The following is a 112812-nucleotide window of genomic DNA, read 5'->3' as shown; positions in this document are numbered from 1 at the left end:
CCGCCGGACAACCGATAAGGAATCTGGTGGTGCTGAAGCTTCAGCTCGATCAGCTTGGCCTGATAGTTACCGCGATACAGGATCGCGAAGTCGCTGTACGGCCGGTCGGTACGCAGGTGCAGGCTGAGGATCTCCACGGCCACGCGCTCGGCTTCGGCGTCCTCGTTCTTGCAGCGAATCACCCGGACCTCATCGCCGTGGCCCATCTCGCTCCACAACTGCTTCTCGAACGCGTGCGGGTTGTTGGCGATCAGCACGTTGGCGCAGCGCAGGATACGGCTGGTGGAACGGTAGTTCTGCTCCAGCATCACCACTTTCAGCGAAGGGTAGTCATCCTTGAGCAGCATCAGGTTTTCTGGCCGCGCACCACGCCAGGCGTAGATCGACTGGTCGTCGTCGCCTACCACGGTGAACTGGCAACGCGTGCCGATGAGCATTTTCACCAGCAGGTACTGGCTGGCGTTGGTGTCCTGGTATTCGTCCACCAGCAGGTAGCGGACCTTGTGCTGCCACTTTTCCAGAATGTCGGCGTGCTCTTCGAACAGCTTCACCGGCAGCAGGATCAAGTCGTCGAAGTCCACCGCGTTATACGCCTTGAGCGTGCGCTGGTAGTGGGTGTAGACGATGGCGGCGGTCTGTTCCTTCGGGTTTCGGGCGTTTTCCAGGGCCTGAGCCGGCAGAATCAGGTCGTTCTTCCAGGCGCCAATCATGTTCTTGATCTCGTCGACGCCGTCGTCGCCCGAGTATTCCTTCTGCATGATGTCGGTCATCAGGGCCTTGACGTCGGTCTCGTCGAAAATCGAGAAACCGGGTTTGTAGCCCAGCCGTACATGCTCCTTGCGAATGATGTTCAGCCCCAGATTGTGGAACGTCGAGACCGTCAGGCCGCGCCCTTCGCCGCTGCGCAGCAGGGTACCGACCCGCTCCTTCATCTCCCGCGCCGCCTTGTTGGTAAAGGTCATGGCGACGATGTACTGCGCGCGAATGCCGCAGTTCTGAATAAGGTGGGCAATCTTGCGTGTGATCACGCTGGTCTTGCCGGAGCCAGCACCGGCGAGCACCAAAAGAGGGCCGCCGACGTAGTTCACGGCTTCTTGTTGCCGGGGATTGAGTCGGGACATGAGGAAATAGAGGGATCGTTTGAAAAATGGGCGGGCATTTTAACAGGGTCGACGGATTGTGGAGCGACCGTCCGACACTGTGATGCGCCACGCTATCTATATTTCCCCGTTTTGTTACATTTGCGCATCACGCGGATGAGTGTCGCGTTTGATGGCCCTCATTTGAGTGGGCATCAATGTCTTTGGATTGGTTGGGGAACTAGCTTGGCTACGCCTGTCGAACCCTTGCGTTTGCTGCTTCTGGCGGATTCGCCGGAATGGTCAGCGTTATTACGCGAGTGCCTGGCGCCCCTCGGGGATGCCGTGTTTCTCGACTGTGCGTCGAGCTGGGACGCTATTGGCGATGCCGCCGATCCCTCGCACGCGTTCATTCTCTTCACCACGCCCGCGCTGCAACCGACGGCGGGGCAGTGCAGCTGGCCAACGGTGCTGCTGTTCGACGCCGAGCCTGACGTGGAGCCGGTGGGCGTCGCTGACTGGCTGGTGCGCGAATGCCTCACCCCTCAAAGCGTGCGCCGTTGCCTGCGTCACGTGCGCGAGCGCGGTCTGCTGGAAAACACCCTGCAACGCCTGGCCGAACAGGATCCGCTGACCGGCATTGCCAACCGCCAGGGTTTTCAGACCTTGCTGGCGGCTCGCCTGGTCGAATTCGACGGACGCGGGTTGGCGCTGGGGCATCTGGATCTGGATAACTTTCGCCGTGCCAACGATGCACTTGGCCATCAAGCGGGTGATCGGCTGATCCTTCAGGTTGTCGCGCGGTTGAAAAGTCAGCTTGAGGCGTGCGATCAACTTGCACGCTTGGGCAGCGACGAGTTCGCCCTGCTGATCGACACGCGCCGCGCGCCGGAGCGGGCGGAATGGATGGCCGAACGCATCACCGAGGCCTTGTCCGAGCCGTATTGGGTCGACGGCGAAAGCCTACTGATCGGTTGCAGCCTGGGCATTGCTCACGCCCGTGCCGACGCGGGCGCCGATCCCTTGATGTGGCATGCCCACATTGCCATGCAGCAGGCAAAAAGCACGCAGGGCTGCACCTTTCATGTTTTCAACGAACGCATCAACCGCAATGCCCGTAGCCTCGCGGACCTGGAAAGCGAACTACGCCGGGCGCTGCGTCGCGACGAGCTGGAACTGCATTACCAGCCGCGACTGTGCCTGAACAGCGGAAAGATCCTGGGGCTGGAGGCGCTGGTGCGTTGGCGTCATGCCGAACGTGGGTTACTGCCGCCCAGCGAGTTCGTGCCGCTGGCCGAGCAAAGCGGACTGATTGTGCCGCTGGGATACTGGGTGATTTCCCGGGCGTTACGTGACATGCAGACGCTGCGCGAGAAAGGCCTGCCGCCGCTGCACATGGCGATCAATTTGTCGTTCCGGCAGTTTCAGGACAATCAGTTGCTGACGACCCTGAGCCGTTTGATCGAGGATCGCGGCGTGGACGCGCAGTGGCTGGAATTCGAACTCACCGAAACTGCCGTCATGCGGCGCAGTGATTTGGTCAAACAGACCATGGACGCGCTGGGCCGACTGGGCGTGCGGTTTTCATTGGATGACTTCGGTACCGGGTTCTCGTCGTTCGTGCACCTGAACAGCCTGCCAATCACCTTGCTGAAGATCGACAAGAGCTTTGTCGGCGAGATGGAACAGCGCGAAGAGAACCGCAAGCTGGTTCACGCCATGATCAACCTGGCGCACAACCTGAGCCTGGAAGTCGTCGCCGAGGGCGTTGAAACCCCGGAACAACTGGCGTTGCTGCGCAGCTTCAATTGCGATCAAGCGCAGGGCTATCTGATCAGCCATCCGTTGGCGTTGCCGGAGCTGCTGGATTATCTGATGTTCGATGAAGGCAAAGGGCGGTTGACGCAGGGCGTTTGATTCCGCGCGTTTCATGTAGGAGCGCGGCTTGTCCCGCGATCTGGCGCGAAGCGGCAGTCATGTCATCCGCCTCGGTGTGTCAGGGATAGCGCATCAGCCGGGTTTGCTGCCGGTTCCCGGCAGATCGCGGGACAAGCCTCGCTCCTACCATTGCTCTGTATCAACCCATCACCACAACGCCTGTCGCCTCTTTGCGCAGCAGCTTCGTGGTCTTGCGCTCGAAAGCGTAGGTGAGGGCAACCGCCGAGCACAGCAGGCCCAGCGCCAGGCCCCACCACACGCCCACCGCGCCTTGATGAGCCAGAAAGCCGAAGCCCCAGGCCAACGGTGCCCCCACGACCCAATAGCTCGCCAGACCGATCAGGAAGGTGGTCTTGGCGTCCTTGAACCCTCGAATCGCCCCCATCGCAATGGTCTGCGTGCCGTCGAGAATTTCAAACCAGGCGGCAATCGCCAGCAGCTTCACCGCCAATTCCACCACGCCCTGGTATTTCGGATCGTTGACGTCCACGAACAGGCCGATGACCGCGTGCGGCGCGACCCAGAACAGGATGCCGAACAACAACATCAGCAGGCCGCCGAAGCCGATGCCCATCCGTCCCGCCGTGCGGGCCAGCAACACGTTGCCCGCCCCGTAATGCAAGCCGATACGCATCGTCACCGCGTAGGAAATGCCCACCGGGATCATGAAAGCCATAGACACCGATTGCAGCGCGATCTGGTGCGCCGCCATTTCCGTGCTGCCCATTGCGCCCATGCAGAACGCCGCGAAGGTGAACAGACCGACTTCCACGGCGTACGTCCCGCCGATGGGCAGACCCAGACGCCATAGCTCTTTGAGGCAACTGCGCGACAGGTTCATCAGGTCTTTGTGAATCGGATACGCCGCGTACGCCTTGTGATAGCGAATGTGCAGCCACAGGGCCAGCGCCATTGTGTTGGTCACGACGGCGGTCACCAGTCCGATTCCCAGCAGGCCCCAGTGCGGCAGACCGTACAGGCCGTGAATGAACGCGTAGTTGAGCCCGAAATTCATCACGACGCCGACCAGGCTGATGACCATCACCGGCGTTGCACGGCCCAGTGCGCTGGTGAACCCGCGCAGCGCCATGAAGCTCAGCAGGCCGGGCAGGGCGAGCGGCAGGGTGATCAGAAACTGGCTGGCCATGTGCACGTTGGCTTCGTCCTGGCCGAAATTCAGCAGGATCGGCTCAAGGTTCCACAGAATAAGGGCTGCGATCAGCGCCATGCCCCACGCCAGCCAAAGCCCGGCTTGGGTCAGACGCGTTGCGCCGGCGTCGTCGTTTGCCCCTTTTCGAATGGCGACCAACGTGCCAACCGCCGCCATGACGCCGACGCAGAAAAACGACACGAAGTTGTAACTGGCAGCACCCAACCCGCCACCGGCCAGGGACTCGGGACCGAGTTTGCCCATCATCACGGTGTCGGTGAAGACCATCAGCATGTGCGCCATCTGGGATGCGATCAGCGGCCCGGCCAGGCGCAGGATGATCCACAGTTCTTTGAAGGCGTGCTGTTGCATAGGCGAGCGCTCGGAGGTGGAGGCATTGATGAGCGCTTCATTGTGGTGATTCGTGCACCAATGCACAAAGGGATAAATCCGATCATTGGCATGAGTAAAACTCATCCTGGCTCATTTCCGGTACAGTGCCATGAGTCGCCTTCACGTACAGAGGAACGTGTCCAATGCCTCGTAGTCTCCCGCCCCTGTATGCGCTGCGCGCATTTGAAGCTGCTGCGCGGCATGCCTCTTTCACCCGCGCCGCTGAGGAGCTTTCGATCACCCAAAGCGCGGTGAGTCGGCACATCCGAACGCTTGAGGAGCACTTCGCCTGTCGTCTGTTTCGCCGAAACGGTCGCAACCTACAGTTGACGGAGGCCGCGCGTGAACTGTTGCCGGGCGTGCGCGAAGGTTTCTCTGCACTGGAGCGGGCCTGCAGCGCGTTGATGGCCGAAGAAGGGATTCTGCGCATGAAGGCACCGTCCACGCTGACCATGCGCTGGTTGTTGGCGCGGCTCAGTCGCTTTCGTCATTTGCAGGTCGGCAATGAGGTGCAACTGACCAGCGCCTGGATGGACATCGACAATGTCGACTTCACCCAGGAACCGTTCGACTGCGCGGTGTTGTTGAGCCGCGGTCATTTCCCGCCGGACTGGGAAGCGACCTACCTGTTCCCCGAGCTGTTGATTCCCGTCGGATCGCCCAGCCTGCTCGATGATTCGCCTTGGGATGTCGAGCGACTGGCCAGCGCGGAGCTGCTGCATCCCACCCCGGACCGGCGCGACTGGCGGAGCTGGCTAGAGCGCATGGGATTGTCGGATCAGGTCTCGCTCAAGGGCGGGCAAGTGTTTGACACGCTGGAACTGGGGATGATCGCGGCGGCGCGCGGCTACGGGGTGTCCATGGGTGATCTGCTGATGGTGGCCGAGGACGTGATTCAAGGGCGACTGAGCCTGCCCTGGCGTACGGCGGTGGTCAGTGGCGAGAACTATTACCTTGTCTGGCCGAAAACCCGGCCGGGCGGCGAGCGCTTGCGCCGGCTCAGCGACTTTCTACAGGGCGAAGTGCAGGCGATGGAGTTGCCCGAAGTGACCATCCTGGAGTGACGTGCTTGCCGCACCCGCTTTTCGCGGGTGGTGGCGTTTAGGCCTGGTAAAGCCCCACCGCTGAAAAATTGAAACAACTTGTAACCAGGCCCTTCGTCCTAAGACCGGGTGTAGGACTCAAGTATTCTTCATGTCAGCCGAATGTGTAATTGCATACCGGTTTGTTCCAATCGGTTCATCGATGTCCTCTATTAGATAATGTCCGAATGGTTTTCCTGAGATCAGGACGATCCAGTCGTTCGGCAAGGAGTCTTCATGTCTCAGCCCCGTGCCCGTATTGCCTCGCAACTCGGTATTGCCCTGGCCGTCATCCTGGCCGTTGTCATCAGCGGCAGTACCCTGTTCGCCCTTCGTTCTCTGGATTCGGCGAACCTGGCCATCCGTGAGGAACATATGGGCAGCGAAGCGCGCTTGCTGGCTGACCAGTTGAACACCTTCCACAGCACCTTGCGCGACAGCACTCAACGTTTGAGTGGGCTGTTTGAGAAGCGCTTCAATGGCCTCACGCTGCAAGCGGATCAGCAGATCGCTGTCGCGGGCGTGCAGACCCCGACGTTGCTCCTCAATGGCAACGCCCTGAACAATGACTTCGCCGAAGTGGATGATTTCAAGAAGATGACCGCAGGCGTGGCGACCGTGTTCGTGCGCAGTGGCGACGACTTCATCCGGATCAGCACATCGCTGAGCAAGCAGGATGGTTCGCGCGCCATCGGCACGACGCTGGACCACAAGCATCCCGCCTACGAGCGACTGCTGGCCGGGCAGGAGTATGTCGGTCGCGCCTTGCTGTTCGATCGTTTGTACATGACCCAATACAGTCCGGTCCGTGACGCCGGTGGCAAGGTCATCGCAGTGTTGTTCGTGGGATTCGATTACACCGACGCGCAAAAGGCTCAGTTCGATAACCTCAAGAGTTTCCGGATCGGCAAGACCGGTTCGCTGGCGCTCCTTGACGAGCAGAACAAATGGCTTGTCCCGCCTGCGGGCGTGAAGGATCTGGATCAGGCGAGCAAAACCTTGACCGGCTTCGTTAAAGAACCCGGCAAAGGTCGCTTCTGGCAGGACGCGGGCAACGATTTCTACACCGTCGCGGAGCCATTTTCAGGCGGCCCGTGGTCGATTCTGGCGATCATGCCCAAGGACGAAATCAGCGCCGTGACCTGGAGCGTGGGTACGCAATTGGCGATCGGCAGCCTGCTGGCGATGTTGATCGCCGTCAGTGCAGCGATCTGGCTGCTGCGCAGCAAGCTTCAACCGCTGTCGGATCTGGTGACTCAAGCTGAGGCATTGGGTGCCGGCGATCTGAGCGCCCGCCTGAATGTCACCCGGCACGACGAGATCGGCCAGTTGGCGGCCAGCTTCAACAAGATGGGGCAAGCGCTGGAAACCATGGTGTCGCACATTCGCACCGCCGCGCAGGAGGTCAGCGGCCGGGCGCATGCGTTGTCCGGCCTGTCCGGTGGCGCTTACGAGGGCATGGAGCAACAGTCGGGCGAAATCACCAGCATGGCCGGGGCAGTCGAAGAGTTCAGCGCAACAGCACTGACCATCGCCGACAACATGGGCAGCACCGAACGTATGGCGCAGGGCAATGCCCAGCAAACGCGTATCGGTCGCGCGTCCATGGAAGAAGCCTCGGCCTCGCTGGAGCAAATTGCAGGTTCGCTGGGCAGCACGGCTGCCGTGATCGACACCCTTGGCCAGCGCTCGCAGGAGATCGGCGGCATCGTCAGCGTGATCACCTCCATTGCCGAGCAAACCAATCTGTTGGCCCTCAACGCCGCCATTGAGGCTGCGCGCGCGGGCGAGCAAGGTCGTGGTTTTGCCGTGGTCGCCGATGAGGTTCGCAATCTCGCCTCGCGCACCCGTCAGGCCACCGACGAAATCTCCGGCATGATCACCAGCATCCAGCAGGAAACCAGTAACGCGATCAACACGATGGAACAAGGCAACGCGCTGATGCAGGAAGGTTTGACGCGCAACGCCAAGGTGGCCGCAGCGCTGGCGCAGATCGACGAACAAAGCCGTTCCGCGGGCGAGCAGTTCGCGTCCATCACCACCGCGACCCAAGAGCAAAGCAGCACCGCGACCATGCTCAGTGCCAACCTGCAAAGCATTGCACTGGCGAACAGCGAACAGCGTGAAGTGGTGTCGAATCTGGCAGTCACGGCTCAAGAGCTGAACGCGCTGGCAGCGGATCTGCGCAAGGAAGTGGATCGGTTTCGGTGAGTTATTGACCGCCCTTTGCTTAGACGGCTGGCCGGTGGATGCAGGCTGGTCGGGCGTTTGGGTATCGGGTGGTCACGGCCACCGTTGAGCCGCGTGCAAGACACGAAGTACGGTGATGGCTTGTGACGTTTCTGCATAGATCACCAGATAGTTCGGCGCTACCACCATTTCTCTCGTCCCTGTCTCTCTCCCGGCCTTGTAAAGGCGAGGGTGAGTGGGCAGGTGCTCGATTCGCGAATCTATTTCCTCTTTAAGCCGCCAAGCCGCAGCAGGGTCGTCATCTGAGATGTAGTCGAGAATTGCCAGTAAATCGGCTTTGGCGTACTTGCTCCATTCAACTGTCAGCACCACGCTTCCTTCTGAGTAATGTCGCTGCTTCGTCCATGACGTCCTCATGTGAGGTCTTCGGGCCTGTGTCTTCCATGGCTTCGCGTACTTTTGCCCTGAACCATTTGTCGTAGGCCGCAGCGTCACTGGTAAACCCGGCCGGCAGGGCGCCTTCTTTCGCAACTCGGGTGAGCAGTATTCGTACTGCGTCAGAAACCGTCAGGCCGAATTTCGCCAGCGTTTCTGCGGCTTGGGTTTTGAGTTCGTCATCAATACGGACGTGCAACATCGAGGTTTGAGTGGGCATCGTTATCTCCTTCGAAAGACTCACTATGTATCTCATTTGAGATACAGGCAATGAGTCTTTCAGCTTGTAGACGGCCGATACTGCAACGCCTCTGCGATATGGCTCCTGGCGATTGCATCGACGTTCTCCAGATCCGCAAGCGTTCGTGCGACTTTCAGCAAGCGGTGTGCTGCACGCAAAGACAAATTCAAGCGTTCACAGGCGGTTTCAAGCCAGGCCTCGTCTTCGGCGAGCAGCGCGCAATGCTGTCTCAGCGCAGGTAAGTCGAGAAACGCATTGGCACAACCCTGACGCTTGTTCTGGCGCTCGCGAGCATCGGACACCCGCTGCGCGGCACTGGCGCTGCTTTCGCCGCCTTGCGCAGTGGCGGCCAGAGACGTGGTTTCGCGCGCGACCGTCAGGTGCAGGTCGATTCGATCCAGCAGCGGGCCGGAGAGTTTGTTGCGGTAGCGCTGAATCTGATCGGTCGAGCAGCGACAACGCCCGGTGGGTTCTCCGTGATAACCGCAGGGGCACGGGTTCATCGCCGCCACCAGTTGGAACCTGGCCGGGAAACGAACGCGATCCCGGGCGCGTGAAATGACGATGTGGCCGGATTCCAGCGGCTCTCGCAAAACCTCCAGCACACGCCGATCGAATTCGGGAAGCTCGTCCAGAAACAGCACGCCGTGATGGGCGAGGGTGATTTCACCGGGTTGCGGGCGGCTGCCCCTGTAGGATACTTAAATTGCTGCGACGTGTAGTATCTGGGGCCCAGACCCGCCTTGAGGGCGTTCAGAAATTGCTGCGACGCCATACCTAAATAGCTGCGACGGACCTACAAATGGTTGGAAATAGCTGCGACAAAACTAAACCGAGCCCCGTGCGCTCCATCAAACCCACCAGACGCAGTGTGTCGGGCGTTTTCCCATTCCGTGATGAAGGCGGCATTCGGTATGAATCTCTGCTTGAACGAGATTTCCTTTTGCGTACGGAGTTTTCGAAAGACGTGCTGGCGATCATCCCTCAGCCAGTGAGCCTTCCGTTTGTGACCAAGGGCAGGCAATACAGCTATACGCCTGACTTCTTGGTTTATTACCGCCTCGGAGACCGACATCCCGATGACTATCCCAAGCCCATGCTCGTTGAGGTTAAACCTGAAGCCGAATGGCGGCAGCATTGGCAAAACTGGTTACCCAAGTGGAAGGCTGCTTGGCGCTATGCGAAGGATCAGGGTTGGTCCTTTCACATCCACGACGAGTCCAGAATTCGCGACACCGCGTGGCAGAACATTAGTTTTCTGGAGCGATATGAGCGCATGACGTTTGCGGTCGAGGAAAGCGACTGGATCATCAACACTGTTCGAGAGATGGGCGTCGCTCCGGTTCACTATCTGCTGGCCAAACACTCGTGTGCTCATTACCGAGGCCAGGGGATCAGTCATCTCTGGCATCTCATTGCTACTCGGCGGCTGGTTTGCGACATCCGTCTGCCCCTCAATGACTTTCTTGAAGTGTGGGTGGCCTAGTGATGGGTGACGATACTAAGGACGTCACGACGCCCTACGAACCGAATCGGCTCGATGTGCCGATCGAGGTGGGCGCGGTGGTTGCTCACGGCGACTCTGCCTACCGTATCTCGCAGGTCTTGGATTTCCGGACTGTGGTGGGGATTGATCTTGAGTCGGGTCGGGCTGCCGCGTTGCCTATTGGCGCTTTGAAGGCAGTTAAGCGAGAGAGAGTCGAAGGTCTCTACGCGAATTACGACATGGCGGTGATTGGAAGCGAAGATTGGGCTGAAGCCAAAAGGCGTTACCAGATCATTGAGCCGCTGCTTGGCAGCGTGGTGGTTGGGCGGGCTGAGGTTAAGGCCAGGGGTGTTGAGTTTGGAGTCGATACTGCCACTGTTTACCGTTGGCTGGACCGATACAAGCAGTGGGGAGAGCTGCTGGCGCTGATTCCACGTAAGCGAGGTTGGAAGGAAGGGAATTCAAGAATTTCAGACGCTGCTGGTCAGATCGTTGAGGAAGTGATCCTGAATTATTATCTGCAACGACACCGACCGACTGTGCCGAAAACCATCGAGAGAATTAAGGAAGCCTGCGAGGCTCAGAACATCACGCCTCCCGGCAATACCGCTATCAGGGCAAGGCTTAAGGGCATCCCTGATAAAGATTACCTGCGCGGACGTGGGTTTGCTGAAAAGGCCCGGAATAAATACAACCCCACCCCGGGCTCATTCCCAGGTGCGGACTATCCGCTCGCACTCGTTCAGATCGACCACACACCCATGGACATTTTGCTGGTTGACGATGTTCATCGGAGGTCAATTGGCAGGGTGTGGATCACGTTCGCAATCGATGTCTACTCCCGGATGATCACCGGTTACTACCTTGCGCTGGATGCTCCCGCTGGCATCTCGGTAGCAATGTGTGTGGCCCACTCCATACTGCCGAAGGAGGAGTGGTTGACTGCCCATGGTGTCAATGGAGAGTGGCCGGTTTGGGGCAAACCAAAAATTCTGCATGCGGATAACGGTGCCGATTTCCAATCAGAGGATGTCGTCAAGTCTTGCTCCAACTACGGCATCGAAAACCGGTTTCGACCAGTTAAACGACCTCGCTATGGCGCGCACATTGAGCGCTTGATGGGGACGTTTGCGCAGACTCTCAAAGACATGCCGGGCAGAACGTACAGTAAAAAGGAAGACCGAGACGGCTATGACTCTGAGAAGCATGCAGCTCTAACCTTTGATGAGTTTGAGACTTGGTTGATCAGAGAAATCCTGATCTACAACGAGTCCTACCACTCCAAGATTTACATGAGTCCCAGCAGAAAATGGCACATCGGGATTTTTGGTAATGCGGATCAGGATCCATTGGTGGGCGTTCCACAAAGGCCTACCGACCCCTTCACTTTGCAAAGAGACTTTCTGCCTGCATTCGAGAGAACAGTCCAGCATTACGGGGTACAGATCGACGTATTCTATTACTCCGAAGCCTTGAGGCCCTGGATCAATGCCATAGACAACGTTTCTGGCAAGGCGCGCACGTTCGTATTCCGGCGCGACCCGCGCGACATCAGCTTTATCTGGTTTTTTGATCCAGTCTTGAAGCAGTATTTCAAGGTCCCGGTTTCTAACCAGTCGTTCCCGGCCGCCAGTGTTTGGGAGTTCAGAGCCGCCAAAAAGCGCGCGATTGATGAAGGCCATGCCAACATCAATGAACTCTTGATCAAACGCTATATTCTCGAAAACCGTGAGCTAGTGGCTAAGTCTGAGGCTCAGACAGCGAAAACCAGGCGCCAAGCTCAGCGTCACCGTGTGCATGCAAAGGGTAAGACTCCGGCTCAGCCCAATCCGCAACTTCCTAAGATCGCGCCTGCACCGGTCAACGACCTTGCCAATCTGATTGATGGCGACCTGGATGACTTTGGGGATATCGCATGACGGACTACAACCATATCCACCCTGAATTTCAACCGGTCGCGCACTTGTCGGCCCAAGAGCGCATTGATTTTCTGTATCAGAACCGCTGGGTAGGCTATCCGGTAGCCCAAAAGCTGATCGATTTGCTGCGACTTCTCATGACCCTTCCAACCCAAACTCGGATGCGTAACTTGCTGGTGGTCGGGGACTCAAATAATGGCAAGACCACGATCATCAAGCGCTTCGAATCGTTGCATGGCAAGGGCTTTGTAAACCCAGATGGGGAGGCTGTTAAGCCCGTCATCGTTGTCGAATCGCCTCCGAAGGCAGATGAGCGATCGCTTTATTGCGCCATTTTGGAGAAGTTCTGGACGCCATATCGGGCCACAGATGTCGTTGCGAGGCTGCGATACCAGGTCATTCATCAGATGCGTGATTGCCACGTCAGGTTGCTCATCATTGATGAACTTCACTCGATGCTGACGGGTACGGCCCGACAGCAGCAGGAAATGATGAATGTCATCAAGCTTCTTTGTAATGAGCTCGGTATCTCTGTGATCGGAGTCGGCACTGAGGATGCAGTTCGTGTGCTGCACACAGACGCACAGCATGCCAGCCGATTCGAGGTCTTCCCGCTGCGCAACTGGGAGAAGGGTATCGATTTTCAACGGTTCCTGAAGGGGTTCGAGTCCGTGCTTCCATTACGCGAGCCTTCAGGCATTTTTCAACCTCACCTGACTGGCTTGTTGCACGGCATCTCCGAAGGAAACACGGGAAACCTGCATACGCTTCTGGTTGAATGTGCCAAGGAAGCGATCAGTTCTGGGAAGGAGAGAATTGATGCCGACATCATTCAGAGCAAATCATGGGTGAAACCTACTCGTGGCATCCGGAATTTGATATAGCCGGCGCCCTCTGGCCTAGAGCCCGAAATGTTTTACCAGATGAGCTCCTCTCTTCTTGGTTGATCCGCAACGCTTTCGCGCATGGATGCTCGCCTATGTCACTGACTGGAAGCCTGTGGCCTAGCTGGCGGTGCTGGACGGTGGATCTGGATAGGGGCTTGTCTACTCAGCAGATGAGCCCTCTGGCTAGGCTTTCGGGCGTTTCGGATGAGCACATTAGCCTCTGCACCCTGCAGCCCATCTCGCACGTTTTGAATCCTGGTATTGGCACTACAAAGGGGGTGTGGCCTTGGATTCTCACGAGGGGATTTAGCAACCGGCGACCAATTGGTGGATTGCAATGCTGTCCGTTTTGCTTCTCTGAGGGAGTCCCGTATTACCGGATATCCTCCAGGCTGGCGTGGCACACCTGCTGTGAGAAGCATCTGTCTGCGTTAATTGACTCATGCCCCGCATGTGGAGCCTCGTTGCAACCTCACATGCTGGAGCAAGAGGGGCCGGACTGCGGTCATTGCCATCGCTGCAAGAAACGCTTGGACGCCGAAATCGGCGGGCTAGGGTTCGCTGCAGGAGCGCTGGCCTTTCAGAGGGCCGCTGACGATGCGCTACGCGGAAAGGGGAGAGAGGGGGCTTTTTCCTGCGATCCGTATGATTGGTTTTATCGGGCTCGCTTCGTCCTGGGTATTCTGAGAGTGTCCGCCACCAGCGGATCAAAGACGTTCTCGGCCTTCAGGCGAATATTCAATATCGGTGCAGTAGCTCGCCCGATTTCCGGCCTTCCGCTAGAGATGCTTCCAGTGCGGGATAGGATGGATCTGTTGGCGGCAGCATGGAAGATAATGGAGACGGGAGAGGGGCAGATAGAAGAGGCCATCCTGGCGAGCTCGATCCCTCGTAAGTCTTTGATGGTGCCTGCGGGAGAAATCACAGTACGCGTGAAGTCGCTACTTGATCGACTGCCAGTGGGGGCCACCCGAAAACGCTCATCCCCGGGCGAGCGGTCCCCCGCGTCGAAGCGCACAGTGGAAAAGCTATGGGCAAGGTTGAAAAGGAAGGTCTGGCGAGATGGTTGAGAGTCATGGGCATGGAGAGGGCAATTGTGCTTCGTGCGATAGGGTCATGCAGGTTGCGCATAAGGTCTATCTGACCAAGCGCTATTGCAACACGTGCTATGCGCGACTGTTCAAAGCGCGGCTGTGTCCGGGCTGCGGAGAGTCAGCTCGTCTCGCGACTTTTCATGCCTCGGCGGTCTGTGATTCATGCATAACTTCGGCCCCGTGTGTCAGGTGTCGGCGTGCGGGCAGACCTGTAGGAAAGCTGACTGCTTACGGTCCAGCCTGCAATTCCTGCGCGCATTACTTTACGGTCCCACGACATTGTCAGGTTTGCGATGTGCTCTCGACGCGACTGTCCGCAAAAATCATCAATGGTCAGAAACTAAAATGTTGCCCCAGGTGCGCCAACCCATCGGCCACCTGCCCTTCTTGTAGGCGACACCGGGTCTTGGTTGATGGACGCGACGGGGTTATGGAGTGCAAGCGGTGCGCTGAGACGGGGGAAATTGCATGCAAGACCTGCAGCCAGGCGATGCCGGCAGGTTACGGTCGTGAATGCGAGAACTGCTATCACCAACGCACTTTCTATAGGCGTATGGAAATGAACACTCATGGCTTGAGCAATGAGGTGTTCCGCGAGGCATTCAATGCATATGGGCGATGGCTAATCAGTAAGACTGGAAGCCAGAGGGCATCGCTGCTTATCAATCGTCACTTCAAGACGTTTCAGGAAATGAACGCTCTGTGGCGGTCGCTCCCGTCCTACGGTCAGTTGCTCGAAAGCTTTGGAGCGCGTTGGATGCGACGTGCTGAGCTGCCAATGCGATGGATGCAGGAGGAATGTGGCATGCAGGTCGATGAGGAGCTCAAAGCAGATCTCACTGAGCTGCGGCGTATCGACGCCATAATCGCTTCAATGCCCTCAGACGCAGGCCGGGAAATTCTTGCGAATTATCGGAAACACCTCGAAGCCCAACCTAATAAGCGTCCCAATTCGTTGAGGTCTGTACGAATGGCACTGCGCAGCGCGGCCAACCTTATGCTGGTCAGCGCAAGTCCCGAAGACATAACTGTTCTGCCCTCTTCGAAATCATTGAATGCCCTGCTTGCGCAGACGCCCGGCGTGGCGGCTTCGCTGTCTGGTTTTGTGAGCTTCCTGAACACTACTTACGCTGTAGAGATCAAATTCCCCAAGGATAATCGGGAAGCCATCAGGCTCAGGCGTGACCGGTTCGAGATCGAGCTCAAATTGCTAATGCGTGAGGCCGCACAAGGCGGCGACGTTTCCGACCGTTGGCCGGCTGTGGCCTTGGGGTACTTCCATGGCGTTCCGAGGGTGGCCAAAAGTCAGCTGGTCCTGACTCAGGATCTTGATCAGGAAGGTATGCAAGTCAGTTTGAAAGGGAAGGATTACTGGATACCGCTGCCGACCAAAGCTCGTTTGTTGTAGGCGGCTACTTGTCTCTTAAAAAGCCGATCCAATCAGCTTCTCGAGCTTAGTCAGCAATAGAGTCGCAAATGGGGCTGGCCCTGGTTCTCGAGGATGATGGACAAAGGTCACGTTGGGGCAATCCGACATGAAGGTTTTTCTGATTCGCGAATTGTTTCTCAGGATGTTTTTGAAGATCAGTCTGAGTTGGGTGTTGGCTGCGTCACGCTTGGCGGGCAGCTGTACAATGAGACCCCTGTAGCTGTCCTCAGTAACCGTGGTCTTGCCATCGGCTGTGCTCGGTTTATTTCGGGGCCGGCGATACATCTCAATGATGTAAATGTGCGCATGCTCCACCGTCATTCGAAAAATCATTACTGCTTTGGGGGCCCGCTTGCTTTTTGATGCCTGCGTTGCATTGGGCTACGTCGGGTCCTGAGTCGCTGCCGCTGACAAGAACTGATACTCCGGTATCCCCTCAGTTTGAAATCCTTTCTTTAACGTATACCAACCCACTTCCGATATCCGATCAGGATGGTTTTCTTCCAGTCGTAAGCAGGTCTGCCACAGCTGCGCGAGGGTTCCCTCCGCCATCCAGTCAGACGAGACGTACTCACCTTTACCGCCCCCTCTGCCACCACCATAGCCATCACCGGGCGCGTATGAGTTTCGGTCGTGGCCATCCACCGGAATGCTTGGTCGACCGGGGGTCACCCGGGTTTTTCTGATGAGCTCGCGCTTTATCCCCAAGCGTTTGAATGGAGGGGTGTAGAGGACACGTGCGGTGTTGCTGTCAGGTGCCTCATCGTCAGTCAGGTCGATTTCATCGTTGGATGGCTGAGGTGGCTGGTGCCTTTTGTTGTACTGGCCATCAGGAGGCGCTTCATCACCGCTGAAGTGCTCTCGTTCAACGATGATTGGGGGCCCCAGAGGATCACTAAGCCCGTCTATATTCAGCAAGAGAAAGGTGTGTTCATTGATCCAATAGCCCTGACCCTCAATGGATGCTGGACCCAGGAACCACGGCTTTACCAACAGGAATGTTGGCTCGCCGGGAACGAAGCCTGCCTTGAGGCGTTGGTGTAGGGAGTTGCAACGGGCCTTGGTGTAATCGTCATACATGGCATGAGCCAGAAACGGAGCTTCTCTATTGGCGACGCCGCGCTCCAGCTTCAGGATGAGCTCGTTCGGCGCCGGATCGAATTCATAGAAGTATTGCCGTCTTAACTCTTCGAGACCGTGGGTTGCGATAAGCCGGGATGTTTCTGAGCTACGACCGTAGCAGCGCGTAAAAAACTCTAGGCATGGCGTTAGGATGGATTTGCCGTCGGCGACGAACAGCTCGATGAGTTTACTGTCGAGCAGCTTTGCGGTTATGCCCAGTCGATACTGGTCCTGCAAACCAGCCGCTCTAGCGTCGATGCAGCGCCATCCGCCGCGATCAAAATCGACCTTTGTTTCGGGCAGGGTTTGCATCTTCAGATGGCCAACTAGTCTGCCTTCCCTCCAGACGGTCCCGTGTCTAAGGGACCCCAGGTGGGATATCGCAGCGGGGATGATGTGGTATGCGCCGAGCTTCCCGTCTTCGTGGAGCGTCCTGAATAGCACGTCGGTAAGAGGAACTGTGTTTGGAGTTGGGTTCTTAGTCAGCCCGCCTTGCCAGCACACCACCAGATCGCCCCGCGCAACGCTCAGCGTGCCTTTGAAACGAAGCCTGCTGGCATCAACGCTTGGTTTGAGCAACTTGAGCGGATCGGACATTGCTGGACTCTGAGAGGGGTGATCTTGTACTGCGCAGGGCTGCATCCAGTTGCCGCTATTGTAGGGATGGCAGAACCAGATGCTCTGATGCGAGGCTACGCCATTTTATCGGCTGATTTTGGAAGGCTTGAGCGCGATTGCTTAGTGATCTCGAGCCGAGCGTTCGGAGATGAGAAGGCTGCTAGGGGCTCTGTCAGGGAATCAGCACGCTTGGGGGGCACGTACGCGCGACCCAGTAATTGCAGTGTTAAACAGCAGACTCGGCCTGCTAAAATCCTTAGGAAGTATCACTTACCAATATTGAGTTTTTCATGAGTACCGACCTCACCGAGGAAGAAATGCGCCGGGCGTTATTCGGTTCGGCTGCATCCCAACCTATTGCCTCGGTTATGCCCACGACACCACCTGTGACAAGCCCAGGCCCGGTCGAGGCGCCTTTTCATCAGAAGGTAAAGGCCGCTGGAAAATCGCTTTCTCCAAGATTGCGTGTGACGTTGCGCGTCACCAAAGTATTCGAAGGTGAAGTGGAAGTATTCACTTATGACGCGAACACCCTGAGCTCCTTTGATGCCGAGCAACAGGCCAAGACTGCAGCGAAGAAACTGAAGTACAAGTATTTCGATGTTGTATCCGTAAAACCGGTCTCTGTCTGATCAGGCCAATCACCTCTTGAAGAGATGACAGTCAGAGGGAAACGGCTGACTGAGCTTCACTTTGCGTAATTGCACGGACTTGACCACCCATTTGCATTGGACTTGACCAGTCATTTGCATTCGCATTGACCAGCAAGTCCAGAGTGGTCGTGGTGCGGTAGATGAGATGTTTAGGGAGACAGCCTAAGTCATCAGCAACCGCTCAAACCGCCTGCTTCAGTCCTTATCGACGGGGCTGCGAGTGCGTCGGTTGTTTGATTGGCAGGAAAGAGCTTTTCGACAATGACGCAGTCAATCCACAGACCTTCCAGACAGGCGTGTTTCTCGTAGATGCCTACCTGGCGAAAACCACTTGCTTCGCACAAGGCAAGGCTGGCGTGGTTTGACGCGAAAATCCGCGAGAGGACTTTCCAGAACCCATGGGCCTCCGCTTCCTTGAGCAAAGCCTCAAGCAGTTGCTTCCCAAGTCCCCGACCCCGAGCATCCCTGCTCATGTAAATCGAAAAGTCAGCAATGCCGTCGTAGCAGGCCCTAGCCCGGTAGCTACTGAGGCCTGCCCATCCAACAACCTCGTTGCTCTCATCAAGCACTACAAGCACGGGGTAGCGGCCAGCGTTTTGGAGTCGTTCGATCATGTCATTCGGAATGCGAGGTGCCGTCTCAAACGTGGAGCTTCGTTCCTCGATCCCCTGATTGTAAATGGCAGCTATCAGCGGTGCGTCTTTAGGTTCTGCTTGGCGAATTTGCATGAGTGATTCCATTCTGTTGGTAGTGACAACATTTTAGCGAAATAAAGAGAGAGTTCAGTCTCGTTGCATAGCATCCGAGCAAGGCTCATTCGCCAGACCACATCGGATTTCGGTCGCTCTTGTGATTTGTCTCAGGAGGCTCACAGCACCTTGTCTGGCTTCAACTGACAGGTTTTCGATCATCGCTCGCTCTTCTGCTACCAGATCGCTTCTGATTTTTTCATAAAGTTCTTTCCCCGCTTGAGTTGCCTGGATTTTCACAGCGCGACGGTCTTCATCATCTTCAACGCGTGACACATATCCCTTGCGTTCGAGCGCATCGATTACCCGGCTCGCCGTGCTCTTGTCCAAGAACATCTCTTCAGCCAGCACTTGGAGCCGAACCGCGCCCTGCTTGACCAGGGTTTCGACCGCATAGCATTGGGTAACCGAAACGTCGTAGCAGCAGATTCGGTCTCGATCTCGGAACTGGTAGACGCGCACAAGGTGGTTTACCGCTTCGTACAAATCCTCGGCATCCTGGGTCAACTGCTCATTTTTGCGCTTTGACATAACCATCACAAATTTGTTGTTAGCTGCAACAGTAAGCGTGGCGGCGCTGAGCCGTCAACACATCTCGCGCTGGTTGACGGCAAGAATTCTCTCGCGCTAACTTGTTGTTACTACCAACCAAAAATCGAGCGTGGCGAGTGAGCCTCCCTGAGTCGTTACACCCTGCCACCCATCGCACCCGGCTCGTTTGGGCCATGGGTTTCACTCAAATTCTTGCATGGGGTTCTACCTATTATTTGCCTGCTGTTCTCGCGGCCCCCATAGCGAGGGATGCGGGCTGGTCAATCACCAGTGTTGTTGGCGGACTGTCTTGGGGAATGTTGGTTGCGGGAGCAACATCACCCGCAGTGGGGCGGCACATCGACCGCCATGGTGGCCGGGCGGCAATGGCGTGTAGCTCCCTGCTTCTATCCGTAGGCATAGCTACCATGGGGGTGGCTGAAAACCTTCCGACGTATTACTTCGCATGGACTTTGATCGGCGTGGCAATGGCCGCAGGGCTTTACGACGCTGCCTTTTCAACGCTAGGTCGGCTTCTCGGTGAGGGGGCTCGAACATCAATCACTGGGTTGACCCTGCTGGGTGGTTTCGCCAGTACGTTGGGCTGGCCAGCCATTGCGGCAATGGAGGAATGGCTCGGCTGGAGGGGAACATGCCTAACCATTGCTGCCGCGCATTTGCTCATCGGACTGCCTATCCACGCTCTCATGATTCCTGGCAGCGCTAAACAACCGTTCCGAGCGGTTGTGACTGGAAGCACTACTTCCATTACCCACAACCCAAGTCAGTCACGAGTTCTGTTCCTGCTAATCGGCATGATGCTGACTATCCTCGCGCTGGTTGTATCGGGAATCTCTGTACATCTTCTGGATGCCCTCAAGCAGTTGGGGATTGTGACCGCCGTTGCCTTGGCGATAGGCATGGTCATCGGCCCCGCCCAGGTCGCAGCACGGATCGCTGAGTTCGCAATGGGCAGAAACCTCCATCCCACATGGTCGGCACGCATCGGCGTTCTGCTCTGTCTGTTCGGGCTTGGCTTGCTGAGTTCCGGAAAGCCATGGCTCGCGTTCGTCGCCATTGCACTGTACGGAGCCGGGAACGGCATCCTAACGATTACCCGTGGCACGCTGCCCCTGACCTTGTTTGGTGCCCAGGGGTACGGATCGCGAATGGGATTGCTTGCCCGACCGGTACTGATTGCTCAGGCGTGTGGCCCTATCTTGGCGGCATTGGTGCTCGACACGTTTGGCCCGGTGCTGCTGTTGATCATGTTTTGTTGCTTACTCGCGGTTTGCGTCGCGATCAGCTTTCGCCTTCCGGTGAAAAGTCATCCGGCAGTCTGAGCGCTACAACGCCCGAGCAGGCAGGAAGGCGGCGATATCGAGCACATACGCTTTACCGAATATTCGAAATTACGTATATTCGATTTTCCGAATATGAGTGAGATCGCCATGTCCGTCCCAATCAAGGTGCTTTTTGTCTGTGTAGCGAACTCTGCACGCTCCCAGTTAGCAGAGGCGTTGCTACGGCATACCGACCCACGCTTCGCAGCGTTCAGCGCCGGTTCACAGCCATCCAGTGTTGATCCCCGGACGGTCGCAGCCTTGGAGAATGTCGAGGTGGATGCGTCTGGACTGCGCAGTAAATCCATCGATGAGTTCAGCGACGAAAAATTCGATTACGTCATCACGCTATGTGACAAGTCTGCACGGGAGTGTCAGGCAATGCCGGGGGCTGGCGAAGTCATCGCTTGGGATTTCCCAGACCCCGTCACCAGCGCTGATCCTGCTGCGTTTCGCCATACGCTTCATGACATCCATGAACGCATCAAGCTTTTCGTATTGGTCAAGACCAAACATCTGGAGGATCTATGACAGAGCCTATGACCCCCACGTCGTTGTTCAAGTGTCTGGCCGATGACACTCGAACCAAGATCACGCTCCTCATCGTCAGTGAGGGCGAGTTGTGCGTTTGCGAACTCACCGCTGCACTCGACCAGAGCCAACCCAAGATCTCTCGTCATCTGGCGCTGCTTCGCTCAGCAGGCTTGTTGATGGATCGTCGCCAGGGCCAATGGGTTTACTACCGCTTGCATCCCGAGCTGCCCGAGTGGGTTACAGCAATCCTGAAAGATGTTGTGGACGCGAACCAGCAATGGTTGGAAGCCGAGGCCAAACGTCTGTGCGACATGAATGGCCGTCCTATCAACCAGGCCGTCTGTAACTGATCTGCGCCCGAATAGAGTTTCTGAAATGCTACTTGCCGTACTGATTTTCATCGCAACCATCGTGCTGGTCATCTGGCAACCCAAGGGGCTTGGTGTGGGCTGGAGCGCAACCTTCGGCGCAGTGCTCGCCCTAGTGACCGGGGTAGTCAGTCTCGGGGACATCCCTGAGGTCTGGCATATCGTCTGGAATGCCACGGCGACTTTCATTGCCGTCATCATCATCAGCCTTCTGCTTGATGAGGCAGGTTTTTTTGAATGGGCCGCGCTGCATGTTGCTCGTTGGGGCGCCGGTAGCACGCGTAAGCTCTTCGCCTTCATCATTCTGCTGGGTGCTGCCGTTTCGGCCCTGTTCGCCAATGATGGGGCCGCTCTGATCCTTACCCCGATTGTGATTGCGATGCTGTTCGCGTTGCGGTTTTCACCCGCTGCTACCTTGGCCTTCGTCATGGCCGCCGGGTTTATCGCTGACACGGCAAGCCTGCCATTGGTGGTATCCAACCTCGTCAACATTGTCTCTGCTGACTACTTCGGCATCGGGTTCAGCGAATACGCGTCCGTCATGGTGCCTGTGAACATCGTCAGCGTGGCGGCCACATTGGCCATGCTCATGTGGTTTTTCCGCAGAGACATGCCTAAGACCTACGATCTCAACCAACTCCAGAAACCGAGCGAGGTAATTCGCGACCGCGCTACCTTTGTAGCCGGTTGGTGGGTGTTGGCTCTGCTGTTGATCGGCTTCTTTGTCATTGAACCTTTGGGTGTGCCCATCAGCGCTATTGCGGCGGTGTGCGCGCTCATTCTCTACGTGTTTGCAGCTCGTGGACATGCCATCGACACAGGCAAAGTGCTCAAAGAGGCGCCATGGCAGGTGGTGATTTTTTCTTTGGGTATGTACCTGGTTGTCTATGGCCTGAAGAACGCCGGCCTGACTGACCATATCGCGCAGATCCTGAACGTATTCGCGGGGTACGGTGTCTGGGGCGCTTCCTTGGGCACTGGGCTGCTAACAGCATTGCTGTCTTCGATCATGAACAACATGCCGACCGTTCTGGTAGGCGCCTTGTCCATTCATGCCGCCGAGGTCGATGGCGTCGTACAGCAAGCGATGGTGTACGCCAACATCATCGGCTGCGACCTGGGCCCGAAGATCACTCCAATCGGAAGCCTGGCCACCCTGTTGTGGCTGCACGTGCTGGCACGGAAGAACATAACGATCAGTTGGGGTTACTACTTCAAGACCGGCATCGTGCTGACCCTACCGATCCTTATTGCCACCTTATCCGCCTTGGCATTGCGCCTCAGTTTCTGAATCAAGGAATCGTCTAATGAAAATCTTGTTCATGTGTACCCACAACAGCTGCCGCAGCATTCTGTCCGAGGCACTCTTCAACCACCTGGCGCCTGAAGGAGTAGAGGCTGTCAGCTCTGGAAGTTTTCCCAGCGGCCGGGTGAATCAACGGGCATTACAGACGCTGGAGGCGGCAGGTATTTCGACGGTGGGCTTGAGCAGCAAGGCTTCGGAGGCTTTTGAAGGCTCGCCTCCAGACATTGTGATCACCGTCTGTGATCGGGCAGCGGGTGAAGCGTGCCCCATCTTCTTAGGGCCAGCCTTGAAGGCGCACTGGGGCTTGGCCGACCCGTCCGAGGCCACCGGATCGGAAGCCGAGATTACAGGCGCGTTTGAGTCCACGCTCGCCAAGATCCGCGAGCGTGTCAATGCATTTCTTGCCCTGCCGCTGAAGACCATGAGTACTGACCAGCTCAAAGCCGAACTGAACCGCATCGGTTCGCTTTGAGGATCAACCGAGGCAGCGCCCCGCTGGGCGCCGCCGTAGGAGTTTATATGCAAGACACATTGCCGAACGTACACGCCGAGCTGATCGATATCCCGTCGTTGGAGCAACTGACCCCGGCGTCCCTGTCGATACACAAACCTCGAATCCTCCTCCTGTACGGCTCGACACGAGAGCGCTCTTTCAGCCGATTGGTCACACAGGAGGCCGCACGTCTTCTGGAGCAGTTTGGCGCCGAAACCAGGATCTTCGATCCGTCAGGTCTGCCGCTACCGGATGATGCTCCCGACACCCACCCTAAAGTGGCCGAGCTGCGTGAGCTGATGCAGTGGTCAGAGGGACAAGTGTGGTGTTCCCCTGAGCGGCACGGCTCGATGAGCGCGGTGTTCAAGGCGCAAATCGACTGGGTTCCGCTAGCAATGGGAGCTGTACGACCTACGCAAGGGAAAACTCTTGCGGTAATGCAGGTCTGCGGAGGCTCGCAGTCTTTCAACGTGGTCAATCAGCTGCGTGTACTGGGACGATGGATGCGGATGTTCACCATCCCAAACCAATCTTCGGTGGCCAAGGCATTTACCGAGTTCGACGAGGCAGGTCGTATGAAGCCGTCCTCGTACTACGACCGACTCGTGGACGTGATGGAAGAACTGATGAAGTTCACCCTGCTGCTGCGGGATCGCCAGGATTATTTGGTTGATCGGTACTCCGAGCGTAAAGAGTCCGCCGAAGAGCTTTCCAAGCGCGTCAACCAGCGTTCCATCTAACGTCAGCACGAGGAAGCGATATGAGCCAGATCACGATCTACCACAACCCCGAATGCGGCACCTCTCGCAACACCTTGGAGTTGATCCGTAACAGCGGGGAAGAACCGACGGTTATCGAGTACCTGAAGAACCCGCCTGATCGCACCACACTTGGCAGACTCATTGAGGATATGGGTATCGGGGTGCGGGCTCTTTTGCGTATCAAAGGCACTCCGTACGAAGAGCTAGGATTGGGCGATGCATCACTGACGAACGAACAGCTCATCGATGCCATGATGGCTCACCCTATCCTGATCAATCGCCCCATCGTCGTGACGCCTTTGGGGACGCGTTTGTGTCGTCCGTCAGAAGCTGTGCTCGATTTGTTACCGCAAGAGCAGCGTGGGAGTTTCGTCAAAGAGGACGGCCAAGTGGTCATTGATGAGCACGGTCGCAGAGTCTGATACGACGACGGTGAGGTGCCGCGATTGAGCCTGGAGGATGCTGGTGAGTCAGAATTCGAAACTTGATGTTGTGGTCATTGGCGGTGGTCAATCCGCGCTGACAGTCGCCTATTTTTTGAAGCGGTCAGGCTTGTCTTACGTGCTGCTCGATGCGGAGTCGGCACCAGGAGGAGCCTGGCGGCATGGCTGGGATTCGTTGCGACTCTTCTCTCCATCGGCATGGAGCTCGATTGCAGGCTGGCCGATGCCTGCCGTATCAGAAGAAACACCTCACCGTGATGATGTTATCGACTATCTGACTCTGTACGAGCGTCGATATGACTTCCCCATCATCCGATCCACCAGGGTGACCCGTGTCGAGAAAATCGAAGAAGGATTACGGGTTGTCTCCGGGGATAGAAACTGGGATGCCAAAGCGGTTATCAGTGCAACAGGCACCTGGAGCCGCCCATTTACTCCGAGCTATCCCGGACAGGAGTTGTTCGTAGGGCAGCAGCTTCATTCCGCTCATTACGTTGGGCCGGATGAGTTTCAGGGGAAAACCGTCCTTGTCGTGGGTGGTGGCAACTCGGGAGCCCAGATTTACGCCGAGGTTTCTAAAGTGGCTCAGGCAACCTGGGTGACTCAAGAGGCTCCAAAGTTTCTACCTGATGAGGTTGATGGGCGCGCCCTGTTCGAACGAGCTACTGCTCGATTGAAGGCGCAACAGGATGGCGTGGAGCCTGAAAAACCCGTTGGAGGGCTGGGCGACATCGTAATGGTGCCATCGGTGAAGGACGCTCGTGAACGCGGTGTATTGAGCGCTGTACGGCCATTCACGCACTTCACTTCAACAGGCGTTGTCTGGTCATCAGGAGACGAAACAGCGGTGGATGTCGTCATCTGGTGCACTGGGTTTTCTCCAGCGCTCGACCACCTGAACAGCCTGGGCATTGTAGGCCAGGATGGCAAAGTGGCTGTGAACGAAAACCGGAGTGTTGCTTCACCCAATCTGTGGCTGGTGGGTTACGGCGATTGGACGGGGCTCGCCTCTGCGACATTGATCGGAGTAACCCGCACCGCTCGAGATGTAGTCAAGCAAGTGCAAAGCTATCTCGCTGAGTTGGACTGATGTCTACCGCAGCCCCGACGACAAGGCAGCATGCGACCCTGATTGGCTCAATGGGTTGTAACCAAATTCTTGCGTGGGGCTCCACGTTTTATCTGCTCATGGCCGGGATATTGGGCATCGGCGCTTTGGTCGCATTCACCAAACTACGAGCCTTCACCCCATCACTGGCTTGATTTCAACCTGGGGGAAGAGAATAGGTTCCAGTGGAGGAGTTGCCTGGCACAGCCCGAGCCGCCAATAGCCGACGTCGTGCCATTTCCCAAGCTTGAAGCCTACCTCTGGATACGTCCCTATATGGGTGAATCCTAGCGACTCGTGCAGGCCCACGCTGCCTTCATTGGGCTGCGCAATTCCAGCGTAAGCGGCGCGAAACCGCTGTTTCTCAAGTATTAGAAGTAGAGTCTCGTAGAGTTCGCGGCCAACACCCTGGCGGCGAGCTGATTCAGCTATGTACACCGTCACGTCAACAGCCCATCGGTAGGCTGCACGTGCACGATGCTGGCTTGCGTATGCATAGCCCTTGATCTCGCCACCTTCTTCAGCCACAAGGTAGGGATATGTTTGACGTGTCGTCGCTATCCGCTGAGCAATCTCCTCAACGCTTGGCGGGGTTTCTTCAAATGAGATCGCCGTGTTCGACACTATGGGGGCATAAATGCGCTGGATGGCTTCTGCATCTGCTATTGCCGCCGTACGGATTTTCAAAGCCATGTAGGTCGTCTCTGAATTGAAAATCGAACGTTAGCTGTTTTAAACCCATTTTGACCACTAGCCTATTCGAGATGCGAGGCCACCGTGCTCGAACCCCAATTGCGCCGTCGCGCTCTGGGCGTCGAGCAGAAATCCGTCAGCCGAAATCCCGCTAAGCGAGGTGCAAGACCGAAATCGGGCGAAGCCTTGGAGAGCAAACTCTGAGAAGCCCAGATCAAGTACAAAAAGAGCCTCCCAAGGGTTCTTGTTATCCCGAACATTGTCTGCGCGACGTCAGGCAGCTGGCTGGCAAGGTAATGTTGGCTTAATACTGAAACCGTTATATCGCGCGTGTTCGGCGCTTTTCGGAAAGCTGTCTTTCGGAAGCTCGAGGTATGTGCTCAATTCATTGTTAGCGCCGTTTCGGGCGGCTACACTCCATCACTATGAAACGCTACCTGCGGTTTTGCCTCATTTTCGTGATTAGCCTTGCGCTTCCCCTTAGCGGGATGGCGGGTGTTCAGGCGCCAACAGAACCTTGCCCAATGACGACGATGGGCATGGCGATGATGGACGACATGGGAATGGACTGCTGTAACGACATGAAAAGCCCGACGGAGCATGGCAAACCCTGCAAGCCGGGCCAGGAATGCAAGACGGGCGGCATGCTGCAAGTTTCGATCCTCAAGCCTCCTGTAACCGTATTCAGCCCCGTAGTGGCTTCCTTCTTCAGCGATTCCCTGCCCGTACAAACCCCATCCGGGGTATGGCGACCGCCTCGCGTTTGATTCCTGTCCAACATTGAGCCTCATTCCGCATTAGCGGGATGGACTGGCTGCGCGCATTTCTATTTGACGCGTGCAGTGGATGATCACAGGAATCGTAAACATGAAATCCAAGTGCTATTGCACAGGTTGGCCCCTCGTGGTCGGTCTGGCGGCAAGCGTACTGGCATTGCCGAGCTTCGCTGCCGCATTGACACTCGATGAAGCGTTGCGGCTGGCAGAAAACAATGCGCCGTCGCTGACCGCACAAGACGCCAAAATTCAGGCTGCCAGCAGTGCAGCCATCCCTGCTGGTGAATTACCTGATCCCAAGCTCTTGGTGGGGGTGCAGAACTACCCCATCGGCGGCCCGGATCGTTGGAGTATCGACCAGGACTTCATGACCATGCAGATGGTCGGGGTCAGGCAGGAGATGCCCAGTAGCGACAAGCGCAAAGCGCGTATCGAAGTCGCCGATGCAGCTATTGATCGTGCCTCTGCGGAGCGTCGAGTCGAACGTCTGAAGGTACGCCAGTCCACGGCGTTGGCCTGGATCAGCAGCTACTCGGTTGAGCGCAAAGATGTGTTGTTCCAGGACTTCTACAAAGAAAACCGCCTGCTGAGCGATACCGTCCGGGCCCAAATTGCCGGTGGCCGCGCTCAACCCGCCGATGCGGTGACACCCAAGCAGGAAGCAGCTCAACTGGCGGAGCAGCAGGACGATCTGATTCTCCAGAGAGCGCAGGCTCGTGCGGCCCTCAAACGCTGGATTGGCTCCGCCGCCAACGACAAGCCTGTGGGCAGCTTGCCTGAATGGCCCGTCGACACCTCAAGTTACTCTCATAAGCTGCAACACCACCCCGAGTTGGCAGCGTTTGCGCCGATGACCCGCGAAGCGCAAGCCAAAGTTCGTGAAGCTGAAGCGGAAAAGCAGTCGGACTGGAGTTGGGAGCTTGATTATCAGCATCGTGACCGTCAGTTCGGCGACATGGTCAGCGTTCAACTTTCCTGGGATTTACCGCTATTTCCCGACTCTCGCCAAAATCCTAGGATTGCGGCCAAGCAGGCTGAACTCAACCAATTGGAGGCCGAGCGCGAAGCGCTGTCACGCGAGCATACCCAGCAGCTGGAAAATGAACTGGCTGACTATGAGCGTCTGGATCGTGCCGTGCGCAGAAATCAGGACAGCCTGGTGCCGCTGGCCAAGGAAAAGGTCGAACTCAGCATGGCCAGTTACCGTGCAGGCAAGGGCGATTTAAACGCGGTGGTTGCCGCCCGACGTGAACTCATCGAAGCCCGCCTCAAACAGATCGACGTAGAAGAGCAGCGAGCGCTGACCAGTGCGCGTCTGTACTTCGCTTATGGGGAGTCCAGCCAATGATCCTTAAAAAATGGAACGGGGCATTGTTGGTAGGCGTCTCGCTGGCATTCGGTATTGCCGGTGGTTACTGGTTCGCACATCAACGCGTGAGCGGAGTACCTGGTGCCAGTTCGGAGCAGAGTCCCAACTCATCAGAGGAACGCAAGGCTCTGTATTGGTACGACCCCATGTACCCGCAGCAAAAGTTCGATAAGCCGGGTAAATCCCCTTTTATGGACATGCAACTGGTTCCTCAGTACGCCGGTGGCGCAGGAGATCGTGCGACCGTCAGTATCGATCCGAGTCTGACTCAAAATCTCGGTCTGCGTTTTGCGACAGTCACCCGTGGAGTCTTTAACTCCAGTCTCGACGTCACAGGAGTAATGGGATTCAACGAGCGTGATGTCGCTGTGATTCAGGCCCGCACCACTGGCTTTGTGGAGCGGGTCTATGCACATGCTCCCGGCGATGTACTCAAAGCCAACGCGGCGTTGGCGGATATCTTGGTTCCAGAGTGGGCGGCGGCTCAGACAGAGTTCCTTGCTCTCAAGCGCAGCGGAGATGCTGAGTTGCTAGCGGCGGCTCGTCAGCGGCTGCGACTCACAGGGATGCCGGCTACATTGATATCCCAGGTAGAGCACAGTGGGATAGTCCAGCCGAACCTGAAGCTAACCACCCCCATCAGCGGCGTTCTGCAAGAGCTAAATGTGCGAGCGGGTATGACCGTGACGACTGGCGAGACCCTGGCTCGCGTCAATGGTTTGGACACGGTCTGGCTAGCTGTAGCCGTTCCAGAGTCAGATACCGGAGCTATCACTGTTGGGCAGACAGTGGAAGCGCGTCTGCCAGCCTTCCCAGGAACAACACTCAGTGGCATGGTCAGCGCGATCTTGCCCGAGACCAATCCGGACAGCCGCACACTTCGGGTACGTGTTGAGTTACCCAATCCGGATGGGCGTCTCAGGCCGGGTTTGACGGCGCAAGTACGCCTGAATCGTTCGACCGAGCAAAGTGTATTGTGGGTGCCGAGTGAGGCGGTGATTCGCACTGGCCGACGAGCGCTGGTGATGCTCGCCGAAGACGCTGGCCGCTACCGCCCCGTGGAGGTGCTCCTTGGGCAGGAAAGCGATGGCAAAACTGCGATAGTGAAAGGTCTGGAAGCAGGCCAGAAGGTGGTTACATCTGGCCAGTTCCTGCTCGACTCGGAGGCCAGTCTTAAAGGCATTGTTGCTCGCACGGATGAAGAGTCGGCACCCAGTGAAACAGCCTCCAGTTTTCATGAGGCTGATGGTCAGATCGTTGAGATCAACGACAAAGAAGTCACGCTCGCCCACGGCCCTTTCAAGACGCTGGGTATGCCTGGCATGACGATGACTTTCCCTCTCGCTAGTCCGGCGCTGATGCAGGGCCTCAAGGCTGGTGACAAGGTTCGAGTCGCGGTGAGCCAGACCGATGATGGCTTGCGTGTTGAACGCCTGGATAAATCGGGGGGCCAGCCATGATTGCTGCCCTGATTCGTTGGTCAGTGGCCAACCGATTCCTAGTGCTACTCGCGACACTGTTTGTCACCGCTTGGGGTATCTGGTCGGTGCAAAGCACGCCCATTGATGCGTTGCCAGACCTCTCCGATGTACAGGTGATTATCCGCACCCCTTATGCAGGACAAGCGCCGCAGATCGTCGAGAACCAGGTCACCTATCCGTTGGCCACCACCATGCTCTCGGTGCCGGGGGCCAAGACCGTGCGTGGTTATTCCTTCTTTGGCGATAGTTTTGTCTACGTGCTGTTCGAAGACGGCACTGACTTGTATTGGGCTCGCTCGCGGGTGTTGGAGTACCTGAGTCAGATACAAAGCCGCTTGCCGGCCAGCGCCAAACCGGCGTTGGGGCCGGATGCGACGGGGGTGGGTTGGATCTATCAGTACGCACTGGTGGATCGCAGTGGCGGGCACGATTTGGCACAACTTCGCGCTCTTCAGGACTGGTTCCTCAAGTTTGAACTCAAGACCCTACCGAACGTTGCGGAAGTGGCAACCGTGGGAGGCATGGTTAAGCAATACCAGGTGCAGCTTGATCCGCTCAAACTGGCCAGCCTCGGCATCACTCAGTCTGAGGTGACCGATGCTATCGGCAAGGCCAATCAGGAAACCGGTGGTGCGGTGCTGGAGATGGCAGAGACCGAGTTCATCGTGCGTGCTTCCGGCTACTTAAAGACACTCAATGACTTTCGGGCGATCCCACTGAAGCTGGGCTCGGGCGGTGTGCCGGTGACCCTTGGCGATGTCGCCACGATCCAGCTGGGGCCGGAAATGCGGCGTGGCATCACCGAACTCGACGGTGAGGGCGAGACCGTCGGTGGCGTGGTGATTTTGCGCAGCGGCAAGAATGCTCGCGAGACCATTGCTTCGGTCAAGACCAAACTCGACGAGCTGAAAAAAGTTTGCCGTCTGGGGTGGAAATCGTCACCACCTACGACCGCAGTAAGCTGATCGACCGCGCTGTGGAAAATCTCAGCCACAAGCTCATCGAAGAGTTCATCGTTGTCGCGTTGGTTTGTGGGATCTTCCTCTGGCACTTACGCTCGTCGCTGGTGGCGATCATCTCCCTGCCGGTGGGAGTTTTGATTGCCTTCATCGTCATGCGCTACCAAGGCATCAACGCCAACATCATGTCCTTGGGTGGGATTGCCATCGCCATCGGCGCCATGGTGGATGCTGCCGTGGTAATGATCGAGAACGCCCACAAGAAGGTTGAGGCGTGGCATGTAGCAAACCCAGGAGAAGAACTGAATGGGGAACGTCATTGGCACGTGATGACCGAAGCGGCGGCAGAGGTCGGCCCGGCGCTGTTCTTCTGTTTGTTGATAATCACCCTTTCGTTCATTCCTGTGTTCACCCTAGAAGCTCAGGAAGGGCGTTTGTTCGGCCCACTGGCTTTCACCAAGACTTACGCCATGGCCGCAGCGGCGGGATTGTCAGTGACCTTGGTGCCAGTGCTGATGGGTTACTGGATTCGAGGACGAATCCCCAGTGAGCAACAGAACCCGTTGAACCGGTGGTTGATTCGGATCTATCAGCCAGCTCTGGACGCAGTCTTGCGTCGACCAAAGATCACGCTGCTGGTGGCGCTATTGGTTTTCGTCAGCGCGCTATGGCCAATGTCGCGCTTGGGTGGAGAATTTCTTCCGCCGTTGGATGAGGGCGACCTGCTCTATATGCCTTCTGCTCTGCCGGGATTGTCGGCGCAGAAAGCGGCGCAGTTGCTGCAACAGACCGACCGCCTGATCAAGAGCGTTCCAGAGGTTGAACACGTCTTCGGTAAAGCAGGCCGTGCCGAAACCGCTACCGACCCGGCACCGCTGGAGATGTTCGAAACTACTATCCAGTTCAAGCCACACGAGCAATGGCGCCCAGGCATGACCCAGGAGAAACTGGTGGAGGAACTGGATCGAGTGGTACGAGTTCCAGGGCTGACCAATATCTGGATACCGCCGATTCGCAACCGTATCGACATGCTGGCCACCGGGATCAAAAGCCCCATCGGAGTAAAGGTTGCCGGCACAAACCTGACTGAAATCGATGCCGCAACTCAGGCGGTCGAGCGGGTGGCCAAGGATGTGCCCGGTGTCAGCTCGGCTCTGGCCGAGCGACTGACCGGTGGCCGCTATATCGATATAGATATCGACCGCAAGGCCGCCGCCCGTTACGGACTTAATATCGCTGATGTGCAGTCCATTGTGGCTGGTGCTATCGGCGGTGAAAACGTCGGGGAGACCATTGAAGGGCTTGCACGCTTCCCGATAAACGTCCGTTACCCTCGTGAGTGGCGAGACTCGCTCGGCGCCTTGGAGCAGTTGCCAATCTACACCCCGCTAGGCACCCAGATCACCCTTGGTACGGTGGCGAAGATCAAGGTCAGCGAAGGGCCGCCGATGCTCAAGAGCGAGAACGCACGGCCTTCAGGCTGGGTGTACATCGATGTGCGTGGTCGAGACATTGCCTCGGTGGTCGCCGATCTACGCCGGGTCGTCAATGAGCAGATCAAGTTGCAGCCCGGTATGAGTCTGAGTTACTCAGGGCAGTTCGAATTTCTGGAACGGGCCAACGCACGACTCAAGTTGGTGGTGCCTGCCACCCTGTTGATCATCTTCGTGCTGCTCTACCTGACTTTCGCCCGCTTCGATGAGGCCTTACTGATCATGGCTACTCTGCCGTTCGCACTAACGGGCGGAGCATGGTTCCTCTATCTGCTGGGATTTAACCTGTCGGTCGCCACCGGAGTCGGCTTTATCGCCTTGGCCGGGGTTTCTGCCGAGTTCGGTGTGATTATGCTGCTCTACCTGAAAAACGCCTGGGCCGAGCGTGAAGACCTCGGCGACAGCACTGAGCGCGGGCTGGTGGCGGCGATTCGTGAAGGCGCTGTGCAGCGCGTTCGACCCAAGGCCATGACCGTGGCCGTGATCATTGCCGGTCTGTTACCCATCCTGCTTGGCAGCGGCACCGGCAGCGAAGTCATGAGCCGCATTGCCGCACCCATGGTCGGCGGCATGGTCACGGCACCCTTGCTGTCCCTGTTTGTCATTCCGGCAGCGTATCGCCTGATGCGTCGCCGTCACCTCCAAGATGAACCCAACCTCCCTCAAGGAAAAGTCGTATGAAACTGACCCTGATTGCAGCTGCTAGCACCGTACTTACACTGTCTTTTTCTGCCCTAGCAGAGGACATGCCGGGCATGAAAATGGAGGGTATGGAGGGTATGGAAATGAAGCAAGAAACAAAGCAAGCTCCAGTAGCCACCGCCGACGGAACGATCAAGGCTATCGATCCTACGAAGCATACCGTGACCATTGCCCATGGCGCTGTTCCATCAGTGCAATGGCCACCGATGACTATGGCTTTTTCCGCGACAGAGGATCAGTTGACAGGGCTGGCAGCCGGAGATCGCGTCTCGTTTTCCTTTCGCCTGGAGGGTGGCAAAGCCACAATTGTTTCTATAAGGAAATGAGCCTGCGGTGATAAAAAACCGGCACGGTTCATCGTGTCGGTTTTCTTCCCCTGGAACAATGGGGGCATAAATGCGCTGGATGGCTGCTGCATCTTCTGTCACCGCCGTACGGATTTTCAATGCCATGCACGTCGTCCCTGATTCAAAAACTGCACATTACTTTTTGGGTAGCTTTGAGACACTAAGGCTTTTTCGCTATGACCAGTAGCCCTGCAACGATCAGGCCTGCTCCGGCAATCATGCGGAGCGTGATGACCTCCCGAAGCACCAGGCCGGCGAGCAACATAGCAACGACCACGCTACCTTTATCGATCAGTGCCACCGTGGCGACATCCCCTACTTTCAGAGCCTTGTAGTAAAAGATCCACGACAAGGCAGTGGTGACTCCAGACAGACCAAGCCAAGACAGATTCCGGCTCGTGATGTTGGCCACTTCTTGTGTCGGAACGGCCCATGCCGCGAATACGAGTACAAAAGCACACACGAACAAGGTACGGATTGTCAGACCAAGCTCGCCTGAGATACCTGCGAGGCCCATCTTGGCGATGACGGAAGTGAATCCGGCAAAAAACATTGAGATGAACGCATAAGCCATCCATTTTTCCATGCGTGTGGTTCCCTCGACATTGGATGTTCCGAGCTGCTGAGAGACCAATCGAAAATCGCTTACTACTCAGCTACTGCACCCGACTGACGCCTTGACGCTCAAAAGCTGTACCTACTTGATCAGGAGCAGCAATCAGAGCGCGTCCCTGCAGGTTCCAACAGTGACTCAACAATCGTGCAGTCTAGAGTGTTCGACCCCAGGCAGGTTGACTCACAAGTGCCTGCCATCGAGAGCAGCTCTATCCGGATCTGCTGGAGTTTAGCTACCTTCGACTCTACTTCTGCCAAGTGCTTCTTGACCACTGACAGTGCGTCAGCACACGGACGATCAGCATCCGCTGCTAGCGCGATGAGTTCCCGTATATCGTCGAGAGGAAAGCCTAACTCACGATTCTGACGGATGAACACGAGTCTTGAACGATGCTTCTCTGTGTAGATTCGGTGCCTGCCGGACGACCGCAGGGCCGGCGGTAAAAGGCCTATTTTCTCGTAGTAGCGAATCGTCTCAATGTGGCAACCCGTTGATTTAGACAACGCCCCGATTCCTGACATGCGAATTCCCCAAGCATTTTCTTGAACCTGTAGTGGCTACAGATATTACCCTGCCCAATTGAAAATTGATTTCACGCGTTTAAGGGCATTTCGTGGACAGAGAACAGCTAGAGAAGAACCAGATTCCCGTCTACTTCGTCGCGGTCATTGTCGCGGCTATCGGAGGTCTGCTCGCACCTAATGCTTCTCAAGCGTTAGGTGCGTTGGTGACACCAGCCATCGCTGTGCTGATGTACGCCATGTTTCTACAGATCCCATTCCTGGATCTCCGTGAAGGGCTCGCAAACAAGCGTTTCATGACGGCGCTGCTCACAGCCAACTTCGTCGCCATCCCCCTGTTGGTTTGGGCGTTGACCATGGGCATAACGGATCACCCCGCGATTCTGGCGGGCGCACTGTTGGTCTTGCTGACGCCTTGTATCGACTATGTGGTGGTGTTTACCCATATCGGTAAGGGCGACTCCAAACTGACTCTGGCGGCAACGCCATTGCTACTATTGCTTCAGCTTGTGCTACTGCCCCTGTATCTGGCCTTCATGCTGGGTAATGACTCGGCGGTGGTTATATCGGTGGGCCCATTTGTTGAGGCTTTCGTAGTGCTGATTGCTTTGCCCTTGGTATTGGCGGTAGCAACAGCTGCTGGTGCAAAAAGGTCACGCGTCGTTGAGGGCTGGAACAACGCTTGGGCTTGGATGCCTGTACCGGCTATGGCGGCTGTGTTGGTCGTGGTGATCGGTTCCCAGATTTCAGCGGTGGTTAGAGACATGGACAGGCTGCTGCCCGTCATTCCTGTCTACTTGGGCTTCATGCTCTTGGCACCATTGGTTGGTGCGCTGATTGCGCGGGCATTCAAATTGCCGGCCATTACTGCAAGATCAGTGGCGTTCAGTAGCTCGACTCGGAACTCGTTGGTGGTTCTGCCCTTGGCACTTGCCTTACCCTTAGAAATCAGAGGCTTAGCTGCGGCAGCAGTCATCACCCAAACACTGGTGGAATTGATCAGCGAGCTAATTTACATCCGTATAATTCCTGCATTGATCTGGCGCAGAATGTAGATACCCTTATCGCATGAACCGAGACACCTATTGGATTTAACGGTCACCCACATTTGGGGTAGCAGCTCGACAATCTCACTCGCGAGCTGCGCTGGCAACCGTGGCAAAACAATTTGATGGATTGACTAACATTTTGAAAACAGTCGATTGCATTGCACCTGACCAGCCGTTTGCATTCGTGTTGACCACTTGCATTCGTGTTGACCAGTCTAGGTACGACCCTAACGCTCCTCAGAGCGCCGACGACTTTTGACCCTTCGCATCGATTCTCCTTTTAGCTCAATGACGTGGGCCTTGTGAACGATACGGTCAAGAATCGCGTCGGCAATCGTGGGGTCGGAAAACAAGTCGTACCATTTCTCTTTCGGGTACTGGCTTGTGATAAGCAGCGACCCGTTCTGTGACTGTTGATCGATAACGTCGAGTAAAAACGGGCCAAGCTGCGCGTCGATGCCACCGATGCCCAGGTCGTCGATGATCAGCAACTCAGCACGTATCAACTGCCGACGAAGCTTGGGCATGGAGTGATCGGCGTATGAAAGGGAAATCTCTTCAAAGAGTTTGGTGGCAGTGCGATACAGGGTCGGGCGGCCCAAACGACAGGCCTGATTCCCAAGAGCGCATGCGAGCCAGGTTTTGCCAGTGCCTGTTGCGCCGGTGATGATTACGTTCTGGCGACGCGCCAGCCAATCGCACTCGCCAAGGGTCATGACAGTGTTCCGGTCTAGGCCACGGGAGGCTTTGAATTCGATACTGTCCATCGTCGCCTCGCTCTCACGAAGTCTCGCGCCCTTCAGCAGACGTGCGATTTTTCTGCTTTCTCGCTCGCTGTTCTCGGCATCAACCATTAATCCAAGTCTTGTATCGAATGCTTCCTTCAGCAGCGCCGGGGTTTCGAGCTGCCGCTCGTAGGCCACGGCCATCCCGTGAAGGCCAAGGCTCATAAGATTCTGAACGGTGTTGAAAATCGGTTTCATAGAGGCTCATCTCCTTGCGAAGCGTAGTACTCAGCGCCACGGATATTGGCGTGTTCAACCAAGGGGGCGGATCTTTGGAAACTGGGGCGCAGATCAGATTCGTTCCGAATGATCGACCGTAATCGCTCCGAACTCAGGATGTTCAAACCGTTGGCATAGGCGCACGCAGATTCCAGCCGAGATGACGAAATCTCTCCTTTACGGACGTCACGTTTGAGGGCAATTACGGCCTTCAAGCCAGTCGCGAAATCTCTGCGCAAAACGAGGTTGTCCTTCACGAACCGCAGCGTTTCCTGCCCGATAGCCTCAGCCCACACCAGCAGTGCTTCTGGCTGGGAGTCTTGAAAATGGGTGTGATTAGGCGCCAGGTGTTCGCTCAGAGTGCTAAATCCCCGCTGTTTCTTAAGCTTGTGAGAACTGATGACACGGCGTTGATGAACAATGTCGAGCCAGTCGTCACGCACGCGTAGATCGACGAGAAGATTCGCAAAATGATAAGGCACGGAGTAACTGTGCTCTTCAAACTCTACGTGGTAGTCGCTGCCCACTCGGACTTGATAAACCCATTGGCTGTAGCTGTATCGTTGTTCCGGGAGGGGATTGAGAGCTGGATAATCTAGCTCAAGGAAGCGGGTGGTTCTGCTTTTTGGGTACGTCCGCGTGATTCGATTGTTTAGCTCATCAACCCAGTAACTGATTGTGTCGTTCAACTCATCCAGTGAGAAAAAGGTGCTTGCCCGAAGCCTTGCCAGAACGAATCTCTGTACCAGTTGCACAGCAATTTCACCAAGCGACTTGTCCTTCGGTTTGCGCGGTCTGGCAGGGAAAATTTGAAACCCGTAATGCTCTGAAAGCTCGGCGTAGGCGCGATTTAAAATCACCGTATCCTTCGTGTTTTTGGTGACCGCTGACTTCAGGTTATCAGGCACAACGAATCGGGGAACGCCGTCGAAAAACTCCAGGGCCAGCACGTTGCATCTGAGCCAGTCAGGTGTAGTTTGGCTACTCACTGCCGAGGCGAAGATGTATCCCGAAGCTCCTAGAGTTGCCACAAACACCTGAGCCTGTATGACCTCTCCCGTGTCCGGGTTTGTCACAGGCATTGTCCTGCCACAAAAATCCACGAAGCACTTGTCTCCGGGCAGATGGATCTGACGCATGCTCAGTTTTTGCTTGTTCACCCACTCACGATAAAGCCGTGTGAACTGGGCATAGGAAACACCATCAGGCTCGACTATCCGGAATTCCTGCCAGAGGAGTTCAAGGGTGACGTCAGGCAGCTTCAGCTGTTCGTGGACAGCCAGCCAAGACGGATAGACCTTTCTTTGGCTAGGGGTTCTGGGCTGGATGTGCAAGCGTTCCGCGAGTCCTTTGTCGTCCAGGTGCCTAAGCTCCTCCCAGCTCTGCCCGCATTGCGCCAACTGATCTCGAATGGCGCGAACCGTGTTGTGCGAAACTTTGACCAACCGAGCGATTGCCCTGTTGGACAGCCTGGGATCATAGGCGAGGCGTAGCACCTCGCGCTGCGTTTCTATTGGCAGCCTCATGTGTTCTCCTCGCGACAGGCGTGTTTAAGCCTCACAAGTCGCGCCGTGTGAAAATTGCAGACAAACGGAAGGTGGTCGGCTTGACGCCGAACGCGAGGGAACACAGAATGGTGGTGCATAGGGCTCAAAACCTAACACCATCAAAAAAGCCTAGGGCTCCACCCCTGGGCTTTTTTGTGCTCCAAATCCACCGGCTAACGCTTAGCCTGGTCTCATTGCGATTCTCCTCAATTGCTTAGTCACACAGCTTGCTGCCGAGCACAGCGCTGTGTTGCGATCCAGCATGCAACCTCCCTTGACAGCGCGAAGAACCCCCGACGATTAGGTACTTCGAACAGAGGCACTTCAATTGTGCCTCTTTGTTTAGCCTTCCTGAATGCGTCGTAGGACGTGTACCCAAGCTCTCTCCACAGGGCACTGCCTCCCACCATCAGGCCATACCGATCCTTTAGATCAAGCTCTAATTCGGACGCCAGGATTTGGATCTGCATGGGCTCACGCATCGCACTCAATGTCCGGTTTGGTCACAGTTAATAGTAATAAACCGCCACCTTGCGCTCCAGCCGTAAGACTTCTACATTTTTTACGGTACAAAGATCAGCGTAGGATTTCCAAGTGTCTGATTTTCAAAGAATTGTAAAAATCTATTCGGACTTCGCAGATAGCTTGCGCGAGGAAATCCCGGAAAATAGCAATCCTAGAAATAACACTGTAGAGATGCTTGCCCTGCGTTATTGGTTTGAGGGCCTGAAACAACGGACAGGACTCAAAACTGCGTACGCACTAGAGCTTCATTTCGAGAAGGAATCTTTTCGGAGGAATATCAACGGCACGATCCGACATTACCGAAGCAAGTGGTCGAGGTACGAGCAAAATTTGATCTCGCCCAAGGCCAAAACCTTGAGCAGGGTTGAGATCTTGGCACCGGGATCGACCCGGGAATTGCACCATCCGCTATGGACATTGATGAGGCTGATCATCAAGAAAAATAAATTTGATTTCGACGACTACTTTAGGACGTTAGCCACTGAGATCCAGTTGGTACTGTTCAGCGATGGAAGCGACAGTTTTTGCAACAGTCAACGACGCGAACCAACCACCCAACTCCTGCTGGAAAAGCTCGAACGCCGAGCGAGCCTTGATTCCCTGTCTGCATTGATCGCGCTATTGGTTGAAGCAGACGAGTTGGGTAGACGACCCTTCGCTATAAAAGCAGCAGGTTCGCTGCACAAAGTCATTTTAATGCTAGCGATGGAGCTACAGGGGCGAGGCGTTGCCGTTTGCCTGATCGATTGGCTTGCTATGAATGTGCTACCTCTGGGAGCGCCTGCTCACTTGCAGGTATGGATGACTAGCACTGACTACATCCACGCCTCAGCCCATCTAAACACGATGGTTTACCAGCATCCGCAACGGCGTGGCAGAAGCCTGCCTTGGAAGCAACGCACAAAAGTAATGCTCAAACTGCTTGCCGGGGATATGGGACTGGACGTTATGCATGCCATGCGCCCGCAATTTGCGCTGAGGACAGGTGTAGAAGACATCACAGCTGATCTTATTGAAGAATTCAAGAAGACGTCCGCGCTCAGGACATGGGGTTGGGAGTGCATTCTCGACGGCACGCCGCAGGTAATGCCGCCCACATCGTTGTTCTAGGAGGTATCGAACAGGTGAGCGTGTGGTCAAGTGCAATGCAAACACGTGGTCACATCGAATGCAAATGCCTGGTCAGTGCAGACGCAATTAGGTGGTCAGGTACCATGCAATTTCCCACACTTCACATCCCTGCCAGGCTGGCTAGCAAAGGCATGCATTGCCCCGCAGTTCCGGCTATCGCGTATTCATTTACGCCTAGCTGCGTTACCGGTGCTGGGTTGATGTGGATGACTGAGGCACCGTTCCTCAACGCTTCCCTAGGGATTTCGGCAGCTGGGTAAACCAAGCCAGAGGTGCCAATGGAAAGAAGCAGGTCGCAGCTCTTCGCCGCTGCTACTGCACGTTTCCATGCCCGCGATGGCAAGTCCTCGCCAAACCAGACAATGCCCGGCCTTAACTTCCCGTTACAACGCTCGCAGCGTGGGGGCTCAACCCTGACGCCTTCAGCGGCAATGTAGGTATTCCAAGATTCGTCTGTTGGAATTCGGTGGCAGGCAAAGCATTTGGGGATGTCCAAACTCCCGTGGAGGTGGATGACGTCGGATGAGCCTGCTCTTTCGTGAAGATCGTCAATGTTCTGGGTGATTACCGTCACTTCTCGCTGGGTGGTTCCTAGGGTGGCGATTGTTTTGTGTGCAGCGTTTGGAAGGGCTTGCGCGACTTTCATGCGCCGCCACAGATACCAGCCCCAGACGAGCGCCGCATCTTCACGGAAAGCCCTAGGCGTTTCCAAGGTTTCCGGGTCATATTGCGCCCAAAGGCCGGTCAAAGGGTCTCTGAATGTGGGGATTCCGCTCTCCGCAGAAATCCCAGCTCCCGTGAAAACTACGACGTGACGGGCCTTGCCCAGCAGCACGGCTGCAGCAGCCAAGCCTTCGCGTAGCTCTGTATTGGTCTCGTTCATTCCAACATCCTAGCCTCAGGCAAAGCGCATTCAGATGTACCCGCGAACCCAGATCTGGGGTCAGGCTGACCACTATATGCCACAGGAGTTTTCACCTGATTTTATTTTAGGCCTCATTTCTGATATTCGGCCTACCCGTCATCATCTTCGAAAATTGGAAGGGGTTTTTTGAAAGGGCATCAGAGAGCTTGCGGTGACCGCAGCCGCAAGGGCGTGGACGGTGTCTGAGAAGCAAATTAAATAATAGTTCTGACCAGTTGAAGCTAGGACGCAGCTAAGGCTTAATGTGATTATGGTACGTAATAGGTATAGCATCACCGGACTATAAGTTTAACTGATAGTTAGATGCGTTGGGGCTGGGTAGGTAGGAATAAAGCTGTGTAAAAATAATCTCATCCGGTATTTTTATCCAGGTTTTGGGGAGCGCAGGATGAGAACCTATCGACGGATAGACATTAGACCTATTTAAGGTTTTGGCTGAAGACGGACATACGACGTGGAGTAGAGTTTATTTTGAGTTTTCAGCACGGATCTTCTAGGACAGCTTAACTTTGATCGCAGGCAGGTGAACAGCCAGCCGATCAGTTCACTTATTCTGCAGGGGAATATACATGCTCGCAGGAAAATTCACTCCCTTAATCAACAGGTTTCCTCAGGAGGCGGAAGCTTTGCGTAGGATTGCAAGCTTCGTTGAGGGTATCGAAACGAAAGAGTTTGATCGGCTTAAAAGTGTAAGATTGAATCCCGGCAAGATGTACAGCATTGCCAATGCTGGCAGTGTTTCCAGATTGGCGCGTGTTGTGCAGATATTGTTGGATGCGAAAATTTTTGAACGCCAACTTCTCGTCAAGTCCCCATCCGGTGGCGAAATGGTGTTTTATTCATATGCAGATCTGCCAGAAATTATCAGAGAGCCGGGGCGTGACGTTGATTTTGAAGTCGCTGAGACCAACGTTGAAATAGCTTACGTACCGGTGCTGAATGGAGGCCAATGAGGCTGTAAGGCTAACTCCTGTCTGGATCGGTCACTTTATGCTGCGAGGCTAACATCATGACGCCTGCCGTGAACCTTCTAGGATCGAGATCAGTTTGGTGAATGAGTTCGGGTTTGGTTGCGCCCCATCCCTGCTCCCAGAAAGGGTGCTCGAGTGAGTGATCGTCAAGGCTCTAAGCCGCCGCAGGTTCTTCCCCCAACATTCTTATATATCCCACCGGTCTCCCTGCTGGTAGAGGTCATTTTCGGGGCTACAGCGTTGGAGCGCGTATATGAGGACAATCCTCAGGTAACCGCACGCTGGCCCAGATACAAGAGTCTGAAAAAATGGTTTCTGGGGCAGGTTTTTAGCGCTCCCACCAGGCCGTCCAGCCTGCGTTCACTGGATGAAATGGAAAGGGATATGCGGGCAGCCGGGTTCATCGTGCCGGACGTTGTCTGGCAACCCCACTGCGAATGGACCTCGTTACTTAAACAAGGCCTGCTGAGAGATCACCGCTCCATCGCGATGTGGGCAGGACGGTTAGATCGCGACCTTGAACTGGCAGTCAGCTTCGTCAATCTTCCAGGTGTGAGCGATCGGATACAGGCGATCATCAAAACTCCATTAATCCATGAGATCGGCGCGCCTGGTAGCCGGGAGCGAATGACATCAAAACAGTGGGTGGGAGATGAGTCGGCTCTCCTGGACTGTCCATTGCTCAAACACAATCGCATTGCTGACGCGTACTGCTGCTTTGTGCGGTTCATGGCTTGGGTGGTGGTCGATACGAGCCTTCAACATTGGCAAAAAGTGGTCGACGCTGGCCAGCAAGACGAAATATTGCTGCTGGCTCTAGTGCCTCGATTGGACGCTGAAACTTGCAAGTGGACTCGACCACTTGGAACTCAGGTCCGAGAGCTGGCGATACACGCGGGCTATGATTCTCAAGGGGCTCCCAGTGTTTTTCTTGGCGGCCTCTGGTCAAGCATGACGGAGTTGGCAGAGGAAAAGGAGCGCACCTTGCGGAAATGGGAGGCAGCAGAGCCTGGAAGGCCTAGAGAGAGCAGTATTGCCAGCTTGCTCACCAGCCTTGAACCCCAGCTTCAAAAATATGGGGGGCTGTGGGCTGAAGGACGTGTGCATCGCCAACGCTTTCAGTTCGCTTGGGCGATGATCGCTATATTGCGAGACATGCAAAGGCTGGGGCTGCCGGATGTGCTTATCGACGAGGTGTTCAGTTGTTATGAGCGGGAGTACAGCTTCGCACGTAGTCACCTCTCCAAGCCCTTATCGGCAGGGCAGGCGTTTTGACGCCTGCCCTTGTCCTACTGCTTGTGTTGTCTCTGTTCTGCAATTTGCCGTCCGCGCTCACCCTGATTTTTATCCCAGGTGATGTTGGTGCCCGGCGTACCTTTGTTGTCGTTGCCCATATCTGCTTCATGGTTACCGACAGGGCGTTTGCGCTTTTGACTCATGAGCATTCCCCTTGGTCTGCAGCCTCTTCCCAATCATCTGGACGCTCATCTTCCCCACGTGATTGCCAGTAGGCGTCGTTGTTGGGGTTGAGCTGGTTCGAGTGGTTATCGTCGTCGTGCTTGCTCATTTCTGCCTTCCTGTTGAATGGTCATCGCCCCTGTGGCGACACCGACAGATTGCGTCGAACGGCGCGTGGTATAGAGGAACCAAAAAAGAAAAATCTCTCGTGGAGTCGGCTGGGCGCCCGTAATTCGGGCTGAAGGCTTGCCGGAGTGCTGTCTCGGCGAAGGCTTCCGAATGAGCAGTAGAAAACCGGGTTGGAGCGCGTATCCCCAATTTTTAAAAGGAGACCTGTTTAGCTAACTGTGTTGATGCCGAAATAATGATTACTTGGACGCTCTCTTCTTTTCTGCAGTGGCGCAGGTTGCGCATAGACATGGACAAAGCAAATGGCAGATACCCCCATCTTTGGAAACTACAAAACTTGTAATTTTCCGGGGAGTGGCCCCGTCGGCAGCGCTACCAGTGGCTGGGACGTGGTGTACTACGTTAACGCTCAGGGGGAGCATGCGGATGTGAAGGGATTCTCACAGAAGCAGCTGCGAGTGAGCGGTGGTGGGAAAATCCAGCATCGTGTGATGGTCATCAAAGATCTGATGCTCGCGCCGAGCTTGGGCGCCAGGATTGGCGTTCCTGGTCTGGACTACGACAGCGTATTCACCACCATCACCGCAGGGCTTAGAATTCTGAGCACTCGAGACTGGGATGTGGACACTGCGTTGCTGCTGAATCTAAATGATCGGGGGCGGCGGTCGATGGGCGCTAGCGCCAAAGTCAGCTATCGGTTCTGATAGGCGGCTGAGACTTTGAAACCAACTCAATCAAATCGTTGGAAGCAACATAACTCTGAGGCAGGCAATGGCATTTGTTATTGAGGCAGTGGCTCATGACCATGGATGGATTCCGCTAACGCATGAAGATATTCATGACGATGGCCAAAATGTTTTCAGTCTGGTAGTGGGGCAGAACGCGACTGGCAAAAGTCGGTTGCTTAGAAAGATTGTCAGTCATTTTATATTCGACAACCAGTTTTCAGAGCGTGACCGATATCTGCGCCAGAATCCGATGGCGCCGATGAGTCATTACAGTCATTTGTCAGGTAACGAAGAGCTAGTCGTCGGGAGGTGGTCGGCGCCATCTCCATCAAAAATTATCGCTGTTTCTACTGGTAGGCACGATAGATTCCCCACTCCGAATTCCAAAGAGCTAATCGATCCAACCGGCCGCTATCATTATATTGCTCCATCTGAAAAAGGTAACGTCTCGGCGCTTACTCGCAGCTTGATTGCAATCACAAGCGGGTTGGAAACACACCCGTGGAAATTTATGAGTCTCGCTAGCATATTCCGATATTTAGGTTTCGAGCCAATTTTGGATTTTAAGCTTTCACTCGACCCCGCGCTCAGAGTTCAGTGGACTAGGGATCACGCAAAAGCTGGTGGGCATACCATGCTTACGTTACCGGGCTGGGAGGAGGCGCCTAAGAAATATCAATATGATAAGTCTTTGGTAGACTATCATTACCAGTTACTGGATCATATCTATCGGCAAAAGCATGTAAGTTATGAAATTGACCTCGGGCTTAGCGAGCCTTCTCGAAATTATTTCAGTTTAGAGAAGGTTGCGGATGCTCTTAGATCAGGCTTGATACGTGTTTCAGATTTGACTTTGAATGTCAGAGAAAATCATTCCAGGTTAAAGCTTTCCCAAGCTAGCTCTGGCCAGCAATGCATGCTGGTTATGATTCTGGGGATCGCAGGTTCGATTGAAGACAACTCGTTGATCTGTATCGATGAGCCAGAAATCAGCCTTCATCCCAAGTGGCAAACTGACATTATCAGTCAGTTGCAATACGCGTTTCATGGTTACCGAGGATGTCATTTCATCATAGCTACTCACTCCCCGCAGATTGTCGCTGGTCTAACAGCGGATAAAGGGTTCGTGTTGAGCTTGGAAGATCGACAGTTATACAGCTCAAAAGACTACTCAAATCGATCGGCTGACTACCAGCTGGCTCAGGTGTTTAACGCGCCCGGAGTCAATAACGAATACTTAATAAGAATTACGCTTATGCTGCTCACAAAGATTTCGCGCAGAGAGGTGTTGAATCGGGAAGATTGGAAGCAGCTCGAAATGCTCGATCAACTGAAAGAGTCCTTGGCCAGTAATGATCCTGTACGTCACCTTATTGACCAAGTACAGATGTTGAGGTGATGTATGCAACCTGTAGTATTTGCGGGCGCAGACCTAGCCTATGTTGTACGATACGACGGCATTAGCCATCAGGAGTGGAACCGTACAGATGGCCCTGTGGCCGAGCTGCGAAGAACAGTTAGGGTTCATTATCTAAGGCAGCAAGGGTATCGCTGTGCTTACTGCCGTATGGAGAAAAAGGAAAATCACGGCCTTACTTGGGATGTCGAACATATAATCCCTAAGTCTGTGTATCCGAGATTTCTGTATGAGCCCCTGAATCTCGCAATGGTTTGCAAAGAGTGCAATATTGCGAAACTCGATCAAGACGTACTCCATAGAAGGGTAGGGCCAGGTGCGGTCTTTCCCAGTAGGTCTGAAGATTACAAAATCGTGCATCCTCATTTTGATAGGTATTCCGATCATTTTGAAATGATCGTCGTGGGCGGAAGAATTTCTCATCGCCCCAGAAATCCTTTAAAGGCTAAGGAAACGTTTTTGATGTGTAACTTGGTGCGGTTTTCCTACGCTTTCGGAGAGTGGGAAGATTTCAATTACGAGGTAGTCAAAAGATTTAGCGAGTTTGTGGAGAGCTGCCCGCCAGATGCTACACGCCAACAAATTACATCTTTCATGCAAACATTAAGATTCACTGTTAATGGTGATTTTTAGCTCGGCGATTGTGAACGGCCACTATTCAGCTGTCTCAGCAATAGTGGCTGTTGGTCCGCGTACCGCTCCCTATCTCGATTGTCTGGTAGGCTGTAAAGCTAAGTAAGCAAGATTACGGACCCTTGGGTTTGACCACTTTCTAGGTCCCTGTGTGCTTCGGCCGCATCACTTAGCGAGTAACGCCCACCGATGTGCACTTGAAGCTTGCCGCTCGCGACTCGATTGTAAATGTCGTCGCCCGCAGTCTGTAGATCAGGGTGCGTGCGTACGTAAGTTGAAACGCCTGGTATCGAAACCGTTATCGAACGTGCCGGGCCCAAATCAGCGATATTTACCGTCGCCAGACTGTCCGCGACCCGACCCAAATGAATCAGGTGGCCGAACGGTCTCAGGCACTTCAGAGACTGATGAAACACCTCCCCGCCCAGTCCTTCGTAGACGACATCAACACCCTTACCAGCTGTGAGGCGGCGTACACCTTCAACGAATGACTCCTCCTTGTAGAGGATCACGCTCTCACAACCGAGGTGATACGCACGCTCAGCTTTTTCCTGAGAGCCGACGCTGCCGATCACGCGAGCACCTAATGCATTGGCCCATTGGCAAATGATTGAACCAAGGCCGCCGGCGGCCGCATGTACGAGCACAGTTTGCCCCGCTGCAAGAGGAGCGACGCGTGTCATCAGCATGTGCGCGGTAAGCCCTTTCAACGTCACTGCAGCAGCTTGCTCGTATGAAACTGAATCTGGCAGTCGCAGTACCTGCCGAGCAAGGCAATTGCGCAGCTCAACATAGCTGCCAGTGGGCATGCCTCCGTAAGCCACGCGCTGTCCAACAGCGAAGCCAGTGACGTCTGGTCCCACTGCTACGACTTCGCCTGCGTCCTCCACGCCGGGAATGCCAGGCCAGGTCCCAATCGGGATTAGTCCGCGACGGTGATAAGTGTCGAGGAAATTGACTCCGATAGCGTGCTGACGGATTTGAATTTCGCCTGCACTCGGTGGAGCAATTGGCGTCGAACCTGCCAATGCCAGCTCGTTATGTCATCGGTCAAGATGGCGTGATCGCTTTTGCCGAGGTCAATCCGGACTACACCATCCGTCCAGAGCCAACCGAGCTGCTGCCAACGCTGGATCGTCTGACCAAGTAATTTGCCGTGCAACGCGGCGCTAGGACAGTCGTCTGATCTGTCCTAGCCAGTGGGCGAAGCAGGATTTCTGCTTCGCCCTTTTTTGTTTTTGTCCCACACGACATGGCTGGAATTAGGATGCCGAATCTGCGGGCGCAAATGTGATTGTTCGTGTGCCCAAGGAGTGATCTTAATGGTTTTGGAAGGGCGCAACATGACGAGCCTTTTATAGTAGAAAGGGAATTGACTGCCCGGCGCAGCCCCCCCTCCGTTGAGCTCTCACTTTGCTTTCTCGCGTTGTCGCTGCCGTAGACGTTTTACGTAAGGCCCATCCACCATGTCATCGTCGCTTAAATCCAACGAGCAATTGGCCAGCGCCGCTAAGCCATTGTCCGAGATTTTCAGATTGCTCGGCAGGCGACCACCTCGTCGTGTGCTGTTTTCTGCTATTGCAGCAAATAAGGCTTTGAAGAAATCGGCAAGGGACGGCCGTATGGCTTCTGTTGCCGCAGCAGTCAGAGGGCTCGACGCCGTTGACACCGCCTGGGCGGCATTTTCAGAAATCTCTTCCAGGCAATCACCCAACGATGGCCAATATTTCAGATCGTATTCATAGCGAAGCCGTACGAGATCGTCGCGAACGTAAGATTGGAAATGACCATTATGTTCCGAGGCCTCTTCGATGACGTCTAAAACATGGTAGTGAGTGTCGCTCGTGAATCCGGAGAAGTCGTGTAGCTCCGATCGTTGGCTCAACAGCCCCGCCAGCTCCAATGCCCGGATTGAGATCTGGCGGTTGATTTCAGAGAGTTTTCTACGCCCGTCACGTGCCTGGTTGTTTTTTTCAGGGTTCCAAAAAGCTGCTGTGGTAAGGACCACGCCCAAAAAGGTTTCGAGCGCATACGGAAGCGAGTGCAGCACGTCGTGGAGCTCTGCATAGGTTTCGTTCAGCTCCAGATGTCGAGTCAACATCCGATCGATGATGGCTGTTTCGCTAGGCAATATTTTGCGATCCGTGTTCGTCTGCTTTTCTTTGTTCAAGAAGGCTTCACAGATCTGTTGAGGTGTTTGGTACAACGGTTTGTTCATGTTTGGAACTCTAGTAAGTAGCTGCGCTCAAGTTATGTGACTTGCACCGATGTGTCGGTACCCCAGCAAAATTTTTTCAGAGTTGTTCAGGTACGTGCTGCGATCTCTCAACTTGGCGCCTAGAAGTACCCGCGTCCGCCAGTAGAGAAGCGGTGTACAGCCGGGAGAGGTTTCAGGGAGGAAGCGCTTCCTGCTACGTGGAGATAGAGCTTGCCAGCAGCGATTGCGCCGGCAAGCTTTCAAGCGCGGATTCAGTCAGAGGTTGGTGCGGCATCGGTAATCACAGGCTGCCCAACTACCTGTTGTGCGACCCATGCGTCTAAAGCATCAACTCGCACAAACGCGGTCGGGACTGTGTAGGGCGGATGAACCATCCAGTAGTAGACCGCTCGACTGACATAGATCTCCAGGTTGCGCGGTTGCGTGCCCTCGTGCGCCTTCCATCCAAGAAGCTCCAGCAATCGGGATCTGTTTTGTAGAAGGAATTGCCTTCGGCGCAGTATCCGACTGAATTGGCCGTTCCGGTCATCCTCGCTCTTGCCAAAGATTTTATCTCTGAGTCGTCGGGTGTCCTTCATCGAATGTGGCGGCTGGTTGTATTTGCATTCCGCAACCAGGAGCGTATCCGTGTCTGGCCAGTACGCAAAAACGTCAAAGTCGCCTACGTCCTCAAATCGCTCGCTGCGGAATCTGCGATAAAAATCCAGATTACAAACCACGTAAGGCGTATGCCTGAGAATCACCTCTCCTGCCCGTGCCTCGAGTCGTTTCTCGATTCCTTCCTTGATGTTTCTGATTAAGGGGTCGACATTCGGCCATGCAAAATCGGCGGGAAGGTATCCATCTCTGACGGAGGAGCTCCAGATATTCAGGGCACGACTGGCGGTCTCTGCGCCCCATCGAAGAGAGTTCCCTTCAACTATCAATGGGCGAATCGTGTATCGGTGAACCCTTTTATTGTGCTCCCAATAGGGCACCTCTGCCTCGTCCACATCCCGCCCCGCGAGGCGAAGAATATTAGGGCCAGATAACGTCAAAAACTCTAGGATCGCGACGCTTTCTGAGCTTCCTAGGCCTTCGATACGTTCGATCAGAAGCTGCGCTATCGTTTCGACAGTTGCTGAGTACGAAAGCGCGAGGGCGTCCGCCAAACCAAGTTGTACCGGCTGCGAGAAGATCGCCAGCGCACTGAGCAGGTGCTGCAGTTCGAACCCCAAGTCCTGTTTGAACGCCTCACGGAGTTTTTCGCCAGCAAGTAGCTCTTCAAAAGGGCCGACCACCTCGTCTTGACCTTTCAGGTCGATACCCAGTCGAGACTTGGCATACTCCCGCGCGAATTTTTCTCCTCTCTCACCTGAGTCAGTTGAATAGAAAACTTCTGGAATATAGAAGTCGTCGATCTCAATGCCACCAACGTCGACACCGGTGTGCAACACGTCGCCGGCGTCAGCCAGGACCTTGTACCAATCGACCAGTCCTACCAGCTCACGTAGGGTCTCATTTGAAACCTGCCCCGAGCCTTGGCGATTCGAGCTTAGAGCTTTTTCCAGCAGGTATCGGTAATGGCGGGCGGCAGACCCAAGGTCTTTACGCGCTTTTTCCACGGCCTCAAAGCGGTCGTACTCGACATCGTGCGTAAGACTTTGCTGGGCTCTCTGAATTGTAAATCTCTCAGCGGCGATGAGGGCATCATGCTGCTCGATGCAGTGCTGTACGAGCTGGCGCTGGTCTAGCGAAGCAAGTAGCCCCTCGATACGGCCACGGAGAAAATCTCGTCCAGCATCAATCTTGGACTTGGCTTCTTTGAGCTCATATCGGCCAGGGTTGAAGCCCAACTTTTGCATCGCGACTGCCAAGTGTTTGCGAGCTAGCTTGTAGTCCATCGGGGATGGAATGACGGGATCTGCATAGTCAGGCACATCCACAAGACGCTTCGCATGCTGTAAATGGAACCGTGCTGCGGCAGATGCTCTGGCTCGGAGCGCTTCGACTAACCCTTCCGGAAGCGACAAACCAAACTCACGGTGACAGAGTTGGAGCAATTCAATGAGGCATCTGACCTCAAAAGTCGCGTCCGTGGCGCCGTTCAGGCCCGCCAATATCGCACGGGTGCTTACTTTCAACAGCACATTGTGGGGGCGGGCTTCAATTCGCGACGCTGACAGGACAACAGCGGGGAACGCTGCGAGGGGCTCTGGCGATTGGTCAGGCGGGACTGTGTCATGAGAATGGACTCCAAAACTAAACACCAGATGCGGCTGTTCGAGCAATGGAAGCTCTGAAAGCAGGTCGCTGTGCCTAAAGAATTGATCTGTTAGGAGGTGCGCAAACATCTCAAGCATCCGCCCATCCAAAATCTGCAGATGCGGGGAGATATGAACCACGGTCTGGACTGTGCAAGACCCAGCTTGGGATGAAAATCCGAACAACGGCAAGCTTCGCGAATTCATTCTCGTGACGCCAGCGGTTGCGGGCGACAATCGCCAGGCTGCAGAGTCCGTCGGAAATTTGCTTGGCGCAACCTCCCAAAATGAACAGAGTTCTTTGAAGCGTCTTGAAGACCCCCAACTGGTGTCCAGCATTATCATGGTGGGCGCCATAGCGCCGTCTACCAAAACTCCATGACTGTCCTTGTACGAGGCGAAAAGATCGGCCATCCCACTGGACAACGGGCCGAACATTCCCTTTTGGCCGTCTATAAATTGCCAAAATGGCTCGAGATCATCTGGCCCATCCAATTCATCAACGATGGTAATGAAGTCTGCTAGTGGAATAAGCCTCGCGGGTAGCTTGGCGGGTTCTATCATCCCCAATGCCGTATCTGACTGGGTAAGCACGATCAGAATTCGAACATCGTCAGCCGTGAGAGTGTGATCCTCATCGGGCCCTATGGTGAATTCGCGTCCGTCAGTCGTCACAAAGTAAACGCGCCTGCTCCGGTTCAGCGCCGCATATACCCGCCGTGAGGCCTCAGAGGCTTGTGGATACGAGCGATGGTCGCAAGCGCACACCAGATAAACGCCTGATTCGGTTGAGATGAGGCAGCTAATCGGAAGCTCGCTTATGTGGTTCTCGTCAATTACCAACGTAAATGGGCCGGTACGGGTATGGCTAAACCGTGCTGCAACAAAGCGGCCAAGCATTTTGTGAACTGACTCCCCCAAGGGGGCGGCATCCCGTGAAGCCCAATGATCGATCACGACGCCTGGCATACTTCGTACAGAAATGGGGACCCAATGCTCGCCGTCGGTCACGCCGATGAATGGGAGAATGGTTCCCTCCATCACTGCATTGCCAAACCCATCGCTCGTGAGGGGATCCCCTAACGGTCCAAAGTCCGTACTAAGCTCTTTGCTGGCGTGGATGCGCCGCTCGACCAAGCCTCGGTCAAGCTGAAGGATCGCTGGCCGAACGCTGAGCCAGAATTCTTCCGATGGGATTTCCACGTATCCACTTCGAGGCTTTGGCAGTGGCGCGGATGCTAAATGTGGTATCGACTGAATGATATGAGCCTGTGCTGCGATGGCAAGGTCCATGTCGACCTGAGCGTTGTCGACGCCCGCATAAGAGATGCGGAACGCTTCTACAAAGTCCGGAATTCGCTCAATGGAGCTTCCGTAGAATATGGGTACGAAATCAGAATCCAGTTTTACTCTGGTCTGACCCCAGTCCGCTTCTGGAGAGAAATCCTCAAGCATTGGAAACTCCGGCCAAACTGCATAAAGCGCCTTGGCGAAGTTCTCGAACTCTTCGTAGGTTCCGATGGGCAATGCTTCAGGAACCGAGTCCTCGGTTCTTAGCAGAACCGCCCACGCGAACATATGTTTGACGGGGCTCGCTACATTTGCAGGCCACAGATCAGATGCACAAAGGGCCAGCGCTGTATCCATGCGTCTGTAACGCAAGAAAACCTGGCGAGTCTGTTCAACACGTTGCTGAAATTTTACATCGATCTCTGGAGCGGGTGCGCCCTGCCCGAACAACGACTCAAAACCCTCGGGCCATAGTAGCGGACCCAGAGTTGCTTTCGCGGCTTTACGCTCGCGTTTTTCCCGAGATTTCTTTCCCATCTAACACTTCCTTTTGTATGGCTCTTTATCGGTTTCATTTTATGGTTGTGTAAGCAGGTCCGCCTTGTGCACGAAAAGTGCAAAGCAGCTCAGCAACAGCAGCGAGGCTCATCCTCTGGCAGTATCAAGGATGTTGTGAAGCGAGGCCCAGGGATGCTCGAATCGCTCTTGGCGGTGTTTGCAATCTGGCAAATGTGGAAAGGGTATTGGGTCGTCGGCGAGCATTTGGGATTGCTCGCAGCCACGGCACACAACTTTCCCATCTGTCAGTAGAAAGACTGCACTCCATGCTGCCAACTTCTGGGCACTTTTCATTTAATTTCCTCCTGGATAGGCACGGCCCGAATGATCAAGATACCTGTTTGAATGCCTGTGTATACGCCCAAACAAGGGGCTTCATTTGAGGGGGGAGTCGGCAAAAAATAGAGCACTGCTCAGCCTTCTGATTTGAGAAAACCACTGGCGGCAATCTTGCTGACTGCATCCCAAGAAAGTAGCTTCATCACGTCACATAGGGCTGGGTGGCTGAAGTGTTCCTCCATTGTCGGGCCTGATTCCCACAGCCCGGTCACGATCCACAGATTGGGCTGGGAGTGGCTGCGAACAGCGCTATAGGAAACACATCCCGGGTTTTTTCTAAGGGTGTCTACCAGCGAGGAAAGCGGCCCCTCCACTTTGATCAGCGAGGACAGCGGTACCATTTCACCTTTGTCGTTACGGGTCTTCAGCAAGCCGATGTTTTCAGCCGTTGCACGGAACGAAGCGTCCGCTTGAGCACGCACCTGATAGACACGACCAAATTTGTTGAAGTCGTTGACGTACAGGGACCCAAGGTAGATCTGCATGGTGTCGAAGACATCGGTCACATACACACCCAGCTGTTTGGCTTTCACACGATCGAGCTCGACGTTCAACTGTGGAACATTGACCTGATACATCGAGAACGATGGGCCCAGCTCTGGGGCTTTCGCCGCCTTGGCGAGGAATGCTTGTGTAGCAGCGTTTAACGCGTCATAGCCAAGCGAGCCACGATCCTCGATCTGCATCTTGAAACCACCCAAGGTGCCAAGGCCCAGAACCGGTGGTGGGGGGAAGACGCCTATCAGATGATCGACGTCAATATCCGTGCGCCTTATTACGCGTCTGTTGAGGCTGCCCGGAACATGCCTGCAAATGGACGAATCATCGTCATCGTCATCGGTTCGGTTAATGGTGATCGCGTGCCGTTCCCCGGCGGCTCCGCTTATGCCATGACCAAATCCGCGCTTCTGGGAATGGTGCGCGGGCTCGCGCGAGACTTCGGATCACGGGGTATTACTGTGAACCTGGTGCAGCCGGGTCCCACCAACACAGACATGAATTCTGCCGATGGCCCCATGAGTGGACTCATGCACGGGGTCATGGCCATCGGGCGGCATGCCACCGCTGATGAAGTCGCTGGCCTGGTCTCATACCTCGCTTCTCCAGACGCGGCAATCGTGACCGGAGCAGTGCATACCATCGACGGCGGATTCGCCGCCTGATCCGTCGAGGTCGACATGCAAATTCTCGACTGAGGCCACCCAGAAATGGACTCCGCTATCGTCAGGCTTCGCGCTGAGATGGTTGCGTTCTAAAGGGGAGCCTCATCGATTCTCTTTCGAGAATTTCGCACTCGAAGCCCTGAGTAAGTTGATTACAGCCCCCAGTGAATGTGCATTGCATGCGCTACGAAACTGCGGGGCTGTGCTACACCTATTGCTGACTTCGCGGCGGCTGTATTCCAGTAGTAGCCGAGAGGTCTGGTTCAGCACCTAACTCGAACGCAACCGATGCATGGGCCGTCACACGACGTGGCTCTGTTGGACCGTGCAAACCGTCATCGGATGCTTGTGGCTGCCTTGCCACGATCTGCATGTCAGCGGCGACAATCGATCCTGCACTAGGTAGAACTTCGAGTTTTGGCTAACTCTAACGAGTCTGGAGAGATAGGCCGATCGTGTCACCCGATGTGACCGCTCACCTGAAGTGCCCTTGCGACTTTTGAAATGATGCGTTCAAGAGGGACCTATTATGAGCAATCAGGGCAAACCGCTAAGGGCTGGTGCGAAGGGGAAAACAACTCCAGAACCTAGCGACATTGATCAACGCACGCTTAAATTTCTGGTGGGTCTCATAGCCATCGGGCTCGCTTCCCTATGCGCTACTCTTTCCAAAAAAGACATCGATTCGATTAGCGCTGCTTATTTCGAAGGGGGGCGGGCACGGGACTTTTTTGTCGGATCGCTGTTCGCGGTTTCCGCATTCTTGATTGCCTACAACGGGGCGAGTCGGTGGGAAAAGTACCTGAGCAAGATCGGTGCTATCGCTGCAATGGGGGTGGCTTTGCATCCGTGTCACTGTGCGCAGACGACTTCGAGCGATCCAGTAGTCCTTTGGAGACTTCTTAGTGTTCAGGCTGATGCACTGGGCCGGATGTCACACGTCCATTACGTCGCAGCCGCCGTTCTATTTTTGGTTTTGGCCGAGTTTTGCCGCATTTTCCACGGCCGTGCCAAGGAAAAATATCAGAAGGACAAAACTCATAAAGAAGCGAGACGCCGAATGAAGGTCTATACGGGGTGCGGATGGCTGATGATCGCATCTCTGGTTGTTCTAGTCCTGGGTGAGTGGATACCCATTGTTCGCTCCATTCCTCACCGTGTGTTCTACGGCGAACAGGCCGGGCTGTTTGCATTCGGGTTGTCATGGTTGACCGCAAGTAAAGTGATACCGGGACTTGCGAGTCCTCAGGAGGAGCTGACGTCGGGCGTGTCTTGGCCAAAGCTAAGCCGCAAAAAGAAGCAGGCATCTTCAGGGCCGGGAGCTTCAGGGCGTGCGAGTCCGTAGACAGTTAGCCAAGCTCTAAGGCTCAAGCTCCAGCGGTTTGCCATTTTTATCGTATGGCCAGTTGGTACCTTTCACCGCTGCGTTCTATACATATCGTGCTGCTGAGCATAAGCAGCAACTGCCGCTCCGCTGGCGCGGTTCACGAGCTACAGCAGAAAGGGACGTCCGGATGTACAACCTGATCATGCAATACGTGGGTTACCAGGAAGGACTGGAGTCAATCTCTGAGTCTCGCGTCTTCGAGCACACAGATGCAGATATTCAACAGACATTCACGACCAACGGCGGGGCAGATCTCGAAGCGTTGAGCAGACTGCCGACGCTTTTTTCGCCTGAGCTCCAAGGTGTAGAACCCCAATTTGCCAGAGTCGGTCGAGTTTTGAATCCAAGAAGACGGGGACGTGATGTTGAGTTCGAGGTGGTATTCGAACGAGGCGTACCCCCTATCGCTATGGAGGAAATCACCAGACTCGCACGCCATCTGCACATCTCCACCAGTGGGAAATCGTTGACTGAAATGAATAGGAATCACTGGGCGGTTAAAGACGTGGATCTCTTCAGAGTGCTTTACACCGAAGTGCAGCCTCCAACCCGCACGCCCAATGTTTTCAGAATGCCGGCTCACCCCCAGATACAACGAAATCTGGTGTCCGTGATGATGCCTTTCGCTCCTGCATACACTCCCGTGTTTCATGCGATTCAGAACGCCTGTATCGCAAATCAACTCGCGTGCACACGGGCGGACAATACCTGGATCAATCCCGCTGTCATCGACGATGTAGCCAATCTCATCGATCGGTCGGCTGTCGTGATATTCGACTGCTCGGGCAAAAATCCCAACGTCTTCTACGAACTGGGGCTCGCGCATGCATGGGGTAAGGAAGTAATCATAGTGACCAGCGATCCGGCTGATATCCCTTTTGATCTGAGGCACATCCGATTCATTCATTACGACATGAACAACCTGGCTCTGCTTTCTACTCAGCTCTCCGTGAAACTAAGAAAATGACAGCGTAGGTTCGAGGGATGCCTACTGGCGGTTGTAAGGCGTGTGCGTGACCTGGGTGCTTGATCGGAGATCGCTTGGTGGAATGGGTTCATGTTTGTCGCTTGGCGAGAGACACAGAAACGCCCGTGAGATGGTTTATCCAGTGAGGCTAAGCCGCTAGCGTGGTGCGAAGGAGTGCCCGTCATCCCGAACCCGTTTAGCCAAGGAAGAAACATGAACGTTACCACGACGTCGTCCGCTGCTTCGTCATCTGTCAGCACGTCTAACGTGAAGCAAAAAACAGTCGCTGACACGACCCAAGTACCACAAGACGACGATCTTGCAACCGAACATACCCGCTCTGCCGACACGGTTAGCCTTTCAAAAACGTCTACTGACTACAGCAATTCAATCTCCAATTACGCACCTTATTTTCCATCACGACCGGGAATGAGTTCGGACGCACTGGCCCTGAGTGTCACCAAACCAGGGAGCGTTTCCAGCTCCAAGGATAGGTCCTTTGCTGAGGTCGCCGATGATGCCCGCAAGCGTCTTGATAAGAAATACGCTCTCATGGACGACAGCGGTAAACCCTACGACGGGACAGATACTGACCGTAACTCGGTGATGGGTGATCTGGACCGCCGCTCTCTCAATGCAATCGCGACTAATGAAGGGGGCCAGTTCAGTAAGGAGGAACAGGCCGCAGCGAGTGCGTTGATGCGCCAGCAAGAGTGCCTTGCTTCGGGTTACTACAGCGGCCCGGCGGATCAGCAGAAAAACTGGAAAGACCCCTATGCCAATGATCCCGTTGGACGAGCACAAGCAGCGCTGGCTTTCTTGGAAGGGATGAGTCCTGAGGAGAGATCGACAACGGAATGGCTGGTACAGCATTTGACGCTAGAGGCGGCATTGCAGCAAACAGGTGGCGTAGATGTCGATCCGGCCAAGAAGAAGACTGGGCATTTTCACAACCTCTCTGAGATTCTGGCAGGGATCGTCACTGACGGTTCTGACAAAAAGGAGGAGAGTAAGACGAATAAGTCCGGTGGATACGTTTTCGAAAACGTTCAGGCACTGTTGCGTTCGATGATGACCAGCCCCTAGACGACCGTCTTTCTCCAGGGTAGTGCAGCCGTTTCGAGCTCTTCGTTCTGGATGCGCTCTTCTGATAACCATATCGTTGAAGCCGCTTCTGAACGATGCGTGACGCTCGGCTTTTCCTGCCCTTTGTCAACGAGAATCGCTCTTGCACCGGGCGCGTCACCAATTTGGCGGTTTAGAACCATTTGAGATATTTACGCCGCGACAACTTGTAATGCTTGGTGCTAGATTTACTGCGAGAGCCTAGTAAGCAAGTGAACGGCTATTAAAAGATGACATGTAAAGGAGTACTGCGTTGACTTTTCCGGAAAAAATGAGCGCCATGATGGAGCTCCTGAAGATTGTTGATACCGCAGAATTGGTCAAGGAGGAGTCTTACAAATCTTGGACGTCGTTCGACGGCACTTCAGTCGTGACAACGAACAGTAGTGAATATTTTATAATTCTTGAACTTTTGGCAATCGATAACCCTACGATAGCCAGTCGCTTTAGCCGTAAAACCATTTACAAATTTATTGAAGATCGTCTGCCAAAAATTAAACGAACCGGAGACGCTCCCGCTTCCGCGGAGGCATTCTTCGCTGAGCTTTTGGAGCAAAAGTCGACGTCGATGACTGTCACGGTTCCGATTTCTGGGATTCGCCTAGACCACGACGTACGAGAATTTGAGCTGGCGTGCTTTAAGTTCGGATATTTGCAAAATCTAGAGGTACCACTGGCAAACCAAAACGGCATGTACATCAGCACGGTCATAAGCGATGTTTACGACAAGGAGATTGCTTATGAAAAGGCAGAGAATGCTTTCCTCAACTTTGGGAAGCTGATCGTGTTTCTGGCTGGTAAGCAAGACAAGAGCATACTGATTGAGACCGGACTTCCGTTGAAGCCGGATATGTCCCATGAACTGATGTATGTGAGCACCAACTCGTACCAGGTTCGCGATGGCAATGGATTCATGTCGACTGCGGATATCCGGACCAAGACGATAGAGAAAATTCCAGTCAACGATCCTTTCTTCATATCACGTGAGCAACTAGGAAAGGTCTGGGGGCTATATGAACGCAAGCATGCAGGTGCAAAGCTGCAGGATTTGGAAGCGCGGATTTTGAATACAGCCTTGGCGCTTGGTGAGTCGGCTTCTACCAAGGACATGCGAAATTCGATCCTCTACACTTGCATAGCACTGGAAGTTTTGTTTTCGCATAATGACGGCGCTCTTTTCCAGAAGAGTATTGGCCAAAACGTTGCCGACCTCTTTGCATTTATCGTCGCTAAAGATGTTAATAGCAGGAAGTCCATTGCGAAGCTGACAAAAAAGGTCTACGGAATGCGGTCTGCGATTGTTCATGGCGGGGACAAGGAAATGTCCAATGAAAACGTTACTGTTAACTATTTTCTGCGTGGTGCTCTGACAGAGCTTTTGACTGCCGAACGTTTCAAGGACACCAAACGCATGTCAACTATTTACGACATGATGCAAGACGCGCAGTATTCTTACTAGGACAAGCTTAAAGTGAGCGCGACGACCATGTGCTCACTTTTTAAATAACCATACAAAAGCCAGTACCTTCAACGAATGAAATCATTTCGGAGGCGTGCTTGACCTTGACGAAATGGGTCGGCAACTGTGGTATGTATTTACAGCCACTGGCCGATGCGCTGCATGATGCTGTTCTCGAACATGGTGTAACTCATACTGATGAAGGAAACGCCGGTGCAGATGCTTGCGCTCGCCGCAAAAACCATCGCGCTTATGTCTATGATTCAGATTTTTTAGTGTGCTTCGCGGCAATTATCTAGTGGTTTATCTCTGACGAAAATATTAATAGCCCTCTGGCTCGTATCCATCGAGCCACCCTTAGCCACGCTTATTTCTCGTGTGTAGCAGTCGTGCCGTCAAGCCGGTGGCTTTGCTCCGCTGTTTGCGGTTGAGAAGGCCACCAAGCCATATGGGCTTGGTGGCTCATCTTCAGTGAGTCAGCATGATTGCGAGTGAGACGATCTGAGCGGTTGCCTCGTTGATTGCCGGAGGTAGGAGGTGGTTGAGGCTGACAATGATGATCGCCTCAATGGTTGCGCCAATGATTTTTGTTTTGTAAGTGGATAGGAAGTTTTTAAGTTTGGTCATTTGGGGTTTATGAAGGGTGAACATCATTTTTAATTATGTTAAGAGCACCTCGTCAAGCGGTCGTCGGCACAAATACTTTGCAGGTGAGGACTGGTAGGGACGCCACAGGCAGCGATGATCGATGGGACGGTTGCGTCCAGCTGGGGATTTATGCAAATCTCAGGGATACGCAGGTGTCAGATGGCCAGCCTCGCTTTCAATTTGAAATAAGGCGTCGGAGCGTTTCCGGGTAATAGCAAAGGATGCTTCATGAGTTTTCATGTCCCCGAAAAACACGAGTCGTTGTTCTCTGAGGTGCAGCAGCGGTTTCGAATGCTGCTGAAGCGGAGAATCGTCACAGGGATCGACGAAGAGACGCTGGACTGCTGGCTGGCCAACTTCAGGACAGATGAAGAGCGCTATTTTGCTGCGTGCGTGCTGGGCAGGCTCACCTTCAGATCGAAGAGCATGATCGACAGCTCAATCGATCAATTGCTCAACTGCGTCCTGCCCACCTATCTGCGCCAAAAAGGCCTGTTTCCATACGACGACATTGAGAGCTTCCTGGAGTCCATCCAAAAGGATGATCCGGCGCACTTCATCCGATTCGTGGGTGTGGATGGCAGCAGGCAGCACGACACCGGCAAAAGTGGTGTTGTGGTCATCCGGCATTACAAACGTCGAGCGAGAATCCCCAAAAGCATCACTACGAGGCCCGATGCCTTGGGCGATCTGCCGGCGCACGTGAAGTGTGTCGTATTCCTTGATGACATGCTTGGTACGGGCAAGCAATTTGACACCTTTGCCAAGACGCATGTACTTGCGGAGAAGTCAGAGGTCCACCTCGTCTATTGTCCTCTGGTTGCGTTCGAGAAGGGACTGGGGAAGCTTGGCGAAAGCTGTCCCTGGTTAACCGTTCTGCCTATCGAAATCCTGACCGAGCGCCACCAGTTCTTTTGTGAATCAAGCCAGAAGGTCGGCCTCTGGGCGGTGGATGAAATCAATACCGTAGCCGATGCTCGTGGGTTTTATGACCGGCTCGCCGGCAAGCGCGGCATCCCAAAAACCACCAGACATGGTCTTGATCTGCTCCTGGGATTTGAAGACTCAACGCCCAACAACTCATTGTCGGTGCTCTGGGCTAGCTCAGAGAACTGGCAAAATCTGCTGACGAGATAACCTCGATGCCGGCCATTGCAGACGCGTTTTTGAAGAACCGAGCGGACAATCTGCCTCCTGACGTTTCTCAGGAGTTCATTGTCCCACCTTTTTTTCAGCACATAAGCATATTCAAAGACAGCAAGTCTGTACGCGTGCTAGGTGGTCGGGGATGCGGGAAAACCATGTTTTTGCGGTACTTCTGCCATGGTTCGTCCTTCAGCTCGCACAGGGCTGAAATCGGTGATGACGAGTTTTCGCATGTCGGTCTCTACTTCCGACCTGATACTGGCTTTTGCTCCCTCATCACGCCCGAGTGGCTTGGGAATAAGCAGGACGGCGTGGCCTTCTCGCACTACCTGACGCTTTGCCTGCTGGCAGAGGTCTGTCAGGCATTAAAGAACATCAGCGGCGCCGGTAATCTGAGTCAAGGCCCTCTACCGCTTATCGACATCAAGCTAGGCTCGAAGCTCGTGAAGTTCTTGCAACTCGCGGAGCCTACAGTTGACGCCTTGGCCGAGTTTGTTGATGAGCGCTTGGCGGAGCTCGACCTTTGGGTGCGGAACCCAGGACGCTGCCAAACGCCAGTGTTTGTGCACTTTACTACGATCATCACTGCGCTCGCGGATGATCTTGCAAAGCACTCGCCTCGTCTAAAGGCATTGGCATTCCGGGTGTTCATCGACGAGTTCGAAAACTTGCTACCTCGGCATCGTGAAATTGTTTGTGACGCCATCAAGCATCCAGGCCCCAGGATGGCGGTGCATATTGCCCACAAGCGCGAGGCCGTAGCAGATTTCAAAACCAGCGGGGAAGAGCGGGTTGTTGAAATGCACGACATCCGCACCATCGACATTGAAGCATTGATGGTGAATGACAACGATTTTGAGGTGTTGGCAGCAGAGCTATTCTTGTTTCGGCTGCGCCAAGCGGATGTGACAGTTTCCTGCCCGGCGTTCAAGCCTGAACTGTTACATGACATCGCTCATTTGCAGTACCGAAGCACGCAGTCTTACCGACAGGATGTGCTGGGTTACACCAAGCAGATCTTCCCGGAGAAGCGGGCACCGGAAATCGCGCGTCTAGCACTGGAGGATTCGGCGCTGCGACGACGCGTGGTTGAGATGATCAAAAAAGGCCTCGAGTTTCAAGGCTTGGAAGGTACAGTGAGCGCTGAGGATCTGGTCAGTGAGCTCGTGCCCGAAGCGAGCGTTGTGCTAGGTGCAATCCTCAATCGTAAGAGTCAATCCGGGAAGGAAACGGTAAGGCTCTTCCTGGACGTTGTTGAGAAGGGCAAATCCAAGACCGACTCTTTCTATAAGACCGGCGGGTGGGTCGATAACAATTTGTATGGCTGTCTCTTTCACTTGTACGCCGGGCTGCCGAAGCGGCCAAATATCCTTTACGCCGGCTTCTCACGGTTTTGCAAGATCGCAGCCCCCAACCTCAGGTTCTTCCAAGAGCTCTGCCACAATGCCCTGCTGCAGGCGTACCAGCGTCGCTCAGCAGAAGAGATCAGTGGTCCGCTCTGCATCGACCTGAATACCCAGGCCAATGCGGCGGTGCATGTCTCCGACGCCATGTTCGAGGACGTGCTTCAGTTAGGCCCTCACGGGGACCGGCTCTTGGACTTTGCACGTCGTTTAGGCAGCCTGTTTGAGGCTTACAACAAGCGACGGAGCCAAAGCGAGCCGGAGATCAATCATTTCTCGATCAACCGCGCGGATACCACCCAGTTGTCTGACGCCGCTCAGAAAATTCTCCGTGAGGCAAAAATCTGGTCGGTGCTTGCAGAGTCGAAGGGGACAAAGGACAAAGCTGAATACGATGTTACCCAGTATGAGCTGGTGCTGAATCCCATCTATGCCCCTCATTTTAAGATCAGTTACCGCAAGCGGCGCAAAATCACGCTCACTGCGCCCCAGCTGGACGCGATGCTCACCCATTCCGACAGCCAGTTCGAATCGCTTGTACGGCAGTTGGTTGATTCGCAAGATGACGAAGAAACCGCTAAAAAAACCGGTTCCCTGTTCTGAGGTTATGGTGCGATTTATTAGACAGGATTTGATCAGCGAGCAAGAACTGGGGCAACTGCCGCTCGTGGATATCGCGTTCACGGGAGCTGATGACCTGGATGATAGGAGCGCTTATTCGGTGGAGCGCTCTACTCGTCTGGGCGAGCAAAGCTTTCGCGTGCGCTACAACCCGGATACGTTTTGTCTTGAGGTTGGTGATAAGAGATACCGGGCGAACGATGCCGAGCTCGAGGACTTGTCACGAGATTTCAGTGCCACGTCGATTGTGATCGATGCGACCACTCTGGACTTCTCGGAAATCGCGCTACTGCTCCACGCGTACTCGTTTTGCGCGAAGAGCCCTCGGGTTGGTTTCTTATATGTAGAGCCCAAGGAATATGTTCGCCGTGCATATGAAGAGCCGGCGGTAAATGGCACTGCGTTCGATCTGAGCAGTGGATTTGTTCAACACCCAATCCCGCCGTTCGTAGGCATGCTAGGTAATAACGACCGCGTTCACCTGGTGGCATTCCTTGGATTTGAGGGAGGGCGGCTTACACGTGCTTTGAGCGAGGATGATGGGCAGTTTATCCGCAAGGTCACAATCGTCTTCGGAATCCCTCCGTTTCAGGCTTCCTGGGACCTGGAGGCGCTTATGGCCAATAGTCGATTGCTTGAAACGTCCGAAGCCGGTGTTAAATTCTGTGGCGCGAACAATCCCAAGGCCGCTTACGAAGTGCTCGTGAAGGCACACGCCGCGTTGACGGGTAGCAGTGAATGTAATCGCCTGACTGTGTCGCCTTTTGGTACCAAGCCGATGGCTATTGGTGCCGCTCTTTTTTGTGCGACGCAGAAGCGACCCCGTGTCGTGTTCGATCATCCTCGCCGAAAGAAGGGACGCACCACTGGCGTTCACTGCGTTCATTGGTATGAGGTCGATATCAACTAAAGGATGTCGTCTAGCCTCTGCTTTCGCGCAAGGCTGCTAGGGCTGCTCTGGGAATTTCAACGTGCTTTGCCTGGGCCCATTTCGTGCCCGCCACCTGGCTAAGCTGATCGAGTTTTTTGATGCCCAATCGAAGCGGAGCGGGATGGGGAGATGGAGCGGATGTTGTGCAATCCGCCTCTCGATCTCATCTGCGACCGCCAAATAACATTCAGTCCAAGTCGGGGCGCTCACGGGAATAATCTCGACGTTAAATGAGCGTAGCAAGGATGTTATCGGTGTCTCGGCGGGCTGATTGCCGGCTTCGAGGTGGTAGAAAAATACCTTGCCCGTTTGGTGGAGACGTCGCCGCTTATGCAGTAACAGCCACCACAGATCGATCTCGGTAAAATCCATACCCAGGCCCACGATATGGATATGGTCTCTGAGGAAGTAATCCACCCACGAATAAATCTCTCGAGAGGCCGTGAAGTCGAAAATCCCGTTCTTTACCGGGGAGGAGACCTTGTGGCGAGCTTTTTTGACCTCGATTCCATCGGTCAAGTAATTGCGAATTTTCTGCAGTGATCCAGCGTAGTGATCGAATCCCAGCACCATTGATGTAGGTCTTCCCACGTCGCCGTGGACATGCCAAACGTCCACTCCCGCCGCGCGATGTCGACGGAAAAGACTGTATCTGAATTCGGGTGCGAGGAAAGCTGAGTGGTGTAATGGGCCTGCAAGCGCTTCTTCGATCGTGAAGTCATAGTTGGTGGTCATGATCACTTTGAAGAGGCTGCAGATGCGCTCGTGAGCCTCGACCGGCGAGATCTGCTCAAGGAGGGCAGCGAACGCTGCCTTGACTGTGTGTTCGGTGTCCCTGAAGAGCCCGTCCGAGCGAGCACACAACTCCTCGATGAACATAGAGAGCGGCTTCTTGTCGAGGTGGAGTGTTAGATCTTCGGCGTTAAACTGGCGAGCCAATTCTCGAAGTATCTGCGTCCAGTCCTTCTGCAGCGCCGCGCGGTTAATGCCGTTCCCAAGCAATAGACAGTGCATGATTCCCTTCATAGTCACAGTGGGGGAGGCGTTCCACCCGGGGTACTGACTTCCTGCGGCCTGTCAGTGAGGCACCGGCATACTCAGTAATGTAGATACGGTCAGATGCTTGGCGCACGCACCCCGGGCTGCCCCGCGACGCCATGCCGAACATTCCGAACTGGTGATCCAGCGTACAACCCGTTCCTGATGCTTAGCCGGCATGCGCACGCGGAAAACAGCATCAGAATATGGCGCCTGTCCACTCACCACCACAGCTTTGTGCTCTAAACAGCGAGTGCCAACCCTTGGCAGCAGGATGTCTCCTACGGTTGCCTGCTGGAAGTCTGGAGATGAGGCGGTTTCAAACGAGATCTCCATTCCAGATCGGGGGAAATCCGATGTGTGGAAATGGGCGACGCCCAATTGGGAGAATTGTGAACGTGTCCGGCTGCCTCGTACGATCGACACTTCCATGTCTTTCATGGTCATGCCATGGCTAGACTGGCGTAGCGCGGCGTCGATCTCGGCAAACTCATGGCTGCCCAGATCCATACTCACCATTGCCTGAGCACGGCTCACGCGCCGCCGTGCTGTCACTTCGAATTGCTCATTCAGGCGCCCTAGCGAAACATGCCTAGCCCGGCTTTTCCCGTAGCGCGCGATCAACGCGTACGCCTGAACCTCGGTATAGCCGCCGAATGCTGTTGTAGGAAGCTCATAGCACTCAACGTCAGATGCTTTCTCCAGGAGCATTTCCCGAAAGCGCTGACTTTGGATGCCGCAGGGTATATCCGCTCCCACGATGAAAGCGGCCGATCCGCTTGGTTTGAGTCTGGAGAGAGACTCAAGAACAAAGTACAGGTCGATCGGGGCCCAGTTGCCTTGCACCTCTAGCTCAGGACAAAGCTTTTGAAGTCGTGAGGTCGCTTCGGCAGAAAAACCGTGGATGCCATAAGGTGGGTTGCCGATGACGTGATCGAACTGCGGCACCTGCAGGACTTGTGCAAGACCATCAACCGCCAGTACGTCTTGCTGCACGAAGCTGAATCCTGGAAAGGCAGGGCTAAGTGCGACCATGTCAGGCTCGATCTCGATACCGAGATAGCTTGCGGGTGAAGCTCCTGTGTTGACAGCTTCAGCCAGGCGGCCGGAGCCTGAACCGAGCTCCAGCCAACGCCCGCCCCGCGCTCCCATCAACGACACTACGGCATCCGCCAGCGGTTGAGGCGTCATGACCTGGCCAAGGCGCGCGCGCGTGTTCGCCACTGCTCGGTAGCGCTTACCCGCATCATGAATCTTCATCTCTCTTCCACCTCCCAGTGAGTGAGAGCTTGTTGGGATCTTGCGTAGTTGTTATCGTACCTACCTATGCCAAGAATCGCAACGAAACCATCAGTCGAACTGCTTGCTGCCCGCAATGAGTTACGACGCCACATTTCTGGACTTGGAATCTCAGTCAACGAGTATTCCAGGCGTTCTGGTGTTCCTCAGTACACCTTGTCAAAATTCCTGAGTGGGCACATAAAGACCATCACTCCGGCGGTAGAAAACGCTTTGAGCTATGCCAATATTGGCATAATACGCGACATCACAGAGCTCACGGAGTACCCCGCCATCCGACGCGCGCTTGGACATGCATGGGATGGTACGGAGCAAGGGGCACAGGCGTTGGCGTTGATGATTGATGCGATGGTCCCCGTCATTCGGTCTGCCCAGCTTGGCGTGGCTCAATAGTCTCTTGGCTAACGACCCTGCGTTCAATCGTGGGTGAGTTGAGACAGATTGCTGCGATAGGCGAACGCAGTCTGCCACCAGTCGATGGGGTTGGAACTCACTTGCCAATGCGACAAAACTGGTCTTGTCTTACCTTCGATGATCCTGCATTGGCAGGGCCCTGGTGTTTTGGCTCGATAAATCGAGTTACGTATTTCGCGCTCGCTGGTGAAGGTCATGCTCTGCCATAGATATTCACCAATAACGGAATGCCAGGGAGCGCAACATGCTTAATAAAAACAAGGCTGTTATAGGTTCTGTAATACTAGTGTCTCTTGTGGGGTGCGCCAACAAAGATCCCGTGAAGTCCTTTGCCGAGTCCGCAAAGGTTCTTACCTCCTCCTTCGACTCTTATGCCTCCAATCTGAGAAGTGTCTGCCAGAGAAAATACATATACATGAATATGGATAGCGACGGCTGGTACGATGCCCAAAAAGATAATTCTGCTAAGGAAGCGGATTGTACGTCTTTTGAAAAGTCGGTTAAAACACTAAATACTCTATCTGATGCTGTAGGTTTATACGCTGCATCTCTCGGGAAACTGGCAGGTATAAAGAGCGACACGTTTGACTCTGATCTCGATACAGTCTCAAAACAGGTTAGTCTCTTGAATAAGGGAGGGGGCGAAAAGGTTAGCGATAAGAGCATCGTTGCGACTACAAACCTGTTGAAAAGTGCCGCAGAGGTAGCGGTGGATTATTTCGTTGAAAGGGAAATTAAGCAACAGTTGCGGGCGAATAATGAGTCTCTGAAAGATGTTCTGAGCGAGATGAAGACGTTTTCCGATCGTATATATCGCAAGCAGCTAGAAGATGTGAAAGAGCAGAACGATGTTTTGGTTAAGCAGCTATATAACCTGTCTTATGTTCCAGCTTACGCCCATGATAGTTATGCCCCCCTTCTAGAAAAAAGCCTAATCAAAGAAAATCCGGATCTTGCCCATGGTTCGACTAAAGAAGGTGCTTTGTCCGCTGGTGCTCGCCTGCCATACCGACTGGCTCAAATTCAGCTGGTCAACGAACAGAAAGCTATAGATGTAGAGCTTTCTACGTTGGCAAAGTTTTCTGAAGCGTGTGATGCCATGAGCGCCGCACATGAGTCCCTCAAAGATAACTTCGGAAAGCTTAGCCGAGAAGAGATGCTCAAGCAGGTTAAAGATTTCTATGAAAAGTCTAAAGATGTTCGGGAAAATATAAGAAATTTAAAATCTTAATATTTTGATGAGGATATGGACATGCCAAGCAAAGATGAAACTTCAGAAGTTGTAATATCTCTGGCTGATTCCTACCGGGCTATGGCTGAAAGAGTTAGGAAGCTCAGGAAGGACCTACCGCATGGGGGCGAACGGAAAGAGGCGCTCAACACTGAGCGCAGATATTTACAGAAGTCTGAAGAGCTTTATGCCAGTGCAATTGAAATATTAGGTGATAATGCAGTCCAGGCGATAGCCGCGTTGAAGGGGGCTGCGGCGAGTATTAGCGATTTTTCTGATAAGATCGACGATATCAAAAAATGTTTAAAGGTCACGGGGACGGTGCTCGGGGTAGGTGTGGCGGTACTTAGCGGATCTTCTGGGGCTATTTTGAGCTCGATTTGGGTACTGCTTAAACTACTTAATGAAGACGACGATGATACCAAAGATATTGTCGCTGAAATTAAATCGGCCACCAAGACGCTGAAGGCGCGGCTTCAGGTTAGGCCGGCCAAGCTAGTCGATTGATATAATCTAAACTTGTTGTTGGAGTGCTTAGCTTTTATACGTGAGTTGGTGCGAGTGGGAGTTACAAAATGTTTGCAAAGGATGCCACCGGTGTTCGGCTAATTCTGGCTGTTTAGAGTAGCGTTGAGTGCTCATGAGCTGCGGTGGTGTATCCGTCATCACTCATAAAATCGCATACTTGAAGAGGGTTACGCTCGCTCAGCCCGAGCCCGAAACAGTAGGGTGCCATGGGGCATCTATTAGTAGCAGGGGGGCTTGGCTGTTTCGCTAGGGCTAGTGATACCTATCGAATTGGCGAAAGCGCGCCAGTATAGCGCAATGAGTATCTGCTTGGCCTGTTCTGAGCCTGATATATTCATATACATAATTGATAGTGAATAGCCGACTTCGACTCTTTGAGGGGTGCGCCTTCAACCACGATTTGATAGGCGCTTGGCGAGGTAGATGCCACGGCGGATACGCTTCCCCACTCTGCGTAGATCTTGAATGGGAGCTGTACCTAGCCGGATGGACCAATATGCCCAGGCTTGGGTTTTACGAAGCAAAAGGGGTTCTCCTTGGTCATGGAGCTCCAGGAGCTGTGATATGAACCGATAAAACCCTGCCTGGCTTAGATACTGATCGTTTAGCCGCTCAAGTAACGCAACCCAAATTTCTTTTAATGAGGTCAGGATTACTGCAGCGGGAAGGATGCATAGCGAAACAGGCAGGACGACGACTATGGTAAGCAAGCGAATATTTGCCCAGATGTCGCTAAGCAGCGTTGCCACTGAGCCAAATAGCGCTTCCGGGGTTAGGGTAGTGATTATGATGGCAGCGAGGACTGCGATAAGGCCTGTCATGTACGCCGCAAAATTTGATGGGTTAGGTAGCGTAAAGAAACCGATAGCGCGAACCCACAGTGGGTCTTTTGAGCGTAGTTTTATCTCCTGCCGCCACTCCCATTCTTCTACCAAGCGTTTTGCAAGAGCCTGCAGGTCTTCCTGATGGTTGAACACTTTTCTAATGCATGCAATTTTCTCTCGCTTTACGAAAGTTTGAGGCGTACGAATGTTGATACGGCTGACGGTGGGGTTGAGACGGCGAAACCGCTTTTCAGTGCCAAGTAGATGGGTCTGCAACATCCCTCCGATCATTACAGTTTCTGATAGCAAGAGTAGGGCCTGATCGCCAGAGTTTAGAAATTCACCATGGCCTGCTATTCGTACGTATAAATCAAAAAATAACAAGCCAACAATTATGCTGGCTAGAAGCACCGATAACCATAGCGCTGATGAAGTCAGCGCGTACAGAACTGGTGGTCGAAAAGTTTTGCGATAATGACGAATTTTGTCAGCTATACCCTGCATTATTATTCCAGTGCATTGATGGATGAACGGTCAGAAGTATTCTTGATTCAGGTGCAGTGGCCTTTCTTCGGTTCGAGAGTTCGCGAGAACACCGAAATAATATAATCAGTTGATCTCAACAGCCAAGACGAGATTTTTATCTCCGCAAGCCTTGCCTTATAGCGATTTCGCTGCCGTGAAGATTTCAGCCGTTTCTGGTGATCTAAGTGCGAGCTTCCGTTCGGCCGAGGCTGGAGTAGCATAGAGGCTAATGTACGTCCTGAATTCACCGGCTGGAGGTGGTTTCAATGAGCGGAGCTCAAATTTTCGAGAAACGGGTTTGGCCTTCGGACAAGTGCTGGAGTAATGAACATCGTTGCTTCATAACGAGAAGAGAGGTCGTCTTGGCGACGGCTCAGCGTGTGCTAGGCGCGCGTGCTGATGCTGAAGAGTGGGTTATGCATCCAGCTCGAGGGCTTGATTATCAATCCCCATGTGGCCTGCTATCAACTCAGTCAGGATATCGCCGTGTCCTGGGTTTCTTGATGCAGATTGAATACGGCGTCTACGTATAATGCTCGGTCCCAAGACGTTTGGGCTTGCTCTCTAACCTCGATGGCGAGAGATCCGGCTCTCATGATTTCGACGCCAAGCGGCGCATTGCTGTCGCATTTATTTAGGAAATGTCGCATTTAATTCAGAATCCTACAGCCCCCGCCCACCAGCGCCGGCCCCGAAGCCGAGTGGTGCGGTTGGCGGAAGGGTCTCTGCGGCCAACTGGTCAAGGGCGCATGGCTGGCGACCGACTGGATCGCTGCGACTTCCAGCGCCTCGAACTCATCCAGCGGCGGCAGCAGGCCGGGCAGGCGGCTGGCGAGCAGGGTTTTGCCGGTGCCGGGCGGGCCGCTGAACAAAAGGTTGTGAGCGCCGGCCGCAGCGACCAACAGCGCGCGCTTGGCTGCAGTCTGGCCTTGGACTTCGCTCAGATCAGGATACGGTTGGGTTTGCAGAATCAGTCCGTTGGACTTATACGGCGCGATGACGGTGTGGCCGTTCAGATGAGCGACCAGTTCCAGCAGATGACTCACCGCGATCACTTTCAGCCCGGAGGCCAGGCAGGCTTCCTCGGCGTTCACCGCCGGTACGATCAACGTGTGCCCGGCGGCACGCGCGGCCAGCGCCGCGGGCAGCACGCCCTGCACAGGCCGTATCGCGCCGGACAGCGCAAGTTCGCCCAGGCATTCCACGCCATCGAGCGCCAGCGTAGGGACTTGCGCGCTGGCAGCCAGCAAACCCAGCGCGATGGCCAAATCAAAACGGCCACCGTCCTTGGGCAAGTCAGCAGGGGCAAGATTCAAGGTGATGCGCCGCGCAGGAAACTCCAGCCGACAGTTCAGAATCGCACTGCGCACCCGGTCCTTGCTTTCTTTCACGGCGCCTTCGGGCAACCCCACCAACGTGAGTGAGGGCAAGCCATTGGCCAGGTGGGTTTCGACGGTAACGGCAGGGGCTTCGACACCGACTTGAGCGCGGCTGAGGACAATGGCGAGGGACATGATCTTTCCTTGATGAGGCACCGCGTCCTGCGGCGTGCTCAAGGATAGTCAGCGAAGAGGTGGAAGGGGCCTAGCAAGTTCTACTGCATGTGTCCTGGCCGGATCCGAGGAAGCGCTCACAACCCGGCGCCGAGCTTTTTTCGCTCTCAGTGTGGCGAAACGTGGGCGGAAAATAGAATTGGCGTCGTGGCGTGCATGGATAGACTGGACCAATCATTCAAGCGCACCTACACTCGCCACTTAACGAATAACGTTAAGCGTTAATAATGATCGTAAGTTTCAAATGTACGGATACAGAATCGCTCTTCAGGCAGGGCAAAACACGTGTGTGGTCTTCAATCCTGTCGGTCGTGGAGCGCAAGCTGACGATGCTCGATGCTGCTTCGTCAATCATCGATCTCAAGTCTCCTCCAGGCAATCGTCTTGAATCGCTTGGAGGTGATCGCAAAGGACAGCACAGCATACGTATCAACGCTCAATGGCGTATTTGCTTTATCTGGGGGATACATGGCCCGGAGAATGTCGAAATCGTCGATTACCACTGAGGTAAATCAAATGACCAAGAACGGAATGCGCCCCGTGCACCCAGGGGAAGTTCTCAAGGAAGAGTACCTGGAGCCGCTGGGCTTGACGTCAGCAGCACTCGCTCGAGCTTTGAGCGTTTCCACGCCAACGATCAATGACATTGTGCTTCAGCGAAGGGGTGTGAGCGCTGACGTGGCGTTGCGCCTCGCGGCGTGTTTTGAAACGACCCCGGAGTTCTGGCTGAACCTGCAATTGACCTACGACCTGCGCAAAACGGAAATCGAACGCGGGTCGGCCATAAAAGCGCAAGTCCAACGCCTCTCGCACTGCGCTTGAGCACATCCAACATGTCTGGGGTGTGCCAGGCATGTCGTAATGTCACTCTTTTGGTTGTGCCGCCAGTTGCGCTTCCATCTCGGTCATTTTCGCTTCCAGTGCCTCAAGACGGGCACGGGTGCGGGCCAGGACGAGCATCTGGCTGTCGAACTCTTCGCGGCTGACCAGATCCAGTTTGCTGAAGCCGCTTTGCAGCAGCGCTTTGAACTGAGTTTCGAATTCGTTGCGTGGTAGCGGGGTCTCGCCGTTGAACAACCGCGAGGCATGGCCACTCAGGGCGTCTAGAAAAGCTTTGGGCGCGAGCATGATCAACTTCCGGAATCAGATGGGCGGGAGTGTAGCACGCAGCGTCTATAGTCTTTTCACGGGCGCAGGGTTGCACGGTTTTCGCGCATGAGGGCGTGCACGTGCGCACTGTTGTTGTGCGGACGGGTTGGATGATGGCGATCTGGATACTCGGAAAAGGCATCAACGCGCCGTAATTCCTGGGATTGAACGAGATGGCAAGCTTTCTGCTTAGTGGCATATGACCCATGCACTGATGCAGTCGCTGTGACGAATGCAGTGCGGCAGGCGGAGCGGGGAAGTGTTTCGTCAGAAGCGGTTTTCTGGAGTCGGTCTGGTCTGTTTCGGGCCATCGACGCGTTACAAAGCCAGACACTGCGCTTAGACTTGAGTCGGGTTTGTTTTCCTGGGGCAAGTCCACCAATTCGGGAGAAAGTTTCATGAAGCTAGTCACTGCCATCATCAAGCCGTTCAAGCTGGACGACGTACGCGAGTCGTTGTCCGAAATCGGCGTGCAGGGCATCACGGTAACTGAAGTCAAAGGCTTCGGACGTCAGAAAGGCCACACCGAGCTGTATCGCGGTGCGGAATACGTAGTCGACTTCCTTCCCAAGGTGAAGATCGATGTTGCGATCGACGACAAGGATCTGGACCGCGTTATCGAAGCGATAACCAAAGCGGCCAACACCGGCAAGATCGGTGACGGAAAGATCTTCGTGGTCAATCTGGAACAGGCTATTCGCATACGTACCGGCGAAACCGATACCGACGCAATCTAAGCCGCCAAACCCAACGCCCCAGGAGAAAACAATATGACTCTGCGTCAATTCGCAGGGCTAGGAGCCCTGTTGTCCCTCGTAACCCCTGGCTTGGCCATGGCGGCAGACGAAGTGGCAGCCCCAGTACTGAACTCAGGCGACACCGCCTGGATGCTGACTTCGACAGCCCTGGTGCTGTTCATGACCGTTCCCGGTCTTGCACTGTTCTACGGCGGCATGGTCCGTTCGAAGAACGTTCTTTCCGTGATGATGCAGTGCTTCGCCATCACCGGTCTGATCAGCATTCTGTGGTGCATCTACGGCTACAGCATGGCGTTCGATACCACCGGTATGGAAGCCAACGTCATTAACTTCAACTCCTTCGTCGGCGGCCTGTCGAAGGCGTTCCTGGCAGGCATCACGCCTTCCAGCATCACAGGTGCAACAGCGCTGTTCCCAGAAGCTGTGTTCGTCACCTTCCAGATGACTTTTGCCATCATTACTCCAGCCCTGATCGTCGGTGCCTTCGCAGAACGCATGAAGTTCTCCGCGATGCTGATCTTCATGGCCATCTGGTTCACCCTGGTCTATGCGCCTATCGCGCACATGGTCTGGAGTGGTGTCGGTGGTCTGCTGTGGGACTGGGGCGTTCTGGACTTCGCAGGCGGCACCGTCGTTCACATCAACGCCGGTGTGGCGGGTTTGGTAGCGTGCCTGGTACTGGGCAAGCGTAAAGGTTTCCCGACCACCCCGATGGCTCCGCACAACCTGGGTTATACCCTGGTCGGCGCAGCGATGCTGTGGGTAGGCTGGTTCGGCTTCAACGCCGGTTCCGCTGCTGCGGCGAACGGCACTGCCGGTATGGCGATGCTGGTCACTCAGATCGCAACCGCTGCCGCTGCGCTGGGCTGGATGTTCGCCGAATGGCTGACCCACGGTAAGCCAAGCGCGCTGGGTATCGCTTCGGGCGTGGTTGCCGGTCTGGTTGCCATCACCCCTGCGGCCGGTACTGTCGGCCCAATGGGCGGCCTGATCATCGGTCTGGCGGCGGGCGTAGTCTGCTTCTTCTGCGCCACCAGCCTGAAACGCAAGCTGGGCTACGACGACTCCCTGGATGCCTTCGGCGTTCACGGTATCGGCGGTATCCTGGGCGCGATCCTGACCGGTGTCTTCGCAGCACCGTCGCTGGGCGGCTTCGGCACTGTGACCGACATCGCTGCTCAAGTCTGGATCCAGTGCAAAGGCGTAGGCTTCACGATCATCTACACCGCGATCGTGACCTTCATCATCCTCAAGGTGCTGGACGCGGTCATGGGCCTGCGTGTCACCGAGGAAGAAGAAGCGGTTGGCCTGGACCTTGCGCAACACAACGAGCGTGGCTACAACTTGTAATCACGGCTGTAAAAAAATGCCCGGGTTGCCGGGCATTTTTTTGTCTGGCGTTTGTCGATAGGCAAGACCGCCAGCGAGTGACGCACGAACGGCATTCAGGCCCTGTCGCAGGGCATCCCCGAGGGTTTTTGCAACGGCATACCCACTTGGGTTTTCGGCTTACAAAAAACGTCACTCATTGCGTGCTTTGCTTTTTTTTTTACCGCGTTAGAATGCGCGCCGAAGGGCGGAGAACTGTATGTGGCAACAGACCAGAATCACGCTGCGTGCAAGGCCTCGCGGCTTTCATCTGGTGACCGACGAGATCGTCGCAGGGCTTCCCGGACTGCGAGATTGCCGAGTGGGTCTGTTGCATTTGTGGCTGCAGCATACCTCGGCCTCGTTGACCATCAACGAGAATGCCGACCCGGCTGTGCGTCGTGACTTCGAACGTTTTTTCAACCGATTGGTGCCGCAAGGGCGTGACGGGTATGAACATGACGACGAGGGTCCCGACGACCTGCCTGCGCACTTCAAAGCCAGTTTGCTAGGCTGCCAGCTTGTTCTTCCGGTGACTGACGGGAGGTTGGCGATGGGTACCTGGCAAGGTGTTTATTTAGGCGAGCACCGTGATGCCGGCGGTGCACGTAAAGTCCTCGCCACCCTGCAGGGTGAGGGGCACGACCGCTGATTGTCGGCGGTAGTTGAATTTTTTCCGGCTGTCTTAGAAATTAGGCGCAGCTGGGCTATAACTAATCTGCTTTCGCAAGTCATGAGGTAGAACATGAGCGACGACGACATCGATAACGAAGGTCTGGAAGACGATCTGGAAGGTGAGGACGACGGTGAGGAGCTTGCGGCTGCTCCCGAAGACGACGGCGCGGATGTCGAAGACAGCCCCGAAGCGTCGGTCACCCCAACCAAAGGCAAGGCCAAGGCTGCGGTCTCGGTTGATGAGCTGCCCAGCGTAGAGGCCAAGAATAAAGAGCGTGACGCTCTGGCTCGCGCGATGGAAGAGTTCCTCGCCCGTGGCGGCAAAGTGCAGGAAGTGGAGGCCAATGTGGTCGCCGATCCGCCCAAGAAGCCTGACAACAAGTACGGTAGCCGCCCTATTTAAGGGTGTCTGATACCTGCTGGAAAAAGCCCGCTGTCGCTGCGGGCTTTTTTTTGGGTTTGTTTCATGCTTTTGGTGTCTGGCCCAACCCAGCCCTCAACCCCATCCCGCCAACACCCCCGGCAACTCCGTCAAACGCCTGATCTGCGCATCCGGCGCCCTATCCGACTCCCACGGCTTGCCCGCCGGGTTGTACCAGATCGCCCGCAAGCCCGCCTGCTGAGCCCCTGCGATATCGTCGCCGGGATGATCGCCCACGTGCACGGCGTGACGCGCATCGGCGTTGCCGCGTTTGAGCGCCTCCAGGAACGGTGCCGGATCGGGCTTGCCGATGCCCAGGTCTTCCGCGCACAGCGCAAACGAAAAATAGTCGGCCAGACCCAAGCGGCGCACGTCGGCATTGCCGTTGGTGACCACGCCCAGGGTGTACTGCTTGGTGAGCAGTTCCAGCGTCGGTACGACCTCGGGGAAGATATCCAGCTGATGCCGTCCTTGCAGGAAGACCTCAAAGCTACGGTCCGCCAGATCCTGTGCCTCAGGGTGGGCATAACCCGCATCCTCAAGCGCCAGAAACAGTACCCGACGGCGCAGGGCGCTGATTCGGTGCTTGAAGGTCGGGTCGGCTTCGACCAGACGCGAGCGAATTTCCCACAAATGTTCCACCGGCACCGGGCCCAGCTTCGGTGCGTGTTCCGCCAGCCAGTCGCGCAGCATGGCTTCTGCGCTGACGATGGCCGGTGCGGTGTCCCACAGCGTGTCGTCCAGATCGAAGGTGATCAGCTTGATGCTCATGGTTCTGAAGAATCCTTGCGTTTGGCCCGTGGGTGGGCGCTGTCATACACCGTCGCCAGGTGTTGGAAATCCAGGTGGGTGTAGATCTGAGTCGTTGTGATGTCGGCGTGCCCCAGCAATTCCTGCACGGCGCGCAGGTCCTGGGAGGATTCGAGCAAGTGGCTGGCGAAGGAGTGCCGGAGCATGTGCGGGTGCAGGTTTTGCCCCAGCTCGCGCTCACCTGCTGCCTTGACCCGAAGCTGGATCGACCTTGGACCCAGCCGTCGACCTTGCTGGCTGACGAACACCGCGTCGTCCTGAGGGTTGGCCAGCGCGCGCTGTTTCAACCATTCCTCCAGCGCCTCGCGGGCTTTTCGGCCGACAGGGAGCACGCGGGTCTTGCTGCCTTTGCCGAGCACCTGAACGAGCCCATCCGCCAGGTCCAGCTGCTCGCAATTCAGGCCTGTCAGTTCGGATAAACGCAGGCCGGACGAGTAAAACAATTCGAGAATCGCGTGATCGCGGCGGGCGAGGAATTCGTCTTCGACGCCGCCTTCCAGCAACTGCAGCGTGCGATCGGCATCCAGTGTCTTGGGCAGGCGGCGCTCGCCTTTGGGAGGCGCCAGGCCGTTGGCGGGGTCGTGATCGCAGATGCCTTCGCGGTTCAGGTAATGATAAAAGCCCCGCACTGCGGAGAGCAGGCGGGCGATGCTGCGCGATGACTGACCCTGTTGGTGCAAGCGGGCGACCAGGCCGCGCATGGACTGAATGTCCAGGGCCTTCCAGCTGCCGATGTTCTGCTTCTCGCAGAACCCCAGCACTCTGCTCAAATCTCGGCGATAGGCAGCCAGCGTGTGAGGCGACACCTGACGCTCACTGCGCAGGTGTGTGCAGTAAGCGTCCAGCTGCCGTTCCATGACTAGCGCACCGAACGCAGGGCGTTGGTGAAGCGCGGCAGCAGGCGGCTCAACACATCGGCGATGTAGGTGAGGAACAGCGTGCCCACCGAGCTTTTGTAGTGCTGCGGGTCGCGGCTGCCGATGGCCAGTACGCCGTGCAGGCCTTGATGATTGAGCGCGACGATGGCGGTGGAGCCGACTTCCTTGCTCTGGTCAGCACCGAACAGGAACTCCAGCTCGTGCTCGCGCAAGGCGCCGCAGACTGTCTTGCCGCCCGAGATCAATCCACCGAGGGCTTTCTGCGCCTCGGCGCTGGTGACCCAGCGGCCCACGGTCATCGGGTTGTCGCTGAACAGGATCAGGCTCACGAACGGCACCTGAAACTCCTGACGCAGGCTGTCTTCCACCGCGATCACGATGTCTTCCAGGCTGTTGGCGTCCATCAGCGCGAGGATCAGGCGACGGGTTTTTTCGAAGAGACGGTCGTTGTCGCGCGCGACGTCCATCAGCTGTGAAAGCCGATGGCGCATTTCGATGTTGCGTTCGCGCAGTAACTTCAGCTGGCGCTCAACCAGCGAGACGGTGTCGCCACGCTGGTGAGGAATGCGCATCGCGGTGAGCAGGTCGTCATGCTCGGCGAAAAAGTCCGGGTGTTGCTGTAGCCAGGCGGCGACTGCCTCGGCTTCAAGGGCGGGCACTGCGTTATCGGCAGGCGATTCGCTGGGCGTGTCGGTTGAAGTCTGAGGCTGGTCGGTCATTGGATACTCTCACTCATAGACGTACTTGGCCTTCGTAGACCCTGACGGCCGGGCCGGTCATCAGCACAGGATGTCCCGGGCCGGCCCACTCGATGGACAAGCGTCCGCCGGGCAGATCGATCAACAGTGGCGACTCCATCCAGCCCTGGCTGATGGCGGCAACGGCCGCGGCGCAAGCGCCGGTGCCGCAGGCCTGGGTTTCGCCCGCCCCGCGCTCCCAGACGCGCAATTGTGCGCGCTGACGGTCGACGACGTGGAGGAAACCGACGTTTACCCTGGCCGGAAAGCGCGGGTGATTCTCGATTTTCGGGCCCAGCGTATGAACAGGTGCGTTGTTGATGTCGTAGACGCGCAGCACCGCATGGGGATTGCCCATGGACACGGCAGCCAGTTCGACCGTTTCGTCGTCGACTTCAAGCGTGTAGCTGATCGCCTGTTGCGGCGCATCGAAAGGGATATCAGCAGGCACCAGACGCGGCGCGCCCATGTCGACGCTGATCTGGCCGTCGTTACGGATATCCAGCTCGATGATGCCGCTTTTGGTTTCGACGCGGATCTGCTTTTTGGCCGTCAGGCGCTTGTCCAGCACGAAGCGGGCGAAGCAGCGCGCGCCGTTGCCGCACTGTTCGACTTCGGAGCCGTCAGAATTGAAAATCCGGTAGCGAAAATCCACATCCGGATTGCTCGGCGCTTCGACCAGCAGCAGCTGATCGAAACCGATGCCGGTGTGTCGATCGCCCCATTGCTTGGCGTGCTTGGGCAGGATGTGCGCGTGCTGGCTCACAAGGTCCAGCACCATGAAATCGTTGCCCAGGCCATGCATCTTGGTAAAACGCAGCAGCATGGGATTACTCCGGCAGCAGGCTTTCGCCGGCAAACAGCTCAGTCACGGTTTCACGACGACGCACTTCGAACGCCTGATCCCCATCGACCAACACTTCGGCAGCACGGCCGCGGGTGTTGTAGTTGGAGCTCATCACGAAGCCATAGGCGCCAGCGGAGTGAACCGCCAGCAGGTCGCCTTCGGCCAGCGCCAACTCGCGTTCCTTGGCCAGGAAGTCGCCGGTTTCGCAGATGGGGCCGACGATGTCGTACGGGCGCGCAGCACCGTCACGGGGCTTGACGGCCGTGACGTCCATCCAGGCCTGATACAGCGCCGGGCGGATAAGGTCGTTCATGGCCGCGTCAACGATGGCGAAATCTTTGTGCTCGGTGTGCTTGAGGTATTCGATACGGGTCAGCAGGACGCCAGCGTTTGCCACGATGAAACGGCCTGGTTCGAACATCAATGCCAGGTCGCGACCATCAAGGCGTTCGCGCACGGCCTTGATGTACTCGCCGGCCAAGGGCGGCTCTTCATCGCGATAACGCACGCCCAGACCGCCACCCAGATCCAGGTGACGCAGCTGAATGCCGCAGTCGCCAAGACGGTCGACCAGGTCCAGCAGGCGATCCAGCGCATCGACGAAAGGCGACAGCGTGGTCAGTTGCGAACCGATGTGGCAATCGACGCCAATGACATCAAGGTTCGGCAACTGCGCGGCACGGATGTAGACGTCTTCGGCGTCAGCGATGGCGATGCCGAACTTGTTTTCTTTAAGGCCGGTGGAAATGTACGGGTGAGTGCCCGCGTCGACGTCCGGGTTCACGCGCAGGGAAACCGGGGCGCGTACGCCCATTTCGGCGGCCACGACCTGCAGGCGTTCCAGTTCGTCGGTGGATTCGACGTTGAAGCAATGAACGCCCACTTCAAGCGCACGACGCATGTCGTCACGGGTCTTGCCGACGCCGGAGAACACGATCTTGTCGGCCTGACCGCCTGCGGCCAGCACGCGCTCCAGTTCGCCACGGGAAACGATGTCGAAACCGGCGCCCAGACGGGCCAGGACATTGAGCACGCCCAGGTTGGAGTTGGCTTTGACCGCGAAGCAGACCAGGTGCGGCGTGCCACTCAGAGCGTCGGCGTAGGCGCGGTATTGCGCTTCGATGTGCGCGCGGGAGTAGACATACGTCGGCGTGCCGAAGCGCTCGGCGATGGCAGACAATGCAACTCCCTCCGCGAACAGCTCACCGTCGCGGTAGTTGAAGGCGTCCATGGTCAGTCCCTAGTAGGTCGAGTGCTTGTGCGTGTGCGATTGGTTCTGAGCGCCCGGTGCGTTGGATTGTTCATCATCGGGCAGGTACAGCGGACCTTTTTGACCGCAGGCAGAGACCAGGCACGCTACAGCGAGGAGCGCGGCCAGGGAGGAAATCAGGCGCTTCATGGCGAAATCCTTTGTATAAGCATTAATTGCGCCCGAGTATACCGACCAGCCTACAGATTGCCTATGCGCTGGAGTTCCCGTCCGGCGGGGCTTTGACGCATTTGCCAGATAACCGGGTAAACGCCGTGCGGTTTTTTGGCGCGGCGAATGGCAATTGGGCGGGTATGCTTTGCAATTGCCGGAGAGCGACCGTATCTTGCGTCGCTGCGCCATCCGTAGACACTTTCGAGGTTCCTGCAATGAGTTTGACCGAAGCCCGCTTTCACGACCTGGTGGATGCCACCCAAGAAAAGCTCGAGGACATCTTTGACGAGAGCGGTCTGGACCTGGACCTTGAGAGTTCGGCCGGTGTGCTCACGGTAAAGTTTGAAAACGGCACTCAGTTCATCTTCAGTCGTCAGGATCCACTGCGTCAGTTGTGGCTGGCGGCGGTCGACGGTGGTTTCCACTTCGACTACGACGAAGAAGAGAAGCGCTGGGTGTGCGACAAAAGCGAAGAGCTGCTGGGCGAAATGCTCCATCGTCTGGCATTGAAGCAGGCGGGTGCAGAGCTTGAGTTCGACGCGATCGATGGTCACTCCGACGGCAACCGTGAATGACCGCCAGTGCCGCGCCTGTAAAACCGCCAAAACCGCTGTTCAGCAACGTCAGCCCGGCTGTTCCATCGCCTTGCATCAGCGTATGTCGGCTGGATGAGGGCAAAGTGTGTACGGGATGTTTCCGGCACGTCGAAGACATCCGCGAATGGCGCGCGGCGACGGACGAGCGCAGGCGAGAGATTGTGCGGCAAGCATCAGAGCGGCGTGCGCAACGCTGACTGATGGATGTCTCTTGGCATCTGTGGGAGCGAATTCATTCGCGATACGGCGGTACAGCCGATACAAATCCTTCGCCTGCACTCGCTTTCGCGAATGAATTCGCTCCTACAGGGCTTCGTCCACTCCGCACGATCTGGGGGTTCCTCAAGCCTCATCCATCGCTTCATTCAGCGACTTCTCCAGCTCGGCCTTGTAGCGCAGGAACAGGATGGTCTGTCCTCGGGTATCCCCCAGTATTCCCGAGAGATCCAGGTCGGTGATGTAGCAGCGGTAGCGTTGAGGCTCGCTGCGCTGGTCGAGAATCTGCCGGGCGACGACGCTGTACAACTGTTCGCCGAATTCCAGCTCGGAAAACTCCATGCCGTCGCAGTACAGCGTCACGCTGACCTGGCCGGGAGAGGCTTCCTCGACGATGGCCTGAACGTCGTAGAACGGTTTGTCGGTGGGCATGACCGGTGCCAGTCGTTGCTCGATGCGCCGCGCGCGTCCGGCGCCGTCCGGGGTGATTCGGTAATACAACGTGTCCAGCGACGAAGGCTCCAGGGGGTTGTCCAGCGGCAAGAGGGCACCACGTCGGTACATCAATGACTGCAGGAAACGCTGCAACGGCATCATCAGGCTGGATTCGTCGTGATACGGCAAACGCTGATGCCAGAGCGCATTGTGTTCATCCAGCACGTACAGATCCGCCTGCGGCTCGTTGATCCGGTAGAACACCTGAATGCACTCAGGCTGGCCGTGAGGAATGATCAGCGACAGGTCGTTGTCATCGAGCGCTTGCGGGTCGAGGTGGATCGGGCTGTAGGTCGGCAACTCTTCGCCAAGATATTGGTAAAGCGCTGTCAGGTTGTCGATCGCAACATGGCTGACTTGCCCTGGCGTCATTTCCAGCACGTGATAGTGGTGCTGGACCTGAATCAGATAACGATGATTGAGGTTCCGGGCCAGCAGCAGCTGCGCCGTGTTGATCAGCTCCTCGACCCTTTGCGCAATCGCAGGCGCGCGATTGTGGCAGAAGCAGCGCACGCGGATGACCGGCTTGGGTGGTGTTTCAGGCACGTTGTTGAGCAGCTCGGTGAGGCAGTCGAGCAGCGCATGCGGGCCGTCGAAGCGGCTGACCAGCACCTCGTTCCAGCTGTTGAGCGTGATCTGGTCGAAGGTCAGCACCAGGTTTTCCCGCACCCCGGCATAGCTCAGCGAGTCAGTGCGCTCGGTGGTCATCAGGATGTTCAGGTCTTTGTGATGCTTGAGCGGGTCAACGCCCACGTTGACCAGCAGCAGGATTTCGCTGGGCACGCTCGGCTTGAGCAGAACGTCTTCGTGGACCATGCCCAGCGGCGTCGGAATGCTGTGTTGCAAGGCGCCCTGAAGATTGAACAGCTCGAACTCGGTCAAATCGCTGGTGCCGGGGTGCAGCGCGAGCCGGGTGCTGCTGTCGATCACATTATTGCGATGACACCAGGCCAGAAGCTCCAGCAACTCGCGGCTGCGTTTGATCGGCGCGAAGGTTTCCCACTCATGGGCGCCAAGGTTGCCGTTGTACAAACCCCACTGGTATTTACCGGGTTCACGTTTGTTCGGCGATTGCACCAGCGTCAGCGTGTCTTCGGCGAGGTCCGGAGAGATGCCCGGATTGACGAATTCGACCTTGCCCGCCTTGCGCTCGAACGCGGCATACAGCCGACGGCCGAGCACATTCAGGTCGCGCTTGTTGATGGAGCTGATCGCGTTTTGTGTGCGAGCGAATTGCGTCAGGAAGCGGTAGCTGTAATTGAGCTCGCTGACCAGCGCACGGCGTTCGCTGGACACCTGACGCACCTTCCACTGGCTGCGGCTGTCGAGCAGGGCAAGCTGACGTTCGTCCCATTTCCATTCTTTCGCCAGACGCTCCAGCAACAGACGTTGCCAGCTTGTGGTGCGCTGGCGCGGTAAGCCGGTGAGCTTCTTGTTCACTTTCAGGTAAAGGCTGCGTCTGACCAGCTCCAGACGTTCCGGCTCGCCCCGGTCGCGCAGGTATTCCTCGATCCGGCGGTACACCATCATGTAAGGATCGAGTTCGTCCAGGTCGACATTGTTGGCGAACACCTGCTGTTTGAAGCGCATGCTCAGGCACTGCACCTGCGGGTGTTCGCTGGCGTAGACCTCGGTCAGCAACAGCTTGAGCACGGACTTGTAGGGTGACTCTATGCCCTTGAACAGCTGCCAGAGCCCGGCTCCAATGAACTCGCCGGGCGGAATGCGCGACATATTGCCCAGATCGAGCACTTCGTCTTCTCGAATGAAGCGCTTGGACAGAAGCGTATGGGTGTACTCGGCGTAACGTGTCTCTTCGTAGACGGGCACCAGCCACCAGATGGGCGTGCGGCCTGCCAGCCAGATGGCTGTGCGGTAGAACTCGTCGAGCAGCAGATAGTGCTGCGTCGTTCCGCAATCCTCGCCGCTCAGCTGTGCATCGCGCTCGCCCACTACAAACCGCTCAGGGTCGATCAGGAAAAAGTGCGCCTCGGCGCCCATGGTCGCTGCCCAGGTTTCCAGTGCCTGGCATTTTTTGCGCAGCTCCAGGACGTCTTCGGGCGACAGGTGGGTGTCGTGGCAGATCCAGACATCCATATCGCTCTGATCGGCTTGGGCCAGCGTGCCAAGGCTGCCCATCAGGAAGATGCCGTGGATGGGCTGTGGAGGATTGCCGCGACGCGGTTTGTACGAAAAAGAGCGCGTCAGGCGCTGCGCTTCGGCCAGCGCCTGCGCGTCGGGTTCGTAGTGGGACACGCCAGCAGGCGTAGCCCCCGAGACATAGCCGGGCAGCAAGGGATGGTTAACGTGGAAAAACAGCGGCAACAGCGCCAGCACGGACTGTTGGCGTGTGGACAAACCTTCATTGGCACGCGCCAGCCGCCCTTCATTGAGGGTCAGGAAGCGGTTGCGCAACTGGCTGAGGACCTTGCGGTCGATGCCCTCATCCAGATCGGGGCGAATTTCGAAACTACGCGTCATCGCGACTCAAAGCCGGCGAACGGCACTGCTGGGGTGGCGAGCAAGGCGACAGGCAAGAAAGGTCAGGGGCAGATAGCTGCTTGTAACGCGATGGCTTGTCTTTTTTCTGGCGCCAGAATTTTATCGGCGCAGCATCTTATAAATGAAGGGCTCGCGAAACCTTTATTTCATGCGTCCTGGCAAAGGTTTCGCGACGCGACGATTTCAGGCCGCTTCCTGGGCGGTGGTCAGAATGATCAGCAGCGATTGAGCATGCTCGGCGGCATCCAGTCCCAGACTGGTCAGATAGCCTCCGTCGACCTGAGTCGTCAGGCCTTTTTCAAAGAGTCGTTTGGCAGCGGCAACGGCGGTAGGAGCAGCCACGTGGTGGACTTTAAGGCCCTCCTGGGTATTGCGCAGGTTGAACAGTGACAGGATTTCCAGTTCGGCAACCAATTCAGGGGTAAACGACATAGGTGCTCCAGACTTTTCTAATTGAAAACGCGGCGAACGAATCGCAGACGTGACAGCCCCGTCGGTCAAGCGGCAGCGAGGCATCTGGAGTGTAGTTAGCGTCTGGAGATTTTGCAGAAAGTATCTGGCCGGTCGTCAGGTAGTGCGTTGCGATCCCGCTCCTACGACTTGGCAGGCATCCGTCGGATGCAGGCCTGGCTCTGGATCTGTGGGAGCGAACTTGTTCGCGATTGGTGGGTACAGTCGACGTGTCTCGATCGCCTGGACGATTTTTCGCGAATGAATTCGCTCCCACAGCGGTGCCGCTTAGCTCCAGTTAAGAAGCGCTTTACTCGTCTTCCAGCTTCACACCCGGTGGCAGCTCCGGCAGCGCGCGCAGGGCTTTTTCGTACCATTCGGTGTTGAACGGGCGGTCGTCTTCCAGAATCCCGTCGATCTCCACGGCGAGCACGTGCGCCATCATTTCCAGAATGTCGTCACGCCCGTAACCGACCAGGGTCAGCTTGTTGAACGTGGCTTTGGCGGCAGGCGGTTTGTCACTTTCGATCTGGTTCTCGATGGCCTGGATCAGGGTCGATTCAGCGAACTCTTCTTCGTCGTTGTCGATGTGGTCGCTCATGGCGGACTCCTCAGGAAAGGCCCGCAGTTTAACTGCAATCGGGGGCGGTGTGATCCGGCGCATGCATGACGCACGTCAACGCACGTACGTCGCGCCGCTGATAGGGTGTGGCCCGCTCTGGATCGGCCCTCACGGGTCGAGGTGAGTTGCAATGACCGCTCAAGGGGCCAAGGAGGCCTGTCAATGTTCAAGCTTTACGGATTCGCCGCAAGTAACTATTTCAACATGGTCAAACTGGCTTTGCTGGAGAAGCAGATCCCGTTTGACGTCGTTTCGATGCATGGCTGCCAGAACCCGGAAACCCTCGCTGTCAGCGCGCGAGGCAAAGTCCCGGTGCTGGAGACCGAAGACGGGTTCATCAGCGAAACCGACGTGATTCTCCGCTATCTCGAAGATACCCATCCGCAGACGCCGCTTTTACCCGCCCACCCATTCGCCCGGGCGCAGGTGTGGACCATGGCCAAGGAGATCGAGTTGTACATCGAGCTGCCAGCGCGCTTGTGCTACGTCGAAGTGTTGTTTGGTGGTCGAGCGACGCCCCAGGCACTGAAAGCCAAGGCTCTGCGGGATCTGATCAAGGGTTTTGCCGCACTGGCGCGGCGTGGCCAGTTTGCCCCCTATGTCGCGGGCGCAGAGTTTACGCTGGCGGACATCTACTTCCTGTACAGCGTGGACCTGGCGCAACAGGTGGCGCAGCAGTTGTTCGGCCTGAACCTGCTGGACGAAGTCGCGGGGGCCAGGGATTTGCTGGAAAGGCTCAATGACCGACGTTGTGCACAACGTGTCGCGGCAGACAGAGAGGCTGATTTCCCGATTTTTCTGGAGCGTGTGCGTCCCGTCTCGGTCCATTGAGGGTAAAAAGGGCGATGGCTGCTGCTGCCATCGCCCTTCCGTGTCGACTTAACGGCTGGCCAGCAACTGCTTGCCACGCACGACAGCTGCCTTTACCTGAGCCGGCGCGGTCCCGCCGATGTGGTCACGGGCGTTGACCGAGCCTTCCAGCGTCAGCACCGCAAACACGTCCTGGTCGATCTGGTCGCTGAACTGGCGCAGTTCATCGAGTGTCATTTCGGCCAGGTCCTTGCCGGTTTCCACGCCGTATTTCACGGCATGACCCACGATCTCGTGGCAGTCACGGAACGGCAGGCCACGGCGAACCAGGTAATCGGCCAGATCGGTCGCGGTCGAGAAGCCGCGCAGCGCAGCTTCACGCATGATCGCGTGCTTGGGCTTGATGGCCGGAATCATGTCGGCAAAGGCGCGCAACGAATCGCGCAGCGTGTCGGCGGCGTCGAACAGCGGCTCTTTGTCTTCCTGGTTGTCCTTGTTGTAGGCCAGCGGTTGGCCCTTCATCAAGGTCAGCAGGCCCATCAGGGCGCCGAACACGCGGCCGCTCTTGCCACGCACCAGCTCGGGAACGTCCGGGTTTTTCTTTTGCGGCATGATCGAGCTGCCGGTGCAGAAGCGGTCCGGCAAGTCGATGAACTGGAATTGCGCACTGGTCCACAGCACCAGCTCTTCGGAGAAGCGCGACAAGTGCATCATCGCGACGCTGGCGGCTGCGCAGAATTCGATGGCGAAGTCGCGATCCGACACGCTGTCCAGCGAGTTGCCGCCGACGGCTTCGAAGCCCAGCAACTGGCAAGTCAGCTCGCGGTCGATCGGGTACGTGGTGCCCGCCAGCGCAGCACTGCCCAATGGCATGCGGTTGGTGCGTTTACGGCAGTCGACCAGACGCTCGAAATCGCGGCTGAGCATTTCGAACCAGGCGAGCATGTGGTGCCCGAACGTCACCGGCTGTGCGGTCTGCAGGTGAGTGAACCCCGGCATGATGGTGTCGGCTTCGCGCTCCGCCAGGCCCAGCAGGCCTTCTTGTAGGCGGATGATCTCGGCCAGGATCAGATCGATTTCGTCACGCAGCCACAAACGAATGTCGGTCGCGACCTGGTCGTTTCGGCTGCGACCGGTGTGCAGCTTCTTGCCGGTGATACCGATGCGGTCGGTCAGACGCGCCTCGATGTTCATGTGAACGTCTTCCAGATCCACGCGCCAGTCGAAGGTGCCGGCCTCGATTTCGCCTTGAATGGTCTTCAGGCCATCGACGATGGTGTCGCGCTCGGCATCGGTCAGCACGCCGACCTTGGCCAGCATCGTGGCGTGGGCAACGGAGCCCATGATGTCGTGGCGATAAAGGCGCTGATCGAAGGTGACGGAGGCGGTGAAGCGTGCGACGAAGGCGTCGACGGGTTCACTGAAGCGGCCGCCCCAGGACTGATTGGTCTTGTCGGTGCTCATGGATTCGCTCGCTGCTCTGCTGATTACTGTACTGATGACGGTTTGGGTGAAGACGTGGCGCGGCCCATTTTAAAAGGCGCGGGCGATGATAACAGTATTGCCGGTTTTTTATTCCCGACAGCTTGCCGGACGGGGTACGAGCGCAGAGACTGGACCTATGCAAAACGAGCGCAATAATCCGGGCCAGAGCGTTTCGCCCGGCAAAGAGTTCTTCCTTCCGGAACTGTGCCTGCCGCAGGCGCTGCTGGTGCTCGTCGTGCTCGCGGAGCTGCTGGTGTTGGTGCTGGTGCTCGTCGAGCCCATGCACCCTGGGTTCGACTGGGTCAGGCTCGCGCTGATCTCGCTGTTCGTGCAGTGGATCGTGTTGCTGTCGGCCGCGCTGCTGTGCGGCTTGCGTCCCTGGTTGGCACGCCTGAATGCAGGTCTGGCAGGCATCCTGGGCTGTTTGCTGGTGGTGGCCGTGACGTTGGTGTGCACGGCGGTCACGGATTATTGCCAACTGGTGGGCACTACATCCGATGGCGATGTCGAACGTTATCTGCGCTATTCGATGATTGCTCTGATCATGTCGGCGCTGATGTTGCGCTACTTTTATCTGCAGAGTCAGTGGCGCAAACAACAGCAGGCAGAGCTGCGAGCCAGAATCGAATCCTTGCAGGCCAGGATTCGGCCACACTTTCTGTTCAACACGCTCAACAGTATTGCGAGCCTGGTCACCAGCGACCCGGGCAAGGCCGAGCAGGCGGTGCTGGACCTGTCGGACCTGTTTCGCGCCAGTCTGGGCAAGCCCGGCAGTCTGACAACGTGGCGTGATGAGCTGGCGTTGGCCAAACGTTATCTATCGATTGAGCAATATCGACTTGGCGAGCGTCTACAGTTGGACTGGGACGTCAGTGCAATTCCCGACGACTTGCCGATTCCCCAGCTAACCTTGCAGCCATTACTTGAGAACGCGTTGATCTATGGGATCGCGCCCCGCGTCGAAGGCGGGGTGGTCAGGGTCGAGGCGGACTATGAACGGGGAGTATTCATATTGCGTGTCAGTAATCCCTATGAAGAAGTCGCCCATCGGCAGGCTTCAAGCGGCACTCAGCAGGCCTTGGCAAATATCGGCGCCCGCATTACGGCACTTTTTGGCCCTCTCGCGAGTCTGAGCGTGGAGCGCCGTGACGGTCGTCACTTCACCTGTCTACGCTATCCTTGTGCGAGACTCACGCAGGAAGCCAGAGCAATATGAATGTCCTGATCGTTGATGACGAACCCCTAGCCCGCGATCGCCTGAGCCGTCTGGTCGGTGATCTTGAGGGTTATCGGGTCCTTGAACCCAGCGCCACCAATGGCGAAGAAGCCTTGACGCTGATCGATAGCCTGAAACCCGATGTGGTGTTACTCGATATCCGCATGCCGGGTCTTGATGGGCTGCAGGTTGCAGCCAAATTATGCGAACGCGATACGCCACCTGCCGTGGTGTTCTGCACCGCTCACGATGAGTTTGCCCTGGAGGCTTTTCAAGTCAGCGCCGTGGGTTATCTGGTGAAACCGGTACGTCCGGAGAATCTGCTCGAAGCCTTGCGCAAAGCCGAACGGCCCAACCGCGTGCAGTTGGCGGCCATGACGCGGCCCGCCGCCGAAAGTGGCAATGGTCCACGTAGTCATATCAGCGCGCGAACTCGTAAAGGTATCGAGTTGATTCCGCTGGATCATGTGATCTATTTCATCGCCGACCACAAATACGTGACCCTGCGCCACGAGGACGGCGAAGTGCTGCTCGACGAGCCGCTCAAGGCGCTGGAAGACGAGTTCGGTGATCGCTTTGTGCGTATTCACCGAAATGCGTTGGTGGCCCGTGACCGCATCGAGCGCTTGCAGCGTACGCCGTTGGGGCATTTCCAGTTGTTCCTCAAAGGGCTCAATGGCGATGCGCTGATCGTCAGCCGCAGGCATGTGGCCGGTGTGCGCAAGATGATGCAGCAGCTATAGAGCGAGGCGCGCGAGTGTCTCCGCTGTACGGATGAACTGTGGGAGCGAATTCATTCGCGATGCGGCGGTACAGCCAAAGCATCTCCGTCGCCTGCACTATTTCTCGCGAATAAACTCGCTCCCACAGGTTTTGTCAGCACGACGACGAGCCTGTAGGCGACACGCCGTCGCATGGTGTCCGTGGGTCGATTGAGGCCATGATGCGCGCAGATTGAATACAGCCTTCGGCCCGATTGGGCCGAGCTGTTATTATCCGCCGCATTCACTCAGTACGGATTGATCCATGTCCTCTCGCGAAATCCGCATCGCTACGCGCAAAAGTGCACTGGCCCTCTGGCAGGCCGAGTACGTCAAGGCTCGCCTGCAAGACGCTCATCCAGGCCTGCTCGTGACCTTGGTTCCGATGGTCAGTCGTGGCGACAAGCTGCTGGACTCGCCGCTCTCGAAAATCGGTGGCAAGGGCTTGTTCGTCAAAGAGCTGGAAACCGCGCTGCTGGAAAACGAAGCGGACATCGCCGTGCACTCGATGAAAGACGTGCCGATGGATTTCCCGCAGGGCCTCGGGCTGTTCTGCATCTGCGAGCGCGAAGACCCGCGCGATGCGTTCGTCTCCAACACATTCGCCAGCCTGGACGAACTGCCTGCCGGTAGCGTCGTCGGCACCTCGAGCCTGCGTCGTCAGACTCAACTGCTGGCGCGTCGGCCGGATCTGAAAATCAACTTTCTGCGCGGCAACGTCAACACGCGTCTGGCCAAGCTGGACGCGGGCGAATACGACGCGATCATCCTGGCGGCTGCGGGCCTGATCCGCTTGGGTTTCGAGGACCGCATCACGTCCGCCATCAGCATTGAACACAGCTTGCCCGCAGGTGGCCAAGGCGCTGTCGGCATCGAGTGCCGCAGTGTCGACACCGACCTGCATGCGCTGCTGACTCCGCTTCATCACGCGGACACCGCCATGCGTGTGACCGCGGAGCGCGCGCTGAACAAGCACCTTAACGGTGGCTGCCAGGTGCCGATTGCCTGTTATGCCGTGTTGGAAAACGATGAGCTGTGGTTGCGTGGCCTGGTGGGCGATCCGGCGGGCAGTCTGTTGCTTCGTGCCGAGGCCCGCGCGCCGCAGGCCGATGCCCAAGCGTTGGGCGTTCAGGTTGCCGAGGCGCTGCTCGAACAGGGCGCAGCGAAGATTCTCAAGGCGGTGTACGGCGAGGCGGGCGAGGAGTGACGGGTTGGCGTTTGCTGCTGACGCGCCCGGCTGAAGAGTCGCAAGCGCTCGGGCAGGTGCTGGCAAATGAAGGTGTGTTCAGCGCCAGTTTGCCGCTGCTGGAGATCGAGCCGCTGCCCGTCTCGGAAGAAAACCGGTCGATCATTTACAACCTCGCGGCTTACTGCGCCGTGATTGTCGTCAGCAAGCCCGCCGCACGGTTGGGGCTGGAAATGGTCGACGAGGTCTGGCCGCAACCGCCGATTCAGGACTGGTTTACCGTCGGGGCGGCCACCGCGCAGATTCTGGACGACTATGGTCTGCGCGTGTTTTTCCCCGAGCAGGGCGACGACAGCGAAGCGTTGCTCGATCTTGCGCAGCTTCAGAACGCCATTTCCGGTCACGACCCCAAAGTGCTGATCATGCGCGGCGAAGACGGCCGCGAATTGTTGGCTGAGCGCTTGCGCGAGCGGGGTGTTACTGTCGATTATCTGCCGTTGTACCGCCGTCATCTGCCGATTTATCCCGCTTTCGCCCTGCCGCAGCGAGTCGAGGCGGAACGCTTGAACGGGCTGGTGGTCAGCAGTGGACAGGGTTTTCAACATCTGCGCGAATTGGCAGGCAATGCCTGGCCTGATCTTGCGCGGCTGCCTTTATTCGTACCGAGCCCCCGGGTCGCTGAATTGGCGCGCAATGCCGGGGCTCTGACCGTAGTGGACTGCCGTGGCGCCAGCGCTTCGGCCTTGCTGGCAGCGTTGCGGGAACACCCCGAACCTGCCTCCCAGGCGTAATAATCGACGGGTCGGATTACGCGATTACGCCCAAATGCAAAGGATGGATACGTGAGCGAAACAGTCTTGCCAAAAGATGACGTTGAACCGGTACTGGTGAAACCTGAGCCCTTGCCGGATCCAGCGCAAAAAGAACCTCCGAGCCGTCGTGGCGGTAATGGTCTGGCCATCCTGGCACTGCTGCTGGGCGCCGCTGGCGTAGCGGTCGGCGGCTGGAGCGTGTGGCAGTTGAGGGCGATCCAGTCAGGCCATCAGCAACAATCCGGTCAGCTTGAGGACGTCGCTTCGCAGACTCGGAGCCTGCAGCAGAGTGAGCAGCAACTGGCGGCTCGGCTGGCGCAACTGCCCCCCGCTCAGGAGCTGGAAGATCGCCGTCGGCTGGTCACTCAACTGCAAGGCGATCAGCAGCGTTTGAGTCAGCGCGTGGAAACCGTTTTGGGTGCCAGCCGTAAAGACTGGCGTCTTGCCGAGGCCGAGCATCTGTTGCGTCTGGCGAGTCTGCGATTATCCGCGCTGCAAGACATTAACAGCGCGCAGGCGCTGGTTCAGGGCGCCGACGAGATCCTCCGTGAGCAGGACGATCCGGGCGCATTTGGCGCACGCGAGCAACTGGCCAAGAGTCTGGCGGCGCTGCAGAGTGTTGATCAGCCCGACCGCACGGGGCTGTTCCTGCAACTGGCGGCCCTGCGCGATCAGGCCACCCAGTTGAATGCGCTGGCGCCGGAATACAAGGACAAGGGTGAATCCCTGTTTGGGCTGACTGACGGCACCGAGGACAGCTACTGGGCGACCTGGTGGCAAAAGATATCCCAATACATCCGTATCGATTTCCATGCCGACAAGAACATTCGTCCATTGTTGGCCGGACAGAGCCTGACTCAGGTCCGTCTGGCATTAAGCCTGGCGCTTGAACAGGCGCAGTGGGCTGCGCTCAACGGCGAGTCCGAGGTCTATGCCAAGGCAATGACCGAGGCGCGAAGCGTGCTGGATGCCAACTTCAACCAGGACAATCCGCAGAGCAAGATGCTGGGCGAGCGTCTGGATGAACTGGCGAAGATGCCGGTGTCGGTGGTGACGCCGGACCTGACTCCGAGTCTGAGCGCGGTGCAGGCTTACCTTGAGCAACGGCACAAGCCGGTGGGCGGCGCGTTGGACAAGCAGGCTGACGGGGCGCCGTCGGGGAGTCAGCCATGAAACGCGCCTATGTCATTGTCTTTTTCGTGATCGTCATCGCGGCGCTGGTGGGCCTCGCCATCTCCCGGCATGCCGGTTATGTGCTGATCGCCTATGACAGCTTCCGTTACGAGTCCAGTATCTGGGCTGCGCTGGGGCTCTTGGTCGCGGTCGTCTTGGTGGTTTGGCTCGTTCGCGCACTGGTGAGGCTGCTGACTACTTCTGGCGGTGTGGTGAATCCGTGGTCGCGTCGCAACCGCAGTCGTCGCGTTCAAGTGGCCATCGAACAGGGCCAGATGGACCTTGCCGAAGGCCGCTGGGCGAGCGCTCAACGTCATCTGCACCGCGCCGCCGAAGCGGAGCCTCAGCCGCTGCTGTATTACCTCGGCGCCGCGCGTGCCGCCAATGAGCAAGGTCGTTACGAAGAAAGCGATAACTTGCTGGAGCGTGCGCTCGAGCGACAGCCGCATGCAGAGTTGGCCATCGCGCTGAACCACGCGCAGTTGCAACTCGACCGTGGCGACAGCGAGGGTGCGTTGACGACTTTGCAGGCCATGCAGGAGCGTCATCCGCACAACCCGCAGGTGCTGCGTCAGTTGCAGCGCCTCTATCGTCAGCGTGGCGAATGGTCCGAACTGATTCGCCTGATGCCCGAGTTGCGCAAGGACAAGGTCCTGCCCGCCCAAGAGCTGGCGGAACTCGAAAAGCGTGCGTGGGGAGAAAACCTGTCGCTTGCGGCCTATCGCGGCGTGGAAGGCGAGGGTGCCCCGGCCGGTTTGCCTGCGCTTGAAAAGGCCTGGCAGCAACTGACATCGGCGCAGCGCCAGGAACCGGCGTTGATCCTGGCGTATGCCGAGCAGCTGCGTCGGCATGGCGCCGATGTTCAAGCGGAGGAGGTTCTGCGTACGGCCATGAAGCGTGATTACAACGCGCATCTGGCACGGCTGTACGGTCTGGTGCGCGGCAGCGATTCCGGTAAACAGCTGCAGACCGCAGAAGGCTGGTTGAAAAATCATCCTGACGATCCCGGCCTGCTGTTGACGCTCGGTCGCCTTTGCCTGCAGAGCAGTTTGTGGGGCAAGGCCCGTGATTATCTGGAAGCGAGTCTGCGTTTGCAGCGCAACCCGGAAGCGTGCGCCGAGCTGGCTCGTTTGCTGGGGCAATTGGGTGAAACCGAGCGCAGCAACCAGCTTTTTCAGGAAGGATTGGGCTTGCTCGACGAGCGTTTATTGGCTCGCCCGCTTCCGGCGTTAGCGCGTGCATGACGTGCAACATTCGCGAGACACAAAAGGCCCTTGAAAGGGCCTTTTTGTTAACGTGTTCTCCAATACCTGTGGGATCCTTCCCGCACTCTCAGGGCTTTTATCTCTGTCCTGCGATTATCGGTATATTTTCCTATGGCTGTGGTCGGTAAATCCCTACACAAACTAAGAAATATCCTCCCCCGGTTACCTTGAAAGCGAGTCTCGCTTTCCTCTACCGTACCGCCTTCGTCTTTTGTTACGGATTTTCCATGCATCTGGCCCGCACGCGCTCCTTGTTCTTTCTGGCGTTTTTCGCCTGCGTATCGATTGTGGGAGCTGCCATCTATCTAGAGCGCGTGGTCGTCTTTGCGCCGTGCCCGTTATGCCTGGTGCAACGCGTTCTTTTCGGACTTTTTGCGGCCATCTCCCTGGTGGCTGCAACGCACTCTCCACAGCGCAGAGGCTGGCGTCTTTATTCCGCCGCGCTGGTGCTGGTGTCGCTGGCTGGCGTGGCAACAGCGGCTCGACAGGTGTGGTTACAGGCCTCGCCCCCTGAAGACATCGCCTCGTGTCTGGGCAACCTGCAAACCATGCTCGACACCATGCCCTTCCTGACCGTCATTGGTGAGATTCTGGCTGGCCACGCTGACTGCTCCGAAATCACCTGGTCACTTTTCGGTATCAGCATCCCGGAGTGGAGTCTGCTGGCGTTTTTTGGTCTGAGCCTGTTCGCGTTGTACTACCTGCTCATCGAATTCCGTCGATCCCGATCAATGGAAAGCGGCGCGGCGGATTAAACACTTGTATGAACTTTATCTCCTGCGTACCTTGAAGGCCTGGTCGCGCGGGCATAATCTGGGCCGCACGCATCATCGGAATAATGCTGCTGTCGACGTTTTTCAGAGCCGGCTTTCATAAGCATCGGGCCGGATCGTGAAGCGATTCAAGGCAGCATACCCCTGAAGGGAAGAGAGAACATCATGCTGGAAAGTTGTCAGAACGCTCAGGAACGCTGGGGTGGGGTTCACAAGCTGATCGATCGTTGGCTGCTGGAGCGCAACGAGCTGATCAAGGCTTACGATGATCTGGGTGCGGAGCCGGACGCTTTGTCTGAAACGCGCAAGCAGTTGCAGGAATTCTGCGGCACCTTGGTCGACTACGTGTCGGCAGGTCATTTCGAAATCTACGAACAGCTCACCGGCGAGGCGAAGGCCTTCAATGACCAGCGTGGTCTTGAACTCGCCGACACGATCTACCCACGTATCGATGTCATCACCGAAAAGCTGTTGGCGTTCAACGATCTCTGTGATGAAGGCAAATGCGTCGCCGAGAAGTTCAAGGAGCTGGGCGGATTGCTACACGAGCGCTTCGAACTCGAAGACTGCCTGATCGAAGTGCTGCACAACGCGCACAAGGCACAGGATGCGGTTCAGGCCTGACCTGTCGGGTGATGCAAAAAAGGGTGCCTTGGGCACCCTTTTTTATTGGCTGTGAAACGGCCTTCGTTATTGCGATACGGAGAGCAGCTCGATTTCGAACACCAGTGGCGTGTACGGGTCGATCAGATCGCCAGCGCCTTCAGCGCCATAGGCCTGGGCCGATGGAATGACCAGCCTCCATTTCGCACCGACCGGCATGTCGACCAGCGCGGTGGTCCAGCCCGCGATCACACTGTCCAGACGAAACCACTGAGGCTGCTGGCTCTGATCGAAGATCGTGCCGTCAGGCAGACGTCCGACGTATTTCACCTGAACGCGACCGTTGATGTCTGGTTTGGGGCCGGTGCCTGGCGTCAGTTCGGTCATCAGGATGCCGTCGGCGAGTTGGCGCACGCCGGGTTTGGCTTTTTCAGCATCCATGAAGCGGCGCTCTTCCTTCAGCGCGGCTTCGGTCTGGGGTTCGGACTGGCCGGAGTTTTCGGCCTGGGCCAGGGCGGCGTCATGATCACTGAGGATCTGCTCCATGCGCTCCTGCTTTATTGCCAGGGGCTTGTTTTGGTAGGCCTGCTGCAAACCTTCAATCAACGCCGGCAGTTGCAGGTCCGGAGCCTCTTGGCGCAAGCGCTCACCCAGGCTTGCCCCCAGGCTGTAAGACAGGTCATGAGCGTTGTCGGAAGGTGGAGCGTCGGCCGCGTGAGCAAGGGGTACCAAGAGGAACAACGACATTAACAAGTAGCGCGACATGAATGCTCTCCGGCCTGGGAAGTGAGCGATTATGCCAGCGCCGAGTGCTTAATGTGATGATGATGTGAGGGGATTTTACCCAAGTTGCAACAGACCGTAATTTGTAGTGTCAAGATGGCCTAGCGGCGGTGCGGGCAGAGGTCTAGTATGAGCCGCATTCAAATCAGCCAGGAGGTAAGTCATGTCGGCCACCAAGAAGCCAGTAAACACTCCGTTGCATTTGCTCCAACAACTCTCGAGCAGCTTGCTCGAACATCTTGAAGATGCCTGCTCTCAAGCGCTGGCCGATGCGGAAAAGCTGCTCGCCAAGCTTGAAAAACAACGCGGTAAAGCCCAAGAAAAACTGCACAAGTCCCGCACCAAGCTCCAGGACGCCGCCACTGCCGGTAAAGCCAAGGCACAAGCCAAAGCCAAAGGCAGCGTGGGCGAACTCGAAGCACTGCTCGATGCGCTGAAAGATCGTCAGACCGAAACCCGCACCTACATTCTCAACCTCAAGCGCGATGCTCAGGAAAGTCTGAAGCTGGCGCAAGGCGTGGGTCGTGTGAAAGAAGCCGTGGGCAAAGCGCTGAGCGATCGCGCTGCCAAAGCCAAGGCGACGGCAAAACCTGCTGCCAAAACTGCTGCTGCCAAGGCCCCTGCGAAAGCACCTGTCAAAGCCGCTGCCAAGCCAGCTGCTAAAGCGCCTGCTAAAACCGCAGCGGCAAAACCTGCTGCCAAACCCGCAGCCAAAGCGCCGGTTAAAGCCGTAGCTGCCAAGCCTGCCGCCAAACCTGCTACCAAGACCGCAGCCGCCAAACCTGCTGCCAAAGCCGCGAGCAAACCTGCCGCCAAACCGGCCGCGAAAGCACCGGTTGCTGCCAAGGCCCCTGCGAAAACTGCCGCTGCAAAACCTGCAGTTGCCAAGCCTGCCGCAAAACCAGCCGCTAAAGCACCCGCGGCCAAACCCGCGGCAAGCGCAGCGGCCAAACCTGCTGCTGCCAAGGCCCCGGCTAAACCTGCTGCCGCCAAACCGGTTGCCAAAGCAACCGCTGCAGCGAAACCTGCGACTGCCAAGCCCGCTGCTAAACCTGCCGCTGCCAAGCCAGCCGCTAAGCCAGCGGCCGCCAAGCCTGCCGCAAAACCCGCCGCCAAGCCGGCCACTCCAGCAGCTGCTACCGCTGCCAAGCCAGCGACGCCTGCTCCGGCAGCCTCGACGTCGACCGCCACGCCAACCGCTCCAGCCGCGCCTGCTACGCCAGCCGCCGCTCCAGTGACCGGCTCGACGTCGAACAGCGCTTCCTAAGCAAGGTCTTCCCCGGCGCGCCGCACGACGTGCAGCGCGTCGGGGGCTTTGTTGGCGGCATCGCCTGCGAGTGCTTCCAGCCAGGCGCCAGGCGTCAGGGCCGCTTGCTCGGTCCAGTCCTGAGTCAAACGTTGCAACCTCACCAGCAGCTCACGTTCTGCATCCAGTTCCAGCCCCTTCAGCCGTTCACGCAATGCCCCGAGTTCGACGTCAGTGGCCGTTGCGGCTTTCCATTGCGTGCGCAGCGCTCTTAGCGGGCCGACCACCTGGTCGTGCCACGGGGTCGCCAATTGTCCGATTTCCTGCGCCCGTTGCGGGTTGAAAGGAACGCCCAGCTGATCCAGCCAGGCCCCGCACAACAGCGCACACACGTTGCCGCCGTGGGCTTGCAGCGTGAGACACGCCTGCTCAACGCCTGGACGTGCATAAAAATCCAGCGTGAAACTCCATAGGTCCGAAGGCATCGTCATCTACCTGTTTTGGGCGAAGCTGGTAGACTCCGCCGCCATTATGATCAGACTTCAAAGCCTTACCTTACAGCGTGGTCCGCAACGTCTGCTAGAAGACGCCGAGCTGACCCTGCACGCCGGCCAGAAAGCCGGCCTCATCGGCGCGAATGGCGCCGGCAAATCCAGCCTGTTCGCGTTGCTGCGGGGTGAACTGTCCCCTGACAACGGCGATTGCTCGCTGCCGGCCGACTGGCGTATCGCGCACATGCGTCAGGAGGTCGACACGCTCGATCGCCTGGCCGTGGCTTACGTCCTCGATGGCGACCTGCGTCTGCGCCAGGTGCAGCGTGATCTGGCCGCTGCCGAAGCCGCTCACGACGGTGCCGCTCAGGCGCGTCTGCACTCGGAGCTCGACGGCGCCGATGGCTACACGGCTGATGCTCGTGCACGCAAGCTATTGGCGGGTCTGGGCTTCACCAATGAGCAGATGGACCGACAAGTCGGCGACTTCTCCGGCGGCTGGCGCATGCGCCTGAACCTGGCGCAGGCCCTGATGTGCCCATCGGACCTGTTGTTGCTCGACGAACCGACCAACCACTTGGACCTCGACGCCATTCTCTGGCTTGAAGACCATCTGAAGAGCTACCCGGGCACGTTGCTGCTGATCTCCCACGACCGGGATTTCCTCGACGCGGTGGTCGATCACGTCGCCCACGTCGAGCAGAAAAAAATCACGCTTTATCGCGGCGGGTACAGCGCCTTCGAGCGTGCGCGTGCCGAACGTCTCGCCCAGCAACAGCAGGCGTACGAGAAGCAGCAGGCGCAGCGCGCGCACATGGAGAAATTCATCACGCGCTTCAAGGCCCAAGCCACCAAGGCCAAGCAGGCCCAAAGCCGGATCAAGGCCCTTGAGCGAATGGAAGAACTGTCGGCGGCCCATGTCGACTCGCCGTTCGATTTCACCTTCCGCGAATCCAGCAAGATCTCCAGCCCGTTGCTGGATCTGTCCGAAGCCAGCCTGGGCTACGGCGACAAGACGATCCTGCAGAAGGTCAAGCTTCAGCTCACGCCCGGTGCGCGGATCGGTTTGCTCGGCCCGAACGGTGCCGGTAAGTCCACGCTGATCAAAAACCTGGCGGGCGAACTCGAGCCGTTGAGCGGCCGCATGGTGCGTGGCGAAAACACCGTCGTCGGTTACTTCGCTCAGCACCAGTTGGATTCGCTCGATGCCAAGGCCAGTCCGTTACTGCATTTGCAGCGGATCGCTCCGACAGAGCGCGAGCAAACCCTGCGCGACTTCCTCGGCGGCTTCGACTTCCGCGGCGCGCGACTGGACGAACCGGTGCTGAATTTCTCGGGCGGCGAGAAAGCCCGTCTGGCGCTGGCGTTGATCGCATGGGAAAGGCCAAACCTGTTGCTGCTCGACGAACCGACCAACCACCTGGACCTGGAAATGCGTCTTGCGTTGACCATGGCGCTGCAAGAGTTCAGCGGTGCGGTGTTGGTGGTTTCCCACGATCGTCATCTGCTCAAGAGCACCACCGACAACTTCATGTTGGTCGCCGATGGCGTCGTGCAGGAGTTCGATGGCGACCTTGATGACTACGCGCGCTGGCTGGTGGATTACCGCCTTCGCAACGCGCCGGTCAGCAACGCGCCGGTCAGCAACGCGCCGGTGAATGCTGACAAGACCGACAAGAAAGCCCAGCGTCAGCAGGCCGCTGCGTTGCGCCAGCAGTTGGCGCCGCACAAGCGCGAAGCCGAGAAGCTGGAGAAAGAACTCGGCACCTTGCACGAGAAACTGGCGAAAATCGAAGCAGCCTTGGGCGACAGCGCGATTTATGAGGCGGCCAACAAGGACAAGCTTCGTGACTTGCTGGCGGATCAGGCCAAGCTGAAAACTCGCGAATCGGAGCTTGAAGAGGCCTGGATGGAAGCGCTCGAACTGCTGGAGTCGATGCAGGCCGAGCTGGAAGCGCTTTCCTGATCTGAGGTCGGCGTTGCCTGGTAACAGGCGCGCCTGCAGTGCTGTGCGGGACAGCCAGCGTTCGCCATGGACCCGCACAGCTATCTGCCAACTCGCCACAACAGTTAGAAATCATTGGTCTTTGAGTGGCGGAAACACTAGGTTAGAGCGAGTTTTCGCTTTTGCTTGAGGTGTGTGATGTCGCTCGAAACGTGGCTGGCGTTTTTCGCCGCTTGCTGGGTCATCAGTCTTTCTCCGGGCGCAGGTGCCATCGCCTCGATGTCCAGTGGTCTGCAGTACGGGTTCTGGCGCGGTTACTGGAACGCGCTTGGGCTGCAATTGGCGCTGATTGTTCAGATCGCGATCATCGCTGCCGGCCTGGGTGCCGTGCTCGCTACCTCGGCGCTGGCGTTCACGCTGATCAAATGGTTCGGCGTTGCCTACCTGGTGTATCTGGGGGTGAAGCAATGGCGGGCTTTGCCGAGCGACCTGTCCGACGACTCGAGCATTCGTCCGATCGGCAAACCACTGGCGTTGGTCGCGCGGGGTTTTCTGGTGAACATCAGCAACCCCAAGGCGCTGGTGTTCATGCTGGCGATCCTGCCGCAGTTCATCGATACCCATCTGCCTTTAGTGCCGCAGTACCTGACCATTGCCGTCACCATGGTGAGCGTCGATCTGATCGTGATGGCGGGTTATACCGGACTGGCGTCCAAGGTGCTGCGTTTGCTCAAGACGCCGAAGCAGCAACGGCGCATGAACCGCACGTTTGCGGGGCTGTTCGTCAGTGCAGCGGCATTTCTGGCGACCTTGCATCGCGCGTGATTAAGGCGTGGCGCAGAAGCCCGTGGGAGCGAATTCATTCGCGAGAGGCCATTAGATCCGACGCATGTGTGTCGGCTGATCAATAGCTTCGCGAATGAATTCGCTCCCACAGTGGTCCTTCATGCTTCATGCTTCATGCTTCATGCTTCATGCTTCGAGGTTCAACGCAAAATCTTCGGCGCCTCGTCACGTGGCAGGCTGTTGCGTGGCGCGGGCTGCTCCTGCGAATACTCGACCTCACCGCGCAACTGCTCCCTTAACTGACGCGCGACGTCCATCCCGATCGATTTCGACACTTCACGCACCACGCGGCCACGGTTAGGCGAGACGCGGACATCGTTGCCGTTGACCAGCCTGGTGTCCTGACCTTCGCCCATGGCGGTGAAGGCTGAGGTGATTTCGTAGGTCCGCGTATTGATCAAACTGAAATCCCCTACCAGCGTCAGGCCCAATACGGCGGAGTGACTGTTGGTGTTGGCGATCTCGTTGACGTCCTGGCGGAAGTCGATATCTGACACGGTGCCGAACAGCACGTAATCGGCCCCCTTGAAGTTGCCGTTCTTGATTCGCTTGATGACGTCGTACACGTCTTCTTTGGCGTTGGCCGTGTAAGGCGTGCCTTGCACCAGTTGAAACATCCCGGACTTGAGAATCTCGCCCTTGATGTCGCCGCTGAATTGACGCAGCTCGCTCTGCTCGATGTAACTCGTGCGCGCTTCGTATTCGTTGTAACTGGCCGATCCGCTGGCGCTGTAGGCATTGGCCTGAAAGCTGCTCTGCGCAGAGACCGTGTGGATGTACTGCTCGACTCGCTGTTCGAACGCCATGTCCGTTACCGCGACTTTGGGGGAGGCCTGGACGCCGAAAGCAGTGAGCAGGCCAAGAATGCCGATCCATGCACGCATTACTTAGCGCTCCGTGGTCTTGCGGATTTCTTTTTCATCCATCCATTCGGCGATGCCGCTTTCCACGTCGATCAGCTGCAGGCTGAACTTGTAGAAGACGTCCTTATAGTCGCTGCTGCGCTTGACGATCGAACTGATCGAGCCCTCAAGGCGGTATTTGGCGGCGACCATGTTGCCAGTCTTGCTGACGGTGGATGGCTTGTACAGGCCGCTCTGATTTTGCAGCTTGAGCTGGTCGACCTGGCTCTGCATGTCGGTGTTATCGCTGGCGAAACGGGCCGTGCCGGACTTCATCAGCTGGGTCTTGATCGAGGTGGTGATTTCGCGCGTGTCGATGTATTCGCTGGTCTTGTTCTTCACGTCGTAGACCTGAACCACCGGGCGGCCTTGCAGCGTGCCGGACTGCGCGAGCGAGCGGGTCATGCTTTCGGCGATCATCTGCAAGTCGGTAGAACCGAACTCGTTGGTCACGGTTTCGACGGCCTTGGTGTGGCCGTAACGGATGTTCTTGCCGCCCAGCGTGGGCGAGGTGTTGGCGCAGCCGGTGATCAGCAGGGCGACGGCAGTGATAAGCGAAAGACGAAAGGTGGACAGCATGTATGGGGTCTCGTTGGCTGAGCAAATCTTGGGTGATTAGGGGGTTTTGACTTCGAGGCGGAAGTCAGAGGCCTTGGGCACCGGTGCGATGGCAGGCAGGAAACTGCTCTGCGAGCCATACAGCGTCAGGCTTTTCCAGGTTTCGGGCTCGGCGACAGGGAACCCGTCGCTGCCAAGCCAGGCGAAGCGGTAATACAGGGTCTTGTTGTAACTGCTGGTATTGTGCAGCGACACGTTGACGGTCATGAAGCCGTTTTCGCGGGCGACACGCATTGGCCCGATATCAATGTTTTTCAGATCACCCATGGCCACCACCTTGCTGGCGGCACTGCCGGGTGCTGGAGGAGGTGGTGTGGCACAGCCGGCCAGCAACACCAGTGCACTCAGGCCAAAAATCATGTGACGCATGAACTGTCTCCGTTCAGGGTGTGTTGATGGCCACGGCCTGGGGCAGGCCCGAAGGCATCACGTGAGCCGCGAGGCCGCTGGTGTACACCTGATTGCCAATGGCGCGCAGCGTGATCACCTGGTACGGGCGGTCGATCTTGAGCTGCACATGCGTGCCGCCGACCGACGACGGCAGAACGACCTGATGCTCGCCTGGCTTGAGACGCATACGGGCGACGAGTGTGTTGTCCGGCAGCGTGCGCCAGGTGCGGGTGTCTGCGCCTTCGGTGACCGCCGACGCAATGCCGACGGCCAGGCCCGCCAGCGGGTTCGTTTCGTTGAGTTTCTTCTGTGTCACGCCACGGGTGATCGCGCGTACTGTGGTGCGCACGATGATGCCGGGCATGTCATCACGCAGTGCGCGACGGGACATTGCGGTGGTGCTGTTAAGAGCGGTCAGATTGACCGGTTGCCCATCGACGCCGATTTGATTGAAAAACGGTGTGGATGTGTCGGCCTTGATGACCGGGAACGACAGCGGCGTGATCACCAGATTGTTGTTGATCGGCAACGGCAGCGGGATGCGAACCGAGTCACGGGCCGGCGCGAAGCCGGTCTGCACGACGATCAGCACCTCACTGCCTTCGGTCCCGGTGTTCTTGCTGCCGGCAGCATCCAGGTTCAGCAGTGCCTGATCCAGAAACGGTGTGTTCGGGCGCAGTTCGGCAGCCTGACGGTAGCCTGGAGCCGCGAGGTCTTTTTCGCCCAATGCTTCATAAACGAAGCCGGACAGGTAGTGGCTGAACGCGCTCTGATAGCTGTTCTTCAGGCCCACCACTTCGGGGGCGTCCAGGGTTTCGACGGGGTAACCCCTCAGGTCCTTGTACTGAGTCGTCACGCCCTGGCTCCTGGCCTCGTCCTCACTCTTGAGGTACTGCTTGTCGCGCAGCTCGGCAATGACGGCTTCGCGCTCGTGGGTTTTCTTGATCTCGGTGCGGGCGCCGTCGAAGTCGTTCTGCGCCAGCAGGTTCAGCGCCATCTGCGTGGTCAGCATGACCTTCTCGTAGTCATAGCCTTCGTAGCGACGCACCTTGTCGTTGACCAGGAAGCTTCCAAACTGGGCCAGGTATTTGCCGCTGTCGAGCTTTACAGAGTCTTCCCAGGCCAGGACGGTCTGGTCGGCGTGGCGCCAGGCGGTCTGGCTGCCGGTGATGTCGCCCCCGGAGCGCAGCAGTTCACCTTTCTCGAAGTAATAGAGCAGGTCTTTGTCGTCGCCGGTGTTGTTCTTTTCCAGGATCAACAGCGCCGCGTCCACGTTGCCGGTGCTCAGCTGCTGGTTGGTCTGCTGCAGTTCGGTATCGTAATTGCGGAAAGCCGCACAACCGGCCAGTTGCACAGTCGCGATCAGCGCGAGTGCAGTCAATGCGCGAGAAGACATCGAGATCAATCCTTGAATGGGCCAGGCTGGCTTTATAGGTGCCTGACGATGCGATTCCGTGTGTGCGAGGCACGGCGCCTCGGCGTGATGCGATCAGCAAGGGTGGGGTGCTTGCCAGATAGCGGCGGGATTATAGAGAGCATGGCGCTCAAAACAATGGCTTTTTGATATCTCACGGCAGTTTCAGAAGCGTCTGACGCGAGCTGTCGACTTTTGCGGGGCGGCGGTGCCTCGTCAACAGCAGCGCCTCATGGGTGAGATAAACGACGATAAAACCGCCTTTCAGCGAGACGAGGCTTGAGTGCGCAGCGTTGTACATGAACAATGACAACCCTTCGCATTTGAATCTGAGATGTACTCATGCTTTCCCCCCCTCGCTTCATGGCCCGGCTGGTTCTGACCTTGCTCAGCCTGCTCGGCACCCACGCCTGGGCAGACACTGTGGACGGTGCCGCTCAGGCATTGCACCTGCTGGACTACGTCAGTGCGGACTATCCGCCCACCGTCTCCGACGGGAGGGTCGTCGATGACGCCGAGTACAGGGAGCAGGTCGAGTTTCTCGGCGCGCTGGAAGGGCTGATCGTCGCGCTGCCGGCACGGGCAGAGCGTGCAGCGCTGGAGCAGGGCGTCAAGGCGTTGCAAAGCGCGGTCGACCAAAAGCAGGACGGTGCGCAGGTTGCGCGTCAGGCCCGGCAACTGGGCGCCAGGCTGGCCGTCGCCTATGAGGTGAGTCAGGCGCCGGTGATCACGCCGGACGCAGCACGTGGTGCGCCGCTGTACGCGCAGCATTGCTCGGTCTGTCATGGCGATGCGGGGGCGGGCGACGGCCCTGCCGGGATCGGCCTGACACCGCCTCCGGCCAATCTGCGTGATGCGACGCGGCTGGACCGGCTAAGTCTCTACGACATCTACAACACCCTCGGCCTGGGCATCGAAGGCACGGACATGCCTTCGTTTGCCGATCAGCTCGATGATCGCCAGCGTTGGGACGTGGCCACCTACATCGCCAGCTTCAGTGCCGATGCCGCTGCCGTTCAGGGGCAGACATTCAATCTCGCCGATCTGGCGCGGCAAACGCCCGCGGAAATCAATGCCGCTGAAGGCCCGCAAGCCGCCGCGACGTTTCGCGCTCAACGTGCTCAGCCGCCGCAGGTTCAGCGTGGTCCAGCGCAGTTGCTCGATTACACCAGCATGACCCTGGACAAGAGCCTGGCGGCTTATCAGTCCGGTGACCGTGAGCAGGCGTATGACTTGTCCGTCGCGGCGTATCTGGAAGGCTTCGAGCTGGTGGAAAGCTCGCTGGATAACGTCGACGCCAACGTGCGCAAGGACACCGAGAAGGCATTGATGGCTTATCGGCAATCGTTGCAGGACGGCTTGCCCGTCGCTCAGGCTGCGCAAAAGCTTGAGGCGGCGAAGGTCAAACTCAAGGCGTCGGCGAGTCTTTTGGGCAATGACGGCCTGAGCACTTCGTTGAGCTTTATTTCCGGCCTGTTGATCCTGCTGCGAGAAGGCCTGGAAGCGATTCTGGTGCTGGCGGCGATCCTGGCGTTCCTGCGCAATACCGGGCAGCAATCGGCGGTGCGCAGCGTCAACGTGGGTTGGGGCCTGGCGTTGCTGGCAGGTCTGGGCACCTGGGCGTTGGCCGCGTACGTGATTGATGTCAGTGGTTCCCAGCGCGAGTTGCTGGAGGGTGCGACTGCGTTGTTCGCCAGCGTCATGGTGCTGTGGCTCGGCGTGTGGATGCATGACCGGCGTCATGCCGCCGCTTGGCAGGATTACATCAAAAGCAGCCTGGTTGGCGGTGGCGGACGGTTTGGCTTCGCGGTGCTGGCGTTTTTCTCGGTCTACCGCGAGCTGTTCGAGGTGATCCTGTTCTACGAGACCTTGTGGTTACAGGCAGGTCCCGCCGGGCATAACGTTGTACTGGCAGGCGGTGCGACAGCCCTGGTGCTGCTGATCGGGCTGGCGTGGGTGATTCTGCGTGGCTCGGCTAAATTGCCGCTGGCGCTGTTCTTCGGCATCAATGCGGCGCTGTTGTGTGCCTTGTCGGTGGTGTTCGCCGGTCATGGCGTCAAGGCGCTGCAAGAGGCCGGGATTTTCGGAACCCGTCCGGTGCCGTTCTTCGAGTTCGATTGGCTGGGCATCCATGCCGATGCCTACTCATTGGCGGCGCAGGCTGTGGCGCTGGTCGCGATTGCGGTGCTGTATGGCAGAAGCCGATGGGCGGAGAAGCGTCGGACCGAAACCGCGTGAAGGCCACTTACCCTGTAGGAGCGCGCTTGGTCTGGGCCGCATTCGGACGATTGCGTCGAATCAGACCCCGCCGGGTTGTCTGACACACTGCAATCGTACGATGCGGCCCAGACCAAGCGCGCTCCTACACAAGCTAGTTGTGGAGTGACGAATATGCGTGTCTGGATCGACGCCGATGCCTGTCCGAAAGCGGCCAGGGATCAGGTGGTCAAGTTCGCCCTCAAGCGTCAGTTCGAGGTCGTGCTGGTGGCGGGTCAAGCCGTACCCCGGCCTACGTACGCGCTGGTCAAGCTGATCGTGGTGCCCAGCGGGCCGGATGCGGCCGATGATTATCTGGTCGAGCACGCGGTCCTGGGCGAACTGGTGATTTGCAGCGACGTGCCGCTGGCGGACCGTCTGGTGAAAAAGGGTGTCGCCGCGCTGGACCCGCGAGGCAGGGAGTTCGATGCCCAGAACATGGGCGAGCGGCTGGCGGTGCGCAACCTGTTCACCGACCTGCGCGAACAAGGGCAGGCGGGAGGCGGGCAGGGCACCTATGGCGATCGTGAAAAGCAGGCGTTCGCCAATTCGCTGGACCGCATTTTGACGCGATTGGCCAGAGGCTAACGTCTGTCAGGTCGAGGGCTGTTCCTCGTTTTCCATCACCAACTCCAGTACCCGATCCACGAGCTTATTGATGCCCGCCGCTGCTTCGCTTATGGAGTTGGCGACCATGTACCCCGGTGTGCTGACCAGTTTGCGGTCCTTGTCTTCAACAATGTCGGCGACGTCGCATTCTTCATGGTTACCGCCCATTTTGATGATCTTGGCGGCGGTGTCGGGGTCATTGCCGATGGTGCAGGTGACGCCGGGGCCGTAGATCTTCGCGGCAAGCGCTGGTGACACGCAGATCAGGCCAATGGGTTTGCCCGCTTCGGCAAACGCTTCAGCCATGGCGAGAACCTCCGCCTGAACCTTGCAACTGGAGCCTTCTGCGGCGAAATTCGAGAGGTTCTTCGCGGCGCCGAAGCCGCCAGGAATAATCAGTGCGTCGAATTCGGTGATGTCGGCTTCGCGGATGTCTTCGATGGCGCCACGGGCGATGCGTGCCGATTCCACCAGCACGTTGCGTGTTTCGGGCATCTCTTCGCCGGTCAGGTGATTGATGACGTGGTGTTGTGCAATGTTGGGCGCAAAGCATTTCACCTCGGCGCCACGCTGGTTCAGGCGCAGCAGGGTAAGCACGCTCTCATGGATTTCCGCGCCGTCCTGGACGCCGCAACCTGAAAGAATGACGGCCACTTTCTTGCTCATGCAGGTGCTCCCTTTCGTGGGCGACCCAGTACGCTCCTGGGTCGCCGGTGCTGTCGTTTTCCATGGCATCCGGCAAGTCGCTCGCCGGGCCAACGATGTCGTCAAATGTCTACTAATTTGTCATTCGTTGCCATAGGGTTTTCCCGTGGCCGCGCCTAATCTTCGAGGTTTCGTCGCTGGGTGGCGTTGATGAATTTCATTCTGTACGCAGTGCCGTTTTTCTTTGTGCTGATCGCGGTCGAACTCCTCGCCGATCGCTGGCGCAAGGTCAACAACTACCGGGTCGCGGACGCGATCAACAGCCTCAGCACCGGTGTGTTGTCGACCACCACAGGTTTGTTGACCAAGGGCGTGGGGCTGGTGACCTATGCCTTCGCGCTGGATCATCTGGCACTCTGGCGGCTGTCCGCCGAAAGCGTCTGGGTCTGGGTGTTCGCCTTCATTCTCTACGACCTCTGCTATTACTGGCTGCACCGCATGGGCCATGAGCGAAACATCCTCTGGGCGGCGCATTCTGTGCATCACCAGAGCGAGGACTACAACCTGTCGACCGCGCTACGTCAGACCAGCACCGGGTTTCTTCTGAGCTGGATTTTCTACCTACCGCTGGCGGTCATCGGGGTGCCGTTGGTGGTGTTCGTCGCGGTGGCTTCGCTCAATCTGCTGTATCAGTTCTGGGTTCACACCCGGCACATTCCGAAGCTCGGAGGGTTTGAATGGATCTTCGTCACGCCGTCCAATCATCGTGCACACCATGCACAGAACCTTATCTACATGGATCGCAACTACGGCGGGGTGTTCATTGTTTGGGACCGGCTCTTCGGAACATTTCAGGAGGAGCTGGACGAAGAACCGCCGATCTTCGGTGTGACGACGCCGTTAAGAAGCTGGAACCCGCTGTGGGCGAACGTTCAGTTCTACGCCCAACTGGCGGCGGATGCCCGGCGCACGACGTCGTGGCGGGACAAGCTGAAGATCTGGTTCATGCCCACCGGATGGCGGCCCGCCGATGTGGCAGCTCGATACCCTCTGAGCAAGCCGGATTTGAGTCAGTTCCGCAAATTCGACGTGCCGTTGAGCCTGGCGCAGCAGCTGTACGTCGGCAGTCAATTCGGGTTGTACACCTTGCTTGGCAGCTATCTGCTGTCCAATGGCGACGTGCTGCCGTGGCCGGCACTGATCGTCGGTTGGGCATGGGTGGCATTGGGATTGTTCGTGTTTGGCGCGGCGCTGGAGAACAGGCCCGCGGCGCTGAAGCTTGAGGGGTTGAGGCTGGCGGCGAACCTGCCACTGATGGCGTTGGCGCCCGTGGTGGGTCTGTGGCCGGTCACTTCAACGGGATGGGCCGTCTTGCTGACTTACACCGCGTTGAGCGCAATCGCAGTGTATTGCGCCCGGGGGCGTTTCACTCGTCTGGCCGGTTCTTGACGTCGACCGTGGCCGGTATGGCGGCCAGCTTGGCTTCACGGGCAATACGCGCGTTCTTGATGCGACGGCGTATCCACAACAGACCGCCGATCACCAGCAGAGCACCGAGCACCCAGAGCTCGTATTTCTTGACGTTGCCCAACAGGCCTTCCAGCACGGCGCCAAACTTGTAGGCTGCTACGCCCAGCGCTGCCGCCCAGACTGCCGCCCCAATACCGTTGAGTAACAGATAGCGGCCTGGTGGATAGCCCGACAAGCCAATCGCCACCGGCATGACCGTGCGCAGGCCATACACGAAGCGGAAGCTCAGCACCCAGATGTCCGGGTGTTTGCGGATATGCTCCAGCGCGCGGTCGCCAAGCATCTGCCAGCGCGGTTTCCGGGCCAGAAGCTTGCGACCGTGCTTACGCCCCATGAAATACCAGAGCTGGTCACCGGCGTAGCTGCCGAAGAAGGCAACCACCACGACCAAATTGATGTCCATGTACCCACGAAACGCAAGAAATCCGGCAAGAACCAGAATGGTCTCGCCTTCGAAAAAGGTGCCGAGGAAAAGGGCGAAGTAGCCAAATTCTTGTAAAAAATGCTGGAGCATCATTTGGGTGCTGGCGAAATGAACGCGCAGCCTAACTCGCCAAAGACATTCAGGAAAGTGTGCAAATGTGTCACCGCGTTAAACTTTCTTACAGGTCATACGGATTCGTCGTCTAGAAAGCGGGTTTACGTCCTGCACTATTTGTCGAAATTGATACTGTCACGTAAGCGTCATAATGCAGGCTTATAAATGTCACGCTTGCCCGTTTGCATGGGCTTGGGAGCATTACGTGCGCGTTGCCCTCACTTCTCGATCTCGACCATTTCTCCAGTCTGGTCGTGCTGATCTTTCCGGCCCAGCGGTCCGAAGCGACCTGCTGTCGGCACCCGCTTCACATTTTCTTACGTCGCCCTCAATGCCTGAAATCACGCCGATGCAGACTTGCGTCATCACCGGACGCTGCTATTTGGGCTTGCAGGACGCTGAGAAATGCGTAGCGTGGGGAGTCAACGCGCGTCAAGCGTCGCCCTTCGGGTCTGTCAGATCATTCTCTTGCCCGGGACAGGGCCATCGTCACCACAACCCCCTCGTGGGCGTGACTGGCTCTAAACGCTGGACGTCACCACTGTTGTGGCGCAGACGGCATGTCGACCTCACTCGCCGTTCGCGCGGCCCAACTGCTACAAGGGCGTTTGCCTTACAGGATTATTCATGAGCACCGAAGGAACTACCGAAGCCGCCGTTGAAATTGAACCCCAGGTCCTGAGTCAGGAAATCACCTCCATGGTCGAGCCGACCATCGAGGTGGTGCCAGCGCTGGAGCCCGCGCCGCCGGCCATGCCCGCCCTGGTGATTCCCAACCTGGATGACAGCAGTCTCTACATCCATCGCGAGTTGTCGCAGCTGCAGTTCAACATTCGCGTCCTGGAACAGGCGCTGGACGAGTCCTATCCACTGCTTGAGCGGCTCAAGTTCCTGCTGATTTTTTCAAGCAACCTGGATGAATTCTTCGAAATTCGTGTCGCGGGCCTTAAAAAGCAAATCACCTTTGCCCGTGAACAAGCGGGTGCCGACGGTCTTCAGCCGCACCAGGCGCTGGCGCGCATCAGCGAGCTGGTGCACGGCCACGTTGACCGCCAGTACGCCATTCTCAACGACATCCTGTTGCCCGAGCTTGAAAAACATCAGGTGCGCTTCATCCGTCGTCGTAACTGGACCACCAAGCTGAAGACGTGGGTCCGCCGCTATTTCCGCGATGAGATCGCCCCGATCATCACCCCGATTGGCCTGGACCCTACGCACCCGTTCCCGCTCTTGGTGAACAAGTCGCTGAACTTCATCGTCGAGCTCGAAGGTGTCGATGCCTTTGGCCGCGACTCGGGTTTGGCGATCATTCCTGCGCCGCGCCTGTTGCCGCGCATCATCAAGGTGCCGGAAGACGTGGGCGGGCCGGGCGACAACTATGTCTTCCTGTCGTCGATGATTCACGCCCACGCTGACGACCTGTTCCAGGGCATGAAGGTCAAGGGCTGCTACCAGTTCCGTCTGACCCGTAACGCTGACCTGGCGCTGGACTCCGAAGACGTCGAAGACCTGGCTCGCGCGCTGCGTGGCGAACTGTTCTCGCGCCGTTACGGTGATGCCGTGCGCCTTGAGGTGGCCGACACCTGCCCGAAACAGCTATCTGACTACCTGCTCAAGCAGTTCAACCTGAGCGAGACCGAGCTGTACCAGGTCAACGGTCCGGTGAACCTGACGCGTCTGTTCAGCATCACCGGTCTGGACAGTCATCCAGAGTTGCAATACGCGCCGTTCACGCCAGCCATTCCGAAGCTGCTGCAGAACAGCGAAAACATCTTCAACGTGATCAGCAAGCAGGACATTCTGCTGCTGCATCCCTTCGAGTCGTTCACCCCGGTCGTTGATTTGCTGCGTCAGGCAGCGAAAGACCCTCACGTGCTGGCCGTGCGTCAGACGCTGTATCGCAGCGGCGCGAACTCGGAAATCGTCGATGCGTTGGTAGACGCCGCGCGTAATGGCAAGGAAGTGACAGCCGTCATCGAACTGCGTGCGCGGTTCGATGAAGAGTCCAACCTTCAACTCGCCAGCCGGCTGCAAGCGGCGGGCGCGGTGGTGATCTACGGCGTGGTCGGCTTCAAGACGCACGCCAAGATGATGCTCATCCTGCGCCGCGAGGCGGGCGAGATCGTTCGTTATGCGCATCTGGGTACAGGTAACTACCACGCCGGTAACGCGCGTCTTTACACCGACTACAGCCTGCTGACGTCCGACGATGCCTTGTGCGAAGACGTCGGCAAACTGTTCAGTCAGTTGATCGGCATGGGCAAGACGCTGCGCATGAAGAAGCTGCTGCATGCGCCGTTCACCCTCAAGAAAGGCATGCTCGACATGATTGCCCGCGAAACCCAGTTCGCGGCCGAGGGCAAGCCTGCGCACATCATCGCCAAGTTCAACTCGTTGACCGATCCGAAGATCATCCGCGCGTTGTACAAGGCCAGCCAGACGGGCGTGAAGATCGACCTGGTGGTGCGCGGCATGTGCTGCCTGCGTCCAGGCGTGCCGGGCGTGTCGCACAACATTCAGGTGCGTTCGATCATCGGACGGTTCCTGGAGCACACCCGCGTCTTCTACTTCCTCAATGGCGGCGACGAGCAGATGTTCCTGTCCAGTGCCGACTGGATGGAGCGCAACCTCGACAAGCGTGTCGAGACTTGCTTCCCGGTGGAAGGCAAGAAGCTGATTCTGCGCGTGAAGAAGGAATTGGAAGGGTATCTGACGGACAACACCCACAGCTGGCTGCTGCAGCCGGACGGGCGCTACATCCGCAGCACGCCGACCGGCAACCAGAACGCCCGCAATGTGCAGGCCTCGCTTCTGGAAAAGCTGAGCAACCCGGTCCTCAGCGTACGCTGAGGACGATGCCGACTCGGGTCAGCCACTCGGCTTCCAGGCCGAAGTCGGCCTGAGTCAACTGGTTGTTTTCCAGCCAGCCATCCGGGAACAGGATGTCGAGGTTGTTCCCGTCGGCGGTCAACACAGGCTGCGGCATCTCTTGGGTGCCGCGAATGTGGTGAAACAGGATCGCGAAGCGCAGCAGCACGCACAGACGAATCAGCTTTACGCCTTCATCGCCAAACTCGGCGAACTTGTCCTTGGGAATGTTACGACGATGACCGCGCACCAGCAGCGCGAGCATCTGTTGGTCTTCGCGTGAGAAACCGGCCAGATCGGAGTGCTCGATCAGGTACGCTCCGTGCTTGTGGTAGTGATAGTGGGCGATGTCCAGACCCACTTCATGCACCTTGGCCGCCCAGCTCAGCAGCTCGCGATAAAGGTCGTCCTCGAGATCCCAAGCCTTTGCCACCTGCTCCAGCGCAGACAGCGCTTTGCGCTCGACGCGCGCAGCCTGTTCCAGATCGACGTGATAACGGTCCATCAGCGAGCTCAGGGTGCGTTCACGTACGTCTTCGTGGTGATGGCGACCGAGCAGGTCATACAGCACGCCTTCACGCAGCGCGCCTTCGCAGTGGTCCATCCGCTGCAGTTCAAGGGCGTCGAAGATGGCTTCGAGAATTGCAAGGCCAGCCGGGAAGATCGCGCGACGGTCGGGTTTGAGGCCTTCGAAGTCGATCTTGTCGACGTCGCCGAGCTTCATCAGTTTGCGCTTGAGCCAGGCAAGGCCTTCTGCGTTGACTTCACCGTTGCCGTGGCCGCCTGCTTTCAACGCCAGGCCGATGGCGCGGATCGTACCGGACGAGCCGATGGCTTCATCCCACTTCAAGCGATGCAGGGCGTGCTCGATGCTCATGATCTCCAACCGCGCTGCTGTGTACGCCTGGGCGTAGCGGGCCGGGGTGATCTTGCCGTCCTTGAAATAGCGCTGAGTGAAGCTGAC

The 112812-nt window shown here is 56.8% G+C and carries 109 protein-coding genes and 4 pseudogenes (2 of these 113 only partly in view); 67 read left to right on the top strand and 46 right to left on the bottom strand.

Annotation, left to right across the window (positions count from 1 at the left end):
• Positions 1–1121, bottom strand: partial view of a DNA helicase Rep gene (rep, locus tag AB4N84_RS10160; protein WP_460046224.1) — the 5' portion only. Its footprint begins 889 nt before the window's first position; the window shows 1121 of its 2010 coding nt (coding positions 1–1121); it begins with the start codon at positions 1119–1121; the stop codon falls past the left edge of the window.
• Between the two features lie 204 nt (positions 1122–1325).
• Here rep and AB4N84_RS10155 point away from each other — a divergent pair, with 204 nt between their 5' ends.
• Positions 1326–2996 carry a putative bifunctional diguanylate cyclase/phosphodiesterase gene (locus tag AB4N84_RS10155; protein WP_460046223.1) on the top strand — a complete coding sequence of 557 codons (1671 nt, stop codon included), beginning with the start codon at positions 1326–1328 and terminating at the stop codon, positions 2994–2996.
• A gap of 160 nt (positions 2997–3156) precedes the next feature.
• On the opposite strand, the gene AB4N84_RS10150 is transcribed toward AB4N84_RS10155, so the two are convergent.
• Positions 3157–4539, bottom strand: a complete 1383-nt coding sequence (locus tag AB4N84_RS10150; protein WP_074754951.1) for a NorM family multidrug efflux MATE transporter — start codon at positions 4537–4539, stop codon at positions 3157–3159.
• Positions 4540–4703: 164 nt separating this feature from the next.
• On the opposite strand from AB4N84_RS10150, the gene AB4N84_RS10145 reads away from it, so the two are divergent.
• A complete protein-coding gene (locus tag AB4N84_RS10145; RefSeq protein WP_074754649.1) occupies positions 4704–5624 on the top strand; it encodes a LysR substrate-binding domain-containing protein in 921 nt (306 codons plus the stop codon).
• A 255-nt stretch (positions 5625–5879) separates the two neighbouring features.
• Positions 5880–7853 carry a methyl-accepting chemotaxis protein gene (locus tag AB4N84_RS10140; RefSeq protein ID WP_074754647.1) on the top strand — a complete coding sequence of 658 codons (1974 nt, stop codon included), beginning with the start codon at positions 5880–5882 and terminating at the stop codon, positions 7851–7853.
• Positions 7854–7925: 72 nt separating this feature from the next.
• Here the strand turns inward: AB4N84_RS10140 and AB4N84_RS10135 are convergent, their stop codons facing one another.
• The 3 genes and pseudogenes from AB4N84_RS10135 to AB4N84_RS10125 form a co-directional block, all read right to left on the bottom strand.
• Complete coding sequence (locus AB4N84_RS10135) at positions 7926–8201, bottom strand: type II toxin-antitoxin system RelE/ParE family toxin (protein ID WP_460046222.1); 276 nt, start codon at positions 8199–8201, stop codon at positions 7926–7928.
• Entirely contained in the window at positions 8188–8469 is a 282-nt protein-coding gene (locus AB4N84_RS10130) for a type II toxin-antitoxin system RelB/DinJ family antitoxin (protein WP_460046983.1), read from the bottom strand. The genes AB4N84_RS10135 and AB4N84_RS10130 overlap by 14 nt, the downstream gene beginning before the upstream one ends.
• 77 nt (positions 8470–8546) lie before the next feature.
• A pseudogene (locus tag AB4N84_RS10125) lies at positions 8547–9197 on the bottom strand (ATP-binding protein); the annotation flags it as partial.
• Between the two features lie 233 nt (positions 9198–9430).
• On the opposite strand from AB4N84_RS10125, the gene AB4N84_RS10120 reads away from it, so the two are divergent.
• The 6 genes from AB4N84_RS10120 to AB4N84_RS10095 all read left to right on the top strand — a co-directional run bounded on the left by AB4N84_RS10120 (position 9431) and on the right by AB4N84_RS10095 (position 15686).
• On the top strand, positions 9431–9994 hold the full coding sequence (locus tag AB4N84_RS10120) for a TnsA endonuclease N-terminal domain-containing protein (protein ID WP_092406838.1): 564 nt from the start codon (positions 9431–9433) through the stop codon (positions 9992–9994).
• Positions 9995–9996: 2 nt separating this feature from the next.
• Positions 9997–11913 carry a Mu transposase C-terminal domain-containing protein gene (locus AB4N84_RS10115; protein WP_092406730.1) on the top strand — a complete coding sequence of 639 codons (1917 nt, stop codon included), beginning with the start codon at positions 9997–9999 and terminating at the stop codon, positions 11911–11913.
• On the top strand, positions 11910–12797 hold the full coding sequence (locus AB4N84_RS10110; protein ID WP_460046221.1) for a TniB family NTP-binding protein: 888 nt from the start codon (positions 11910–11912) through the stop codon (positions 12795–12797). Before AB4N84_RS10115 ends, AB4N84_RS10110 begins: the two co-directional genes overlap by 4 nt.
• On the top strand, positions 12758–13870 hold the full coding sequence (locus AB4N84_RS10105) for a TniQ family protein (RefSeq protein WP_460046220.1): 1113 nt from the start codon (positions 12758–12760) through the stop codon (positions 13868–13870). The genes AB4N84_RS10110 and AB4N84_RS10105 overlap by 40 nt, the downstream gene beginning before the upstream one ends.
• A gap of 583 nt (positions 13871–14453) precedes the next feature.
• Positions 14454–15302: a hypothetical protein gene (locus AB4N84_RS10100; RefSeq protein ID WP_460046218.1), complete on the top strand. Its 849-nt coding sequence runs from the start codon at positions 14454–14456 to the stop codon at positions 15300–15302.
• Between the two features lie 93 nt (positions 15303–15395).
• Positions 15396–15686 carry a hypothetical protein gene (locus AB4N84_RS10095; protein WP_460046217.1) on the top strand — a complete coding sequence of 97 codons (291 nt, stop codon included), beginning with the start codon at positions 15396–15398 and terminating at the stop codon, positions 15684–15686.
• 18 nt (positions 15687–15704) lie between these two features.
• On the opposite strand, the gene AB4N84_RS10090 is transcribed toward AB4N84_RS10095, so the two are convergent.
• Positions 15705–17042, bottom strand: a complete 1338-nt coding sequence (locus AB4N84_RS10090; protein ID WP_460046215.1) for a hypothetical protein — start codon at positions 17040–17042, stop codon at positions 15705–15707.
• A 311-nt stretch (positions 17043–17353) separates the two neighbouring features.
• Between AB4N84_RS10090 and AB4N84_RS10085 the strand changes: the two genes are divergently transcribed.
• Complete coding sequence (locus AB4N84_RS10085; protein ID WP_092406720.1) at positions 17354–17695, top strand: hypothetical protein; 342 nt, start codon at positions 17354–17356, stop codon at positions 17693–17695.
• Positions 17696–17886: 191 nt separating this feature from the next.
• Here the strand turns inward: AB4N84_RS10085 and AB4N84_RS10080 are convergent, their stop codons facing one another.
• Together AB4N84_RS10080 and AB4N84_RS10075 are read right to left on the bottom strand one after the other, a co-directional pair.
• Positions 17887–18444 (bottom strand): arsinothricin resistance N-acetyltransferase ArsN1 family A, encoded by a 558-nt coding sequence (locus AB4N84_RS10080; RefSeq protein ID WP_460046214.1) that lies wholly within the window; start codon positions 18442–18444, stop codon positions 17887–17889.
• A 54-nt stretch (positions 18445–18498) separates the two neighbouring features.
• On the bottom strand, positions 18499–18996 hold the full coding sequence (locus tag AB4N84_RS10075; protein WP_460046213.1) for a MarR family winged helix-turn-helix transcriptional regulator: 498 nt from the start codon (positions 18994–18996) through the stop codon (positions 18499–18501).
• Between the two features lie 194 nt (positions 18997–19190).
• Between AB4N84_RS10075 and AB4N84_RS10070 the strand changes: the two genes are divergently transcribed.
• The 8 genes from AB4N84_RS10070 (at position 19191) to AB4N84_RS10035 (ending at position 25334) form a co-directional block, all read left to right on the top strand.
• Positions 19191–20339 (top strand): MFS transporter, encoded by a 1149-nt coding sequence (locus AB4N84_RS10070; protein WP_460046211.1) that lies wholly within the window; start codon positions 19191–19193, stop codon positions 20337–20339.
• Between the two features lie 108 nt (positions 20340–20447).
• Positions 20448–20870 (top strand): arsenate reductase ArsC, encoded by a 423-nt coding sequence (locus tag AB4N84_RS10065; protein WP_460046209.1) that lies wholly within the window; start codon positions 20448–20450, stop codon positions 20868–20870.
• Positions 20867–21223, top strand: a complete 357-nt coding sequence (locus AB4N84_RS10060; RefSeq protein WP_120124552.1) for a metalloregulator ArsR/SmtB family transcription factor — start codon at positions 20867–20869, stop codon at positions 21221–21223. The genes AB4N84_RS10065 and AB4N84_RS10060 overlap by 4 nt, the downstream gene beginning before the upstream one ends.
• 25 nt (positions 21224–21248) lie before the next feature.
• Positions 21249–22532: an arsenic transporter gene (locus AB4N84_RS10055; RefSeq protein WP_213879529.1), complete on the top strand. Its 1284-nt coding sequence runs from the start codon at positions 21249–21251 to the stop codon at positions 22530–22532.
• A gap of 16 nt (positions 22533–22548) precedes the next feature.
• On the top strand, positions 22549–23019 hold the full coding sequence (locus AB4N84_RS10050) for an arsenate reductase ArsC (protein WP_460046208.1): 471 nt from the start codon (positions 22549–22551) through the stop codon (positions 23017–23019).
• Between the two features lie 47 nt (positions 23020–23066).
• Positions 23067–23780, top strand: a complete 714-nt coding sequence (gene arsH, locus AB4N84_RS10045; protein ID WP_213879525.1) for an arsenical resistance protein ArsH — start codon at positions 23067–23069, stop codon at positions 23778–23780.
• A gap of 20 nt (positions 23781–23800) precedes the next feature.
• Positions 23801–24223, top strand: a complete 423-nt coding sequence (arsC, locus tag AB4N84_RS10040) for an arsenate reductase (glutaredoxin) (RefSeq protein WP_460046206.1) — start codon at positions 23801–23803, stop codon at positions 24221–24223.
• Positions 24224–24260: 37 nt separating this feature from the next.
• Positions 24261–25334, top strand: coding sequence for an ArsO family NAD(P)H-dependent flavin-containing monooxygenase (locus AB4N84_RS10035; RefSeq protein WP_460046205.1), 1074 nt, complete (start codon positions 24261–24263; stop codon positions 25332–25334).
• Positions 25335–25487: 153 nt separating this feature from the next.
• Here AB4N84_RS10035 and AB4N84_RS10030 read toward each other — a convergent pair whose 3' ends face one another.
• Complete coding sequence (locus AB4N84_RS10030) at positions 25488–26045, bottom strand: arsinothricin resistance N-acetyltransferase ArsN1 family B (protein ID WP_460046203.1); 558 nt, start codon at positions 26043–26045, stop codon at positions 25488–25490.
• Positions 26046–26470: 425 nt separating this feature from the next.
• On the opposite strand from AB4N84_RS10030, the gene AB4N84_RS10025 reads away from it, so the two are divergent.
• The 5 genes and pseudogenes from AB4N84_RS10025 (at position 26471) to AB4N84_RS10005 (ending at position 33151) form a co-directional block, all read left to right on the top strand.
• Positions 26471–26812 (top strand): hypothetical protein, encoded by a 342-nt coding sequence (locus tag AB4N84_RS10025; RefSeq protein ID WP_460046202.1) that lies wholly within the window; start codon positions 26471–26473, stop codon positions 26810–26812.
• 100 nt (positions 26813–26912) lie between these two features.
• Positions 26913–28169 carry a TolC family protein gene (locus tag AB4N84_RS10020; protein WP_460046201.1) on the top strand — a complete coding sequence of 419 codons (1257 nt, stop codon included), beginning with the start codon at positions 26913–26915 and terminating at the stop codon, positions 28167–28169.
• Positions 28166–29650: an efflux RND transporter periplasmic adaptor subunit gene (locus AB4N84_RS10015; protein WP_460046200.1), complete on the top strand. Its 1485-nt coding sequence runs from the start codon at positions 28166–28168 to the stop codon at positions 29648–29650. Before AB4N84_RS10020 ends, AB4N84_RS10015 begins: the two co-directional genes overlap by 4 nt.
• Positions 29647–32804 (top strand): annotated as a pseudogene (locus tag AB4N84_RS10010) (efflux RND transporter permease subunit). Before AB4N84_RS10015 ends, AB4N84_RS10010 begins: the two are co-directional and overlap by 4 nt.
• On the top strand, positions 32801–33151 hold the full coding sequence (locus AB4N84_RS10005; protein WP_198717932.1) for a copper-binding protein: 351 nt from the start codon (positions 32801–32803) through the stop codon (positions 33149–33151). Before AB4N84_RS10010 ends, AB4N84_RS10005 begins: the two are co-directional and overlap by 4 nt.
• Positions 33152–33332: 181 nt before the next feature.
• Here AB4N84_RS10005 and AB4N84_RS10000 read toward each other — a convergent pair whose 3' ends face one another.
• Complete coding sequence (locus tag AB4N84_RS10000) at positions 33333–33758, bottom strand: EamA family transporter (protein WP_282390770.1); 426 nt, start codon at positions 33756–33758, stop codon at positions 33333–33335.
• A gap of 119 nt (positions 33759–33877) precedes the next feature.
• Entirely contained in the window at positions 33878–34309 is a 432-nt protein-coding gene (locus AB4N84_RS09995; RefSeq protein WP_460046198.1) for a MerR family transcriptional regulator, read from the bottom strand.
• A gap of 92 nt (positions 34310–34401) precedes the next feature.
• Here AB4N84_RS09995 and AB4N84_RS09990 point away from each other — a divergent pair, with 92 nt between their 5' ends.
• Entirely contained in the window at positions 34402–35364 is a 963-nt protein-coding gene (locus tag AB4N84_RS09990; RefSeq protein ID WP_460046196.1) for an arsenic resistance protein, read from the top strand.
• Between the two features lie 221 nt (positions 35365–35585).
• Here AB4N84_RS09990 and istB read toward each other — a convergent pair whose 3' ends face one another.
• Positions 35586–36341, bottom strand: coding sequence for an IS21-like element helper ATPase IstB (istB, locus tag AB4N84_RS09985; protein ID WP_460046194.1), 756 nt, complete (start codon positions 36339–36341; stop codon positions 35586–35588).
• On the bottom strand, positions 36338–37888 hold the full coding sequence (gene istA / locus AB4N84_RS09980) for an IS21 family transposase (protein ID WP_460046193.1): 1551 nt from the start codon (positions 37886–37888) through the stop codon (positions 36338–36340). The genes istB and istA overlap by 4 nt, the downstream gene beginning before the upstream one ends.
• A 615-nt stretch (positions 37889–38503) precedes the next feature.
• Between istA and AB4N84_RS09975 the strand changes: the two genes are divergently transcribed.
• Positions 38504–39544, top strand: a complete 1041-nt coding sequence (locus tag AB4N84_RS09975; protein ID WP_460046192.1) for a hypothetical protein — start codon at positions 38504–38506, stop codon at positions 39542–39544.
• A gap of 121 nt (positions 39545–39665) precedes the next feature.
• Here the strand turns inward: AB4N84_RS09975 and AB4N84_RS09970 are convergent, their stop codons facing one another.
• On the bottom strand, positions 39666–40448 hold the full coding sequence (locus AB4N84_RS09970; RefSeq protein WP_460046191.1) for an SIR2 family NAD-dependent protein deacylase: 783 nt from the start codon (positions 40446–40448) through the stop codon (positions 39666–39668).
• A 611-nt stretch (positions 40449–41059) separates the two neighbouring features.
• On the opposite strand from AB4N84_RS09970, the gene AB4N84_RS09965 reads away from it, so the two are divergent.
• Positions 41060–41443, top strand: coding sequence for a hypothetical protein (locus AB4N84_RS09965; protein ID WP_092406716.1), 384 nt, complete (start codon positions 41060–41062; stop codon positions 41441–41443).
• Positions 41444–41596: 153 nt separating this feature from the next.
• Positions 41597–42736, top strand: a complete 1140-nt coding sequence (locus tag AB4N84_RS09960) for a hypothetical protein (RefSeq protein WP_460046190.1) — start codon at positions 41597–41599, stop codon at positions 42734–42736.
• A 14-nt stretch (positions 42737–42750) separates the two neighbouring features.
• Here the strand turns inward: AB4N84_RS09960 and AB4N84_RS09955 are convergent, their stop codons facing one another.
• Complete coding sequence (locus tag AB4N84_RS09955; protein ID WP_175500162.1) at positions 42751–42900, bottom strand: hypothetical protein; 150 nt, start codon at positions 42898–42900, stop codon at positions 42751–42753.
• Positions 42897–43028, bottom strand: a complete 132-nt coding sequence (locus AB4N84_RS09950) for a hypothetical protein (RefSeq protein ID WP_256571160.1) — start codon at positions 43026–43028, stop codon at positions 42897–42899. Before AB4N84_RS09950 ends, AB4N84_RS09955 begins: the two co-directional genes overlap by 4 nt.
• 322 nt (positions 43029–43350) lie before the next feature.
• Between AB4N84_RS09950 and AB4N84_RS09945 the strand changes: the two genes are divergently transcribed.
• From AB4N84_RS09945 to AB4N84_RS09935, 3 genes are all read left to right on the top strand, one after another.
• Positions 43351–43752 (top strand): hypothetical protein, encoded by a 402-nt coding sequence (locus AB4N84_RS09945; protein ID WP_460046188.1) that lies wholly within the window; start codon positions 43351–43353, stop codon positions 43750–43752.
• 67 nt (positions 43753–43819) lie between these two features.
• Positions 43820–45175, top strand: coding sequence for an AAA family ATPase (locus AB4N84_RS09940; RefSeq protein ID WP_460046187.1), 1356 nt, complete (start codon positions 43820–43822; stop codon positions 45173–45175).
• A gap of 3 nt (positions 45176–45178) precedes the next feature.
• Positions 45179–45826: an HNH endonuclease gene (locus tag AB4N84_RS09935; RefSeq protein WP_092406710.1), complete on the top strand. Its 648-nt coding sequence runs from the start codon at positions 45179–45181 to the stop codon at positions 45824–45826.
• A gap of 98 nt (positions 45827–45924) precedes the next feature.
• Here AB4N84_RS09935 and AB4N84_RS09930 read toward each other — a convergent pair whose 3' ends face one another.
• Entirely contained in the window at positions 45925–46854 is a 930-nt protein-coding gene (locus AB4N84_RS09930) for a quinone oxidoreductase family protein (RefSeq protein WP_460046186.1), read from the bottom strand.
• Here AB4N84_RS09930 and AB4N84_RS09925 point away from each other — a divergent pair.
• Positions 46854–46976, top strand: a complete 123-nt coding sequence (locus AB4N84_RS09925; RefSeq protein ID WP_460046185.1) for a hypothetical protein — start codon at positions 46854–46856, stop codon at positions 46974–46976. The genes AB4N84_RS09930 and AB4N84_RS09925 overlap by 1 nt on opposite strands.
• A gap of 258 nt (positions 46977–47234) precedes the next feature.
• Here AB4N84_RS09925 and AB4N84_RS09920 read toward each other — a convergent pair whose 3' ends face one another.
• The 4 genes and pseudogenes from AB4N84_RS09920 to AB4N84_RS09905 all read right to left on the bottom strand — a co-directional run.
• Complete coding sequence (locus AB4N84_RS09920; RefSeq protein ID WP_092406706.1) at positions 47235–48044, bottom strand: hypothetical protein; 810 nt, start codon at positions 48042–48044, stop codon at positions 47235–47237.
• A 251-nt stretch (positions 48045–48295) separates the two neighbouring features.
• Positions 48296–52114, bottom strand: coding sequence for a hypothetical protein (locus AB4N84_RS09915; RefSeq protein ID WP_460046184.1), 3819 nt, complete (start codon positions 52112–52114; stop codon positions 48296–48298).
• A gap of 434 nt (positions 52115–52548) precedes the next feature.
• Positions 52549–52788 (bottom strand): antibiotic biosynthesis monooxygenase family protein, encoded by a 240-nt coding sequence (locus AB4N84_RS09910; RefSeq protein WP_460046982.1) that lies wholly within the window; start codon positions 52786–52788, stop codon positions 52549–52551.
• Positions 52786–53217 (bottom strand): annotated as a pseudogene (locus tag AB4N84_RS09905) (efflux RND transporter permease subunit); the annotation flags it as partial. The pseudogene AB4N84_RS09905 and the gene AB4N84_RS09910, both read right to left, overlap by 3 nt.
• Before the next feature lie 3 nt (positions 53218–53220).
• Here AB4N84_RS09905 and AB4N84_RS09900 point away from each other — a divergent pair.
• From AB4N84_RS09900 to AB4N84_RS09875, 6 genes are all read left to right on the top strand, one after another.
• Positions 53221–53637: an SDR family oxidoreductase gene (locus AB4N84_RS09900; RefSeq protein ID WP_460046182.1), complete on the top strand. Its 417-nt coding sequence runs from the start codon at positions 53221–53223 to the stop codon at positions 53635–53637.
• 529 nt (positions 53638–54166) lie between these two features.
• Positions 54167–54982: a hypothetical protein gene (locus tag AB4N84_RS09895; protein WP_460046181.1), complete on the top strand. Its 816-nt coding sequence runs from the start codon at positions 54167–54169 to the stop codon at positions 54980–54982.
• Positions 54983–55151: 169 nt separating this feature from the next.
• Positions 55152–55991 (top strand): hypothetical protein, encoded by an 840-nt coding sequence (locus AB4N84_RS09890; protein WP_460046179.1) that lies wholly within the window; start codon positions 55152–55154, stop codon positions 55989–55991.
• A 213-nt stretch (positions 55992–56204) separates the two neighbouring features.
• Entirely contained in the window at positions 56205–57077 is an 873-nt protein-coding gene (locus tag AB4N84_RS09885; RefSeq protein ID WP_460046178.1) for a hypothetical protein, read from the top strand.
• A gap of 292 nt (positions 57078–57369) precedes the next feature.
• Entirely contained in the window at positions 57370–58575 is a 1206-nt protein-coding gene (locus AB4N84_RS09880; RefSeq protein ID WP_460046176.1) for a hypothetical protein, read from the top strand.
• Positions 58576–58673: 98 nt separating this feature from the next.
• Positions 58674–58874, top strand: coding sequence for an IS66 family transposase (locus tag AB4N84_RS09875; protein WP_460046174.1), 201 nt, complete (start codon positions 58674–58676; stop codon positions 58872–58874).
• A gap of 169 nt (positions 58875–59043) precedes the next feature.
• Here the strand turns inward: AB4N84_RS09875 and AB4N84_RS09870 are convergent, their stop codons facing one another.
• Positions 59044–59202 carry a hypothetical protein gene (locus tag AB4N84_RS09870; RefSeq protein ID WP_175500159.1) on the bottom strand — a complete coding sequence of 53 codons (159 nt, stop codon included), beginning with the start codon at positions 59200–59202 and terminating at the stop codon, positions 59044–59046.
• A gap of 249 nt (positions 59203–59451) precedes the next feature.
• Between AB4N84_RS09870 and AB4N84_RS09865 the strand changes: the two genes are divergently transcribed.
• Genes AB4N84_RS09865 through AB4N84_RS09855 form a run of 3 tightly spaced genes read left to right on the top strand, consistent with a single transcriptional unit; the run spans position 59452 to position 63303 of the window.
• Complete coding sequence (locus AB4N84_RS09865) at positions 59452–60360, top strand: phosphoribosyltransferase-like protein (RefSeq protein WP_092406688.1); 909 nt, start codon at positions 59452–59454, stop codon at positions 60358–60360.
• Positions 60361–60365: 5 nt separating this feature from the next.
• Positions 60366–62375 carry an ORC-CDC6 family AAA ATPase gene (locus AB4N84_RS09860; RefSeq protein ID WP_460046172.1) on the top strand — a complete coding sequence of 670 codons (2010 nt, stop codon included), beginning with the start codon at positions 60366–60368 and terminating at the stop codon, positions 62373–62375.
• Positions 62335–63303, top strand: coding sequence for a hypothetical protein (locus tag AB4N84_RS09855; RefSeq protein WP_139214176.1), 969 nt, complete (start codon positions 62335–62337; stop codon positions 63301–63303). The genes AB4N84_RS09860 and AB4N84_RS09855 overlap by 41 nt, the downstream gene beginning before the upstream one ends.
• 36 nt (positions 63304–63339) lie before the next feature.
• Here AB4N84_RS09855 and AB4N84_RS09850 read toward each other — a convergent pair whose 3' ends face one another.
• Together AB4N84_RS09850 and AB4N84_RS09845 are read right to left on the bottom strand one after the other, a co-directional pair.
• Positions 63340–64338, bottom strand: a complete 999-nt coding sequence (locus tag AB4N84_RS09850; RefSeq protein ID WP_460046171.1) for an SIR2 family protein — start codon at positions 64336–64338, stop codon at positions 63340–63342.
• A gap of 63 nt (positions 64339–64401) precedes the next feature.
• The gene (locus tag AB4N84_RS09845; protein WP_460046169.1) at positions 64402–65622 is read right to left on the bottom strand and encodes an N-6 DNA methylase; all 1221 of its coding nucleotides are present in this window, start codon (positions 65620–65622) and stop codon (positions 64402–64404) included.
• A 697-nt stretch (positions 65623–66319) separates the two neighbouring features.
• Here AB4N84_RS09845 and AB4N84_RS09840 point away from each other — a divergent pair.
• A complete protein-coding gene (locus AB4N84_RS09840; protein ID WP_460046168.1) occupies positions 66320–67306 on the top strand; it encodes a hypothetical protein in 987 nt (328 codons plus the stop codon).
• A gap of 21 nt (positions 67307–67327) precedes the next feature.
• Positions 67328–67813, top strand: coding sequence for a hypothetical protein (locus AB4N84_RS09835; protein WP_460046167.1), 486 nt, complete (start codon positions 67328–67330; stop codon positions 67811–67813).
• 410 nt (positions 67814–68223) lie between these two features.
• Here AB4N84_RS09835 and AB4N84_RS09830 read toward each other — a convergent pair whose 3' ends face one another.
• Positions 68224–69162, bottom strand: coding sequence for a hypothetical protein (locus AB4N84_RS09830; RefSeq protein WP_460046165.1), 939 nt, complete (start codon positions 69160–69162; stop codon positions 68224–68226).
• Positions 69163–69449: 287 nt separating this feature from the next.
• Between AB4N84_RS09830 and AB4N84_RS09825 the strand changes: the two genes are divergently transcribed.
• The gene (locus AB4N84_RS09825) at positions 69450–69716 is read left to right on the top strand and encodes an antitoxin Xre/MbcA/ParS toxin-binding domain-containing protein (protein WP_460046164.1); all 267 of its coding nucleotides are present in this window, start codon (positions 69450–69452) and stop codon (positions 69714–69716) included.
• A gap of 129 nt (positions 69717–69845) precedes the next feature.
• Here the strand turns inward: AB4N84_RS09825 and AB4N84_RS09820 are convergent.
• Positions 69846–70697: pseudogene (locus AB4N84_RS09820) on the bottom strand (magnesium chelatase domain-containing protein); the annotation flags it as partial.
• A 266-nt stretch (positions 70698–70963) separates the two neighbouring features.
• On the opposite strand from AB4N84_RS09820, the gene AB4N84_RS09815 reads away from it, so the two are divergent.
• Together AB4N84_RS09815 and AB4N84_RS09810 are read left to right on the top strand one after the other, a co-directional pair.
• The gene (locus AB4N84_RS09815; RefSeq protein WP_460046162.1) at positions 70964–71242 is read left to right on the top strand and encodes a type II toxin-antitoxin system RelE/ParE family toxin; all 279 of its coding nucleotides are present in this window, start codon (positions 70964–70966) and stop codon (positions 71240–71242) included.
• A gap of 10 nt (positions 71243–71252) precedes the next feature.
• Positions 71253–71558 (top strand): HigA family addiction module antitoxin, encoded by a 306-nt coding sequence (locus AB4N84_RS09810; RefSeq protein WP_460046161.1) that lies wholly within the window; start codon positions 71253–71255, stop codon positions 71556–71558.
• A gap of 42 nt (positions 71559–71600) precedes the next feature.
• On the opposite strand, the gene AB4N84_RS09805 is transcribed toward AB4N84_RS09810, so the two are convergent.
• Entirely contained in the window at positions 71601–71864 is a 264-nt protein-coding gene (locus AB4N84_RS09805) for an accessory factor UbiK family protein (protein WP_074754637.1), read from the bottom strand.
• 419 nt (positions 71865–72283) lie between these two features.
• Between AB4N84_RS09805 and glnK the strand changes: the two genes are divergently transcribed.
• The 4 genes from glnK to sutA all read left to right on the top strand — a co-directional run bounded on the left by glnK (position 72284) and on the right by sutA (position 75089).
• Positions 72284–72622 carry a P-II family nitrogen regulator gene (gene glnK / locus AB4N84_RS09800; RefSeq protein WP_002555808.1) on the top strand — a complete coding sequence of 113 codons (339 nt, stop codon included), beginning with the start codon at positions 72284–72286 and terminating at the stop codon, positions 72620–72622.
• Between the two features lie 33 nt (positions 72623–72655).
• Positions 72656–73993, top strand: coding sequence for an ammonium transporter (locus tag AB4N84_RS09795; RefSeq protein WP_074754635.1), 1338 nt, complete (start codon positions 72656–72658; stop codon positions 73991–73993).
• A 238-nt stretch (positions 73994–74231) separates the two neighbouring features.
• A complete protein-coding gene (locus AB4N84_RS09790; RefSeq protein ID WP_074754633.1) occupies positions 74232–74663 on the top strand; it encodes a secondary thiamine-phosphate synthase enzyme YjbQ in 432 nt (143 codons plus the stop codon).
• Between the two features lie 93 nt (positions 74664–74756).
• A complete protein-coding gene (gene sutA, locus AB4N84_RS09785; protein WP_074754631.1) occupies positions 74757–75089 on the top strand; it encodes a transcriptional regulator SutA in 333 nt (110 codons plus the stop codon).
• A 93-nt stretch (positions 75090–75182) separates the two neighbouring features.
• On the opposite strand, the gene AB4N84_RS09780 is transcribed toward sutA, so the two are convergent.
• From AB4N84_RS09780 to lptM, 6 genes are read right to left on the bottom strand one after another with little or no spacing between them, the layout of a single operon-like run.
• A complete protein-coding gene (locus AB4N84_RS09780) occupies positions 75183–75878 on the bottom strand; it encodes an HAD family hydrolase (protein WP_460046159.1) in 696 nt (231 codons plus the stop codon).
• Positions 75875–76774 carry a tyrosine recombinase XerC gene (gene xerC / locus AB4N84_RS09775; RefSeq protein WP_460046158.1) on the bottom strand — a complete coding sequence of 300 codons (900 nt, stop codon included), beginning with the start codon at positions 76772–76774 and terminating at the stop codon, positions 75875–75877. Before xerC ends, AB4N84_RS09780 begins: the two co-directional genes overlap by 4 nt.
• Before the next feature lie 2 nt (positions 76775–76776).
• On the bottom strand, positions 76777–77514 hold the full coding sequence (locus AB4N84_RS09770) for a DUF484 family protein (protein ID WP_074754625.1): 738 nt from the start codon (positions 77512–77514) through the stop codon (positions 76777–76779).
• A gap of 13 nt (positions 77515–77527) precedes the next feature.
• Positions 77528–78358 carry a diaminopimelate epimerase gene (gene dapF, locus AB4N84_RS09765; protein ID WP_460046156.1) on the bottom strand — a complete coding sequence of 277 codons (831 nt, stop codon included), beginning with the start codon at positions 78356–78358 and terminating at the stop codon, positions 77528–77530.
• A gap of 4 nt (positions 78359–78362) precedes the next feature.
• Entirely contained in the window at positions 78363–79610 is a 1248-nt protein-coding gene (gene lysA / locus AB4N84_RS09760) for a diaminopimelate decarboxylase (RefSeq protein ID WP_074754621.1), read from the bottom strand.
• Between the two features lie 9 nt (positions 79611–79619).
• Positions 79620–79778: an LPS translocon maturation chaperone LptM gene (gene lptM, locus AB4N84_RS09755; RefSeq protein WP_074754619.1), complete on the bottom strand. Its 159-nt coding sequence runs from the start codon at positions 79776–79778 to the stop codon at positions 79620–79622.
• 239 nt (positions 79779–80017) lie between these two features.
• Between lptM and cyaY the strand changes: the two genes are divergently transcribed.
• Together cyaY and AB4N84_RS09745 are read left to right on the top strand one after the other, a co-directional pair.
• Positions 80018–80377, top strand: a complete 360-nt coding sequence (cyaY, locus tag AB4N84_RS09750; RefSeq protein ID WP_460046155.1) for an iron donor protein CyaY — start codon at positions 80018–80020, stop codon at positions 80375–80377.
• Positions 80374–80595: a DUF1289 domain-containing protein gene (locus tag AB4N84_RS09745; protein ID WP_460046153.1), complete on the top strand. Its 222-nt coding sequence runs from the start codon at positions 80374–80376 to the stop codon at positions 80593–80595. Before cyaY ends, AB4N84_RS09745 begins: the two co-directional genes overlap by 4 nt.
• A gap of 145 nt (positions 80596–80740) precedes the next feature.
• Here the strand turns inward: AB4N84_RS09745 and AB4N84_RS09740 are convergent, their stop codons facing one another.
• The 3 genes from AB4N84_RS09740 to AB4N84_RS09730 form a co-directional block, all read right to left on the bottom strand.
• A complete protein-coding gene (locus AB4N84_RS09740) occupies positions 80741–83590 on the bottom strand; it encodes a class I adenylate cyclase (RefSeq protein ID WP_460046152.1) in 2850 nt (949 codons plus the stop codon).
• Positions 83591–83794: 204 nt separating this feature from the next.
• Complete coding sequence (locus tag AB4N84_RS09735; protein WP_074754611.1) at positions 83795–84043, bottom strand: TIGR02647 family protein; 249 nt, start codon at positions 84041–84043, stop codon at positions 83795–83797.
• Positions 84044–84371: 328 nt separating this feature from the next.
• Positions 84372–84662 (bottom strand): hypothetical protein, encoded by a 291-nt coding sequence (locus tag AB4N84_RS09730; protein ID WP_460046151.1) that lies wholly within the window; start codon positions 84660–84662, stop codon positions 84372–84374.
• 183 nt (positions 84663–84845) lie between these two features.
• Between AB4N84_RS09730 and AB4N84_RS09725 the strand changes: the two genes are divergently transcribed.
• Positions 84846–85514 carry a glutathione S-transferase family protein gene (locus AB4N84_RS09725; protein ID WP_460046150.1) on the top strand — a complete coding sequence of 223 codons (669 nt, stop codon included), beginning with the start codon at positions 84846–84848 and terminating at the stop codon, positions 85512–85514.
• Between the two features lie 48 nt (positions 85515–85562).
• Here the strand turns inward: AB4N84_RS09725 and argH are convergent, their stop codons facing one another.
• Entirely contained in the window at positions 85563–86957 is a 1395-nt protein-coding gene (gene argH / locus AB4N84_RS09720; RefSeq protein ID WP_460046149.1) for an argininosuccinate lyase, read from the bottom strand.
• Between the two features lie 157 nt (positions 86958–87114).
• Here argH and AB4N84_RS09715 point away from each other — a divergent pair, with 157 nt between their 5' ends.
• From AB4N84_RS09715 to AB4N84_RS09680, 8 genes are all read left to right on the top strand, one after another.
• Positions 87115–88194, top strand: a complete 1080-nt coding sequence (locus AB4N84_RS09715) for a sensor histidine kinase (protein ID WP_460046148.1) — start codon at positions 87115–87117, stop codon at positions 88192–88194.
• A complete protein-coding gene (locus AB4N84_RS09710; RefSeq protein WP_074754601.1) occupies positions 88191–88937 on the top strand; it encodes a LytR/AlgR family response regulator transcription factor in 747 nt (248 codons plus the stop codon). Before AB4N84_RS09715 ends, AB4N84_RS09710 begins: the two co-directional genes overlap by 4 nt.
• A 283-nt stretch (positions 88938–89220) precedes the next feature.
• Positions 89221–90162, top strand: coding sequence for a hydroxymethylbilane synthase (gene hemC, locus AB4N84_RS09705; RefSeq protein WP_460046147.1), 942 nt, complete (start codon positions 89221–89223; stop codon positions 90160–90162).
• A complete protein-coding gene (locus tag AB4N84_RS09700) occupies positions 90159–90932 on the top strand; it encodes a uroporphyrinogen-III synthase (protein ID WP_460046146.1) in 774 nt (257 codons plus the stop codon). Before hemC ends, AB4N84_RS09700 begins: the two co-directional genes overlap by 4 nt.
• Positions 90933–90983: 51 nt before the next feature.
• Entirely contained in the window at positions 90984–92126 is a 1143-nt protein-coding gene (locus AB4N84_RS09695; RefSeq protein WP_460046145.1) for a uroporphyrinogen-III C-methyltransferase, read from the top strand.
• Complete coding sequence (locus tag AB4N84_RS09690) at positions 92123–93370, top strand: heme biosynthesis HemY N-terminal domain-containing protein (RefSeq protein WP_460046144.1); 1248 nt, start codon at positions 92123–92125, stop codon at positions 93368–93370. Before AB4N84_RS09695 ends, AB4N84_RS09690 begins: the two co-directional genes overlap by 4 nt.
• 248 nt (positions 93371–93618) lie before the next feature.
• Entirely contained in the window at positions 93619–94146 is a 528-nt protein-coding gene (locus AB4N84_RS09685; RefSeq protein WP_460046143.1) for a disulfide bond formation protein B, read from the top strand.
• Between the two features lie 183 nt (positions 94147–94329).
• A complete protein-coding gene (locus tag AB4N84_RS09680) occupies positions 94330–94788 on the top strand; it encodes an Rsd/AlgQ family anti-sigma factor (protein ID WP_074754590.1) in 459 nt (152 codons plus the stop codon).
• 66 nt (positions 94789–94854) lie between these two features.
• Here the strand turns inward: AB4N84_RS09680 and AB4N84_RS09675 are convergent, their stop codons facing one another.
• Positions 94855–95532 carry an FKBP-type peptidyl-prolyl cis-trans isomerase gene (locus AB4N84_RS09675; RefSeq protein ID WP_074754588.1) on the bottom strand — a complete coding sequence of 226 codons (678 nt, stop codon included), beginning with the start codon at positions 95530–95532 and terminating at the stop codon, positions 94855–94857.
• A 181-nt stretch (positions 95533–95713) separates the two neighbouring features.
• Here AB4N84_RS09675 and AB4N84_RS09670 point away from each other — a divergent pair, with 181 nt between their 5' ends.
• Positions 95714–96817 carry an AlgP family protein gene (locus AB4N84_RS09670; RefSeq protein ID WP_460046142.1) on the top strand — a complete coding sequence of 368 codons (1104 nt, stop codon included), beginning with the start codon at positions 95714–95716 and terminating at the stop codon, positions 96815–96817.
• Here AB4N84_RS09670 and AB4N84_RS09665 read toward each other — a convergent pair.
• A complete protein-coding gene (locus AB4N84_RS09665; protein WP_460046141.1) occupies positions 96814–97281 on the bottom strand; it encodes a TIGR02444 family protein in 468 nt (155 codons plus the stop codon). The two genes, AB4N84_RS09670 and AB4N84_RS09665, sit on opposite strands and share 4 nt — an antisense overlap.
• Before the next feature lie 46 nt (positions 97282–97327).
• Here AB4N84_RS09665 and AB4N84_RS09660 point away from each other — a divergent pair, with 46 nt between their 5' ends.
• Together AB4N84_RS09660 and AB4N84_RS09655 are read left to right on the top strand one after the other, a co-directional pair.
• On the top strand, positions 97328–99253 hold the full coding sequence (locus AB4N84_RS09660) for an ATP-binding cassette domain-containing protein (RefSeq protein ID WP_460046139.1): 1926 nt from the start codon (positions 97328–97330) through the stop codon (positions 99251–99253).
• Between the two features lie 177 nt (positions 99254–99430).
• Positions 99431–100057: a LysE family transporter gene (locus AB4N84_RS09655; protein WP_074754580.1), complete on the top strand. Its 627-nt coding sequence runs from the start codon at positions 99431–99433 to the stop codon at positions 100055–100057.
• Positions 100058–100218: 161 nt separating this feature from the next.
• Here the strand turns inward: AB4N84_RS09655 and AB4N84_RS09650 are convergent, their stop codons facing one another.
• The 4 genes from AB4N84_RS09650 to AB4N84_RS09635 are packed head-to-tail and all read right to left on the bottom strand — an operon-like array spanning position 100219 to position 103384.
• Positions 100219–100962 carry a penicillin-binding protein activator LpoB gene (locus AB4N84_RS09650; RefSeq protein ID WP_460046138.1) on the bottom strand — a complete coding sequence of 248 codons (744 nt, stop codon included), beginning with the start codon at positions 100960–100962 and terminating at the stop codon, positions 100219–100221.
• Positions 100963–100965: 3 nt separating this feature from the next.
• Positions 100966–101559, bottom strand: a complete 594-nt coding sequence (gene lpoB, locus AB4N84_RS09645; RefSeq protein WP_460046137.1) for a penicillin-binding protein activator LpoB — start codon at positions 101557–101559, stop codon at positions 100966–100968.
• Positions 101560–101595: 36 nt separating this feature from the next.
• Positions 101596–101967 carry a YcfL family protein gene (locus AB4N84_RS09640; protein WP_460046136.1) on the bottom strand — a complete coding sequence of 124 codons (372 nt, stop codon included), beginning with the start codon at positions 101965–101967 and terminating at the stop codon, positions 101596–101598.
• A gap of 13 nt (positions 101968–101980) precedes the next feature.
• A complete protein-coding gene (locus AB4N84_RS09635; RefSeq protein ID WP_460046135.1) occupies positions 101981–103384 on the bottom strand; it encodes a COG3014 family protein in 1404 nt (467 codons plus the stop codon).
• Positions 103385–103744: 360 nt separating this feature from the next.
• Between AB4N84_RS09635 and AB4N84_RS09630 the strand changes: the two genes are divergently transcribed.
• Positions 103745–105640, top strand: coding sequence for an FTR1 family protein (locus tag AB4N84_RS09630; RefSeq protein ID WP_460046134.1), 1896 nt, complete (start codon positions 103745–103747; stop codon positions 105638–105640).
• A 153-nt stretch (positions 105641–105793) separates the two neighbouring features.
• Positions 105794–106246, top strand: a complete 453-nt coding sequence (locus AB4N84_RS09625; RefSeq protein WP_460046133.1) for a YaiI/YqxD family protein — start codon at positions 105794–105796, stop codon at positions 106244–106246.
• Positions 106247–106252: 6 nt separating this feature from the next.
• Here AB4N84_RS09625 and elbB read toward each other — a convergent pair whose 3' ends face one another.
• Complete coding sequence (gene elbB, locus AB4N84_RS09620; RefSeq protein WP_460046132.1) at positions 106253–106933, bottom strand: isoprenoid biosynthesis glyoxalase ElbB; 681 nt, start codon at positions 106931–106933, stop codon at positions 106253–106255.
• Between the two features lie 189 nt (positions 106934–107122).
• Here elbB and AB4N84_RS09615 point away from each other — a divergent pair, with 189 nt between their 5' ends.
• The gene (locus AB4N84_RS09615; protein WP_074754564.1) at positions 107123–108361 is read left to right on the top strand and encodes a sterol desaturase family protein; all 1239 of its coding nucleotides are present in this window, start codon (positions 107123–107125) and stop codon (positions 108359–108361) included.
• Here AB4N84_RS09615 and AB4N84_RS09610 read toward each other — a convergent pair.
• Positions 108339–108959 carry a DedA family protein gene (locus tag AB4N84_RS09610; RefSeq protein ID WP_244165867.1) on the bottom strand — a complete coding sequence of 207 codons (621 nt, stop codon included), beginning with the start codon at positions 108957–108959 and terminating at the stop codon, positions 108339–108341. The genes AB4N84_RS09615 and AB4N84_RS09610 overlap by 23 nt on opposite strands.
• A 648-nt stretch (positions 108960–109607) precedes the next feature.
• Between AB4N84_RS09610 and ppk1 the strand changes: the two genes are divergently transcribed.
• Positions 109608–111830: a polyphosphate kinase 1 gene (gene ppk1, locus AB4N84_RS09605; RefSeq protein WP_074754562.1), complete on the top strand. Its 2223-nt coding sequence runs from the start codon at positions 109608–109610 to the stop codon at positions 111828–111830.
• Here the strand turns inward: ppk1 and ppx are convergent.
• Positions 111817–112812: the 3' portion of an exopolyphosphatase gene (gene ppx / locus AB4N84_RS09600; RefSeq protein ID WP_346828564.1), read on the bottom strand. The gene runs 507 nt beyond the window's last position; only the last 996 of its 1503 coding nucleotides appear in the window; the start codon falls outside the window, past its right edge — the gene reads right to left on this strand; the stop codon is at positions 111817–111819. The two genes, ppk1 and ppx, sit on opposite strands and share 14 nt — an antisense overlap.

This window comes from Pseudomonas sp. S2_H01 (genome assembly GCF_054668305.1).
The sequence above is the reverse complement of the archived record's forward strand: the minus strand, read 5'-3'. Positions and strand labels throughout refer to the sequence as shown.

Excerpts from the sequence above, each read along its gene's own strand:
- AB4N84_RS10150 (WP_074754951.1), bottom strand. The coding sequence starts at position 4,539 with ATGCAACAGCACGCCTTCAAAGAACTGTGGATCATCCTGCGCCTGGCC.
- AB4N84_RS10145 (WP_074754649.1), top strand. The coding sequence starts at position 4,704 with ATGCCTCGTAGTCTCCCGCCCCTGTATGCGCTGCGCGCATTTGAAGCT.
- AB4N84_RS10140 (WP_074754647.1), top strand. The coding sequence starts at position 5,880 with ATGTCTCAGCCCCGTGCCCGTATTGCCTCGCAACTCGGTATTGCCCTG.
- AB4N84_RS10130 (WP_460046983.1), bottom strand. The coding sequence starts at position 8,469 with ATGTTGCACGTCCGTATTGATGACGAACTCAAAACCCAAGCCGCAGAA.
- AB4N84_RS10115 (WP_092406730.1), top strand. The coding sequence starts at position 9,997 with ATGGGTGACGATACTAAGGACGTCACGACGCCCTACGAACCGAATCGG.
- AB4N84_RS10110 (WP_460046221.1), top strand. The coding sequence starts at position 11,910 with ATGACGGACTACAACCATATCCACCCTGAATTTCAACCGGTCGCGCAC.
- AB4N84_RS10105 (WP_460046220.1), top strand. The coding sequence starts at position 12,758 with ATGGGTGAAACCTACTCGTGGCATCCGGAATTTGATATAGCCGGCGCC.
- AB4N84_RS10100 (WP_460046218.1), top strand. The coding sequence starts at position 14,454 with ATGAACACTCATGGCTTGAGCAATGAGGTGTTCCGCGAGGCATTCAAT.
- AB4N84_RS10095 (WP_460046217.1), top strand. The coding sequence starts at position 15,396 with ATGATGGACAAAGGTCACGTTGGGGCAATCCGACATGAAGGTTTTTCT.
- AB4N84_RS10090 (WP_460046215.1), bottom strand. The coding sequence starts at position 17,042 with ATGTCCGATCCGCTCAAGTTGCTCAAACCAAGCGTTGATGCCAGCAGG.
- AB4N84_RS10085 (WP_092406720.1), top strand. The coding sequence starts at position 17,354 with ATGAGTACCGACCTCACCGAGGAAGAAATGCGCCGGGCGTTATTCGGT.
- AB4N84_RS10080 (WP_460046214.1), bottom strand. The coding sequence starts at position 18,444 with ATGCAAATTCGCCAAGCAGAACCTAAAGACGCACCGCTGATAGCTGCC.
- AB4N84_RS10075 (WP_460046213.1), bottom strand. The coding sequence starts at position 18,996 with ATGTCAAAGCGCAAAAATGAGCAGTTGACCCAGGATGCCGAGGATTTG.
- AB4N84_RS10070 (WP_460046211.1), top strand. The coding sequence starts at position 19,191 with ATGGGTTTCACTCAAATTCTTGCATGGGGTTCTACCTATTATTTGCCT.
- AB4N84_RS10065 (WP_460046209.1), top strand. The coding sequence starts at position 20,448 with ATGTCCGTCCCAATCAAGGTGCTTTTTGTCTGTGTAGCGAACTCTGCA.
- AB4N84_RS10060 (WP_120124552.1), top strand. The coding sequence starts at position 20,867 with ATGACAGAGCCTATGACCCCCACGTCGTTGTTCAAGTGTCTGGCCGAT.
- AB4N84_RS10055 (WP_213879529.1), top strand. The coding sequence starts at position 21,249 with ATGCTACTTGCCGTACTGATTTTCATCGCAACCATCGTGCTGGTCATC.
- AB4N84_RS10050 (WP_460046208.1), top strand. The coding sequence starts at position 22,549 with ATGAAAATCTTGTTCATGTGTACCCACAACAGCTGCCGCAGCATTCTG.
- arsH (WP_213879525.1), top strand. The coding sequence starts at position 23,067 with ATGCAAGACACATTGCCGAACGTACACGCCGAGCTGATCGATATCCCG.
- arsC (WP_460046206.1), top strand. The coding sequence starts at position 23,801 with ATGAGCCAGATCACGATCTACCACAACCCCGAATGCGGCACCTCTCGC.
- AB4N84_RS10035 (WP_460046205.1), top strand. The coding sequence starts at position 24,261 with ATGCTGGTGAGTCAGAATTCGAAACTTGATGTTGTGGTCATTGGCGGT.
- AB4N84_RS10030 (WP_460046203.1), bottom strand. The coding sequence starts at position 26,045 with ATGGCTTTGAAAATCCGTACGGCGGCAATAGCAGATGCAGAAGCCATC.
- AB4N84_RS10025 (WP_460046202.1), top strand. The coding sequence starts at position 26,471 with ATGAAACGCTACCTGCGGTTTTGCCTCATTTTCGTGATTAGCCTTGCG.
- AB4N84_RS10020 (WP_460046201.1), top strand. The coding sequence starts at position 26,913 with ATGAAATCCAAGTGCTATTGCACAGGTTGGCCCCTCGTGGTCGGTCTG.
- AB4N84_RS10015 (WP_460046200.1), top strand. The coding sequence starts at position 28,166 with ATGATCCTTAAAAAATGGAACGGGGCATTGTTGGTAGGCGTCTCGCTG.
- AB4N84_RS10005 (WP_198717932.1), top strand. The coding sequence starts at position 32,801 with ATGAAACTGACCCTGATTGCAGCTGCTAGCACCGTACTTACACTGTCT.
- AB4N84_RS10000 (WP_282390770.1), bottom strand. The coding sequence starts at position 33,758 with ATGGAAAAATGGATGGCTTATGCGTTCATCTCAATGTTTTTTGCCGGA.
- AB4N84_RS09995 (WP_460046198.1), bottom strand. The coding sequence starts at position 34,309 with ATGTCAGGAATCGGGGCGTTGTCTAAATCAACGGGTTGCCACATTGAG.
- istB (WP_460046194.1), bottom strand. The coding sequence starts at position 36,341 with ATGAAACCGATTTTCAACACCGTTCAGAATCTTATGAGCCTTGGCCTT.
- istA (WP_460046193.1), bottom strand. The coding sequence starts at position 37,888 with ATGAGGCTGCCAATAGAAACGCAGCGCGAGGTGCTACGCCTCGCCTAT.
- AB4N84_RS09970 (WP_460046191.1), bottom strand. The coding sequence starts at position 40,448 with ATGAACGAGACCAATACAGAGCTACGCGAAGGCTTGGCTGCTGCAGCC.
- AB4N84_RS09965 (WP_092406716.1), top strand. The coding sequence starts at position 41,060 with ATGCTCGCAGGAAAATTCACTCCCTTAATCAACAGGTTTCCTCAGGAG.
- AB4N84_RS09955 (WP_175500162.1), bottom strand. The coding sequence starts at position 42,900 with ATGAGTCAAAAGCGCAAACGCCCTGTCGGTAACCATGAAGCAGATATG.
- AB4N84_RS09950 (WP_256571160.1), bottom strand. The coding sequence starts at position 43,028 with ATGAGCAAGCACGACGACGATAACCACTCGAACCAGCTCAACCCCAAC.
- AB4N84_RS09945 (WP_460046188.1), top strand. The coding sequence starts at position 43,351 with ATGGCAGATACCCCCATCTTTGGAAACTACAAAACTTGTAATTTTCCG.
- AB4N84_RS09940 (WP_460046187.1), top strand. The coding sequence starts at position 43,820 with ATGGCATTTGTTATTGAGGCAGTGGCTCATGACCATGGATGGATTCCG.
- AB4N84_RS09935 (WP_092406710.1), top strand. The coding sequence starts at position 45,179 with ATGCAACCTGTAGTATTTGCGGGCGCAGACCTAGCCTATGTTGTACGA.
- AB4N84_RS09925 (WP_460046185.1), top strand. The coding sequence starts at position 46,854 with ATGCCAGCTCGTTATGTCATCGGTCAAGATGGCGTGATCGCTTTTGCC.
- AB4N84_RS09920 (WP_092406706.1), bottom strand. The coding sequence starts at position 48,044 with ATGAACAAACCGTTGTACCAAACACCTCAACAGATCTGTGAAGCCTTC.
- AB4N84_RS09915 (WP_460046184.1), bottom strand. The coding sequence starts at position 52,114 with ATGGGAAAGAAATCTCGGGAAAAACGCGAGCGTAAAGCCGCGAAAGCA.
- AB4N84_RS09900 (WP_460046182.1), top strand. The coding sequence starts at position 53,221 with ATGATCGACGTCAATATCCGTGCGCCTTATTACGCGTCTGTTGAGGCT.
- AB4N84_RS09895 (WP_460046181.1), top strand. The coding sequence starts at position 54,167 with ATGAGCAATCAGGGCAAACCGCTAAGGGCTGGTGCGAAGGGGAAAACA.
- AB4N84_RS09890 (WP_460046179.1), top strand. The coding sequence starts at position 55,152 with ATGTACAACCTGATCATGCAATACGTGGGTTACCAGGAAGGACTGGAG.
- AB4N84_RS09885 (WP_460046178.1), top strand. The coding sequence starts at position 56,205 with ATGAACGTTACCACGACGTCGTCCGCTGCTTCGTCATCTGTCAGCACG.
- AB4N84_RS09870 (WP_175500159.1), bottom strand. The coding sequence starts at position 59,202 with ATGACCAAACTTAAAAACTTCCTATCCACTTACAAAACAAAAATCATT.
- AB4N84_RS09865 (WP_092406688.1), top strand. The coding sequence starts at position 59,452 with ATGAGTTTTCATGTCCCCGAAAAACACGAGTCGTTGTTCTCTGAGGTG.
- AB4N84_RS09860 (WP_460046172.1), top strand. The coding sequence starts at position 60,366 with ATGCCGGCCATTGCAGACGCGTTTTTGAAGAACCGAGCGGACAATCTG.
- AB4N84_RS09855 (WP_139214176.1), top strand. The coding sequence starts at position 62,335 with ATGACGAAGAAACCGCTAAAAAAACCGGTTCCCTGTTCTGAGGTTATG.
- AB4N84_RS09850 (WP_460046171.1), bottom strand. The coding sequence starts at position 64,338 with ATGCACTGTCTATTGCTTGGGAACGGCATTAACCGCGCGGCGCTGCAG.
- AB4N84_RS09845 (WP_460046169.1), bottom strand. The coding sequence starts at position 65,622 with ATGAAGATTCATGATGCGGGTAAGCGCTACCGAGCAGTGGCGAACACG.
- AB4N84_RS09840 (WP_460046168.1), top strand. The coding sequence starts at position 66,320 with ATGCTTAATAAAAACAAGGCTGTTATAGGTTCTGTAATACTAGTGTCT.
- AB4N84_RS09835 (WP_460046167.1), top strand. The coding sequence starts at position 67,328 with ATGCCAAGCAAAGATGAAACTTCAGAAGTTGTAATATCTCTGGCTGAT.
- AB4N84_RS09830 (WP_460046165.1), bottom strand. The coding sequence starts at position 69,162 with ATGCAGGGTATAGCTGACAAAATTCGTCATTATCGCAAAACTTTTCGA.
- AB4N84_RS09825 (WP_460046164.1), top strand. The coding sequence starts at position 69,450 with ATGAGCGGAGCTCAAATTTTCGAGAAACGGGTTTGGCCTTCGGACAAG.
- AB4N84_RS09815 (WP_460046162.1), top strand. The coding sequence starts at position 70,964 with ATGATCGTAAGTTTCAAATGTACGGATACAGAATCGCTCTTCAGGCAG.
- AB4N84_RS09810 (WP_460046161.1), top strand. The coding sequence starts at position 71,253 with ATGACCAAGAACGGAATGCGCCCCGTGCACCCAGGGGAAGTTCTCAAG.
- AB4N84_RS09805 (WP_074754637.1), bottom strand. The coding sequence starts at position 71,864 with ATGCTCGCGCCCAAAGCTTTTCTAGACGCCCTGAGTGGCCATGCCTCG.
- glnK (WP_002555808.1), top strand. The coding sequence starts at position 72,284 with ATGAAGCTAGTCACTGCCATCATCAAGCCGTTCAAGCTGGACGACGTA.
- AB4N84_RS09795 (WP_074754635.1), top strand. The coding sequence starts at position 72,656 with ATGACTCTGCGTCAATTCGCAGGGCTAGGAGCCCTGTTGTCCCTCGTA.
- AB4N84_RS09790 (WP_074754633.1), top strand. The coding sequence starts at position 74,232 with ATGTGGCAACAGACCAGAATCACGCTGCGTGCAAGGCCTCGCGGCTTT.
- sutA (WP_074754631.1), top strand. The coding sequence starts at position 74,757 with ATGAGCGACGACGACATCGATAACGAAGGTCTGGAAGACGATCTGGAA.
- AB4N84_RS09780 (WP_460046159.1), bottom strand. The coding sequence starts at position 75,878 with ATGAGCATCAAGCTGATCACCTTCGATCTGGACGACACGCTGTGGGAC.
- xerC (WP_460046158.1), bottom strand. The coding sequence starts at position 76,774 with ATGGAACGGCAGCTGGACGCTTACTGCACACACCTGCGCAGTGAGCGT.
- AB4N84_RS09770 (WP_074754625.1), bottom strand. The coding sequence starts at position 77,514 with ATGACCGACCAGCCTCAGACTTCAACCGACACGCCCAGCGAATCGCCT.
- dapF (WP_460046156.1), bottom strand. The coding sequence starts at position 78,358 with ATGCTGCTGCGTTTTACCAAGATGCATGGCCTGGGCAACGATTTCATG.
- lysA (WP_074754621.1), bottom strand. The coding sequence starts at position 79,610 with ATGGACGCCTTCAACTACCGCGACGGTGAGCTGTTCGCGGAGGGAGTT.
- lptM (WP_074754619.1), bottom strand. The coding sequence starts at position 79,778 with ATGAAGCGCCTGATTTCCTCCCTGGCCGCGCTCCTCGCTGTAGCGTGC.
- cyaY (WP_460046155.1), top strand. The coding sequence starts at position 80,018 with ATGAGTTTGACCGAAGCCCGCTTTCACGACCTGGTGGATGCCACCCAA.
- AB4N84_RS09745 (WP_460046153.1), top strand. The coding sequence starts at position 80,374 with ATGACCGCCAGTGCCGCGCCTGTAAAACCGCCAAAACCGCTGTTCAGC.
- AB4N84_RS09740 (WP_460046152.1), bottom strand. The coding sequence starts at position 83,590 with ATGACGCGTAGTTTCGAAATTCGCCCCGATCTGGATGAGGGCATCGAC.
- AB4N84_RS09735 (WP_074754611.1), bottom strand. The coding sequence starts at position 84,043 with ATGTCGTTTACCCCTGAATTGGTTGCCGAACTGGAAATCCTGTCACTG.
- AB4N84_RS09730 (WP_460046151.1), bottom strand. The coding sequence starts at position 84,662 with ATGAGCGACCACATCGACAACGACGAAGAAGAGTTCGCTGAATCGACC.
- AB4N84_RS09725 (WP_460046150.1), top strand. The coding sequence starts at position 84,846 with ATGTTCAAGCTTTACGGATTCGCCGCAAGTAACTATTTCAACATGGTC.
- argH (WP_460046149.1), bottom strand. The coding sequence starts at position 86,957 with ATGAGCACCGACAAGACCAATCAGTCCTGGGGCGGCCGCTTCAGTGAA.
- AB4N84_RS09715 (WP_460046148.1), top strand. The coding sequence starts at position 87,115 with ATGCAAAACGAGCGCAATAATCCGGGCCAGAGCGTTTCGCCCGGCAAA.
- AB4N84_RS09710 (WP_074754601.1), top strand. The coding sequence starts at position 88,191 with ATGAATGTCCTGATCGTTGATGACGAACCCCTAGCCCGCGATCGCCTG.
- hemC (WP_460046147.1), top strand. The coding sequence starts at position 89,221 with ATGTCCTCTCGCGAAATCCGCATCGCTACGCGCAAAAGTGCACTGGCC.
- AB4N84_RS09690 (WP_460046144.1), top strand. The coding sequence starts at position 92,123 with ATGAAACGCGCCTATGTCATTGTCTTTTTCGTGATCGTCATCGCGGCG.
- AB4N84_RS09685 (WP_460046143.1), top strand. The coding sequence starts at position 93,619 with ATGCATCTGGCCCGCACGCGCTCCTTGTTCTTTCTGGCGTTTTTCGCC.
- AB4N84_RS09680 (WP_074754590.1), top strand. The coding sequence starts at position 94,330 with ATGCTGGAAAGTTGTCAGAACGCTCAGGAACGCTGGGGTGGGGTTCAC.
- AB4N84_RS09675 (WP_074754588.1), bottom strand. The coding sequence starts at position 95,532 with ATGTCGCGCTACTTGTTAATGTCGTTGTTCCTCTTGGTACCCCTTGCT.
- AB4N84_RS09670 (WP_460046142.1), top strand. The coding sequence starts at position 95,714 with ATGTCGGCCACCAAGAAGCCAGTAAACACTCCGTTGCATTTGCTCCAA.
- AB4N84_RS09665 (WP_460046141.1), bottom strand. The coding sequence starts at position 97,281 with ATGCCTTCGGACCTATGGAGTTTCACGCTGGATTTTTATGCACGTCCA.
- AB4N84_RS09660 (WP_460046139.1), top strand. The coding sequence starts at position 97,328 with ATGATCAGACTTCAAAGCCTTACCTTACAGCGTGGTCCGCAACGTCTG.
- AB4N84_RS09655 (WP_074754580.1), top strand. The coding sequence starts at position 99,431 with ATGTCGCTCGAAACGTGGCTGGCGTTTTTCGCCGCTTGCTGGGTCATC.
- AB4N84_RS09650 (WP_460046138.1), bottom strand. The coding sequence starts at position 100,962 with ATGCGTGCATGGATCGGCATTCTTGGCCTGCTCACTGCTTTCGGCGTC.
- lpoB (WP_460046137.1), bottom strand. The coding sequence starts at position 101,559 with ATGCTGTCCACCTTTCGTCTTTCGCTTATCACTGCCGTCGCCCTGCTG.
- AB4N84_RS09640 (WP_460046136.1), bottom strand. The coding sequence starts at position 101,967 with ATGCGTCACATGATTTTTGGCCTGAGTGCACTGGTGTTGCTGGCCGGC.
- AB4N84_RS09635 (WP_460046135.1), bottom strand. The coding sequence starts at position 103,384 with ATGTCTTCTCGCGCATTGACTGCACTCGCGCTGATCGCGACTGTGCAA.
- AB4N84_RS09630 (WP_460046134.1), top strand. The coding sequence starts at position 103,745 with ATGCTTTCCCCCCCTCGCTTCATGGCCCGGCTGGTTCTGACCTTGCTC.
- AB4N84_RS09625 (WP_460046133.1), top strand. The coding sequence starts at position 105,794 with ATGCGTGTCTGGATCGACGCCGATGCCTGTCCGAAAGCGGCCAGGGAT.
- elbB (WP_460046132.1), bottom strand. The coding sequence starts at position 106,933 with ATGAGCAAGAAAGTGGCCGTCATTCTTTCAGGTTGCGGCGTCCAGGAC.
- AB4N84_RS09615 (WP_074754564.1), top strand. The coding sequence starts at position 107,123 with ATGAATTTCATTCTGTACGCAGTGCCGTTTTTCTTTGTGCTGATCGCG.
- AB4N84_RS09610 (WP_244165867.1), bottom strand. The coding sequence starts at position 108,959 with ATGATGCTCCAGCATTTTTTACAAGAATTTGGCTACTTCGCCCTTTTC.
- ppk1 (WP_074754562.1), top strand. The coding sequence starts at position 109,608 with ATGAGCACCGAAGGAACTACCGAAGCCGCCGTTGAAATTGAACCCCAG.